This is a genomic window from Burkholderia sp. ABCPW 111 (assembly GCF_000773065.1).
GTDB lineage: Bacteria > Pseudomonadota > Gammaproteobacteria > Burkholderiales > Burkholderiaceae > Burkholderia > Burkholderia savannae.
This window is the reverse complement of sequence record NZ_JPWT01000001.1, coordinates 230,686-342,890: the sequence shown is the minus strand read 5'-3', so window position 1 is coordinate 342,890 and position 112,205 is coordinate 230,686. Positions and strand designations below refer to the sequence as shown.

The following is a 112,205-nucleotide window of genomic DNA, read 5'->3' as shown; positions in this document are numbered from 1 at the left end:
GTGCTGTCGCTCGTCGCGATGAAGGACGCGCTCGAAGATCCGGCGCGCTTGCTGCTCGACCTGTAAGCACGCTTTTCACACCGTATCGAACCGCTTCGGCGGGCCGCGCGGGCGCCCATTGCGAGGCGCCTGCTCGGCTTGCCGGAGCCAAACCAAAGGATTGTCATGTCGAAGGAATTTGACGTCGTCGTGATCGGCGCGGGCCCGGGCGGCTACATCGCCGCGATCCGCGCCGCGCAACTGGGCAAGACCGTTGCCTGTATCGAGAAATGGAAGAACCCGGCCGGCACGCTGAAGCTGGGCGGCACGTGCCTAAACGTCGGCTGCATCCCGTCGAAGGCGCTCCTCGCTTCGTCGGAGGAGTTCGAGAACGCGCAGCACCACCTCGCCGACCACGGCATCAGCGTCGACGGCGTGAAGATCGACGTCGCGAAGATGCTCGCGCGCAAGGACGCGATCGTCGAGAAGATGACGGGCGGGATCGAGTTCCTGTTCAAGAAGAACAAGATCACGTGGCTCAAGGGCCACGGCAAGTTCACCGGCAAGACCGATGCCGGCGTGCAGATCGAAGTGAGCGGCGAGGGCGAAACCGAAGTCGTCACCGCGAAGAACGTGATCATCGCGACGGGCTCGAAGGCGCGTCACCTGCCGAACGTGCCCGTCGACAACACGATCGTCGCGGACAACGAAGGCGCGCTGACGTTCGACACGGTGCCGAAGAAGCTCGCCGTGATCGGCGCGGGCGTGATCGGCCTCGAGCTCGGCTCGGTGTGGCGCCGCCTCGGCGCCGAAGTGACGGTGCTCGAGGCGCTGCCGGCGTTCCTCGGCGCGGCCGACGAAGCGCTCGCGAAGGAAGCGGCGAAGCTGTTCAAGAAGCAGGGCCTCGACATCAACCTCGGCGTGACGATCGGCGAAGTGAAGACGAGCGCGAACGGCGTGTCGATCGCGTACACGGACAAGGACGGCAACGCGCAGACGCTCGACGCCGACCGCCTGATCGTGTCGGTGGGCCGCGTGCCGAACACCGACGACCTCGGCCTCGAGTCGATCGGCCTGAAGGCGAACGAGCGCGGCTTCATCGACGTCGACGACCACTGCCGCACCGCGGTGCCGAACGTCTACGCGATCGGCGACGTCGTGCGCGGCCCGATGCTCGCGCACAAGGCGGAAGACGAAGGCGTGCTCGTCGCGGAAGTGATCGACGGCCAGAAGCCGCACATCGACTACAACTGCATTCCGTGGGTGATCTACACGCACCCGGAAATCGCGTGGGTCGGCAAGACGGAGCAGCAACTGAAGGCCGAAGGCCGCGAGATCAAGTCGGGCAAGTTCCCGTTCTCGATCAACGGCCGCGCGCTCGGCATGAACGCGCCGGACGGCTTCGTGAAGATGATCGCGGATGCGAAGACCGACGAGCTGCTCGGCGTGCACGTGATCGCCGCGAACGCGTCGGACCTGATCGCGGAAGCCGTGGTGGCGATGGAGTTCAAGGCGGCGTCGGAAGACATCGCCCGCATTTGCCACCCGCATCCGTCGATGTCCGAAGTGATGCGCGAAGCGGCGCTCGCCGTCGACAAGCGCTCGCTCAACAGCTAAGCGCGAAAACGCAGCACCGCGCGCCGGCCGTCGCGGCCGGCGTCGCTGTCTCTCGGCGAAGGCGGGCGGGATTTTCCGCTCGCCTTCGTTTTTGCCGGTTTGCATGATGAACGTCACCGAATACTACGAGCACGAGCTGAAGACGCGCGGCTATCAGTCCGATGCCGCGCAGCGCGCCGCGGTCGAACGCCTGCAGCGCTGCTACGCCGAATGGGTCGCCTACAAGGCGCGTCGCTCGAATGCGTTCAAGAAACTCGTCATACGCCCGGATTTGCCGCGCGGCGTCTACATGTGGGGCGGCGTCGGGCGCGGCAAGAGCTTCCTGATGGACAGCTTCTATGCGATCGTGCCGGTGCAGCGCAAGACGCGGCTGCATTTCCACGAGTTCATGCGCGAGGTGCATCGCGAGCTCGAAGAGCTGAAAGGGCAGGCCGATCCGCTCGACGAGCTCGCGCGCCGGATCGCGAAGCGCTACCGGCTCATCTGCTTCGACGAATTTCACGTGTCCGACATCGCCGACGCGATGATCCTGTACCGGCTGCTCGACCGGCTGTTTTCGAACGGCGTGCAGTTCGTGATGACGTCCAATTACGACCCGGACGATCTGTACCCCGACGGCCTGCATCGCGACCGGATGCTGCCCGCGATCGCGCTTCTGAAGGACAGGCTCGACGTGCTGAACGTCGACGGGGGCGTCGACTATCGGCAGCGCACGCTCACGCAGGTGCGGATGTATCACACGCCGCTCGGCGCGGACGCCGATCGCGCGCTGCGCCATGCGTTCGGCCAGCTCGCCGCGGTGCCGGACGAGAGCCCGATCCTGCACATCGAGAAGCGCGAGATCAAGGCGCTGCGCCGCGCGGACGGCGTCGTCTGGTTCGATTTCGCGACGCTCTGCGGCGGCCCGCGCTCGCAAAACGATTATCTTGAGCTCGCGAGCCGCTTTCACGCGATCGTGCTGTCGGAAGTGCCGCAGATGTCGCCGCGGATGGCGTCCGAAGCGCGCCGCTTCACGTGGCTCATCGACGTGCTGTACGACCACAAGGTGAAGCTGCTGATGTCGGCCGCGGTGGCCGCGGAAGATCTGTACATCGAAGGACCGATGGCGAACGAATTCAGCCGCACGGTCTCGCGGATCGTCGAGATGCAGTCGAAGGAGTATCTCGAGGCGCCGCGCCGCCTGATCGATACGTCGCTCACCTGATCCGAACCGCCGGGGCGGCGGGCGCGCATCGCGCCTCGCGCGCCCCGAATGACCCGACCCGAATTCGAAAAGCGCGTCAGACGGTTAACTTCGGTTAATTCGGTATTAACTATTCTTAAATCGGCGCGCGCCGTGTTTCCAACGCCGGCTCGTCTCGATATCGTTGCGCCATGTTCTTCATGAACGGAGAAACACATGACGCCGTATCGCGATATAACCGATGAGGAGTGGCAGCGCGTCGCTCCCTTGCTGCCCGAGCTGCGCCCGCGCAAGGAGATGCGCGGCAGACCGCTCGCGGATACGCGCGCGGTGCTCAACGGCGTGCTGTGGGTGATCTACAGCGGCGCGAACTGGTCGGCGATGCCGCGCCGTTTTCCCGCATATCAGACGTGTCATCGCCGCTTCAAGGCGTGGCACGAATCGGGTGCGTTGAAGCGCGTGCTCGTCGAATTGTTCGGCGCGGAGAGCGAGGATCTGTGCGAGCTGATGACGATGCGCATGCGCACGCATGCGCGCTCGAAAGCGGCTCACGCGCGCAGCGTCGCAGCGTCGACGACATCGACCGCGCCGCGTCTCGATTGCACGCTCGAGCACGTTGTCTGACGCGTCGCGGGCGGCATGCCGCCCGCATGAAAAAACCGGCCTGGCGCAAACGCACAGGCCGGTTTTGTTTTCGTCGCTCGGCGCTCGCTCGCGAGACCCGGCGCGCGAGCGGCAATGTCGGCGCGACGAGGCCGACGTGCGAGGCGCGTTACTGCGCGCGCATCCAGGTCTGCGAGCGGCCGAGCAGCGACACGCCGATGTAGCCGCGCACGACGAGCTTCTGGCCGCCTTCCTCGAGCGTCATCTTGCACTTGTAGACCTTGCCGTTTTCCGGGTCGAGGATGTTGCCGCCGTCCCAGCCTTCGCCTTCCTTCTTCATCGCCTTGATGATCGTCATGCCCTTGATCAGCTGATCCTTGCGCTCGTCGGAGCACGCGGTGCAGCGGCGATCCGGCGTGTCGTTCTCGCCGAGGCCCTTGACGACCTTGCCCGACAGCTCGCCGCTCGCGTCTTCGCTGATCTGCACGAGCGCCTTCGGCTTGCCCGTGTGGTCGTCGATCGTCTGCCACGTGCCGATGGGGCTGTTCGCTTGAGCGAATGCGCTCGCGGCGCATGCGAGCAGCGCGCCTGCCACGGTGAACGAGCGCAGTGAACGAGTCATTTGAAACATGTCTTCCTCCTTGGATCGCACGATGTCGTTTTCGTCGGCTCGCGGGCCGTTTGCGTCGAACGGCGTTGCATGCGAGCTGTGCGCAGAATACGTGAATCTGCGCATCGCGTTTGATACAAGTGCTTCTAATCGAAGCACCGATGCGAAATGAAAAACTGAAAACGCGCGCGGCCCGCCGGATCTCGACGGGCCGCGTGAGCGCAGCGGGAAGGGCGCGGGCGCGTCAGTAGAGCTGATACGAGAACGATGCGTTCACGCGCGGGCTGCGCGACGCGCTTTCGATCGGCGCATCGCCGACGGGTTTCGCGATCGACACGTCAAGATTGTAGAAGCGGCTGTCGGTCAATCGCACGCCGAGCGCGACCGACGACAGGCGGTGCGGCACCGGCGTGCCCGAATGCAGATACACGCGCGCCATGTCGTACGCGACGTATGGCGTGATGCTCTTCAGGTACGTGAAGCCCGGCGCGAATGCGCGATTGAGCTCGAGCGACGCGCCCCATCCCGAATCGCCCGACGTCTCGCCCGGTTGATAGCCAAGCGCGAAGCGCTGCGCGCCGAACGAGATCTGCTCGGTGGTCGGCAGCGAATCCGGGCTGTACTGGCCGGTGAGCTGCACGGTCGAGCCGATCTTGAACGGCCACTCGTTCGTCTGCACGAAGGTCGCGCCGGTGCGCACGAACGTCGTCGACGCGGGATTCGTCGCGACGACGCCCGGGATGTTCGTGATGCCCGATTTCGACGCGCCGAGAATGTCGAACGCCTTCGCGACATTGAAGCTCAGCTTCTGCACTTGTTTCGGCTGCACGCTCGTGTAGTCGAGCTGCATTTGCAGCACGCGCACCTGCGAGCGCGTGCCGATCATCGCGCCGGTGATCTGGTTCTGGTAGCGATCCTCGCTGTGCGACGCATAGCCCGACACCGTGCCGAGCAGACTGCGCTGATTGCTCAGCATCAGCGGATACGATGCGGACAGGCCGAGCTTGTCGTTGATCACGGTGCGCTGGACGTTCGGCAGCACGGTCTGGTCGACGGACGGATTGCCGCGGTAGTGGCTCGCGTCGAGGCGCGTGACGAGGCCGTTGCTGCCGATCGGCACGGCGCCGCTAAACGACACGTACGTCTGGTTGTTCGGCCCCTTCGGGAACAGCGCGGAGATGCTCATCTGCTCGCCGAGCGACGTGAGGCCGTTCTCGGTCATCGTGAAGAGCCCCTGCAGACCAGGGTTGTTCGTATTGAGCCCCGCGCTCACGTTGAACGGCTTGCGATCGACGTTCAGCTCGAGCGTCGTCGCGCCGTCGGTGTTCTGCGGCGGCGGCACGTTCGCCTTGACGGCCACGCCGGGCAGCAGGCCGAACGTGTTCACGTAGCGCTCGAACGTCGCGCGGCGCAGCGGCCGATCATCCATGATGTGCGCGGCGATCGCGCGCACCTTCGGTTCCATCGCGCCGGGCCGGCCGGTGATCTTCACGTTCGCGACGTAGCCTTCGACCACCGTCACGCGCACGGCGCCGCCTTCGAACGTCTGCGCGGGGATGAACGCGAACGAGAGGGCGTAGCCGCGCTCCTGATACAGCTTCGTCACGCCGTTCGCCGTCTCGATCAACTGGCCGATCGTGATGTCCTTGCCGACGAGCGGCGTGAAGCGCTGCGAGATCTCTTCGAACGGAATCGACTTGACGCCTTCGACCTGGAACGAGGTCGGCGTCAGATGCCGCGCGAGCAGCGCCTGCACCTGGACTTCCTGCGGCGCGACCTGCACGGTCACGCTCGGCCGCTGAGGAGTGTTGATCTGTGGCAGCGCTTCGAGCGGGTTGCCGCCCGAGCGGCTCTGCGCATGCGCGGCACCGGCGGCCGCGACGAGCGCGAGCAAGAGCATCCAAGATTCGTGTCTGGATTTCATTGTGATTCCTCGTGGGCCTCTTTGTGCTTGTGATCTTCTAATGTCGATGCGCGGCGTTTGGCGCGCCGCGCATCGTGGTCTTCCGTTGTTCTAATCCGACTGCCACCGCGCCGCGCACTCCTTGCCGGAAGGAGCGCGCGGTACTTCGCATCACTTACCAAAGCTGCCCAGCGTGCCGAGCGCGCCCGTCACGGGAGCGAGGAGCCCCGTCGTCGAGCCGCTCGCCGTCGACGACGACGTGGCGCCGGACAACGTGCCCGTGACAGTATTCAGCAAACTGGTAACGGGCGCGAGCGGGTTTGTACTAGCACCCGTGCCGCCGCTCGCGAGGCTCGTGATCGGCGCAAGCGGGTTGCTCGCGCCGCCCGACGTCGTGCCGCCGCCGAGCGCGCCGGTCGGCAGCGCGCCGCCGCCGAGGCTCGACAGCAGGCCGTTCAGCGGGCTGCCGAGCGTCGAGCCCGAGCTCGAACCCGAGCCGCTCGCGACCGTCGCCGTCGAGCCGCCGACGAGGCTCGTGATGAGACCGGGGATCGGCGCCGCGCCGTTCGGTGCGGCCGGATTGACGAGGCCGCCCGCGTTCGTCACGGTGTTGCCGAGCGTCGACACGAGCTGGCCGACGTCGCCGACCACCGGCTGCGACGACGTGCCCGCGATCTGAGTGCCGGCCGAGCTGATCGCGCCGCCGACCTGCTGCAGCAGGCCCGACACCGGCTGGCCGACGCCCGTCGTCGTGCCCACCGTCTGCGTGACCTGGCCCGCCGTGATGACGAGCGGCGTGACCGCCGAGCTGATCGGTTGCGTGATCTGCTGGACCGGGCCCGTCGACAGCGCGTTGCCGAGCATCGTGCCGGCCGCGTTCACGCCGTTCGCCGCCGTCGCGAGCGCACCCGCGACGGGCGTCGTGACGGGCGAGAGCGGCGCGAGCGGGCCGGTGCCGAGCGCCTGCACCGTCTGGCTTGCGCCTTGCACGGTATTGCTCGCGGCGCTCACGACGTTGCCGAGGCCCGCGACCGTCGTGCCGACCGGATTCTGCGTCGAGCCGATCTGGCCGAGGCCGTTGCTGATCGCGTCGGCGGCGGCGTTGACGATGCCGCCCGTGCTGCTCACCGTCGCGCCGACGCCTTGCGTGACGCCGCTGCCGAGGCCCGGCACGCTCGTCGAGCCGACCGTGTTGCCGATATCGGTCGCGGTCTTGCCGAGCGTGTTGACGACGCCGGACGTGCCGGTCGTGGTCGTCGTCGGGTTGTTCGGGTTGGTCGGCGTCGTGTTGTTGCCGCTGCCGCCGTTGTTCGCGGACGGCGGCGCGGTGACGTCGCTGCCGCCGCACGCGGCGAGCACGCACGCGGCCGCGAGCGCGGTGAGCGGAACGCGCCAGGCCGCGACCGCGAACGACGGGACGAAACGTTTCTGGTTCATGATGTTCTCCTCGCTGTCTCTTCTCTGATGCTGGACGGGCGCCCGCCCTGTTGGGCGGACGGGCGCCTGCCTGTTACTTCTTGATGCCGCCGAGCAGGCCGCCGACGAGCGACGTAACGGGCGACAGCAGGTTGGTCGTGCCGCTCGTGCCGGTGCTCGTGCCCGTCAGCGGCGCGGTGAGGCTCGCGACCGGATTCGTCGCGGTCGACGTCGAGCTCGTCGCCGGTGCCGCCGTTGCCGCGCCGCTCAGCGCGCCCGTCGCGGTCGACACGAGGTTCGTGATCGGGGCAAGCGGGCTCGTCGACGTCGTCGCGCCGCCCGTTGCGCTCGTGAGCGCGCCGGTGACGGTCGACACGAGGCCCGTGACGGGGGCGAGCGGGTTGCTCGAGCCCGTCGTGCCGCCGGTTGCGCCCGTGAGCGCGCCCGTGACGGTCGACACGACGTTCGTGAGCGGCGCGAGCGGGGTGCCCGAAGTTGCGCCGCTCACGCCGCTCAGCGTGCCCGTCAGGCCGCCGACCGCGGCCGTGATCGGCGCGAGCGGATTCGTCGAGCCGGTGCCGCCCGTCAGCAGGCCGCCGACCGACGTGATCGTGTTGCCGGTGGCCGACACGGTCTGGCCGAGGCCCGTCGTGACCGGGTTGTTGCCCGTCTTCGAGATCAGCGCGCCGGCCTGGTTCAGGCCGCCGCCGATCGTGCCGAGCAGCGTGTTGACGGGCGCGCCGAGGCCCGTCACGTTGCCGACCGTTTGCGTCGCGCCCGTGACCATCGACGTGATCGGCGTGATCGCGGAGCTGACCGTCTGCGTCAGTTGCTGGACGGGGCCTGTCGACAGCGCGGTGGTGAGCGTCGTGCCGCCCGCGGTGATCGCGTTGCCGAGCGTGCTGACGGCGCCGCCGAGCGGCGACGTGAGGGGCGACAGCGGCGCGAGCGGGCCCGTGCCGAGGCTCGTGACGAGATTGCCCGTCTGCGTGACGGCGCCGCCCAGCTGGCTGACCACGCCGCCCGTGCTCGCGACGGTCGTGCCGATCGGATTGGTCGACGAACCGAGCTGGCCGATGCCGCTCGTCACGCCCGAGCCGAGCGCGCCGACCGCGCCGCCGAGGCTCTGGACGACGCCGCCGAGCGCCTGCGTCGTCTGCGGGTTCACGCCGGGCAGCGCCTGGCTGCCGACGACGGTGCCGAGGCCCGACACGGTCGAGCCGGCGCCGCTGATGATGCCGCCCGCGTTGCCGGCGACCGTGCCGAGCGCGTTGACGCTCGACGAAGTCGACGTGCCGCCCGAGGTCGAACCGCTGCCCGACGTGGAGCCGCCGCCGGAGGTCGAGCCGCCGCCGCCCGACAGGCCGCCCGTCGAGCCGGCGCCGCCGCTGCCGCCGGAACCCGAGCCGCCCGAGCCGCTCGTGCCGCCCGAACCCGAACCCGAACCGTCGCCCGTCGTGGAAATCGCGTTGCCGCCGCCGGAGCCGGAGCCCGAGCCGTCGAGGCCCTTGCTGATCGTGCCGGAACCGCCGCAAGCGGAAAGGGAGAGCATGGCTGCCACGGTGGCCGCGATCAAAGTCGTCCGGAGCGTGCCATGAGAAATGGTCTGAATATTCATCATCGTCCTCGCATTGGTGTGTTGTCTGTTCATTGGTGTGCTGCCCCTGCGGACGACTTCTCTGCAACTGGCGTGCCATTTCGCTGGACGGTCTTTTCGGTGCGTGAGGAGATGGCCAGCAAACCCTTGTCGGTAAAGGATTTGAGGCGAACGGGAGGTTTCGGGTGATGAAGGGGAAGGCGCGTGCGGCGGGCGTGTTTTTATGTGTTCGTAACGTAACGCCGCGCGCTTTGCGTTACGCGTGCGGCGTAACGTGCGACAAATGCAGGGCACGATTCATCGATATTTGAATCGTCTGATTTACTAATGGATTAGATATGTAGATCTAACCTATCGTAAGTCCTTATGGGTAAGGGCTACCGATAGGCCGTAAAAATAAGCGTGCGCGCTGTCATAATGTCTGATCAAAATTGACAAAGATGTGGAACGAAAAAAAGTTCGGATATATGATGCGCCCGTGCGTAATTTGTACGACATAGTACATCAGGGAATACGAGGAGGGAGCCGCCGACATGAATGTTAACTTGTATCAAATTGTTAGAAACTCTTGAAAAAAGAGTTATAACCAAACCGCCCGAGCCGGCATTAAAGTCGGACTGGCGGGGCAAGGTCGGCCGATAGCGAAAAGCAAGGCCAGTGAAGACTCAAGGCACGAGGATCAACATGAAACAACTGATGAAGCGCTTCCTTAATGAGGACGCAGGGGTAACCGCGATCGAATACGGGTTGATCGCGGGTCTCATCGCGGTGGCCATCGCGACGACCGTCGGCACGCTCGGTACCGATCTGAGCGCGCTGTTCAGCACGATCGCCAGCAAATTGCCAGCGGCTTGACTTTCACATCCAATTGCGCGTTATCACGAATTGCGGATTGCTTCGGCAATCCGCAAACGTTGCTGGGCGGCCGGGGTTGAAATGATTCACCTCTTCAGTATTGGATTCTTTTTCGCCTGGACTGCGGCCGTTGCAATTTCCGATTGTCGCGATCGCCGTATTTCCAACGAATTGGTGCTTGTCGGTCTTGCCGCCGTTATCATTTTTACAGTCTGCCGACAAAACCCATTCAATACGACGTTGACAGGCGCATTGATCGGCGGGGTAGTCGGCCTGGTTTCGCTTTTTCCGTTTTTCGCGCTGCGCGTGATGGGTGCCGCGGACGTCAAGGTATTCGCGGTGCTCGGCGCGTGGTGCGGCCTGTCGGCGCTGCCGTGGCTGTGGATCGTCGCGAGCGTCGCGGCGGGCATTCACGCGCTCGGCCTCATGTTCCTGAGCCGCACGCCGTTCGGCTCGCTCGGCCGCAGCGGCGCGCCCGCGTTCGCGCTCGGCGCGCACCGCTCCGCGCCTTATGCGGCGTTTCTCGTCGCGCCCGCCGCCGCGTGGCTCGTCTACCTGATTCACACCGGAGGCACGCGATGAAGCGCGCGCTCGGGCGGTTCGCGTCGTTACGGCGCCAGCGCGGCGCGACCGCGGTCGAATTCGCGATCCTGTTTCCCGTCTTCTTCATGATCCTCTACGGAATCATCACGTACGGAATGATCTTCGCCGCGCAGCAGAGCCTGACGCTCGCCGCGACGGAGGGCGCGCGCGCGGCGCTCAACTACCAGGTCGCGCAAACGCCCGCGGCGGCGCTCGGCCTGCGCGCCGCGGCCGCGTGCACGGCCGCGAACAACCTGACGGGCTGGCTGTCGGGCGCGACGTGCTCGACCTCGCAGAATTTCACGTGCTCGTACGACTCGACGATGTACTGCATCCAGGTGACGGTCACGTATCCGTACGCGGCCAATCCGCTCGTGCCGACGGTCGCGCTCTTCAACGCGGTGCTGCCGACGGCGCTGACGAGCCAGGCGACGGTGCAGATCAACCCGACGAATATCATATGAACGCGATCGACTAGGCCGGGCCGCCGCGCCGCGCCGTGCGCCGGCGGCCTTCTCCAACGACTTCTCTTGCGCTGCACTGATAACAACCATGGCCAATCACTTGACCAAGATCGTCGCGGGGCTGCTGATCGGGATCGCGATCCTGCTCGGCATTTACGCGTGGCTGCTCGGGCGCAAGCCCGCGCCCGCCGCGCCGGTTGCCGCGCCCGCCGTCGCCACGGCGATGGTGCCCGTCGTCGTCGCGAAGCGCGCGCTGCCGGCCGGGCAGCCGATTCCCGCCGATGCGCTGAAGGTGCAGCAGACGCCGACGCCGATCGCGGGCGCATTCCCGAATCCGATGCTCGTCACGGGCCGCATCCCCGCGAGCGATATCGTCGCGCAGGCGCCCGTGCTCGAGAGCGAACTGATGTCGGGGCTCGCCGACCAGATCGCGCCGGGCGAGCGCGCGATCGCGATCAAGGTCGACGACACGAACGCGGTCGGCAATCGGCTGCGGCCCGGCAACTTCGTCGACGTGTTCGTGAATCTGAAGCGCGAAGCCGGCTTCGGCTCGAACGGCTCCGAGATCACGCGATCGCAGGCGCGGCTGCTGCTGTCGCGGGTGCGCGTGCTGTCGTTCGGCGATGCGACGGCCGATCGCGACGGCTCGCCGGGCCCGACGGGCGCGGGCGCGCGCACCGCGGTGCTCGCCGTGCCGACCGCGCAGGTCGACGCGCTCACGCTCGCCGAAGCGAGCGGCCGGCTCGTGCTCGCGCTGCGCAGCCCGCGCGACGAGGACGTCGCCGCGCAGACGGTCGCGATGCGCGCATCGAGCGCGGGTGGGCCTTCGAATCAGGCGGCGGGCGGGCTCGTGCTGGGCGAGCTGTCGGGCAGCGGCGGCGTGCCGGCGCAGACGCTGCGCGCGGCGCCCGCGCGGGTGGCCACGGCGGCGGCCGCGCCGCGCGCGGGCGGCAGCATCGAAGTGATTCGGGGTGGGCGGGCCGAGACGGTCGCCTATTGATCGACGAGTGGATTCGAACAGTGACGGCAGGGAGAGGGCCGGCTCGCGCCGGTCTCCGACACGATGAAAAATAAACTGATTGCATGGGCGATGGCGTTCGGCGTGTTGCTGTCGTTCGCCGCGCGGGCGGCGCAGATGGGGACGATCGAGCTCGCGACGGGCGCGCAGCGGCAGATTGCCGTCGGGCGCGGCGTGCAGCGGGTCGCGGTGGGCGATCCGAACGTCGCGGACGTGCTCGTCGTCAAGGGCGGGCGCGGCGGCGTGCTGCTCGTCGCGAAGGCGGCCGGCTCGACGAGCCTGATGGTGTGGGAGCGCGGCCGCGACGAGCCGGCAGTGTACACGGTCGACGTCGTGAGCGGCGCCGCGCGCGAGCTCCTCGATTCCGGCTCGCCGAGCGTGAAGGCGTACAACGGCACGGCGGTCGTGTCCGGCTCGGCCGCGACGCTCGACGCGCATGCGCGCGCGCTCGCGCTCGGCAAGGGGATGGCCGGCAAGGACGGCGGCGTCGTCGACGCGTCGACGGTCGGCGGCAAGAGCGTGGTGCAGGTCGACGTGCGCGTCGTCGAGTTCAGCCGCTCGGTGCTCAAGCAGGCGGGCCTGAACCTCTTCAAGCAGAACAACGGCTTCACGTTCGGCTCGTTCGCGCCGTCCGGCCTCGCGTCGGTGACGGGCGGCGGGACGTCGTCGATGTCGGTGTCGGCGAACATCCCGATCGCCTCCGCGTTCAATCTCATCGTCGGCTCGGCGACGCGCGGCCTCTTCGCCGACCTGTCGATCCTCGAGGCGAACAACCTCGCGCGCGTGCTCGCGCAGCCGACGCTCGTCGCGCTGTCCGGGCAGAGCGCGAGCTTTCTCGCGGGCGGCGAGATTCCGGTGCCGGTGCCGCAGGGGCTCGGCACGACGTCGATCGACTGGAAGCCTTACGGCGTCGGCCTCACGCTGACGCCGACCGTGCTGAGCCCGCGCCGGATCGCGCTCAAGGTCGCGCCGGAGTCGAGCCAGCTCGACTTCGTGCATTCGATCACGCTCAACGGAATCACGGTGCCCGCGCTCACGACGCGCCGCGCGGACACGACGGTCGAGCTCGGCGACGGCGAGAGCTTCGTGATCGGCGGGCTGATCGATCGCGAAACGACGTCGAATGTCAACAAGGTGCCGTTCCTCGGCGACCTGCCGATCATCGGCACGTTCTTCAAGAATTTGAGCTATCAGCAGAACGACAAGGAACTCGTGATCATCGTGACGCCGCATCTCGTCGCGCCGATCGCGAAGAACGCGTCGCTGCCCGCGACGCCCGGCGAGCTGTCCGAGCAGCGCGACGGTCCCGTGTGGCGGTCGTATCTCGGCGGCGTGCTGTCGCCGGACGCGGGGCCGGGATTCTCGAAATGAGTGCGCGACGTCACGACAGCGCGAGCGCCGCCACGCGGCGCGCAACCGGGATGCTTCATCATGAACGCGAGAACACTATCTTTGGCTGAGCCCGCCGTCACCGACTACTTCGTCTGTGCGTCGCTCGAGGGCGAGCATGTGCGCTGGCTCGCGCAGACGCTCGTTTCGGCGGGCGCGGTGGAGGCCGCGCCGCTCGAGCCGGCGGCGCTCGCTCAGCGGATCGCCGGGCTCAATCCGGTGCTCGTCTTCGTCGATTTCTCGGGCGGCCACGCGCAGGCGGCGAGCGCCGTGGCGGCGGCCGTGCGCCTGTCGCATCCGGGGCTGCCGATCGTCGCGCTCGGCTCGCTCGGCGAGCCGGAAAGCGCGCTCGCCGCGCTGCGCGCGGGCGTGCGCGACTTCATCGATTTTTCCGCGCCCGCCGAGGACGCGCTTCGGATCACGCGCGGGCTGCTCGACCACGTCGGCGACCAGCCGAGCCGCCACGGCCGGCTGATCGCGCTCCTCGGCGCGCGCGCCGGGATGGGCGCGAGCACGCTCGCCGCGAACCTGTCGGTGCTGTTGCAGCGGCGCTCGGCCGCGCAAGGGCGGCAGACGGCGCTCATCGATCTCGGGCTGCCGGCGGGCGACGGCGCGCTGTTCCTCAACACGCGCTGCGAATTCGATTTCGTCGAGGCGGTGCGCAACCTGCGCCGCTTCGACCGGACCTTCGTCAACACGGCGCTCGCGCGCCACGCGAGCGGCGTCGCGCTGACGTCGCTGCCGCCGAACCTCGCCGGGCTGCGCGACGTGTCGTACGCGTCGTGCGTCGGGCTCCTGAACCGCCTGCGCGCGTTCTTCGACTACCAGATCGTCGACTTGGGCGGCTTCTCGAACCGCGATTTCGTCGTGCAGACCGCGAACGCGGCCGACGAATCGTGGCTCGTGTGCGACCAGGGCGTCGCTTCCATCGTGTCGGCCGTCGAGCTGCTCGAGTCGCTGCGCGACGCGGGCGTCGATACCGACAGCGTGCGTCTCGTCGTCAACCAATACGATCCGGCGCTCGGCCTCGCGCCCGCGCAGATCGCCGAGCGCCTCGGCCTCGCGCTCGCCGCGACGTTGCCGTCGCGGCGCGTGCCGATCGGGCATGCGGCCAATCAGGGCAAGCTGATCGTCGACGTTGCCGAGCGCGATCCGTACGTGCGCGCGCTCGAGCCGCTCGTCGAGTGCGCGACGGGCGGCTCGGGGGCCGCCGCATCGCGTCCGGCGAGCGGTCTTTCCGCGCTCAGGCGCTTCATTCAACCCACCTCCAAGCGGTCGTAAGAGATGGCACACGACATTCAATTTGCCGACGGGGCGACGCCGTTCTCGCAAACGCAGCAGTTCCACGACATCAAGAACGCCGCGCACGAACATCTGCTGACGCGCATCGAGGAGCTGGGCGCGGAGTTCGGGCGCTGGTCGCGGCAGGCGATCAACCAGTTCGTCGATCTCGAGATCGACAGCTTCGTGAGGCTGCGCCGCATTCCGCTCAACGAAAACGAAGTGCGCGCGGTCGCGCAGGCGCTGACGAAGGAGCTCGCGGGCTTCGGCCCGATCGAGGACCTGCTCGCCGATCCGCACGTCGAGGACATCCTGATCAACGGCTACAGCGACGTGTACGTGTCGAAGCACGGGATACTGGCGAAGCTGCCTGTGCGCTTCACCGACAACGCGCACCTGCTGCGGATCGTGCGGCGCATCCTCGCGCCGATCGGCCGGCGGCTCGACGAGTCGAATCCGATGGTCGACGCGCGGCTGCCCGACGGCGGGCGCGTGAACGTCGTGATCGAGCCGCTGTCGATCGACGGCCCCGTCGTGTCGATCCGCAAGTTCCGCAAGGACCCGCTGAAGCCCGCCGATCTGCTCGCGAACGGCACGTTCAACGACGAGATCGGCACGCTGCTCGAGGCCGCGGTCGCGGCGCGCTGCAACATCCTCGTGTCGGGCGGCACGAGCTCGGGCAAGACCTCGCTCCTGAACGCGCTCGCGTTCCACATCCCCGAGGCCGAGCGCGTCGTGACGATCGAGGACACGGCCGAGCTGTCGCTCAACCACCCGCACGTCGTGCGGCTCGAGAGCCGGCCGGGCGGTTTCGACGGCACGGGCGTCGTGACGATCCGCGACCTGCTGCGCAACACGCTGCGGATGCGGCCCGACCGGATCATCGTCGGCGAAGTGCGCGGCGGCGAGGTGCTCGAGATGATGCAGGCGATGAACACGGGCCACGACGGCTCGATGGGCACGATCCACGCGAGCTCGCCGCGCGAATGCCTGTACCGCCTCGAGATGCTCGCCGGCTTCGCGGGCTTTCAGGGCACCGAATCGAGCCTGCGCCGGCAGATCGCGAACGCGGTCGACTTCATCGTGCAGATCGGGCGGCTGTCGAACGGGCGGCGGCGCATCCTGTCGGTGACCGAAGTGACGGGGCTGTCCGACAACATCATCGCGACGCAGGAGCTCTATCGCTACGAGCCGCGCGTGAACGCGGACGGCGACGAGACCGACGCGTGGGAGTCGCTCGGCATCCATCCGCATTCGCCCAAGCTCGCGCGCTTCAGGCAGGCGCTCGCGGGCGGCGGCTTCGGCGGCGAGCCGTTCGGCCGCGGCGGGGGCTTCAATGTCTAGCGCGGCGCTTTGGGCGCTCGCGCTCGCGCTGCTGTGCGCGGCCGGGGCGCTCGCGCTGTGGCGGCGCGGCGAGGCGACCAAGGAGCGCGCGCACGCGGCGCGCTACATCGACAGCCGGCTCGAGCCCGGCGCGCGCCCGGGCGCGCCGCCGAAGGCGCCGCTCGCGGGCGAGCCCAAGCGCGCGGCCGCGGCGGGCGACGCGCCGGGCGCGAAGCCCGCCGAGGGCCTCACGCGGTGGCGCGAGCGCGTGGCGCACGCATGGCTCAACGTGTCGAACCGCGCGGGCGTGCCCGAGATCCGCACGCCGCTCGTCGCACTCGTCGCGGCGACGGGCGTCGCGGCGCTGTGGATGGGCCTGCGCGCCGGCTGGCTCGCGGCCGTCGCGGTGCTCGTGGCCGGCGCGACGCTCGTGCTGTTCTGGCTTGTGTCGCGGATACAGAAGCGGCGCATGCAGATCGTCCGGCAACTGCCGTCGTTCCTCGACGGCATCGTGCGGCTCGTCACGCTCGGCAACAGCGTGCCCGCCGCGTTCCAGGCGACGCTGCAGACGACCGAGGCGCCGCTGCGCGGCTGCCTCGACCACGTGTCGCGGATGCTGCGCTCGGGCGTCGAGATCGATCGCGCGATGGTCCACATCGCGGCGCTCTACCGGATCAAGGAATTCGAGCTCGTCGGCTCGGTGCTGCGGCTGTCGGTCAAGTACGGCGGCCGCGCGGACGTGATGCTCGACCGGATGGCCGTTTTCATGCGCGACCTCGAGCAGGCGGAGCGGGAGCTGATCGCGATGTCGGCGGAGACGCGGCTGTCCGCGTGGGTGCTCGGCCTGCTGCCGATCGGCCTCGGCAGCTTCGTGATCGCGACCAACCCGAAATATTTCAGCACGATGTGGCTCGATCCGTCAGGCCGGCAGCTCGTGTATCTCGCGTTCATGTTGCAGATCGCCGGCGGCTACTGGCTGTACCGGCTGGCCCGATTGAGGTGACGACGATGGACCCCAGCCGTCTCGGCGCAATCGCGCTCGTTCTCGGCGCGCTCGGCGTGCTGCTGCTTGCCGTGCTCGCGATCATGCGGATCGTGCTCGCGCAGCGCTCCGATCGCGCGCTCGCCGACGCGCTCGGCCAGCGCGCGGCCGCGCTGGAGGCGGCCGTCGCGCGCACGACGGCGCGCGCCGCGCCAGCCGGCGGCGCGGCGCGCGCGAGCGCAGCGGAAGAGCCGGCGCCGGTCGCGCGCCGTGCGCGCTTCGCGACGCTGCTCGACCGCGCGGGCACGTTCGGCATGCGGATGCTCGACACGCGGCTCGGCAAGCAGATCGTCGCCGACGAGGACCGGATGCTGCTCGAGCAGTGCGGCTATGTCGACGCGCACACGCGCGGCATCTTCCTCAGCGCGCGGATCGCGTGCGCCATCGCGCTGCCGGCCGCCGCGGCGATCGTCGGCGGCGAGACGGTCCGCACGCATCTGAGCGCGTGGGTCGCGATGTCCGTCATCGCCGGCTTCATGCTGCCGAAGATCCATGTGCGCCGCCGTGCGGCGGCGCGCCGCCAGTCCGTCGTCGACGAGATGCCGCTCCTCGTCGACATGCTGCGGCTGCTGCAGGGCGTCGGGCTGTCGCTCGACCAGAGCATCCAGGTCGTCACGAACGATTTCAGGGGGATGCTGCCGGTGCTGTCGTCGGAGCTCGCGATCGCCCAGCGGCAGTTCGCCGCGGGCCGGGCGCGCGAGCAGTCGCTGCAGCGCCTCGCGACGAGCTTCGACAACGAGGACCTGCGCGCGATCGTGCGCCTGTTGATTCAGGTCGACAAGCACGGCGGCGCGGTGCAGGAACCGCTCAAGCAGTTCGGCGACCGGCTGCGCGAAGTGCGGCGCGCGATGCTGCGCGAGCGGATCGGCCGGCTCACCGTGAAGATGACGGGCGTGATGATTCTCACGCTGCTGCCCGCGCTCTTCATCGTGACGGCGGGGCCGGGGATGCTCGCCGTGACGCATGCGCTCACGGCCGCGCGCCGTTGACCACATCGGCCGGCGCGCAATGAAGGAAGGCACGACATGAGACGAAACAGCTTTTCAAAGATGATGACGACGGCGGCGCTTGCGACGCTCGCGCTGTCGCTCGCCGCGTGCGGGGTGTTCAAGGAGTCGGGCTACGGCATCGGCGCGCAGGCCGAGCGAGCGGCGCTGATGCAGGCCGCGGCCGACAAGAACGCGACGCCCGACACGCCCGGCATGTATCTCGGCCTCATCGGCCGGATGCAGTCGCAGGGGCTCTATTTCGCGTCGCTCGCGCACATCGATGCGTACGAGAAGCAGTACGGCGTGTCGCCGGACACGATCCTGCTGCGCGCCGATGCGCTGCGCGCGACCGACCAGCCGGCCGCGAGCGCGGTCGCGTACAAGCAGCTGCTCGGCACGCCGCTCGCCGCGCGCGGCTATCGCGGGCTCGGCCTGCTGGCCGGCGCGTCGGGCGACTTCGACGCCGCGTCGCAAGCGCTCGCGCAGGCGGCGGCGCTCGCGCCGACCGATTCGCCGACGCTGTCCGATCTCGCATACGCGCGGATGCGCGGCGGCGACGTCGCGCTCGCGCGCGTGCCGCTGATGAAGGCGGCGGAGCTCGACCAGAACAATCCGAAGATCCTGAGCAACCTCGCGCTCTTCCTGCTCGCGACCGGGCAGACGCGCGACGCGCTCGGCCTGATGAATCAGCTGAAGCTCGCGCCTGCGGTACGAACGGAAATCCGCAACGACGCGGCGAAGATCGCGGCTGCGTCGCGTGCGCGGCAACGCGCGCTCGCGCGCCCGGGCGCGCCGAATGCGGCGGGCCAGACAGGGGCGGCGGGGGCGGCGGGAGCCGCCGGTGCGGCGGGGACCGGTGCCGGCGCTGGCGCGATCGGCATCGTCGGCGCAACGGGTGCGATGGGTGCGGCAGGTGCGGCGGGCGGCAAGGGGGAGGCGACCGTCGCGGGAGCGCCCGCGCCCGTCGCGTCCGCTTCCGCGTCGGCCTTCGAGCCGACGGTGCCGCTCTTGCAGCGATTCTCGCAATGACAGACGTGACACGGAGCCGATATGACGACGCATGACCAAACCAAGACCGCGGCGGCCCGCTCCGGACGCGCCCGCGCGCTGCGCGCGGCGACGCTCGCGGCCGCGCTCGCGGCCGCGACGGGCGCGGCATGCGCGCAAGCGCCTCAATCGCCGCAAGCCGCGACGCCGCCCGCATCGGAGATTGGCCACGCGACGCAGACGTGGTTCGAATTGCAGGCGAGCAACCGCGACGCGGCGCCGTCGCAGCCGATGATCGGCGAGGCGGCGTCGCTTGCGTACGCACGCTATATCGAGTCGTTCAAGACGAAGATCCCGGCGTTCTACGGATCGGCGGCGGGCATGGGCGGCGGTGGCGGTGGCGGCGGGGCGGACTCCCTTCTCGCGCCGGCGTCGCATTCTCAGTGAGGGCCGCATGCCGTTAGCTCGCCGTTTCGCCGAACGCCGATCGTTCGCTCGCGGGCGTCGGTCGATCGCGCGCGAACGCGGCGCGTTCGCCGTCGTCGCGGCGGTCTGGATGCTCGTCGCGATCGCGGCGCTCGGTGCGATCGACATCGGCAACGCGTTCTTCGTGCGCCGCGACTTGCAGCGGGTCGCCGACATGGCCGCGCTCGCCGCCGCGCAGAAGATGGACAACCTGTGCGCGCGGCCGAACGCCGCCGCCGCGGCGAACGCGAGCTCGAACGGCTTCGATCCGGCGAAGAGCGGCAACACGCTCGCGGTCGCGTGCGGGCGCTGGGACACGCAGAGCAACGCGGGGCCGAGCTACTTCAATACGGCGTCGACGCCGCTGAACGCGGTGCAGGTGACGGCGACGCAGAGCGTGCCGTACTTCTTCCTCGGCCCGTCGCGCACGGTGAGCGCGATATCCACCGCGAAGGCGACCAACATCGACCAGTTCACCGTCGGCACGACGCTCGCGAGCCTGCAAGGCGGCCTCGTGAACAACGTGCTGAACGCGTTGCTCGGCGCGAATCTGGGCTTGAGCGTGCTGTCGTATCAGGCGCTCGCGTCGACGCAGATCAAGGTGGGCGACCTGATGGCGGCCGCGAACGTGCTGACCGTCAACGAGCTGCTGTCGACGCAGGTGACGGCGGGGCAGTTCGCGCAGCTGATGCTGACCGCGCTGTCGCGCACGCAGGTCGTGAACGCGAACCTGCAGGCGAGCGTCGCCGCGTTGCAGGCGATCGTCGCGGCGAATCTCGGCGGCGGGAAATTCAGCATCGGCAGCCAGTCTGGCGGGCCGGGCGTGTTCGCGCTCGGCCTGTCCGACACGCAGGCGGCGGCCGACGCGAAGATCAACGTGTTCGACGCGCTGATGGTTTCGGCGGAAATCGCGGCGGCGGGCCAGCCGGCGGTGAACGTCGCGACGGGGCTGCAGCTCGCGGGGCAGGGCGCGACGCTGATGTTGCAGGTCATCGAGCCGCCGACGATCGCGATCGGCGAGGCGGGAACGGACCCGAAGACGGGCGCGTGGCGCACGCAGGCGAACAATGCGCAGATTCGGCTGTATCTGAACGTGGGTCTAGGCACGGCGGGTTTGTTGCCGACCGGCGTGCTGTTTCCGGTTGCGGTGCTCGTGAGCCTCGTTGAAGGCCTCATTCAGGTCAATTTGAATCTGCCGCTCACGTTGCAGGTCGCGACGGGCTCGGCATGGCTGCAATCGACGAACTGCGCGGCGACTGCCGCGTCGAGCAGCGCGACGATCACCGTGCAGCCGGGCCTTGCGAACCTGTGCATCGGCGACGTGCCGACGAATCTTCCCGCGCAGCAGACGTTCGCCTGCAACGTGCCCGCGACGCTCGCGACGCTCGGCGTGCTGAACGCGCCGCTGCTGCAGATCAAATCGGCGCTCGCGTTGCCCGTGGTGGTGCCGCAGTCCAATGCGGCGACGCTCACGTTCAACGGCGTGACGGGCGACGCCGACGACTATCAGACGACGAATTCGAACGCGGTGGGCTCGGTGCTCTCGAACGCGCTGTCGGGCGCCGCGCAGTCGCTGACGGGGCCGAACGGCCTGACGCTCTACGTGTTCGGCCAACCGGTTGCGGTCGGCAGCATGCTCAATCCCGTGGTGTCGCTGCTGCTGAGCCAGCTCGGCCCCATGCTGAATTCGCTCGACCAAGTCGTCGTCCCGCTCCTGAACCTGCTGGGCGTGCAGGTCGGGGCGGCGACGGTCCACAACCTGGCGCTGACCTGCGGCACCGCGCAAACGGTTTATTGAAGAAGTCACGATAACGATGAGAAACACGAACGCAATCGAAGGACTCGACCTGTACGTCTGGGAGGGCAAGGCCGACATCGTCGACCGGGTCGCGCGCTGCATGTCGAGCTTCGAAGTCGAGGTGATCCGCGCCGACAACGAGGTCGTCTCGCCCGAGCGGACCGCGATGCGCCCGTCGCTCGCGATCATCAGCGTCACGATGATCGAGGCCGGAGCGGCGTTCCTGCGCAGCTGGCAGGCGGACATCGGCATGCCGGTCGTCTGGGTCGGCGCCGCGCGCGATCACGATACGTCGCTGTACCCGCCCGAGTATTCGCATATCCTGCCGCTCGATTTCACGTGCGCGGAGCTGCGCGGCATGATCTCGAAGCTCGCGGTGCAACTGCGCGCGCACGCGGCGAAGACGCTCGAGCCGAGTACGCTCGTCGCGCATTCGGAGTGCATGCAGGCACTGCTGCAGGAAGTCGACACGTTCGCCGATTGCGACACGAACGTGCTGCTGCACGGCGAGACGGGCGTCGGCAAGGAGCGGATCGCGCAGTTGCTGCACGAGAAGCACTCGCGCTACTGCATGGGCGAGTTCGTGCCCGTGAACTGCGGCGCGATTCCGGACGGCCTGTTCGAATCGCTGTTCTTCGGGCACGCCAAGGGCTCGTTTACGGGCGCGGTGGGCACGCACAAGGGCTACTTCGAGCAGGCGGCGGGCGGCACGCTCTTTCTCGACGAAGTCGGCGATCTGCCGCTCTACCAGCAGGTCAAGCTGCTGCGCGTGCTCGAGGACGGCGCGGTGCTGCGCATCGGCGCGACGGCGCCCGTCAAGGTGGATTTCCGGCTCGTCGCGGCGAGCAACAAGAAGCTGCCGCAGCTCGTCAAGGACGGCTTGTTCCGGGCGGACCTATACTACCGGCTCGCGGTGATCGAGCTCAGCATTCCGTCGCTCGAGGAGCGCGGCCCCGTCGACAAGATCGCGCTGTTCAAGTCGTTCGTCGCGTCGGTCGTCGGCGAGGAGCGCCTCGCCGCACTGCCGGAGCTGCCATATTGGCTCGCCGAAGCGGTCGCCGATTCGTATTTTCCGGGCAACGTGCGCGAGCTGCGCAACCTGGCCGAGCGCGTCGGCGTGACGGTGAGGCAGACGGGCGGCTGGGACACGGCGCGGCTGCAACGGCTCGTCGCGCAGGCGCGCAGCGCCGCGCAGCCGGTGCCGGCCGAGAGCGCGCCCGACGTGTTCGTCGATCGCAGCAAGTGGGACATGGCCGAGCGCAGCCGCGTGATCGCCGCGCTTGACGCGAATGGTTGGCGTCGGCAGGATACCGCGCAGCATCTCGGGATCAGCCGCAAGGTGCTGTGGGAAAAGATGCGCAAATATCAGATTTTCGACGAGGAGCCCGAAGCCAGGGAAAGCGAATGAAGCAGGGCTGCGACGCAGCCGACCAACATGCATTCGAATAACGACAACACATCGAAGCAGGAAAAACATAATGAGCCACATACGGGGAATGGGGCGCGTCTTCGTCGCGATCGCGGCGGCGGGCGGCCTCAGCGGCGCGCATGCGCAGGCATTGGGTAGCGCCGGCGGGGCGTTGCAGGCATCGCCGGCGTTGACCGCGTCCGCCGCGCCGGTGCCGGCGGCGGCCGTCTCGGCGAGCGCCGTCGTCAATCTGTCGGCGCCCGGCGCAACGGCGGCCGCGAGCGCCGACGCGAACGGGGCGAGCACGATCGACGAGCTGCAACGGCAAATCCAGGCGCGCGAACTGACCGAGATGCGCACGACGTACAACGGCAGCTACGGCGCGAGCCTGCTGCTCAACGTCGACGAAGGCACGTACTTCGTCGCGCTGTTTCAGCAAAAGGCGTTCTGGCGCGTGATCAAGACGGCGAGCGACGCGCGTGCGGAGGCGGTCTACCGCGATTTCGCGAAGCAGTCGGAGACTCTCGCGGTCAACGAGCTGCAGGCCGCGAAGCTCGAGTCGCAGAAGGCGCAGGCCGACCGGCAGATCGCCGCCGCGCAGGAGCGGGCGAACCGGTTGCAGGCCGATCTGAACATCGCGCGCGAGCAGCGGGCGGCCGTCGCGAGCCGGCAGAAGGACAAGCTTGACGAGACGGTTGCGCTGCGCGATCAGCGCAACGAGCGGCAAGATCAATTGCGCAAGCTGCAACAGCAAGTGCGCTCGCTGCAACGGCAGGCCGACGCTGGATTGCCGAAGGCGCGTTGATCGCAAATGGAGCGGGGCGGAGCCGGACGGCTTCGCTTCGCGCAAGCGCCGGCTTTCGCGGCGGCGCGAGCTCGCGACGCTCGATGTGAAGCGACGCTTGACGAAAAAAGGGCAAGCCGCGATGAACGGCTTGCCCTTTTTGTTTGGACGGAGTCGGCTTATTGACCGTCCGTCGGCCCGAGCGAGCGGCGGCGGCGCGTGACGATCACGGGGCCGTTGCCGTTGCGCTCCTGTGCGCCGGACGGCGTCGACACGCCATCTTGCGGCTCGCGCGGCGCGCCGTACGATTCGCGGGGTTCGCGCGGCTCGCGGGAGCCGTAGCCGTCGCGGGGTTCACGGGAGCCGTAGCCGCCGTCGCTGCGTTCGCGTGCGCCGTAGCCGCCGTCGCCGCGCTCACGCGCACCGTAACCGCCGTCGCCACGGGAATCGCGGGAGCCGTAGCCGCCGCCGTCGCCGCGGGATTCGCGTGCGCCGTAACCGCCGCCTTCGCCGCGCGGCTCGCGGGAGCCGCCGTGTGAGCCGTACGGACCGTGGCCGCCGCCTTCGCGCCCGCCGGGGCGACCGCCGCCATGGCCGCCGCCCGGACGCGGGCCGCGCGGGCCGCCCGGACGGGAGCCGCCCGTATCGAGCTGAATCGTCGAAATGGCGCGTTTATAGATGCCTTGCAGGCCGACGGGCGTGCGCAGCATCACCAGATACTGGTCGAACGACTCGATGCATCCCGTCAGGCGAATGCCGTTGACGAGATAAATTTCGACGCGCTTGCGTTCCTTGCGCGCGGCATTGATGAAGTCGTTTTGCGGATGGGATTCTGCAGGATTGGCCATTAAAAAGCGGCAGGTGCCGGCATCAATTAAGAGTTATGCGTTTCGCCGCATGCGAACTTACACAGCGTTTGGCGGGATTTTACCCTGTTCGAACCCGATGCGCGCGCGAGCGTTTGTGTCTAACCGTTACCCACTATAGACGGTCCGGGCGATTTGCGCGATCCGTCCGATCGGCCAGTGCGTGTTTGCGCGCACTTCCGTTACGTCGCGTTACAGCTCTCGCAAGGCCGTTTCACCTGGCGGCGGACGGGGCGGCTACAGTCCATGCATGAAGCCGGCAGAGCCGGCGAAACGAGGTGACGAACATGAAAAAGTTACTGACGAGCATGATGCTGGGCGTCGCGGCGCTCGCCGCATCGGGTGCCGCGACGGCGGGCGGCGTCGATCTGTCGATCGGAGTCGGCGTGCCGGTCGCGCCCGTGTACGTGGCGCCGCAGCCCGTCTACGTCGCGCCGCAGCCCGCCGTCGTCGGATATCCGGCGTACGGGTGGCGCGGCGACGATGACGAAGACTACTGGAAGCACGAGCGCAAGCACTGGCGCAAGTGGCACCGCCATCACGACGATGACGATTGACCCTGCGGGCGGCCCGGCCGGGCAGGCCGGTCGCCGTGCCGACGCAGCGAAGCGCCGCGCGGGCCGCCAAGGCCGCGCGGCGTTTTTCATGGGTGCCCGTCTTGGCGATTCGTGACGAAACGATGACGGCTCAGAACTTGTACTCGGGATTCTTCGGATCGAACGCCGTTTCGTCGAACGACTTCGGCGTGATCCTCTCGAACACGACCTTCTCGAACACGCGCCCGTCGTTGTCGTACGACTCGACGGTGCGGAAATACGGCTGCCGCAGATCGAGCCCGAGCGTTTCCTTCTTCGCGTAGAACTGCGGCCGGCCGCCGGGCGTCTCGTAGGTGAGCGCGACGACGCGCACGCCCTTGATCGTTTTCGCCTCGACGTGCGTCGGCTTCAGCACGCCCGCTTCGCGGTACTTCTTCGCCTCGCTCAAATACAGGTTCGCGACGAACTCGGTGCCGAGATCGCGCACCTGGTGGTTCGACTGCGCGCGCGAGAGGGCGCCGTCGAGCGCCGTCCACATCGGCACCTTGCCGAGCAGGCCGCCCAGGTGGCCGTACATCTCGTCGGCGCGCTTCGTCGAGTCGTAGATCACTTCCTGGCCCGAGTGCGCGCTGTCCGGCAGCCACTTCGCGTACACGCGCAGCGGCCCGCGCGTCACCTTGACGAGCATGTGATCGGGCGTATCGGACCATTTGCCGCTGAGGCGCTCCTGGCGCAGCATCGTGAATTCGTACGACGAGTAGCCGATCGGGCCCGCGGCGACGTACTCGGGCACCGTCTGCGGATCGAGCGACTTGAAGAGCGCGGTGAGCATTGCGTCGTCGAGCTTTTCGAGCGCGCCTTCGCGCGCGGCCGTGCGCAGCCAGCGCGCCTGCTGGTCGACGGGGAGCTTCGCGACCTTCGCGAGCTCGGGCGCAAGCGCGGCGTCGGGCGCGCCGGATTCGACGGCGGCGTGCGCGTCGGCGCCTGCGCTTGACTGCGCGTGCGCGGCGCCGCCGGCGAACCCGAGCGCGAGCGTAAGCGCGAGTGCGCTCGCGGCCGAAGCGGCGACGAGCCGGCGCCGCGCGAATCGCGTTCGCTGCGACGAAGATGGGTGTTGCGGTGACGCGTGTGACATGCATTCCTCCCAGAACGCGTTCGAAAATTCGTGTGGCCGTGCCTCGGTTGGCCGAATCAATGCTGCGCCGACGGATTCGCCGGCGCTTTCGCGAGCTTCGCGAGTTCCTCGTCGCGCAGCGCGCGGCGCAGGATCTTGCCGACATTGGTCTGCGGCAGCGCGTCGCGGAATTCGACCGCCTTCGGCATCTTGTAGCCCGTCAGGTTCTTGCGGCAGTGCGCGAGCACGTCCTCGACCGTCAGCGACGCGTCGCGCGGCACGACGAACACCTTGATGCGCTCGCCGTGCACGGGATCGGGAATGCCGATCGCCGCCGCCTCGCGGATGCCCGGATGCGACACGAGCACGTCCTCGATCTCGTTCGGATAGACGTTGAAGCCCGACACGAGAATCATGTCCTTCTTGCGATCGATGAGGCGGATGAAGCCGCGTTCGTCCATCACGCCGATGTCGCCCGTCGCGAGCCAGCCGTCGGCGTCGATCACCTTCGCGGTTTCGTCGGGGCGCTGCCAGTAGCCGCGCATCACCTGCGGGCCGTGCACGCATAGCTCGCCCGATTCGCCGACGTTCGCCCACGCGCCGTCCTCCTTGCGAAAGCGCACGATCGTCGACGGCGCGGGCAGCCCGATCGAGCCGCTGAACGCGCGCTTCTCGTTCACGTCGTACGGGTTCATCGTGACGATCGGCGAGCACTCGGTGAGCCCGTAGCCTTCGACGATCGGGCAGCCCGTCACCTGCTCGAAGCGCTCGGCGACCGCGCGCTGCATCGCCATTCCGCCCGCCATCGCGAGCTTGAGCTTCGAGAAGTCGCGCTTGCGGAATTCCTCGTTGTCGAGGAACGCGTTGTAGAGCGTGTTGATGCCGGTGATGCCCGTGAAGGTTTCGTGGCGCAGGATCTTCATCATCATCTTCGTGTCGCGCGGATTCGCGATCAGGATGTTGCGACCGCCGAGGCCGAGGAAGATGAACGCGTTCACCGTCAGCGAATAGATGTGATAGAGCGGCAGTGGCGTGAGCACCGTTTCGACGTCGCCCGTCAGTTGATCCTCGATCCACGCCTTCGCCTGCAGCAGGTTCGCGATCAGGTTGCCGTGCGTGAGCATCGCGCCTTTCGCCACGCCCGTGGTGCCGCCCGTGTACTGCAGGAACGCGAGGTCGTCGCGCTTGAGCGCGACGGGCGCCGGCGCCTTGCGCGCGCCGGCGGCGAGCGCCGCGCGCAGGCGCACGGCCTGCGGCAGCCGGTACGGCGGCACGAGCTTCTTCACGTGCTTGAGCACGAAGTTGATCAGCCGGCCTTTCGGATTGAGGCCGTCGGCGAGCAGATCGCCGAGCGCGGTCACGACGACGTGCTTGATCTGCGTTTCGGGCAGCGCGTCCTCGAGCGTCTTCGCGAAATTCTCGAACACGACGATCGTCTGCGCGCCGCAGTCCTTCAGCTGATGCGCGAGCTCGCGCACCGTGTAGAGCGGGTTGACGTTCACGACGATCGCGCCCGCCTTCAGCGCGCCGAACAGCGTGACCGGATACTGGAACGTGTTCGGCAGCATGATCGCGACGCGGTCGCCGGGCTTCACGCCGAGGCTCTGCAGGTACGACGCGAACGCGGCCGCCTTGTGCGCGAGCGCCGCGTAGGTGAGCCGCGCGCCCGCGCTGATGAACGCGACGCGCTCGGCGTAGCGCGTCGTGCATTCGTCGAAGTACTGGGCAAGCGATTCGTACTGCGTGACGTCGATGTCGTGCGGCACGCCTTTCGGGTACGACGCATGCCAGATGCCGTCGGTGTTCGGTGCTTGCGTGTGGGCGCGGGCGGGCGCAACGGGGGCGGTCATCGCTTGTCTCCTGAATCGCTGAATCGTTATGATGGGCCGACGCGCGGGCGTCGAAGGCGCGGTGCGCGGTGCGCCGCGCAGCCGGGGTGGGCGATCGGGCGGGGCGTCGGATCGCGACGCGCCCGGCGCCGCCGCGCTCGGCCGCGTGCCACGCGGCCGATGCTCGCAGCGTTGGACCTCGATCAGGTCGCGTGGGTTTCGTGCGCGGCCGCGACCATGGGCTCGGCCGCGATCGGTTCAATGCACGGTGCGGCGGCAGCCGCAGCGGCGGTCGGCATCGGCGCGGCGGGTGTCGCAGCGGCCGACGTCGGCGGCGCGGGGTTCGGCGCGGGCGCCGAAACGGCGGCCGGCGCGATCTCCGGTGCGGCGGCGGGCGCGGACGGCGCGATGGCGGCAACGGCGGCGGCTGCCGCGCCTGCCGCCGCCGCCGGCTCGGCCGGATGCGTCGCATCGGCCGACGCCGCAGCGCCGTCGAGCACCGACGCGAAGATCGTGAGCTGCGCCGTGTCGGGCATCGGCGCCTTCAGCGCGGCGACGATCAGCGACGACAGCCGCGCGATCATCTGCACGTCGTTCATCGAGCGGCCTTGCGTGAATTCGTCGATGAGGCTTTCGGTCTCCGCGCCCGCGAGCGCGCCGGACAGCGCGCCGATCGCGTAGTGCAGCCGCCAGCCGAGCTCCGCGCGCGGCAGGTTCGGCAGCGCGCGCTGGAACGCGTCGAAGAAGCGGCCAGCGACGCTCGCGTAGTGCGCGGTCAGGAAATTGCGCACGAACGCCGACGGATCGGTGTACGCGCGGCCGATGAGTCTGAGGAATGCGCGGCCGCCGCGTTGCGGATCGCGCGACGCCTGCAGCGCCGGAATGAACATCGCGCCCAGCACGTGCTCGCACGTGACGTGCGGGCCGAGTTGCGCGTCGAACCGATCGAGGATGCGCAGGCGCTCCTCGTTCAGCTGATCGAGGCGCCGCGACAACATCGCGTGGATGAGCGCTTCCTTGCTACCGAAGTGATAGTTGACCGCGGCAAGATTCACCGCTGCGCGCGATGTGATTTGCCGCATCGACATCGCTTCGAAGCCATGCTCGATGAAAAGATCTTCGGCCGCATCGAGGATGCGCGCCTTCGTCCCGCCGGATTGCCGGCTGGCCTGTCGAACTGCCATGTTCCGCCTCCCTTGCCGGTTTCCCGGTACGCGAACAAGCGATTCAAATCTGTAATTGAAACAGCTGTTTTCATTAAGATAAAAAGCGGTGCGGGGCGGCGGCAAGCGTTCTTTATGGACAAATTCCTCTAGAGCGTTCAGTGCAATGCAGCATGAATCACGCGCCGCGCGCAGTACGGCGCGCGCTTGCGCAATGGTGCGCCGCCGCGTGCGGGCGCTATCCCGTCGTCGGGCTCATCGCGGCCGCCTGCGTCATGTCGATCCCGCGTCGCTCGCGGCTGAACACAATTAAAACGCAGATGACGACGGCGACGATGCCCGCGACCGTCGCGAGCGCCATGCTGTAGTCGTTGCCGTGATTGACCGCGAGTTGCGCCTGCATCGTCGCGTTGCCCGACGCGAGCAGATTGCCGAGCTGATACACGAAGCCGGGGAAGGTCGCGCGAATCTCGTCGGGCGAAATCTCGTTCAGATGCACGGGGATCACGCCCCATGCGCCCTGCACCGAGATCTGCATCAGGAACGCACCGGCGGCGAGCGCGAGCACGCCGGTCGAGAACGCCCAAAGCGGCAGCACGGGCAGCGAGATCATCGTTGCGATGAAGATCGCGCGGCGGCGGCCGATGCGCTCCGACAGCCAGCCGAACGTGAGCCCGCCGACGATCGCGCCGATGTTCAGCACGATCGTGATCCCCGACACCGTGTGCGGATCGAAGTGATGCTGTTCGCGCAGGAATGTCGGATAGAGATCCTGCGTGCCGTGCGAGAAGAAGTTGAACGCGGTCATCAGCACGACTGCGTAAATCGACAGCTTCCAGTTCTGCTTGAGCGTCTCGACGAGGCTCGGGCGCGCGCGCTTTTCCATCTGCTTCCACGCGGGCGACTCGGGCACTTTCGCGCGCACGTACAGCACGAGCAGCGCGGGCAGCACGCCGATCATGAACATGCCGCGCCAGCCGATGTACTGGTAGAAGAGGCCGAAGACGATCGACGCGAGCAGATAGCCGCTCGGGTAGCCCGCCTGCAGCAGGCCCGACACGGCGCCGCGCGCGCGCGTCGGGATCGTTTCCATCGTCAGCGCGGAGCCGACGCCCCATTCGCCGCCCATGGCGACGCCGAACAGCGTGCGCAGCACGAGCAGCGCGGCCAGGCTCGGCGCGAAGCCGGACGCGAGCTCGAGCAGCGAATAGCATGCGATGTTGATCATCAGCGTCGGCCGGCGGCCGAAATGATCGGCGAGGCGGCCGAAGATCAGCGCGCCGATCGGGCGCGCGGCGAGCGTCAGCGTGATCGCGAACGCGACGGCGGGAATCTTCGTGTTGAATTCGGCGGCGATGTCCTTCAGCACGAAGACCATCAGGAAGAAATCGAATGCGTCGAGCGTCCAGCCGAGGTAGGCGGCGATCGTGACGTTGCGTTGTTCCCGGGTCCAGCTCATGGTCATGGCGGCGGTCTCCTCGAGGGAAAGCGCCGTCGTGGCCCGCACCGTCCGGCTGGCGCTGCGCGCAGGCGGTAATGCGAGTGTACGCCGCTCATCGCGCGCGTGAGGGCTCTGAACGATCCGATCCGGATTTATCCCTATGAAATACCTTGGTGCCCAGGACGTAACCGATGTGTGCGCCGCATTCGTCACGTCGAGCTCATCGCGTCGCGCCGCATCGCGTCGAGCGAACGGCGCGGGATCGCCCGGCTGCGCGTGCGAACCGGCGCGATTCGCCGCGGTTTTCGCGATGCGGCGGGCGATGCTAAGGTAGCGCCGTCCCCTTTCTTTCATGTGCTTACAGATGGATTCGGATTCGCAAGCTCTCCCGGCGCTGCCGGTTCTCGAAACCGATCGCTTGTGGCTGCGCCCGCGCATGCTCGCCGACCTCGACGCATGCATCGCGATGGATCGCGATCCGGACGTGACGCGCCACATCGCCGGTCCGTGGAGCGATCCGCTCGAGCATCGCCGTTTCGTCGAGCATCGGATCACGCGCGCGTATCCGCCCGGCCTCGGCTATTGGTCGATCTTCGAGAAGGCGCGGCCCGAGCGCTTCGTCGGCTGGACGCTGCTGATTCCCGATTTCGCCGAAGGCGGCCGCGACGTCGAGATCGGCTGGCGCCTCGTGCGCGAAGCATGGGGGCGCGGGATCGCGAGCGAAGCCGCGCGGCGCGTCGTGCGGCACGCGTTCGAGACGGTCAGGCTGCCGCGCATCGTCGCGGACATCGCCGCGCAGAACGACGCGTCGCTGCACGTCGCGCGCAAGCTCGGGATGCGGCGCGTCGGCATCGTGCAGGACGGCATCCCGTACGTCCGTCACCGGCTCGAGCGCGCGGACCTCGCGACTCTTTCGACTGTCGCGGCCCGCCGCTGACGCCCGGGTGCCGCCGCGCGCGCCGCGCTCCGTGCGGCAGTACGCATTGCGCAAGCCTCGGGGGCAATGCGGTATTAACGCGAGCGCCGATCCCATGTATCGTTGCCGACATCCTATTCGGGAGTCCCACCATGACGATCGGCCACGACGTGCATCTCATCCCCGTCAAGCTCGACGCGCTGCGCCCGACGCAGATCACGGTCGGGTATCGCGAAGTGAAGGCGAAGCGCAAGCACTGGAAATCGCTCGGCAAGAAGGCGCGCAAGGCCGCGATCGATTCGCACTGGTTTCCGGCCGTGCTGGGGCCGGGCGGCGAGTACTTCATCACCGATCATCATCATCTCGGGCTCGCGCTCATCGAAGAGGGCGTGACCGAGGTGAGGGCGATGCTGCTGAAGGATCTGTCATGGCTCGACGAAACGATCTTCTGGCGGATGATGGAGCACAACCAGTGGGTGCATCCGTTCGGCACGAACGGCGTGCGCCATGACTACGCCCGCTTGCCGAAGTCGCTCGTCGGCCTGAAGGACGATCCTTACCGCAGCCTGGCGGGCGAACTGCGCACGGCGGGCGGCTACGCGAAGGACGCGACGCCGTTCAGCGAATTCCTGTGGGCCGATTTCCTGCGCCCGAAAATCGCGCTGACGCAGATCCGCAAGGATTTCGCGACGGCGCTCGAAGCGGCGCTCGGCCACGCGCACACGCAGGAGGCGCGCTATCTGCCGGGATGGTCCGGCGTGATCGCGGCGCCGCGCTGAGCGCCGCGTCCTCATTCGATCGACGGACAACGAACACGGAGCGCGCATGGACTCTCGTACGAAGCGTATCGACGCGCCGCCTCAGCAGGCCGAGCATTTCGCCGCGCTCGACGCGCCGCCCGCGCCGCGCGGCCGCCGCACGGCGCTCGACGCACTCGCCGGGCTGTCGATCGCGGGCCTGCTGATTCCCGAGGCGGTCGCGTACGCGGGGCTCGCGAACCTGCCGCCGCAGGCGGGGCTCATCGCGCTGCTGGCCGGGCTCGTCGTCTATGCGATCGCGGGCAGCAGCCGTTTCGCGATCGTGTCGGCGACGTCGTCGTCGGCCGTCGTGCTCGCCGCGACCGTGATTTCCGAGGCCGGGCCGAACGTCGCCGCGCAACTTCTGTTAGCGGCCGCGCTCGTCGCGACGACGGGCATCCTGTTCATCCTCGCGGGCGCGGCGCGCCTCGGCGGCATGTCGGATTTCATCGCGCGCCCGGTGCTGCGCGGCTTCACGTTCGGTCTCGCGCTCACGATCGTAATCAAGCAGTTGCCGAAGATCCTCGACGTGCCGATCCACCACAGCGATACGCTGCGCTTCACGTTCGACCTGCTGCTCGGGATTCCGAACGGCAACGTGCACAGCGCGGCGCTCGGCGCGACGGCGCTCGCGATCCTGTTCGCGCTCGGGCGGCGCTCGCGCGTGCCGGCGACGCTCGTCGTCATCGTGCTCGGCATCGCGGCCGGCTATTGGATCGACTGGCATCGCTACGGGATCGCGGTCGTCGGCACGATCGACCTGCAGAATCTCGCGTTCGGGATGCCGGTGCTCGGCCGCTCCGCATGGATGCAGACGGCCGAGTTCGGCTTCGCGCTGATGCTGATCCTGTACGCGGAGTCGTACGGGTCGATTCGCAACTTCGCGCTCAAGCATGGCGACGCGATTTCGCCGAACCGCGATCTCGTCGCGCTCGGCTGCGCGAATCTCGTCTCCGGGCTGCTGCACGGAATGCCCGTGGGCGCCGGCTATTCGGCGACGTCGGCGAACGAGGCGGCGGGCGCGCAGACGCGCATGGCGGGCCTCTTCGCGGCGGCCGTGATCGCGCTGATCGTCTGGCTGCTGCTGCCGCAGCTCGCGCGCATCCCGGAGCCCGTGCTCGCCGCGATCGTGATCTTCGCGGTCAGCCATTCTCTGCATCCCGAAGTGTTCCGGCCGTACTGGGCATGGCGTCGCGACCGGATCGTCGTGATCGCCGCGCTGTCGGCCGTGATCGTGCTCGGCGTGCTGCACGGCCTGCTCGCCGCGATCGGCGTGAGCTTGCTGCTGACGCTGCGGCAACTGTCCGAGCCGAACGTGAGCGTGCTTGGACGGCTGCGGGAGAGCCACGATTTCGTCGACGTGTCGATGCACGAGGATGCGAAGCCGATCCCGGGCGTGGTGATCGTGCGGCCGGAGGCGCAGCTCTTCTTCGCGAACGCGGAGCGCGTGCTGAACATGGTGCGGCATCTCGCGCGCGATGCGCAGCCGCCCGTGCACACGGTGATGCTGAGCCTCGAGGAATCGCCAGACATCGACGGCACGACGATCGAAGCGCTGAAGACGTTCGCCGCCGAATGCGACGCGCGCGGCTGGCGCCTCGTGTTCGTGCGCCTGAAGCCGAACGTGCTGCGCGTGCTTCAGCGCGCGGCCGACGGAGCGCTGCGGGCGGGCGCGCTGTCCGAGCTGAGCGTCGACGAGAGCCTGCAACTGCTGGCGGCGGGCGAGCCGCAGCATGCGTGATGCGTCGGCGGCGTCCGCCGCCGCGCGTGCATGGCGCCGATGCGCGCGGCGCGATCGTCGCGCCGGCCGATCGTGTCGCTCCGTGCCGCTTCGTGTCGCCCCGCTTCGTTTGTGCATCGCGCCGGCGGCCGCTCGGTTCGTCCGTTCGCATGCCTCGCGCTTACGGCGCCCGTCGGCGCCCGTCGGCGCGCGAGCGCAAGCGTCACAGTGTGGCCGCGCGCATGCCCGGCCGCACCGCGCGCAATTCGGAGAACGGCACGCGTGACAGATCGAGCAGCGTTTGCGTCGTCGCCGCGATTTCGCGGCGCAGGCGCACATAGTCGATCTTCTCCGCGGTCGTCACGCCGTTTGTAGTTGAGGAGATACGTCGGGCCCGTGATGACGTTGATCGTCGGCACGCGCCCGCGGCCCCAGAAATACTGGCCCTCGCCGGGCCAGACGGCGTCGTCGGCGTTGCCGCCTCCGTTCGGATTGTGCGGCGGCATCGCGCGCGGGCGCGGCGTTCGCGCGGCGCACCAGCGCGTCGGCCGCGTCGACGAGCGCGGGCACGGGCGGCATGAAGAGCGCCGCCGGCTCCGCGCGGCCGGTCGGCGCGAGCGCGCCGCGCGCATTCGGCAGCCATTCCTGCGCGCCCAGATGCTCGATCGTGACGACGCACGCGATTCGCGCGACGAGCCCGTCGTGCGCGTGGCGAGCGAGGAAATCCTCGATGCCGAGCCCGCCCGCGAAGTGCCCGCTCGACAGCATGATCATGATCGTGCGCGGCAGCGCCGCGCGGGGCAGGCGGTACAGGTACTGCGCGATCGCGACGATCGCGTTCGGGCCGTTGTCCTCGATTCCGTTCGCGCCGTCGGTGTGGCTGTTGACGACGGTCAGCTCGTCAGTCGCGCCGGGGATGATGCCGATCAGGTTGCGCGTTTGCACGCGCTCGACGCGAGCGTCGAGCGGCAGCCTGAGCGTGGCGCCGCGCTTCGCGAGCGCGACGAGCTTCGCGCCCGTCGCGCGATCGACGAACAGGCCAGGCGCACGTCGCGGCCGGCCGTCGTACGGTGCATAGAGCCTGGTTGTCTCGGCGGCGGACGTGTCGGCGATCATCACGACGCCGGCCGCGCCCGCCGCCTGCAGCGCGTCGAGCATCGCGGTGAGTGCGCCGAGCATGAAGCTCGTGCGCACGTACGGCGCCGACGGCGGGAACGCGTTGTCCGGATCGAAGACGCGCAGCGCGCGCTCGCGGAAGAACGCGCCCGGCTTGCCGGCTCGCGCCGGGTCTCGGATTCGTGTGCTGAAAGTGCGTCGGGCGCGTGATCGTTATACGAATGGGGACGGCGAAGATCAAATGTGATGCACCGGTAAAGCGACATGGCGCGCGCTCCGCGGCGGGCGCAGGCGCGTTCGGACGCGGATCGGCGCACGCTTGCGAATTGCGCCGACCGTCGTGCGCGGCGCTCGGCAACGCGAGCATGCGTTCGTGCCATTGCGAGCGCCGCGCGCATCGGATGTGCCGTGTGGGCGACGTGAAAGCGTTTCGTTGGTTGTCCCGAGCGAGGTCGCGTGACGGGCCGGCTCGGCCGGGTTCAAAGCGGAGCGAAGAGCTGGACGAAGAGGGCGGAACGACGGAGCGACACGGACGCGCGGCGATGAAGCGGCGACGATCGCGATGGCGTCGCATGCGCGATGCATGCCGCCGACATCACACGAGACGCGATCGAACGGCGCGGCGTGTGCGAGAAACAAAAAACCCCGTACGCGATGCGTTACGGGGTTCGTTGTTTTGCTCGATAAGAGATGGTGCCCAGGAGAGGACTCGAACCTCCACGGTGTTGCCACCGCTAGGACCTGAACCTAGTGCGTCTACCAATTCCGCCACCTGGGCACTGCTGCATCGAGCAAGACCGCTATTTTAGACGTCTTATGAATTCTGTCAACAGAAATTTAGGGAGAGACCAAAAATTCATTGAAGACAGTTTTCACGAGACATGGGCAGCCTCACACAAAAAGAAAAAGCCAGCGCAAGCTGGCTTTTTCGAATCTGGTGCCCAAGAGAGGACTCGAACCTCCACGGAGTTACCCGCTAGTACCTGAAACTAGTGCGTCTACCAATTCCGCCACCTGGGCAGGTGCGTGTGCTGCAAAGACCGCAATTATAGACGGTCGAATGAGCCTGTCAACACTTTTTCATCGTGCGCGCAGGGCGCGGCGCATCCCGCGCAACACGCGGCGTGCGGTCCGTTCGGTGCGGCGGCGGGTGTTAGAATGGGGCGGCATGAGCGGCGCGCCCGTTCGGCTCCGCTTGCCGCGGTCGCGCAAGCCAAACGCAACGAGAAAAATCATCGACAAGCCCTTGAGCAAGTATCCGTATCCCATTCCGAGCCGCGAAGAGATTCTCGGCGTGCTGCGCACGAGCGACGCGCCGCTTGCGGCGAACGACATCGCTGAAGCGCTGTCGATCAAGCGTCAGGAGCGCGAAGGATTTTTCCGTCGCGTCGCCGCGATGGAGCGCGACGGTCAGATCCGTCTCGACAAGCGCGGACATTATCAGTTGACGCATCCGTCCAACTTCGTCGCGGGCCGCGTGCAGGGCCATCGCGACGGCTACGGCTTCGTGATCCGCGACGACGGCCAGGACGACCTGTTCCTGCCGAACGCCGAGATGCAGAAGGTCATGCACAACGACCGCGTGCTCGCGCGGATCGTCGGCTATGACCGGCGCGGGCGGCCGGAAGGGCATGTCGTCGAGGTGACAGAGCGTGCGAACAAGCGCGTGATCGGGCGTCTGCTGAACGAGAACGGCGCGCTCATCGTCGCGCCCGAGGACAAGCGGATCAGCCACGACATCCTCGTCACGCAGAACGTGAAGAAGGCGAAGGTCGGGCAGGTCGTCGTGGTCGAGCTCACCGATTTTCCGAGCCGCCATTCGCAGCCGCTCGGCCGCGTCGTCGAGGTGCTCGGCGACATCGACGATCCCGGCATGGAGATCGAGATCGCGGTGCGCAAGTACGGCGTGCCGCACGAATTCGGCGCGCACGCGCTCGGCGAAGCCGCGGCGCTGCCGGACAAGGTGCGGCCCGCGGATTTGCGCTATCGCGTCGATCTGCGCGACGTGCCGCTCGTCACGATCGACGGTGAGGACGCGCGCGACTTCGACGACGCCGTATACTGCGAGCCCGTCGCGGTCGGCCGTGGCGAAGGTTTCCGGCTCATCGTCGCGATCGCCGACGTGTCGTACTACGTGCAGCCGGGCAGCCCGCTCGACGGCGACGCGGTCGAGCGCAGCACGTCGGTCTACTTCCCGCGCCGCGTGATTCCGATGCTGCCGGAGAAGCTGTCGAACGGGCTGTGCTCGCTGAATCCGCAGGTCGACCGCTGCGTGCTCGCGTGCGACATGATCATCAACGCGCGCGGCGACATCAAGGCGTATCAGTTCTATCCGGCCGTGATCCACTCGGCCGCGCGTCTCACGTATACCGAAGTGGCCGCGGTGCTCGCGAACACGAAGGGGCCGGAGGCCGCGCGCCGCGCCGAGCTGATGCCGCACCTGCAGAACCTGTACGGCGTCTACAAGGCGCTCTTCGCCGCGCGGCAAAAGCGCGGCGCGATCGATTTCGACACGACCGAGACGTACATCGTCTGCAACGCGCAAGGCAAGATCGAGCAGATCCTGCCGCGCCAGCGCAACGACGCGCATCGCCTGATCGAGGAATGCATGCTTGCCGCGAACGTCTGCGCGGCCGATTTCCTCAAGCGCAACAAGCATCCGGGCCTCTACCGCGTGCATGCGGGCCCGACGCCCGAGAAGCTCGAGAACCTGCGCGCGTTCCTGCGCGACATGGGGCTCACGCTGGGCGGCGGCGACACGCCGCACGCGAGCGACTATGCGGCGCTGATGGCGCACATCCGCGATCGGCCCGATGCGCAGATGCTGCAGCCGATGCTGCTACGCTCGATGCAGCAGGCGGTCTACAGCCCCGACAACATCGGCCACTTCGGCCTCGCGTACGACGCGTACGCGCACTTCACGAGCCCGATCCGCCGCTATCCCGATCTGCTCACGCACCGCGCGATCTACGCGATCCTGTCCGGCAAGAAGTACACACCGAAGTCGCCCGAAGGCGTCGAGCTCAACACCGCGCTGTCGCCGCGGGCCCGCGCGATGCAGCGCGAGGACGACGAGGCGCGCGGCCGCGCGCGGTCGAACACGGCGATCTGGGAAGAGCTCGGGCTTCATTGCTCGTCGAACGAGCGGCGCGCGGACGAGGCGTCGCGCGACGTCGAAGCGTGGCTCAAGTGCTATTTCATGCGCGACAAGCTCGGCGAGGAGTACGGCGGGATGGTGAACGGCGTCACGTCGTTCGGCATCTTCGTGCAGCTCGACGCGCTCTTCATCGAAGGCCTCGTGCACGTGACCGAGCTCGGCGCCGACTACTTCCAGTACGACGAAGTGAAGAACGAGCTGCGCGGCGAGCGCACGGGCATCCGCTATCGGCTGTCCGATCGCGTGCGCGTGCAGGTGAGCCGCGTGGACCTCGACGCGCGCAAGATCGATTTCCGGCTCGTGCGCGAAACGCCCGTCAAGGCGCCGCGGCCGGCGGCTTCGGCGGCGGCTGCCGAAGCCGCCGGGCCGCGCGTGCGTTCGCTGCCGCCCGCGGAAGGGCCCGCGCGGCGCAAGAAGGCCGCGAGCGCGCCGAGCGCGGCGGCGAATGAGGCGCGGGCGGCGCGCAAGAAGGGCGCCGCGTCCAAGCCGGCCGCGAAGAAGGCGCGTTCGCGCAAGAAGTACTGATCGAGCGCGCCGCCCGCGAGAGGCGGCGCCGACTGATCGAGACGCCGCGCACCCGGAAGGGCGCGCGGCGCTTTCCATTTTCGATGCGGCCGTGCAATGCGCGGCCGCGCGTTTTGATCGAAGGTTGTTCCAGCCATGTCACGTCTGAAGGTTCTCTACGGTTTTCATGCGGTGACCGCACGCATGCGGCACGATGCGTCGACGGTCGCGGAGGTGTTCTACGATGCGACGCGCCGCGACCGCCGGATGCAGGACTTCCTGCAGACCGCGAAGGAAGCGGGCGTGCGTCTCATCGCCGCCGACGAGACGCGGCTCTGGGGGCTCGCGCACACCGAGCGCCACCAGGGGGTCGTCGCGCGCGTCGAGGATCTGCCGCTCGCGCAGAACCTCGCCGAGCTGCTCGACGGGATCGCGGGGCCGGCGCTTCTGCTCGTGCTCGACGGCGTGACCGATCCGCACAACCTGGGCGCATGCCTGCGCGTCGCCGACGCGGCAGGCGCGCACGCGATCATCGCGCCGCGCGACCGCGCGGCCGGACTCAACGCGACCGCCGCGAAGGTCGCGAGCGGCGCGGCCGATACGGTGCCGTACATCACGGTGACGAACCTCGCGCGGGCGCTGCGCGAGCTGAAGGACGCGGGGGTGTGGGTGATCGGCACGTCGGACGATGCGACGGCGAGCCTCTACGACACGAAGCTCGACGGCCCGGTGGCGCTCGTGGTGGGCGCGGAAGGCGAGGGGATGCGGCGCTTGACGCGCGACACGTGCGACGAAGTGATGTTCATTCCGATGGCGGGGAGCGTCGAGAGCCTGAACGTGTCGGTCGCGAGCGGCGTGTGCCTGTACGAAGCCGTGCGGCAGCGAGGCGCGAAGAAATAAGCTAAGCGCGCGGCGCGTGCGCGCGCCGCCGACTATGAGCGATGCGCGCCGCTTCGTGCGTGACGCGCGACGGCGAACGCCGGCGGCATGCGAGGCGGCGCGCTCGCGCGTATCGCCGCCGCAAGCGCGAGTCCGGTCGCGGAGCGCGAGCGTCGGGCCGGGTCGATCGCGACGCCCGCACGCTTCCGTTTTCGTCGTGACGCGCAGCCGTCATATCGCCGCACCGCGCGCAGTTCCCGTAAAACAGGCGCAAAACGCGCAAGAATACGATCGACGAAGCGTCTAGAATGGGGCGCTCGTGTCGGGGCGAATCGTCCCGACGACCGCAGATTCATCGAGCGCCGTCATCATGAAAATCCCTTTGCGCCATGCGCTTCTCGCGAGCCTCAGCCTGCTCGCCGCCTGTACGGCGCCCACGCTCGTCAATCACGGCGACTACTACGCCGACACGAGCCTGCCCGCGCGCAGCGTCGATTCGCGCATTCGCTTCCTCGTCATGCACTACACCGAGATCGGCGAAGCGCAGTCGCTGCGCGTGCTCACGCAGGAAAACGTGAGCTCGCATTACGTCGTGTCCGACGCGCCGCGCACCGAGCGCGGCTTGCCCGTCGTCTATCAGCTCGTGCCGGAAAGCGAGCGCGCGTGGCACGCGGGCGTGAGCTCGTGGCAGGGCGCGACCGAGCTGAACGGCGTGTCGATCGGCATCGAGAACGTCAATCGCGGCCCGATCGATACGCCGCACGGCCGCATGTGGGCGCCGTATCCGCCCGCGCAGGTCGACGCGATCGTTCGGCTTGCGAAGGATATCGTCACCCGTTACCAGATTCCGCCGACGCGCGTCGTCGGCCACAGCGACATCGCGCCGCAGCGCAAGATCGATCCCGGCCCGCTGTTCCCGTGGCGCGCGCTTGCGAAAGCGGGCGTCGGTGCGTGGCCCGACGACGCGACCGTCGCCGCGCGCCTCGCGGGCCGGCCGCCGAAGTCGCTCGTCGACGTGCGCGAACTGCAACTGAAGCTCGCGCGCTACGGCTATGACGTCGCGACGGACGGCGTGCTCGACGATCGCGCGCGGCGCGTGATCGCCGCGTTCCAGATGCATTTCCGGCCAACCGACTACGCGGGCAATCCCGATGCGGAAACCGACGCGATCGCGCAGGCGCTGCTCGACAAGTACATGTCGTCGCAGCCGGCGCCCGAGCGCGACGTGGCGACGGACGGCGCAAGCGCGGCGAGCGGGGTGGCGGCGCAGTGAACGCGTTCGACGGGCGGCCACGCGAGCGCGCCGCCCGATTCGACGCGGCCGCGTGGGCGAGCGTCAACGCGGCCGAGCGATTGTCAATCTGAGAAACGGCGGGCGTCGGCGCCGCGCGTGGCTTCGCCGTCGCGATCGCATCGAAAAAAGCCGTCGAGCGGAGCGTCTCCGGTAAACTTGCGTCTTTCGCACTTCGATTGCTCGACGCTTCTCATGACACAAGACGAACTCAAACGCCTCGTCGGCGAGGCCGCCGCCCAATACGTGACCGACAACGTGCCGCAAGGCGCGGTGATCGGCGTCGGCACGGGCTCGACCGCCAACTGCTTCATCGACGCGCTCGCGGCCGTCAAGGATCGCTATCGCGGCGCGGTGTCGAGCTCGGTCGCGACGACGGAGCGCCTGAAGTCGCATGGCATCAAGGTGTTCGATCTGAACGAGATCGAGTCGCTGCAGGTGTACGTCGACGGCGCGGACGAGATCGACGGGAGCGGCGCGATGATCAAGGGCGGCGGCGGCGCGCTCACGCGCGAGAAGATCGTTGCTTCGGTCGCCGAAACGTTCGTCTGCATCGCCGATGCGAGCAAGCGCGTCGCGATGCTCGGTCAGTTTCCGCTGCCCGTCGAGGTCGTGCCGATGGCGCGCACCGCGATCGGCCGCCGGCTCGCCGCGCTCGGCGGCGTGCCCGTGCTGCGCGTGAAGCAGGACGGCGCGCCGTACCTCACCGACAACGGCAACGAGATTCTCGACGTGAAGGGCCTGCGAATCGACGATCCGCGCGCGCTCGAAGCGACGATCAACGGCTGGCCCGGCGTCGTGACGGTCGGCCTGTTCGCCGAACGCGGCGCGGATCTGTGCCTGCTCGGCACCGCGCAAGGCGTCGAAACACTCCGCTACGTGCGGCGTTAATTCAATCATTTGAAAATGAATTTGCTGTGCGAAAGCAATAAAGTCGGTTAAATCCAATCTCAATAAATTCAGATTGCCGACGCTTTCGGCAGGCCTTCGATCCGAGGTCCAGCGAGCTTGCAACAAGCTTGCTGGACCTATTTTTTTAGGGCTGTTTTTTTTCTGGATATAGTAAGAGGGATTACCCTGTCAGGTGTTTACCAGATAGCGGAATTGCGACGAACTCAGCAACGTATCGTTCATAAGAACAAAGGCTGATAGTCATGTCATTTCGATACAGAGGGCCGGCGAGACTGCGAGGGCATTGTGCCAACACAGGTGATGTTCGGGGAGAGGTCTCATGGAGCAGGGAAAGGACCGGTCACTGGTCAGTAAAGTGATGGATGGGCTTGTCACGGGAATCGTCGAGGACAAGTATGGGGGCGTGTTGCCGCCGCAGGACGTGTTGTCGAAGGAGTTCGACGTCAGTCGCACCGTGATGCGCGAAGCGCTCTCGATGTTGCTGGCGCGCGACATGCTGGACGTGCGCCCGAAGGTCGGCACGCGCGTTCGGCCGATGAGCCATTGGAGGATGATCGACGAAGATGTCGTGAACTGGCGTTTCCGGGCGAAGCCCGATCGGCAGTTCCTGCGCGACGTGATCGAGTTCCGGACGCTGATCGAGCCGCGCGCGACCGCTCAGGCGGCAAGCCGCGCGACGGCGGCCGAAATCGCAGGCATTCGGGAGGCATTCGAGCTGTTCAAATTGGCCGAGCCGGGGACGCCGGCATACGACGAGGCGGATGAGCTGCTGCATACGCGCATCGTGCATGCGAGCGGCAATCAGTTCTTCCAACAAATGGCGGCGATCATTCGCGGCGCGCTGCGCGTCGTGAACCCGCGAATGAGCCAGCGCGACGATATTCGCGCGCTCGCGCTCAAGTCGCACGGGCGGGTCGTCGAGGCGATCGAGCGGCGCGATGCGCGCGAGGCGGAAGCGGCCGCGCTCGAGCTGATCGACTACACGGCGGAGGAGATGCGCGACTTCGCGGTCGAGATGCCCGAGCGCAACTGAGCGCCGCGCCGTGTCGCACGCCGGAGGCCGGCCGTTTATCATGACGGCCGGCCGGGCTGCGAGTCCGACGCCGGATATCCTCAGCGACACGGAATTGATTCGATGACCGATTACCAACCGACGCCGATTCGTTTCGGCATCGTCGGCGCGGGCAGCATCGCGCGCCGGTTCGCACAGAGCATCGCGCACGTGCGCGATGCCGTGCTCTCGCACGTGTGGGCGCGCCGCGCCGACGCGGCCGCCGCGTTCTGCGACGCGCACGGCGGCGCGCCGTGCGCGAGCGTCGACGCGCTCTTCGCATCCGAGATCGACGCCGTCTACATCGCGACGCTGAACGACAGCCACGCGCATTACGCGCGCGCGGCGCTCGCGGCCGGCAAGGCAGTGCTCTGCGAAAAGCCCGCGACCGTCAACGCGCGCGAGCTCGACGCGGTGCTCTGCGACGCGCGCGCCGCGAAGCGCCTGTTCATGGAGGCGATGAAGCCGCCGTTCTATCCGCTGTACCGAAAGCTGCGCGCGCATCTCGAGCGCGATCCGATCGGCGACGTCGCGCTCGTGCGTGCGGGCTGCGCGTCATCGACGGTGCCGGCCGATCATCCCGTCTACCGTTTCGAGCAGGCGGGCGGCGCGCTGCTCGACATCGGCGTCTACGAAATGTTTCTCGCTGTCGACTGGCTGGGCGCGCCGCTCGACGTGCAGGCATTCGGTCGCGTCGGCGCGACGGGCGTCGACGTGTTCGCGAGCGTCAACGCGCGGCACGAGCGTGGCGTGTCGCAGCTTTTCTGCGGGCTCGACGTGATGGGGCGCGGCGACGCGCTCCTCGCGGCCGCGGGCGGCTACGTGACGATTCACGAAAACTGGTGGAACCCCGCGCGGGCGACGATCCGCTATGCGGACGGCCGCGTCGTCGAGCTCGACGAGCCGTTCGACGGCGGCGGCCTCAATTACGAGATCGCGCACTTCTGCGAGCTGCTGCGCGCGGGGGAGCTCGAAAGCCCGGTGATGACGCACGATCATTCGCGGCGGATGATCGCGATGACGGATGCGGCGCGCGCGGCGCTCGGCGTGCGCTATCCGATGGATTGACGGGCGACGTGGGCGCTGGACCTGCGCGCCGCCGCGCTTGTGGCGCGCGGCGGCGTCGCACGCGCGATCAATGCCGGCTCGGCAAAGCGAGCCGGCGTTCGTACCAGCGCTGCACCCATTCGAGAATCTGGCACAGCACCCAGTAGACGCCGGCCGCCGCGAGATAGAGCGGCAGCGGCTGATAGGTCGACGCGATGATTTCCTGCGCGCTGCGCAGCAGCTCGGTGACGGTGATCACCGACACGAGCGACGTGTCCTTGATCAGGCTGATGAGGCTGTTCGACAGGCTCGGCACCGCGATGCGCAGCGCCTGCGGGCCGATCACGTAGCGCAGCGTCTGCCGCCACGACAGCCCGAGGCTGTAGGCGGCGAGCCATTGCCCCTTGTCGATCCCGTTGATCGCGCCGCGCATGCTTTCGGACATGTAAGCGGCGACGTTCGCGGACAGCGCGATTACGCCGGCGGGCGTCGGATCGAGCGAGATGCCGAGGCTCGGCAGTCCGTAGTAGACGACGAAGATCTGTACGAGGAGCGGCGTGCCGCGCATCACGCTCACGTACGCGCGCGCGACGCCGGCCAGCACCGCGCTGCGGCCGATGCCCATTAGCGCGAGCGCGACGGCGCCGACGAGGCCGAGCACCATCGACAGCACGGCGAACTTGACGGTCAAAAGCGCGCCCTGGAGGAGGACCGGGAGCGATTGGGCGAGGAGGGAAGTGATCGGCATGTGAAGCGGTGACGAGGCTTACGCGAAAGCGCAATCATAAACCGGACGCGCAATGCAAAGGGCGGCACCGTTGCGGATGCCGCCCTCGTTTGCCGCCGGACGCGGGCGGCGCGACGACGAGCTTACGCGCTCACTTGACGGGCTTCGTCACGTCGATGCCGAACCACTTGTCCGAGATCTTCGTGAACGTGCCGTCGGATTCGAGTTGCGCCATTGCGTCCGCAATCGCCTTCGCGAACTTCGGGTTGCCCTTCTTGTACGGGATGCCGGACGGATTCGCCGAGCCGACGTTCGCGCCCGGGCGCAGCGGCAGCTGCGAGTTCTTCGTCAGGTACGCGAGCATCAGGCGGTCGTTGAGCGCCGCGTCGAGGCGGCCGGCCGCGAGATCGCGCAGATACTCGGGCGCGCCCGGATACGTCTTCACGTCGATGCCCGGCACCGACTTCGCCATGTCCATGTAATTCGTGCCGAGCGCGACGCCGAGCTTCTTGCCCTTCAGCTCTTCGAGCGACTTGAACTGGCGCGCGTCGTCCTTGCGCTGGATCAGTTGCGCGGACGAGTAGGTGTACGCCGGCGAGAAGTCGAGCGTTTCGCGGCGCTTGTCGGTGATGCCGACCTGGTTGACGATCACGTCGAACTTGCCCGCCTGCAGGCCCGCGATGATGCCGCTCCATTCGGTCGTGACGAATTCGGGCTTCACGCCGAGTTTCGCGGCGATCGCCTTGGCGATGTCCACGTCGAAGCCGACGAGCTCGCCTTGCGGGTTCTTCGAGTTGAACGGCGGGAACGTGCCTTCGAGGCCGATCCGCAGCGTGCCGCGTTGCTTGACTTCGTCGAGCAGATCCGCCGCGTGCGCGGTGGCGGCGACGAACGACGCGCCGATCAGGCCGGCGACCAGAAGCTTCTTCAGCGACGCAATTTTCATTGTGTTGTTTCCTTGCCTGGGAGGGGGTCTTCGATGAGGCCCTGATATCGATCGCGCAATGGTAGCGAAATAACAATCGATATCTAAATATCGTTTGTTTATTTCTATATCACCGCGCTTGCTCGCGAGCGATCGCCTTCACGCATTCGGCGACGAGCGCCGGGCCGCGATAGATGAAGCCCGTGTACACCTGCACGAGCGACGCGCCCGCCGCGAGTTTCGCACGCGCGTCCTCGCCGGAGAAGATGCCGCCCACGCCGATGATGGGCACGGCGTCGCCGAGCTCCGCGCGCAGCTTGCGGATCACCGCGTTCGACGCGTCGAACACCGGCCGCCCGGACAGCCCGCCCGCTTCGTCGGCGTGCGGCAGGCCCTTCACGGCGTCGCGCGACAGCGTCGTGTTGGTCGCGATCACGCCTTCGATCTGGTGGCGCAAGAGCGTCGCGGCGATCTCCTTCACCTGCTCGTCGTCGAGGTCCGGCGCGATCTTCAGCGCGAGCGGCACGAGCTTGCCGTGCAGGTCGGCGAGACGCCGCTGCTTGTCCTTCAGCGCGGCGAGCAGCGCGTCGAGCTCGCCCGCGCCCTGCAACTGGCGCAGGTTCTTCGTATTCGGCGACGAGATGTTGATCGTCACGTAGCTCGCGAACGGATAGACGCGCTCGAGGCAGTACAGGTAATCGTCGGCCGCGCGCTCGATCGGCGTGTCGGCGTTCTTGCCGATGTTCAGCCCGAGCACGCCGCGATAGCGCGCCGCCTGCACGTTCTTCACGAACTGGTCGACGCCGCTGTTGTTGAAGCCCATCCGGTTGATGATCGCTTGCGCCTCGGGCAGCCGGAACATCCGCGGGCGCGGATTGCCGGGCTGCGCGCGCGGCGTGACCGTGCCGACCTCGATGAAGCCGAAGCCGAGCGCGGCGAAGCCGTCGATCGCCGCGCCGTCCTTGTCGAGGCCGGCCGCGAGTCCGACCGGATTGCGGAACTCGAGCCCCATCACGGTGCGCGGCGCGTCGGGCACGTGCGAGGAGAGCGCGCACGCGAGGCCGGTGCGGCCCGCGGCGCCGAGCATGCGCAGGGTCAGATGATGGGCGTCCTCGGCGTCCATCTTGAAGAGAGACGCGCGGGCAAGCGGATAGAGGGAGCTGAACACGGAAGAGGCGGCGGCAGCCGAAAAATTGACAACCCGGTATTTTAGCCGAGAAGCGCCGGCGCGCCTTCGCAGGGCGGGCGGCGGCGCACGTGCGCCACGCCGTCAGCGCGTGCCCGAATGGCCGCCCGGCAGCGGCGCGCGCGCGAACGCGGCATCGACGGGCGGCAGGTCGACGAGCGTCGGATCGAGCACTTTCCAGCGGCCGTCGACGAGCCCTTCGAGCGGATGGAAGTTCGCCTTGTACGCCATCTTCGGGCTCTCGCGAATCCAGTAGCCGAGATAGACGTACGGCAGGCGCAGGCTCTTCGCCTGCTCGATCTGCCAGAGGATGTTGTAGGTGCCGTAGCTCGCGTGCGGCTCGTCGGGATCGAAGAACGTGTAGACGGACGACAGGCCGTCGCCGAGGATGTCGATCATGCTGACCATGCGCAGCGCGCTCGCTCCGTCCTGCGCCGGATCGAGATCGCGGAACTCGACGAGCCGCGAGTTGATCCGGCTCTGCAGCAGAAATTGCTCGTATTGATCGCGGCTGTCGCGATCCATGCCGCCGCCCGCGTGGCGCGCCGACTGATAGCGCATGTAGAGCGCGTAATGCTCTTCGTCGTAATGGAGCGGCGACACCGTCGCGACGAGCGCGCGATGACGCTTCCATGCGCGCCGCTGCGTGCGGCTCGCCTTGAACGCGTCGACGGGCACGCGCACCGGCACGCACGCGCGGCAGCCGTCGCAGTAGGGGCGGTACGTGAACACGCCGGAGCGGCGAAAGCCTGCCTTGACGAGCTCGGTGTAGATGTCCGAATTGATCAGATGACTGGGCGTCGCGACTTGCGAGCGCGCGATGCGCCCGTCCAGATAACTGCACGGGTAGGGGGCCGTCGCATAGAATTGCAACGCCGAAAGCGGTGAAAGCGGCAGCTCAGTGGGATGAGTCATGGGCAGCTCTCGATGTATTGATGTTTTGCCGCGCTAACGATCGAACGCATCCGCTGCCGTCGCCGAAGCGGCATGGCCGAGCAGCCCGGCGACGACGGTCTTGTCGAACCGCCATGGTATCGGCGCTTCGCCGACGGCGCGGCGCACGTGGGCGACGAACGCCTTGCGCGCGATTTCCCGGCCGCCGAGCGACGCCAGATGCGACGTGTTCTGCTGGCAGTCTATCATTTCTACCCTGTGCTCGCGCAGGTGCGCGACGAGCGCCGCGAGCGCGATTTTCGACGCGTCACTCACGTCCGCGTACATCGATTCGCCGAAGAACATCCGGCCGAACGACACGCCGTAAAGGCCGCCCACGCGGCGGCCGTCGAGCCAGGTTTCGATGCTGTGCGCGTCGCCCGCGCGGTGCAGCGACGAATACGCGTCGACGATCTCCGCGGTGATCCACGTACCGCGCTGTCCGGGCCGAGGCGCCTGCGCGCACGCGCGCATCACGCCGGCGAAGTCGCTGTCGACGCGAATCTCCCAGCGCGGCTCGCGCAGCACGCGCTTGAGCGTCTTTCTGAACGTCGCGGAAATCTTGAATTCGGTGGGCGCGAGGATCATCCGCGGATCGGGGCTCCACCAGAGCACCGGCTGGCCGTCCGAATACCACGGGAAGATGCCGCGCCGGTACGCGTCGATGAGGCGCGACGGCAGCAGGTCGGCGCTCGCGGCGAGGAGGCCGGGCGCGCCGCTCGCCGCGCCGAGCGCGCGCTCGACGCTCGGAAACGGATCGTCGGGGCCGAGCCAGGGAACCATGCGCGCGCCTAGCCGTTGCGCAGCGAGCGGAAGATGTCGCCCGTGTGGACGCCGTAGTCGCCCGCCTCGCGGTCGGCGAAGAAGAACCGCAGCGTCTGGCTGACGGTCGGGAACGCGATGTCGTCCCACGGAATGTCCGCTTCGTCGAAGAGCCGCACTTCGAGGCTTTCCTCGCCCGCCTCGAAAGACGGATCGACGAGGCGCGCCAGATAGAAGAGATGCACCTGATGGACGTGCGGCACGTTCAGCAGCGTGAAGAGATTCTGCACCTCGACGCGCGCGCCCGCTTCCTCGAGCGTTTCGCGCGCCGCGGCCTCGGCCGTCGTCTCGCCCATCTCCATGAAGCCCGCGGGCAGCGTCCAGAAGCCGTAGCGCGGCTCGATCGCGCGCCGGCACAGCAGCACCTGCTCGCCCCACACGGGAATCGTGCCCACGACGTTGCGCGGGTTCTGATAGTGGATCGTGCCGCAATGGTCGCAGACAAAGCGCTCGCGATTGTCTCCCGGCGGGATGCGCGCAATGACTTCGTGACCGCAAACGGAACAGAATTTCATAGGAAGGGGATGGGAAATGGTGATGCGAGTGTATCACCGGGCGGGGGCATTCTCGAATGCTCGCCGTGGAGCGCCGTGCCGAACGGCGCGTGCGTGGCGGCGCGTTCGCGACAGGCTTTTCGCGCGATCGCGGTTGCCCGCGCTCGCGCGTTGCGCTTTCGTTCGGCGCGTGTCGCGCCGGCTGCGCGCGATGGCGTTCGGATGCAGATCGGCGACGCAATCGAGCAGGCGCCCGAAAAGCAAAAAGCCCACCGTTGAGGGCGGGCTTTCTGATCGGTTTCGACGTGGATTCGTCCGTTTTCGCATGACCGCGCGCTCGGCGCCGCTTGCGAAAAACCTGGCTTGGTTGCGGGGGTAGGATTTGAACCTACGACCTTCGGGTTATGAGCCCGACGAGCTGCCAGACTGCTCCACCCCGCGTCCGTCGAAAGATGAAATTATAAGGAGATACCCGGAGAAATGCAACACCTTCCTGACGATTTCCGTTCGCCGCCGCGCCCGAACGGCTCGGAAGCGGCGCTGCGCTAGAATCGGAGCGTTTCGCCGGACTGTTTCGCCGGCCGCACCGCACGGGCCGCGCAGCGCGCCGGCCGCCCGAGGCGGCGCGGCATTTCCTTCTCGCATTTTCGCTATCGTTCGCACACACGCGTCATGGACATCGCTCTCGATCTGCAGTCGATCGCCGTACAGGAAAAGACCCTCGTGTTCCCGCAGTTCGACGCCGCGCGCGCATGGGCGCTCGGCTCGCAGCTGCGCGAGCTCGCGCTCGCGCGCGGCCATGCCGTCGCGATCGACGTGCGCACGTTCGGGCAGCCGCTCTTCTTCGCGTTGCTCGACGGCGCGACGCCTGACAACGTCGATTGGGCGCGCCGCAAAGGCAATGTCGTCGCGCATTTCCGGCGCAGCTCGTATGCGGTCGGCCTGCGGATGCAGCAGGCCGGTGCGACGCTCGCCGACAAGCACGGGCTGTCCGCGTCCGAATACGCGTCGCACGGCGGCGCGTTTCCGCTCGCGGTGGCCGGGGCGGGCGTGATCGGCTCGGTGACGGTGTCGGGGCTGCCGCAGCGGGGCGATCACGAGCTCGTCGTCGAAGCGCTGTGCGCGCAGCTCGGCCACGCGTACGAAACGCTGGCGCTCGTGAGGAGCTGACGCGATGCAACTGCCCAGCTATGCATGGCTCGCGATCGCGATCGTCGCCGAGGTGATCGGCACGTCGGCGCTGCGCGCGGCCGAAGGTTTCACGCGGCTCTGGCCGACGCTCATCGTCGCCGCGGGTTACGGCACCGCGTTCTATTGCCTGTCGCTGACGCTCAAGAGCATGCCGGTGGGCGTCGTGTATGCGATCTGGTCGGGTGCGGGCATCGTGCTCATCACGCTCGTCGCCGTCGTGCTGTATCGGCAGGTGCCGGACTGGCCGGCGGTGGTCGGGCTCGCGCTCATCGTCTCGGGCGTGGTGGTGCTCAATCTCTTTTCGAAAATGCAGGCGCATTGACGGCCGCGCCCGCCCACTTCCCATCGTCATGAACGCTTCCCTTACCGATTCGCCCGAGGCTGACGTCCGCGCGCACGTCGCGAACCGCATCGGCTTTCTCGAACTGAACCGTCCGCAAGCGCTCAATGCGCTGTCGACCGGCATGATCCGCGCGCTGCACCGCGCGCTCGACGCGTGGCGCGACGATCCCGGCGTGCTCGCGGTCGTGATCCACAGCCCGCATCCGCGCGCGTTCTGCGCGGGCGGCGACGTGCGCTTCTTCCACGATGCGCACCGGCGCGGAGATCAGGCGTCGATCGACACGTTCTTCATCGAAGAGTATTCGCTGAACCACGCGATCTTCACCTATCCGAAGCCGTACATCGCGCTGATGCACGGCGTCGTGATGGGCGGCGGGATGGGCATCTCGCAGGCGGCGAAGCACACCGGCGGGCTGCGCGTCGTCACGGACTCGACGAAGATGGCGATGCCGGAGACGCGCATCGGGCTCTTTCCCGACGTCGGCATGAGCTGGTTTCTCGCGCGCACGCCGGGCGCGCTCGGCCGCTATCTCGCCGTCACGGGCGCGACGCTCGACGCGGCGAGCGCGCTGTATGCGCAGCTTGCCGACGCGTATCTGCCGGATGCGGCGCTGCCGGCGCTCATCGACGCGCTGCGCACCGAGCGCTTCGACGACGGCGCGGCGGTGACGGCGCGCGTCGCGGCCGAAGCGGCGCGGCACGCGCCGGCGCCCGCGCCCGACGCGTCGACGCTCGCGGCCGCGCGCGCGTCGATCGACAGGCATTTCGCGCGGGCCGACGTCGCCGCGATCGCCGCGTCCCTCGACGCCGAGCGCGACGCTTCGGTGCGCAGCGCGTGGCTCGACAAGGCGCGCGATGCGATGCGCGGCGGCGCGCTGTCGCCGTTGTCGATGGCGGTGTCGCTCGAAGTCGTCGAGCGCGCGCGCGGTGCGACGATGGCGGATTGCCTGCGGCGCGATCTCGACCTGACGCGTTCGACGTTCGCGCGCGGCGACGTGATCGAAGGCGTGCGCGCGGTGATCGTCGACAAGGATCACGCGCCGAAGTGGCGTTATCCGACGATCTCGGACGTGACGGCGGAGGTGGTCGCGAGGATGTTCGAGAGCCCGTGGCGCGCGGACGAGCATCCGCTCAGAGGTTTGCGCGACTGACGGCGGGGCGTTGCGCGGGTTGCGTGGTGCGCGGCGACGCATGCGAAGGCGAGGAAGCGAGGAGGCCGTCGGCCTCGACCGCCGACGAGCGCGCTCCGCGGTTTCCGCGCGCTTCCGGGCGCGCCATGCACGGGGCCGCGCGCGCATAGCGCGGCGCGCCCGATGCTGCACGACGCGGCGCGGGTCATTCGATCGGCGCTCGACGAGCGCGTCACGATCGATCCGAACGATCGCCTCGTAGAAGACAATTCAACCGATTCGCCGAAGGCTCCCCGGCCGACGCGCCGAGAATTTTTTCGACCGTCGCGACGCGGAAACGTCGATCCGTCGGCGACCGCGGCCATCCGCCATCCATTCAGGTATCGGCGCGATCGTCCGTCGAACGATGGACGATCTTCGCGTCGCGCGCGGTCAGCGCGGCGTGCGACGGCGGTGGTGAACGCCGCGCCCGATCGGCGGCGCTCACGCGTCGCCGCCGTTGTCCGACATGAACGCTCGCATGAACACGAGCGCGCCCCAGCCCCAGACGGCGTTCGCGACGAAGCCGACGACGAGGGGCGGCAGCATGTTGCCGGCCGGCCAGAAGCCGCGCAGCGGATCGATCGCGAACACGCGCGCGGCGGTGAGCACGATGCCGCCGAACATGAGCGACGGCACCCATGGCGCCGCGCGCTCGGGCGACACGCGCAGCAGCCACGCCATCAGGATCGCCCAGCACGCGCTCATGATCGCGTTCGCGACGAATTCAGGAATGCCGAGCGGGACGAACGGCACGGTCGAGAAGCCGGTCGCGTCGATGAGGCCGGCCGTATGCAATAGCGCGAGCGTCGCTTCACGGAAGAAGAGCGCGGCGAGAAAGCCGGACAGAAACGGCAGGATCACTTTCTGCATCGAGAGCGTCACGTAAAGGCGCGGCGCCGTGCGGCGCGCGCCGGGTTGTTAGGGACTTGGGCAACATTATAGGGGCCCGTGCGCCCATATTCGCTGCAGCAGCACGCTATGCACGAAAGCGGAAAACCTAAGCTCAAAAAAATCGTTCCTATACGAAACCGCGCTCCCTAGACTGGTTCCCCAGAGACGGCCGGGCCGCCCATCGCGCGAAAGCGCACGCAAGCCGAGCGGTTCGCCGCGGCATGCGTTCCCCAACTCATCCGCGAGTGCCGCGCCGCCGCCCACTTCTTCGCACGATCAGTCAGGCAGGAGCATCGCATGAATGTGTTTTGGTTCATCCCCACGCACGGCGACAGCCGCTATCTCGGCACGGCCGAGGGCGCACGCGCCGCGGATTACGATTACTTCCGGCAGGTCGCCGTCGCGGCCGACACGCTCGGCTATGACGGCGTGCTGCTGCCGACGGGCCGCTCGTGCGAGGATGCGTGGGTCGTCGCGTCGAGCCTCATTCCGGCGACGAAGCGCCTGAAATTCCTGGTCGCGATCCGGCCGGGGTTGTCGTCGCCCGGGCTGTCCGCGCGGATGGCGTCGACGTTCGACCGGCTCTCCGACGGGCGCCTGCTGATCAACGTCGTGACGGGCGGCGATTCGGCCGAGCTCGAAGGCGACGGCCTTTTCGCCGATCACGACACGCGCTACGCGATCACCGACGATTTCCTGCACATCTGGCGCAAGCTGCTCGCCGAATCGCACGAGAACGGCAGCGTCGATTTCGACGGCGAGCACCTGCAGGCGAAGGGCGGCAAGCTGCTGTATCCGCCCGTTCAGCATCCGCATCCGCCGCTGTGGTTCGGCGGCTCGTCGCCCGCTGCGCACGCGATCGCGGCCGACCACATCGATACCTATCTGACCTGGGGCGAGCCGCCCGCCGCGGTCGAGAAGAAGATCGCCGACATTCGCGCGCGCGCGGCCGAGCGCGGCCGCCAGATCAAGTTCGGAATCCGCCTGCACGTGATCGTGCGCGAGAGCGAAGAGGAAGCGTGGCGCGACGCCGATCGCCTCATCAGCCGGCTCGACGACGACACGATCGTGCGCGCGCAGCAGGCGTTCTCGAAGATGGATTCCGAAGGTCAGCGCCGGATGGCCGCGCTGCACGGCGGCAAACGCGGTTCGCGCCAGGAGCTCGAGGTCTATCCGAATCTGTGGGCGGGCGTCGGGCTCGTGCGCGGCGGCGCGGGGACGGCGCTCGTCGGGAATCCCGAGCAAGTCGCCGCGCGGATGCGCGAATACGCGGCGCTCGGCATCGAGACGTTCATCCTGTCCGGCTATCCGCATCTCGAGGAATCGTACCGCTTCGCCGAGCTCGTGTTCCCGCTTGTCAAGGGCGGCGGCGGCGCGCGTCGCACGGGGCCGCTGTCGGGGCCGTTCGGCGAAGTCGTCGGCAATCAGTATCTGCCGAAGGCGAGCCAGAGCTGAGCGGGGAGGGTATCGACATGGCAACGACGCATTCAAGCCCGAGCTTCGCCGTGCGCCGCGCCGGGCAAGCCGCGCGCGCGATCGCGCCGTGGCTCGTGCCGCTCGCGCTCGTGCTCGCGTGGGAATTCGCCGCGCGCTCGGGCGCGCTGTCGAGTCGCGTGCTGCCCGAGCCGTTCGCCGTCGTGCGCGCCGCGTGGGCGCTCGTCGAATCGGGCGACATGTGGGCGAACGTGAAAGTCAGCACGTGGCGCGCGCTCGTCGGCTTCGTGATCGGCGGCGGCGTCGGGCTCGCGCTCGGCCTCGCGACCGGGCTCTCGAAGGCGGCCGAAGTCGCGCTCGACTCGACGATCCAGATGATCCGCAACATCCCCGCGCTCGCGATGATTCCGCTCGTGATCCTGTGGTTCGGCATCGACGAGAAGGCGAAGCTCTTCCTCGTCGCGCTCGGCGTGTTCTTCCCGGTCTACATCAACACGTATCACGGAATCCGCTCGGTTGACGCGGGCCTCGTCGAGATGGCGAGGAGCTACGGCGTGAAGGGCTTCGCGCTCTATCGCGACGTGATCCTGCCGGGCGCGCTGCCGTCGATTCTCGTCGGCGTGCGATTCGCGCTCGGGCTGATGTGGGTGATGCTGATCGTCGCCGAGACGATCTCCGCGCAATCGGGCATCGGCTATATGACGATGAACGCGCGCGAATTCTTGCAAACCGACGTGGTGGTGGTCGGCATCCTGCTGTACGCGGTGCTCGGCAAGCTTGCCGACGTGCTCGCGAAATGGCTCGAGCGCGCGACGCTGCGCTGGCACCCCGCGTATCAACCGGGAGCCCAGGCATGAACGGAACCACGCTGGCCGCCACGTATGGCCCGATCGCGGGCGCGGATCTCGAGGCCGAGCTCGCGCAGCCGCGCACCACGGACGGCGACGCGCAGGACGCCGCGGTGCTGGAGCGCGACGGCGGCGCGCACGTGCTGCCGTTCGCGTCGGGCGGCGAATTTCGCCGTGCGCCGCGCGACGGCGCCGCGGACGCATCGGTGCGCCTGCAACGCGTGAGCAAGCGCTACGGCGAGCGGACCGTGCTCGCCGACGTCGACCTGTCGATCGAGCGCGGCAGCTTCGTCGCGATCGTCGGCCGCAGCGGCTGCGGGAAATCGACGCTGCTGCGGCTCGTCGCGGAGCTCGAGACGCCGAGCGCCGGCACGCTCGTCAAGCATGGCGAAGGCGGCGGCGCGCTCGATACGCGAATCATGTATCAGGATGCGCGCCTGCTGCCGTGGAAGACCGTGCTGCAGAACGTGATGCTCGGTCTCGGGCGGCGCGCGAGGGACGATGCGCGCGCCGTGCTCGACGAAGTCGGGCTGCTCGCGCGCGCGAACGACTGGCCCGCGCAACTGTCGGGCGGCCAGCGGCAGCGCGTCGCGCTCGCGCGGGCGCTCGTTCACCGTCCGCAACTGCTGCTGCTCGACGAGCCGCTCGGCGCGCTCGATGCGCTCACGCGCATCGAGATGCATGCGCTGATCGAGCGCCTCTGGCGCGAACATCGATTTACCGCGCTGCTCGTCACGCATGACGTTCAGGAGGCGGTTGCGCTCGGCGACCGGATTCTGCTCATCGAGGCGGGCAGGGTCGCGTTCGATCAGCCGGTGCCGCTCGAGCGGCCGCGCGCACGCGCGTCGGCGACGTTCGCCGCACTCGAGGAGCGCGTGCTGCAACGCGTGCTGACGGGCGCGGACGCGGCCAATACGGCGCCGGCCGCCGCGCTTGCGGACGGCGTGCGCGGCCGCGCGGCCGCCGCGGGCGGATTGCGCTGGGCGGTATGACGGGCGCGCGGCGCTCGCGCCGCCGCCTGCGCGATCGAACCGGTCGCATCGATCAATCAGACGAACCATTCGGAGCGAATACTCGATGAGCATCACGGCAATCAACGTACGAAATCAATTCCGAGGCAAGGTGAAGGAGATCATCCGCGGGCCCGTCGTGTCCGAAGTCGACGTCGACACGCCGTTCGGCATCGTCACGTCGGTCATCACGACGCGCTCGATCGACGAGCTGGAGCTGAAGGTGGGCACCGAGGTGGTGGCGCTCGTCAAGTCGACTGAAGTATCGATCGCCCGCCTCTGAGCGGGCGGCCGCCTCGGCTACGCCCGACCGGCGCGAGGCGGCTTCTCGCGCCGGCCCAGCGCCGCTTGCGTCGTTTTTCCCGGCATGTGCGAAAGTGCTAGGATGGAACGAAACCGACGGCGGAGGCGGGCCATGTTTCCTACCCTGAGTCCAGAAGCGATCGAAGCGCTGAAATGGATCGACCAGTTCGGCTCCGGCCGGCCGCTGCCGGCGGGTTTCCGGCTGGCGCTCGAAGAGCTTCTGAACGACGGCTTCGTCTATCAGAGCGGCCCGGACCGGGCCGACATCACCGACGACGGCAAGGCTTACCTGTCTGAAGCGTACGATTGACGGAGGCGGCGCGCGCCGCAGGGCTTGCCCGCGACGACGCAGGCGCACGAACCGTCCGGGTTCGGGAGGCGGCGAAATGGAACCGAAAGGCAATGACATCGGCGACTTCGGCGAGTCCTACAAGGGCTACGAGATCGAAGTGAAGACCGAGCAGGTGTGGGCGGGAGAGAAGGCGCATTACCGGGTGCTGCAGGGCGGCACGGTGATGATCGACTGGCGGCTCGTGCATATCGACGGGCTGCTGCTCAGCGAGCGCAGGGTGATCGAGCAGACGCTCGCCGTCGCGCGATCGGCGGTCGACCGGGAGTTGCTGGGCGCGGGCGTCGTCTGACGGGATTCGGCTTGGGTCTTGATGGTCGTGTGACGGCCGTGCGGCGGTCGTGCCGGCGCGATCGGTCCGCGGATCGTGCGCGGGCGCGAGCGTGAGCGCGTGGCGTGATCCGATTCGGGCGGAGCGTCGGGGGCGGGACGCGCGTCGTTCGCGCCGTGGTGGCGGGATGCGGCGCGCCGCAGGCGGGAATCGGATCGATCCGCGCGATCGAACCGGTTTTCACGAGAATGCTTAACTGGCGATACAAATATTCACAAAGAATCGCCATGCCGCCCGGCGCGCGTCGAATATACTGCAAGGGCATCTTCTCCTCGTGCCAAAGGATCTGATGCAAAAGAAGGCCCCGGCTGCGTAATGCGGTTGGGGCTTTCGCGTTTTGAGCGTCGGAGTTTTGCGCGTCGGATTTCCGGAGATTCGATCGATGAGAGGGCGGCGCGCGAATGATGCGCGACGAGTCGCCCGCGATGAAGGTGATTCGATGCTTCGCACGCGATGCGTGCATTGAGGCCGACGCGACATCCGGGCGACTTCGGAAGGTTCACGCCTTTGCGATCATGATCGAGGTTCGATTGCCGGCAAGCCGGCGACTATGGCGTCATGTTCTTGGCGAGGGCGGCAACGCACATTCGTCGGGATGCAGGCGAAAGAGGGAGTGCGCAAGGCGAAAGCGGCGAACACGGCTGCGTGAAGAAAGCGAATCCCCGGGAAAGCGAATCCGCGGCGTCGCTCCGACGTTATCTGGCCGCAGAAAGCAAAACAGGCGCCGAAGCGCCTGTTTTGCTTTGAAACTCTGGGGTGGCTGATGGGACTCGAACCCACGACGACAGGAATCACAATCCTCTCAAGACGGTATTTCCCGGCGTTGACTGAAAATTACGAAATCCGATGAAATCGTTGATGGGCGTGACTTTATGGGATTTATGGTTACAGAGTCCTGTTGACTTGCGTTGATTGGTCTGCCTAGAATAGGGTTACATGGCGGTTACATGGGATGCATGTAACCCGAAACCCGGATGGTGGCGACAGTGGCAAAGGTCAATTTCACAGCGGGGCGGGTCAACGGGCACAGCTGTCCGGCTGGGAAGCCTCAGGCGTTTCTCTGGGATAGCGGGGCATCTGGTCTGGGCCTGCGTGCCACGGCGGCGGGTGCGCTGTCCTATATCTACCAGGGCAAGCTGAACGGGGCGACGGTGCGCGTCACGATTGGCGCGCCGAAAGACTGGGACATCGACAAGGCACGCGATGAAGCACGCCGCCTGCAACGCCTGATTGACGCCGGCAAGGACCCGCGCGAGGAAGCAGCCGAACAGCGCGCCGCACGCGAAGCGCGGAAGGCTGAGGCTCGCCGCCAGGACGTGACGCTGGCGGACGCTTGGGCGGCGTACATCGAGGCTCGCCGCTCGAAGTGGAGCGACCTGCACTACCGCGACCATGTAACCCTCGCCAGTGCTGGCGGCCAGCCGAAGAAGCGCGGCAAGGGGCTGACGGAGCCCGGGCCGCTCGCCGCGTTGATGCCGCTGAAGCTGTCGAACCTGAACGCCGACCGGATGGGCGAATGGCTGGCGGATGAAGCCGCCCAGCGGCCGGCACGTGTCCGGCTGGCCTTCAATCTCCTGCGCATCTTCGCAACGTGGTGCGAATCGAGGTCCGAATATCAGGGGCTTATCGACCCACAGGCCGTCGCCACCCGTCTTTCGAAAGACGCCCTGCCGAAGCAGGCCGCCAAAACTGATTCCATTCAGCGCGAGCAACTGGCCGCGTGGTTCGGAGCCGTCCGCCAGCTCGGCAACCCGGTCATGGAGGCATATCTAATTGGCCTGCTGCTGACCGGCGCGCGCCGCGAGGAACTTGCCGAATTGCGCTGGGATGACGTGGACTTCCGGTGGCGGAGCCTGCACCTGAAAGACAAGGTGGAAATCGAAACCGGGCGGGTCATTCCCCTGACACCGTATTTCGCCAGCGTGCTGCTCGAGCTCAAGCGCATCAACGACACGCCGCCGAATGTGCGGCAGATGCGCAGCCTTCAGGCCAAGGGCGAAACATGGCAGCCGTCAGCGTGGGTATTCGCAAGCAAGACTTCCGGTGATGGCCGGCTGGCGGCGCCGAATAACGCCTTGCATCGCGTCTGTGGGATTGCCGGCATCGCTCCTGTGACGTTGCACGGCCTGCGGCGGTCATTCTCCAGCCTGGCCGAATGGACGGAAGTCCCGTCAGGCATCAAGGCGCAAATCATGGGCCACAAGCCTTCCGCCATCGCTGAGCGTCATTACAACGTGCGCCCGCTCGACCTGCTGCGCATGTGGCACGACAAGCTGGAGACGTGGATTCTCAAGGAGGCTCGCATCGACTTCAAGCCCGAGCAGAACCAACAGGGCTTGCAGGCGATGGGCGCTTGAATACCTGTAATCGTTCGACTACACTTTGACCATGTTCACGATTAAACCGCTTCCCCAGTTCACCGCGTGGCTGGATGACCTGGCTGACGCCTCGGTGCGCGGCGTAGTCGTGGCGAGAATCAAGCGTCTGGAGCGCGGATTGATGGGCGACGTCGAGCCGGTTGGCGATGGCGTCTCCGAATTGCGCATCCATGTCGGTGCGGGCTGGCGGGTGTACTTCACGCAGCGCGGTTCGCAACTGATTGTGCTGCTGGTCGGCGGCTCCAAGCGCACGCAGAAGAGTGACATCAAGCGCGCCAAGGCTCTGGCGGCGCTGCTGGACTGAACGGAGAACCCACATGAGCAAGCGCATCAAGGTAGACGAACTGCCCGTGTTCGACGCCGCGCCGTATCTCGACAATGAGGAAGCCATCGCGGCCTACCTGACCGATATTCTGGAAGCAAACGACGCTGGCCTGTTGGCGTCCGCGCTGGGCGACATTGCCCGCGCGCGCGGCATGACCGAGATTGCGAAGGCGGCGGGCATTACCCGCGAGGCTCTATACAAGGCATTGCGGCCTGGAAGCGAACCGCGCTTCGAGACGGTTAGCCGTGTCTGCACGGCGCTGGGCGTGCGGCTTGTCGCGCAACCGGTGCATCCCTGACCGAGCATGACCGCCGCCTGACGGTATCAGGCAGAAGCGGCGGGAACAGGTGCGCCAACACTTGTCCCGCCTGACCACAACACGGCCTTTACAGGAGGTTCGTATCATGGCTGACGCCAATTCTACCGGGTGCGCTCGCCCTTATCTCGAAATAATTTGTGCCGCTGCGACCGCTCCGACGGTCTATGACGCGCTTGACGTGGCCGGCGATGTGCTTCGCCGTCTGACCAAATTCGCCCGTGTGGAGATACGCCATGGATAGTCGCAATGCTCCGGCCGCGGTGGCCAAACGGGCAGCCTCTGAGCTGGCCAATGCGATGGTCGCACTCCAGCACGCGGGCGCGCTGTTCGCTGCCATAGAAAAGGCCGTCCTTGACGGAACGGACAAGGATGCGGCTCTTCTGCTCGCGCAAATTGGTATCGAGACCACTGGGCATCAGGTCGAGCGCGCTGAATCGGAAGCAGACTTCTTCTGGGAGGTGTGCCATGGCTGATTTGCGCGACCACGGAGCGGCTGCTTTCCCCGTTGACTCCTTTATCTCCGTTCAACCGGGCTTGAGCGTTCAGGAGGCTCTGGAAGCAATCTCCGCCTACCTGTGCCCAGTTCTGGCCGCGTTACAGGAGGGCATAGCCGGCGAAGCCGACCCGGACATGCTCTACGGAGCATTGACCATGGCTAAGATTGCCAAGGCTCTGACTGATGGTGCAACGAACGTCTCAATGATGGAGGCGCGCCGTGGCTAAGCTCTACTCTCCCATGGAAGTCACGGCCTTCGGCGTCAAGGTTAGCCGCGGCACTAAATCCGGCTCTCAAGTCGTTTCAATGCTTTCCGAGAGCGTATGTGATAACCCGGTCGGTTTATGCGCGACTCAGTCCGCGAAGCTCTACGCCCTGACCATGATGATTCACGCGAACGGCTTCGACGTATTCGACGAACTTCTTGACGACGACAAGCGGAGCCTCGTTTGGCTGATGAACGATTTGGCCGGTCAGGTGGCCGCGCTCGCCGAGCTGGCGCGGGACGTCGACGCCGGAGAATCGCAACGGGGGATACAGAATGGCTGAGCGGACCACTGAATACTGTATTGCTACGAATCGCGGTGGCGCTCGCGTGTTCCGCAACCTCATCGATGCACGCGAGTTCTCCGTGGCAACCGCAAGCGATTTGGCGGCACTGACCGCCGTTATCAGGGCGTCGACTGAAGATGATGGGCTCATCGACCAGGCATGGGCGCTGGTAAATGACTTGGCCTTTCAGCTCGAGCAATCGGTGGCGATAGTTTGCGAGGCTAATCCGGCATAATCGACGTGCCTCCGTCTAGGTCGACGGGCCGAACGCCGGACACCTTCACCGGCTCGGCGGGGGCTCTCCTCTGAAGGCTTGCGCGCGAAGGGCGCTGATGCACTCTGATTTTCCCGAAGGAGCGGACCGCCTCTCGGTCTGGAACCTGGCTTGCCGTCTGGCCGGCCAGAACCCCATCGACGCATTGCCGACTGCGAGCACGCTCGACAAGCTGCGCCAGATATGCGGCATCGCGCTGGGTGGCGGCGTGGAGTGGGCGTCAGTTTCGCCTGACCGACCGCCGATTTTCCGGTTGGACGGCGCCGACGCAATGGCGCTTATCGCGCAGATGGCATCTCGTCCGGACGCAGTGACTGATTGGCAAGAGGCGCGCCGCCAGCTGACTCTCATCGATGTGCGTCGCGACTACTGGGAGCGCCAAGAGCAAACGCTAGCGGGTTCCCGAGAGTCCTCGCGAGATGGCGACGCCGACGCGACCAGCTCTGTGCGCCAACCTGAGAATCCGCCTTCCCGCACGGTCGACTTCGTCTCTTTGGCCGAAGCCTTGAACTTCATCGCCGGGACTCTCGATGTTCCCGCAGGCCGTACCACGGCGGAGGACGAGCCGATGTGGCGCGCGTCGGAAGCGGCTGCCGTACTGCACGAACATCTCAACAATGCGCCTGATAGCCGTCCACGATGGTTTGAAGTGAACGAGACCACTGGCAAGCCGCTCGTCAAGGATGTCGTCGCCGAGGAAGGTATGAGCATCCTCGTGCACGCTGCTGGATGGTTTGAGCGCGAGACGAAGGCGCAGACCGACCACATTCTCTGGTGCGTGAAGGCTGGCATTGAGCCCACCAATGAGCCGCGGCTGAGGGCTCTCGATGAGGGACAGTGGGACTACACCAGATACTTTCTCCGTGAGTATCGGATTGGGTTCGCAAGAAACGAACTCGCCGACCTGCTCGGCATGACGTTTGGCGCGGTGACCGCCAACGACAAAGATGAAGCCCGAAAAGTGCTGGCCAAGATGTACGCGCGGCTCGACCACATCGCATGGGCGATGGTCATTCTCGCGCCGGACGCCCCGGCTCGCGGCGAGGCGCGCTTTCGTCAAATCCAGGGCGTGACGAACTGGCTTGTATCGGAGGGACTTCAATTTAGGACTAGCGGCGGCTTGCCCGCCAGCCAGCCGAGTGGCGTTTCTGTAGCCGGAATGGACGTACGCGAATACCAATACCTCGCTGTCGCGGATGTTAGGGCCGCTGCAATCGCCGCTCGATGCTGGCCGAGAGATGCCGACCGGCACCGGAACATCGAGGGCGCTTCGCCATGGGGCAATGCGGCGACCCAGTCCGTCGAACTACCAGCGGGAAGGATTCCAGCATCGGTATTGGCCTACAGGATTGCCATGGCCTTGGTCGACGTGCCTTACGGCATAAGCACTGAAGCTTTGGAAGCCCGCAACCGGTTTGAGGCCGTGGTCAGCAAGCACCTCGACCAGATGACGGATATGGGCCGCCAGCGCGCCCTGGTGCTGGTTACTGCGGAAGGCATTGAGACGAACGACATCAGCGTCGGCTGCCTCTCGCCCGGGGACGCAAAGGCGTATCTGGGGAGGTACTGCATCCGATGGAGCGATGCCGTGGCGCAGGGTGACGCCGCTCATCCGGAGGCCGCAGATAACAAGTCCGAGCCGACAACACGAACCGTCACGCTGAGGGGCGATAAGTGGACGGACACGGAACTCCGTTCGCTGCTCGACGAAAGCAGGATGCCGGGCGCCACGCATGAGAAGCTCGGGAAAAAGCACAACGTTTCGCGAGCCCGCATTGGCAAGCTGTTGCAGCAGGCCAGGGACAAGTTCGAGACGCCAGCAAAAGCATCGGTGTTTCCGTCCGCAGCCACTGGAAAACGCAAGGTGCGCGGCACGAGCTATTAATCGCTGTTGCGTCGCCCTGTTGCGTGTATCGGCCTGAAACCCTTGCCGGGTAAGGCCGCAACCGTTGCGCAACACTGACGCCGCTGTTGCGGTCCGCAGTCTGCCCTCCAAGCGATTCGCATTGAGTCGCGCAACCTTGGAGAGATTCACGTGACTGCGCAACCACTTACGTCCACTCAGGCGCGCCGCCCCATCACGACCGATGAGCTGGCCGCGCTCCTCTCGATTCGCCCGCAGTCCATCCGTAAACGCTACTGCCAGACCGGCGCGTACTTCTCGCTTCGTCCGGTCAAGCTGCCGAACGGTCGCCTGATGTGGCCGGCAGACGCCCTCGACAAGCTGGCGGAGGGTGCGTAAATGACGAAACCCGACCGCCGCCAAGCTAAATCGGGTTTCAAGGGTGTTGCCAAGGTCGAGCCCAATGATACCCCCGAACCCACGCAGTTTGAACTCATCCCGGCGCCCGCGTTTGCTCCGGCGTGGCCCGCCAGCGATACGCTGCCGGCTGAGACGCTGGCACGGCTGCTGACCGGTGAGCGCCTGACGCAGCCAGCGTTCGGTACGAGCCGCTGGCGTCTGGCCGCGTATGTGATGGAGCTGAAGTATCTCGGATGGCCCGTGAAGTCCGCGCCGGTTCACTATCCCGGCCGTGCTCGCCCCATCGCGCAATACTGGCTCGATAACAAGACCATCATGGCCGCGCGTGCCCTGCGGGGTGCTGCATGATGAACGGTTTCGACGCAGCTCGTGCGCGCGAAGCCCTGTTCTCGCTCAGTGCCGGCTGCTCTCGCGACGAGTGGGTGCGCGCCGGCATGGCAGCGAAAGCGGCCGGCCTGTCCGAGGATGACTTCCTTGAATGGTCTGCGACCGGCGACAACTATGGCGGCGTCCGCGAAGCCCGCTCCGTCTGGAAGAGCATCAAGGCAGACGGCGGAATCGGCGAGGGCACGCTGTTCAAGATGGCGAAGGACGCGGGCTGGCACGACGGACACCCGAACAACGGTACGCAGGCAGCGCGCGTGCCGGTCGCAAAGCCCACGAAGACTTATGCGCCCCGGATGCCGCGGACCGACCTCGCCGCGACGCTCGACGGCTATCCGCCAGCCAGTGCCGACCATCCGTACGTCGTGGCAAAGCGCGGAAACCCCGAAGGCCTTCGCGTGGTGCCGGCCAATGACCCTCTGACCATAGGCGGCCAGCGCGTCGCCGGCTGGCTGGCGGTCCCGGTGCGCTCGTTCGACGGCACGCTGTGCACGGTGCAGTTCATCCCGGCGCCGGGCGCAGGTAAGAAGCTCAACGCGCCGGGCGCTTCGTTCAACGACGGCCTGTTCGTGGTCGGCAACATCGCGGCTGACGGCACGCTATACGTCTGCGAGGGAATCGGGCAGGCGTGGGCGTGCGCCAAGGCCGACTATCACGCCGCCGCTGCGGTGACGTTCGGCGCTGGCCGCACTCGTCCCGTCGCCAAGCTGCTGCGCAAGCGGTTTCCAGCCGCCCGCATCGTCATCGTGCCCGACCGGGGCAAGGAGTCGGACGCCGAAGACGTCGCACGCGAAATTACCGGGGCGTGGGCCGAGATGCCCGTCGACAAGGCGGCGAACTACGACGCAAACGACTACGAGGCCGAGCACGGTTCCGACGCGCTGGCCGACCTGCTGCGCGCCGCCAAGACGCCGCCCATGCGGTATCGCCTGCAGTCGGCAGACGACCTGCTGAACGCGCCGTCGCTTCGCTGGATGGTTCAAGGCGTGTTGCCCGCTGCGGGTTTCGGCGCTGTGTATGGCCCGTCTGGCACGGGCAAATCGTTCCTCGTGCTCGACCTGTGCGCAGCAATCGCGGACGGTGCCCAGTGGTTCGGGCATCGCGTCCACGCCGCTCCTGTGACGTATGTGTGCCTCGAAGGCGAAGCGGGTCTGGGCAAGCGCGCCAAGGCGTGGAGCATCCGCCAGCGTCGCAATCTGCCAGACCGTTTGCGCTTCGTCACGCAGCCGCTTGACCTGCGCCAGCCGGAAGACGTTGCCGACCTGTGCGCGGCGGTGCTGGCTGCTGGCGGCCGCGACGGCCTGCTTGTCATCGACACGCTGAACCGCGCAGCGCCCGGCACCGACGAGAACTCCAGCGTCGACATGGGCCAACTCATCGAAGCGTGCAAGGAAGCGCAGCGCCGGCTGGGCGGCATGGTACTGCTCGTCCACCACACGGGCAAGGATGGAGCGAAGGGCCTGCGCGGCCACAGCAGCCTGTACGCCGCGCTCGACGCCGCCATTGAGGTCTCACGCAACGACGCTCGCCGGGAGTGGAGCGTCGCGAAGAGCAAGGACGACGCCGACGGCGGACGCCATGCTTTCGTGCTGCGCGTGGTGGAGCTCGACGACGACGAGCACGGCGAGCCGGTGACGTCGTGTGTCGTGGAAGCTGACGAAAGCACCGAGGAAGTGCGGCGCGTGAAGCTCCCGCAGGGCGGCAATCAGCGTATCGCGCTCGACGCTCTAGCCGAGCCGCTGCGCCAGTCCCGGGACTTCGGAAAAGGCGATGCGCCGCCGAACTATCCCTGCCTTGAAATCGAGGCCGCTGTACGGCTGGTTGCATCGAGCCTGACCTGCGAGCCGCGAAAGCGAAACGAGCGTGCCAGGGCGGCCGTGACCGGCCTTGTGGCCAACGGCGTCTACGGCTCCAAGGACGGCTGGCTATGGCGCAAGTAACCCACCTCCCACCCATCCCGGAGTCCGTCCCGTTCCCGCCCGTATCTATATATACGGAGCGGGAGAAAACGGGACCCAGAAACTCCCGAAACGGGACGAAACGGGAAAAACGGGATTCCGAACGAAGAGCATTGAGGGCCTGACATGGGACTGAAATCGAGAACGAAGGGAAAGGCGGGCGAGCGCGAGATTGCTGCTCTGGTGCGAGAGCTGACCGGCTGGGACGTAAAGCGCCGCGTCCGCCAGCACGATGGTGATTCTGACCTCGACGGCGTGCCGGGTTGGTGCGCTGAGGTGAAGCGGTACGCGACGGCGACGCGCGGCGACATCCGCGAGTGGTATGCGCAGGCGGCTCGTCAGGCGGCGGAGAGCAAGCTCCCCGTCCTGTTCTACCGCCGTGACCGCGACGAGTGGCGCGCCGTGTGGCCGGTGGCGGTCAGGCTGGCGGTGCAGCACGGTTGCATGTGGAGCGGGTATGAGTGGACCTGCGAGGGTTCGATTGAAGCCTGGGCGGCGGTCGCTGCCGATTGCGAGGTGAAACATGATTGACGGACTGGTGAGCGGCAAGCTGTACGGCACGGCGACGAGCAGGACCGCGACAAGCGGCAAGGCATTCGTGACCGCGAAGGTGCGCGCCGCGGCGGGCGACGGTGAATCTCTGTTCGTGAACGTGATTGCGTTCGATGACGAGGCGAAGTTGGCATTGCTGGCGCTCGGAGACGGGGACAGCGTGGCGCTGGCGGGCACGCTGACGCCGAAGGCGTGGGTGGACCGCGCGGGCGATGCGAAACCTGCTCTCGACCTGGTAGCGCACGCAGTGCTCTCTGCCTACGACGTGAAGCGGCGGCGCACGGCAGTGCAGGCAGGCCGCCAGCCAGCGAACGGGGCCGGGCACGCGCGTCGGACTCACGAGGCGGGTGCGTCATCGGATTTTGACGACGACCTGTGAGGCGATGAGATGACTGACGAGATTGAGTTTCAGCGCCTTGTGCCACTCGATACGTGGCTGCATGAAAACGCCCGGATGCGTTCCATCTGGCGCTTCGGCAGTCCGCGCCTGACGGGCCCCGCCGACATGGGCAAGTGGTTGCGGCGGCACGAGGCGAGGCTGACCGAGCGCGGCGCGGTGATGCGTCTGGGGACTGCGTGGCGGATTGTGGAGCCGACGTTCCGCCCGGTGCTGTTCGAGATACTCGGCGAGGAGCGTGCGCGGGCCGACCCCAAGGGCAGGAAGTGAGGAAGCCGAATTGCTTTTGCGAAATTAACCCCATGAATGAACGCCGTTGCGAAAACTCCCCCATGAATGACACCGCTATTTGCGGACACATGCGCTTTCACAAGGAATCGACACATGAAAATTCTTGACCGAATCAGCAACCTGACCAACCCCGTCCAGAAGACCGAGCACGCGCCGGTGATGAGGCTAGACGACATGGAGCGACGACTGGCCCAACTCCCCGATGAAATCGCCCAGGCGCAGGCCGACGTACAGGCTCTGGCCCTGCGCAAGCAGGCGACCGATGCCACGGTGGCGAAGCTCACCGAGCAGGCCAGCGCGGGCACGCTCGATGACCCGGCTAGGCTGGCGGCGTCGCTGCGTCAGCAGCGTGAACTGGCGGCGGACGAATCCGCATCGCTGCGTATCCGCACGCTACAGGCCGAGCACGCGAAGCTCGAGCAGGAAATCCACGAGCACCGCCGGGTCGCGGCGACGCAGGCCTACCACGATGCCGTGCAACGCTATGCGCAGGCCTGCGCACCACTGCCCGCGCTGGCGCTGGTGGTCAAGGACGCGGCTGTGGCGGCCGGCGTCATCCTGACCGCGCACAACTCCCCGCATCTGGTCGGTCGCGACATCCAGATTGGAGGCGCGGTGGTCGACATTCCCCACAAAGGCGAGTGACCATGGCTGCAAAGCGGAAGGTAACCGCAGCGCCCGCGAAAGCAAAGTCGATGACCGTTGAGGCGCGTCAGGGCGAGGCCAGAAAGCAAGCCCAGGCCCGCGTGGCAGTGAACCCGGTATTCAACGCGGCGATTGTCGGGCGCAGCATCGTTGGCGGCACGGTGAGCGGCGTCGAATTTTCCGTGACCGATATTCATTCGGCGCTGCTCGACAAGTTTCGCCCGGTGGTGGAGCAAAACGACCTGAGCAGCGTCGAGACCATGCTGTTGGTGCAGGCGAATACGTGCGACTTGTTGTTCAATGACATGGTGCTCAGGGCGCGAGCCGCCGACACGATGCCGAAGCTCGAAGCGTACATGCGAATGGCGCTAAAGGCGCAGCAGCAGTGCGCGTCGACCTTGCGGGTGCTCGGCGAGTTGAAGAACCCGAAGTCGGTAGCGTTCATCCGCCAGGCGAACGTCGCGCACGGGCCGCAGCAGGTCAATAACGGTATCCCGCCGACCGGCGCCGCACGCGCACACGAGGAAGACGGCGCCCCGCCGAACAAACTTTTGGAGCATGACGATGGCGAATGGCTGGAATCCGGAGCGGCGGGCGAAGCAGGCCGAGGCAATCAAGCGGTGGAAGCCGTGGGAACGGTCCACGGGCCCGAAGACTGACGAGGGAAAGGCCGTCGTGTCGCAGAACGCGACGAAGCACGGTCTGCGGTCGGCGGAGTGGCTAGAGGAGCAGAGGCGCATCAATGACCTGTTACGAGCCTGCCGGAAGCACATGAGCCGAGCCCGGTGAACAGTCGATACCACATACCGCCCTCGGGCGGTTTTCTTTTTCTGGTCGTGGCGCTATCGTTCGTGCTACCGAATCCACGTCAAGGATTGCCATGGCGGCGAAAATCGACTTGCTGAAACGCGTCGTGCCTCGCGGCTCACATCGCCGCTTCCTGCTATCCGCAGTAGTGGTTTCAGCCCTTGTGCTCTTCGGCTGCGATAAAGCATCGGAGCCGAATGCTGCCGTCGCCGCGAGCAGGCCCTCCGCGTCGAGTTCGTCGGCACCACGACCATACGGGGACCTCAACGTGAACGCTGCTCGTCTTGCGCACTGGGCCCTCTTGAACGACTTGCGCAATGCTGCGAACCCAAGTGTCCGGCCGAACCCTTATCGGAATGACGCGCTGGCCTTTTTGCATCTGGACGATTCAGTTACAGCATCGGAGTATGCGGCCGCGTACTCGGCGAATGAAATCGCCGCGGACAACCGCTTCAAGGGCAAGACGTTCGCACTGACCGGCGTTGTTACCGGCATTAATCGCGATGCGGCGGGAGTGCCTTATCTCGGCCTGCTCGCCTCGGATGGGCTTGTGAAGGCGCAGCTCCGTTCGGACCAAGTCCAGAAAGCAGCGATGCGGTCGAAAGGCGATGAGGCATTCTTGGTCTGTCGTGGAGCGGGAATGACTGTGCCAGTCGTCATAGCCGATGACTGCGTGTCCATCGGCGACTACCTGCTCAGCGACTCGGAGGCTCAGGCGAAGCATGTGAGTGCTTTCCTGCATGGCAAGGAAGCTTTCGCGAAACCATTTGCCGAGGACGTCGTGAGCTTCTATGCGGTTGGCATGGAGTTGCCGGCCGACTCGCCGTGCTTCAAGGAGCCAGGCGGGAGCGCGTGCGCCGCTGTCTTGAAGCCATTCGCGACTGACCCGAAGTTGCTTGCGAGATTGGACGTGCGAGCAAAAGAGCTTCGAGGGCTGAATCTGCAGGAATACATCCGCAATTGACGCTCCGCAACTCCGGGCGAATGAAGCGACCTGGCCCGGAAATGCTCAGGTGCTTCGGCGTGCGGATGCATCGCCACATCTGCATAGCCTACTTGACCTCTCCGACGTTAGAGAAGAGTCATGCAGATGCCGTGACCTCGCCGACCTCTCCGGAGCCCCGTCGCGGTGTCGCGGCGAGCTGCGATTGACGAAATCCGGTTACACAGTGGTTACACGGACTCCAGAAAGCAAAAAGCCCAGTTCGATGAACCGGGCTAAGCGCTTGATTTTACTGGGGTGGCTGATGGGACTCGAACCCACGACGACAGGAATCACAATCCTGGACTCTACCAACTGAGCTACAGCCACCACTATTTTTCTCCGCTAATTCGCCGCAGCGGCGGCATCAACGAAGAAGCGAGATTATACAAACGCTGTTTAACTTTGCAAAGCCCTTTTTTCAAAAAATTCTTCCGGGCTTGCAAGGTGCGCGCGCGCTTCGTCGAAGATCGACAGATCGCCGCGTGCGAGGCGCTTGTTGTCCGACAGCACGCGGCGCCAGCCGCGCGCGCCCGCGACGCCGCGATACAGGCCGAGCGCATGCCGGACGATCGCGCCGAGATACGTGCCGCGCGCGAGCTCGGCCGCGCAGTATTCGACGAGCTTCGCCTCGATTGCTTCGCGCGTCGGCGCCGGCGCTGTCGCGCCATAGAAGCGTGCGTCGACATCGGCGAGCACGTACGGATTGTGATAAGCCTCGCGGCCGAGCATCACGCCGTCGACGTGCTGCAGATGCCGCTCGACTTCGTCGAGCGTCGTGATGCCGCCGTTGATGACGATCTCGAGCTGAGGAAAGTCGCGCTTCAGTCGATACGCATAGTCGTACTTGAGCGGCGGAATCTCGCGGTTTTCCTTCGGCGACAAGCCCTTCAGGATCGCGTTGCGCGCGTGCACGACGAATACGCCGCAGCCGGCCGCGGCAACCGTGCCGACGAAGTCGCGCACGAACGCATAGTCGTCGATTGCGTCGACGCCGATCCGGTGCTTGACCGTCACGGGGATCGACACTGCATCGCGCATCGCCTTCACGCAATCCGCGACGAGTTGCGGCTCGTTCATCAGGCACGCGCCGAATGCGCCGCGCTGCACGCGCTCGGACGGGCAGCCGCAATTCAGGTTGATTTCGTCGTAGCCCCAGCGTTCGCCGAGCTTCGCGGAATGCGCGAGGTCGGCGGGCTCGCTGCCGCCCAGTTGCAGCGCGACGGGCGCTTCGTCGGGCGTGAATGCGAGATGGCGCGCGACGTCGCCGTGGATCAGCGCGCCCGTCGTCACCATTTCCGTGTAGAGCCACGTGTGGCGCGAGATCGTTCGGTGAAACGAACGGCAATGGCGATCGGTCCAGTCCATCATCGGGGCGACGGACACCCGGCGTGGGCTGAGGGCAGGCGAGGCGGACATAGGCGGGACGGAAATGGCGCGGCGGCGCGTGAACAACCCGGTATTTTACTTCAATGCGGCCGACGAGCTGGCGTGCCGTGTGGCGCGTCCTCCATCCGCGGCTAATGTGCCGGCGGAGCGCGCATGTGGGTGCGCATATGAACGCCGCTTGCGGCGAGACGAGTCTTCACTCGTTCCTCGCGCACGTCTGGCTTTTCGTTTCCGGAGCAATTCGCAAGACGCTGCGATGCGTGGCTCGGCGGACGCGCTGCTCGCCCGCGATGCCGCGGCAAGCCGGCGCGCTGCGACCAAGGGCGGCTGTCCGCATTGGACGTCGGCGCGACGAGACGGCAAAGGGCCGCTATGCGTCGTCGCCGAATGAGATGCGGAAGTGTGCCGATGCTGCGTTTGCCGCATTCGGCTACGTGGGCGGGGGCAACGGTTCCTGCGCCTGCGCCGATCGCGATCCCGTGGATCTGAAGCCGTGACGCGCGTTTTCAGGGCGGCCAACGGTGATCGGCGCGAACCTGGCGAGCTTGCGGCGGTGCCGCCGCATTGGCTCGCCGGGCCGCCGCCCGGGAGCGTCGCATTGCACGGACGGCCGGCCTGGCGACGCCGGGCCGGCCCGCGCAAGCGGCCACCGCTATACGCGCTCCGTGATTCGCGGCGGCTCGCTCGACGCCATGCCGCCATCCGAGCCGGAGTCGGCGTCGTCGCGCGGGTCGCCGAGCTGGCCTTCCCACTTCGCGACCACGGCGGCCGCGATCGAATTGCCGACCGCGTTGGTCGCGGAGCGGCCCATGTCGAGGAACATGTCGACGCCCATGATCAGCAGCAGCCCCGCTTCGGGCAGGTGGAACTGGTTGAGCGTCGCCGCGATCACGACGAGCGACGCGCGCGGCACGCCCGCCATGCCCTTCGACGTCAGCATCAGCAGAAGCAGCATCGTGATCTGCGTGCCGAGCGGCAAATGGACGCCGTACACCTGCGCGATGAACAGCACCGCGAACGTGCAGTACATCATCGAGCCGTCGAGGTTGAACGAATAGCCGATCGGCAGCACGAAGCTCGAGATCTTGCGGTTCACGCCGAAGCGGTCGAGCGCGTCGAGCAGTTTCGGATACGCGGCTTCCGAGCTCGCGGTCGCGAACGACAGCAGGAACGGCTCGCGGATCAGGCGGATCAGCGTGAACGTGCGCTTGCCGAGGAACACGATGCCCGCGAGCGTGAGCACGCCCCACAACAGCGCGAGCGCGATGTAGAAGCTGCCCATGAACTTCGCGAACGTGAGCAGGATGCCGAGTCCTTCCGTCGTGATCGTCGACGCGAGCGCTGCGAACACCGCGACGGGCGCAAACCACATCACCGCGCCCGTGACCTTCAGCATGACCTGCGCGAGATCCTCGATCACGCCGGTCAGGCGCTTGCCGGTGTCGCCGAGCGCGGACAGCGCGGTGCCGAAGAAGATCGAGAACACGACGATCTGCAGGATCTCGTTGTTCGCCATCGCCTCGGCGATCGATTTCGGCACCAGGTGGATCACGAAATCCTTCAGCGTGAACGAGTTCGTTTTCAGGTTGACGGCGGCATCGGTGGCGGGCAGCGGCAGGCTCAGATGGCTGCCGGGCTGCAGGATCGTCGCGGCCATGAGGCCGAGCAGCAGCGACGTGAACGACGCGATGACGAACCAGCCCAGCGCCTTCACGCCGACCCGGCCGACCGCTCCCGTGTCGCCCATGTGCGCGATGCCGACCGTCAGCGTCGCGAACACGAGCGGTGCGATGATCATCTTGATGAGACGCAGGAACACGTCGGACAGCAGCGAGACGTAACCGGCGATTTCCTTCGCGATCAGCGGGTCCGGAAACGCGCTATGGCAGCCATAGCCGACGGCGATGCCGAGGATCATCGCAATCACGATGTACGAGGTGATGTTGCGTCTATTCTTCATGAGGAATCCAAATTGCACGGCGGATGTTGCAAATGACGGCGCCGCCGCCGGCGTGCAATCAGTGGACTTGGAATCTGAGCTGTTCGCGCGCCTTCCGGTACGGCACGCACCAGGCAATTCTTGCGGGACGCGCTCGGCAGGAAGCGGTCGCTGGGCGCAAGAGGCGATATGTTACCTCAATCGCCCGGATTGCTTTCAAAAGCGAAAGAGTTTGCTCGGGGTTTCGCTTGTCGCGCGGGCGGCGCGGCTGCTTCGACGGGCGCGCGGTGCGGCGCGGCGGCGGCGATGCAGCGGGCTTGTTTGGGCGGTTGGCGGTCGCGGTTGGGCCGAAACGCGGCTTGGACGAAGCGGCATCGGTGGCAAATGCTCGTTCGCGTGTGCGCGACGACGTTTCTATGCGTGTCGCGTCCCGTCGTTTCGGTGCGCAGGGCGTGCCTGAAATCGTGGCCGGCGTGTGCGTGCGCGCTCCGTGACGAACCGGTTCGCTCGGCGGGCTGTGGTGCGGCTACTGGATACGGCAGGAAGGCCTGCAATTGACGCACATCGCGCGCGTCGTCTGGTCGATCGCCGCCTATCTGCTGTTCCAGTTTGCGCGGTCCCGGGCAGGCGCGCTTCGCGCACGTTCCGCGTCGCGAAGCGTGCGCATGCGTGTCGAGCGCATCGCACGCGCTCGCTTTCGCTCACGCAAGCGGCAAGCGACAGGCGACATCATCGTCGACGCAGCGGCGTCCGTCCGCCGCCCGCCGTCACTCGACTTCGTCCGTTTGCCGCGCGATCCAGCCCGGCCCCGGCAGCGGCTCGACTTCCCGCGGATCGATCGGCTCGCCGCATTCGGAGCACACCATCACCGGCTGCATCACGTGCCCGCATTTGCGGTGCCGCAGCACGACGGGGGGGCCGTTGCCGTCGTCCTTCCAGCGGTCTCCCCACGCGGTGAGCGCGAGCAGCACCGGATAGAGATCGAGGCCTTTCTGCGACAGCCGATATTCGAAGCGCGGCGGCCTGTCCTGATATGCGCACTTCGCGAAGATGCCTTCGTCGACGAGCCGTGCGAGCCGCTCGGCGAGCACGTGGCGCGTGAGTCCCAGCTGCGTCTGGAACGCCTCGAAGCGGCGATGGCCGAGAAACGCGTTGCGCAGGATCAGCATCGTCCAGCGGTCGCCGAGCACGGCAAGCGTGCGCGCGACCGAACACGGCATCGAGCCGACGTCGTCCCATTTCATGATCCGATTCCGTATAGGCAGGGAAAGTGCGTTCGATTATAGAACGCACGCTCGAACCGGCGGCGCCTTCGTGTGTTGACAGCGGTTGAGCGTCTGCGAATAATGGGCGCCATCATAAGTTCTTTTTCGGAACTTTATGGTGCGCGATACGCGCGCCGCGTTCCGCATCCCAGCGAGGAGTGTGTCGATGAATCCGCTTTCCATGTCCGGTCTCGAACTGTTGCGCGCCGCAGCGGCGGGCGATTTGCCCGCCGCGTCGATCGCCGAGACGATCCCGATGCGGCCCGAGAGCATCGAGCTCGGCTACGTGAAAATGACCGCGCGCGCCGACGGCCGACATCTGAACCCGCTCGGCGGCGTGCACGGCGGCTTCGCCGCGACGGTGCTCGATTCGGTCACGGGGTGCGCGGTGCATACGATGCTCGATCCGGGCGTCGGTTACGGCACCGTCGATCTGCACGTGAAAATGCTGCGCCCGGTGCCGCGCGACGTCGATCTCATCGCCGAAGGGCGCGTGATCCATCTGTCCAAGAGTCTCGGCGTCGCCGAAGGGACGCTGAAGACGCCGGACGACAAGGTGGTCGCGCATGCGTCGGCGACGTGCTTCATTCAGCGGCCGGCGTGAGCGGTGCGCCGGCGCGCGGCTCGCGGCGCGCGATGCGTTGCGTGAGGTGCCGGCGCTAGTGCCGGTGTTGTGCCGGTGTCGGTGTCGGTGTCGGCCGAGCGTCGGTTGCCGGGCGGCCGCGCGGGAGGGCCGAGCGCATGCGCGTCGCCGACGCGTCGACGCCGTAAGCGCAGCCTCGGCGTCGCTTCGCCGCGCGCGTCCTGAAGCAATCGCGCCGATGTGTTAGCTTCGAATTTTTGCACGCGAAGCGACAGGAACCTCAGCATGGAATACCGCACACTCGGCAATTCGGACGTCAAAGTCAGCTTGATCGGTCTCGGCACGATGACCTGGGGCGAGCAGAACACCGAAAGCGACGCGCACGCGCAGCTCGACTATGCGATCGACCAGGGCGTCACGCTGATCGACACCGCCGAGATGTATCCGGTGCCGCCGATGGCGCAGACGCAGGGGCGCACCGAGGCGCATCTCGGCACGTGGCTCGCGAAGCGGCCGACGCTGCGCGACAAGCTGACGATCGCGACGAAGATCGCCGGCCCCGCGCGCCAGCCGCACAACCCGACGCACATTCGCGGCGCGGGCAACCAGTTCGACCGCAAGAACCTGACCGAGGCGCTCGACGGCAGCCTCAAGCGCCTGCGCACCGACTATGTCGACCTGTACCAGCTGCACTGGCCGGACCGCAGCACGACGACGTTCGGCCGCCCCGCGTATCCGTGGATCGACGATTCGTACACGGTGCCGATCGAGGAGACGCTGGCCGTCCTCGGCGACTTCGTGAAGGCGGGGAAGGTGCGCCATGTCGGCGTGTCGAACGAAACGCCGTGGGGCGTCGCGCGGTTCCTGCGCGCGGCCGAGAAGCTCGGCCTGCCGCGCATCGTCAGCATCCAGAATCCGTACAGCCTGCTGAACCGCACGTTCGAGAACGGCTTGTCGGAATTCAGCCATCGCGAGCGCATCGGGCTGCTCGCGTATTCGCCGCTCGCGTTCGGCTGGCTGTCGGGCAAATATGAAGAGGGCGCGCGTCCCGCCGGCGCGCGCATCACGCTGTTCGAGCGCTTTCAGCGCTACAGCAAGCCGCACGCGGTGCAGGCGACGTCGCGTTACGTCGCGCTCGCCAAGCGGCACGGGCTGTCGCCCGCGCAGTTCGCGCTCGCGTTCGTCAACAGCCGGCCGTTCGTGACGAGCAATCTGATCGGCGCGACATCGCTCGAGCAATTGCGCGAAAACATCGCGAGCGCAGACGTGAAGCTCTCGCCCGACATCCTCGCCGAAATCGACGCGCTCCACGAGCAGCAGCCGAACCCCGCGCCGTGACGGCCTTCGGGCGGCGGCCCGCAGGCGCGCGTCGCGTGCCGCCGCCCGGCCTCGTGCTGCCGGGCGACGCACGCCGCAGCAGCGAATGCCCCAATCGGAGAATCGCGCGGCACGTGCGATAATCGCCGCTTTCCGTCGGCTGTCCGGCTCGCCCGACCCGGACATGAAATTCCGCATTCGAAATCGAGGCGCCGATGAGCCGCCGTCCGCCGCGCCGTGGCGCGATGCGGCGTTCGTCCGTTTCCGGCATTTCGCAACGATGCGCAACGACGCACAACCACACGCATTCACGGCGACCAGCATGAACAGTTCCCGTTACACCCCGCACCCGGCGCTCGGCCTCGCGACGTTCGTCGTGCTGGCGGTCGCGGGCCTCTTTTACGTCAAGTGGTTTCCTTACTATCACAAGGCGTTCGTCGCGGCCGAGCATCATTCGATCGGCCAGTCGATCCTGATGGGAACCGCGGCGCACGCGCCCGAGCCGTCGCTGCAGGCGGCGCTCGACTACGCGTGGGCGTACGGCAAGGCGATCTGGCAGGCGATGGTGCTCGGCCTGCTGCTCGGCTCGGCGGTGCAGGCGCTGCTGCCCGCGCACTGGGTCGCGCGCGCGCTCGGCGGGACGGGCTTCGGCAGCGTCGCGGCGGGCGGCCTGCTCGCGCTGCCGGGCATGATGTGCACGTGCTGTGCGGCGCCCGTCGTCGCGGGCCTGCGCGAGCGCGACGCGTCGCCGGGCGGCGCGGTCGCGTTCTGGCTCGGCAACACGGTGCTCAATCCGGCCGCGCTCGTGTTCATGGGTTTCGTGCTCGGCTGGCACTGGAGCGCGCTGCGGCTCGTGCTCGGCGTCGCGATGGTGTTCGGCGTCGGCTATCTGATCAACCGTCTCGCGGGCGCGAAGACGCAGGATATCGACGATACGCTGCGCGCGAAGCTCGTCGCGGAGCAGGCAGCGGCCGGCAACGCGTTCGTGCGCTGGATGAAGATCTTCGCGCGGATGACCGTGCGCCTCGTTCCCGAATATCTGCTGCTCGTCCTGCTGCTCGGCGCGGCGCGCGCATGGTTGTTCCCGCACATCGGGCCGGACATCGGCAACGGGATCGGCTGGATCGTCGCGTTCGCGGTGGCGGGCATGCTGTTCGTGATTCCGACCGCGGGCGAGGTGCCGATCATTCAGGCGATGTTGTCGCTCGGCATGGGCGTCGGTCCGGCGGGGGCGCTGCTGATGACGCTGCCGCCCGTCAGCGTGCCGTCGCTCGCGATGCTCGCGCGCTCGTTCAAGCCGACGACGCTCACGCTCGTGGCGGCGCTCGTCGTTGCGTTCGGGGTGGTCGGCGGGCTGGCGGCGGTCGCGCTCGGATTCTGAGCGCGACGCGGACGGCGACTGTCGCGGCGGCGGTCGGGCTGTTCGCTCGGCGGGCGCTCAGGCTCGGCGGGCGCTCAGGCGGCGCGTCCTCCGTCGCGGGCGCGTCTGCGGGTAAGCCGGGCGAAATGCTGGATCGGCTTCGGGAGGCGGGCCGCGGGCGATCGCCGATCACGCGCCGGCGAGCCGCAGTCGACATGTGCCGCGCGGCGCACGCCGTTGCGGATGCGGCGGGCAGGGCACCGCACGCGCGCCGATCGCCCTCGTGTCGCGCACATAAGCAATCGGGCCGGTCTCGGAATCGAGGCCGGCCGTCATTTTCAGAAGCAGAAGCAATCAGGAAAACGCATGACGAAACACAAGGTACATCCCCGCCTCGAACAGGCGCTCACGCGCGGCGATCTCGCGATTCGCCAGGCCAACTCCGCGCGCGCGACCGCCGTGCTGAACGCGCTGGGCAAGATGATCGTCGAGGCGTCGGCGACGATCGGCGTCGAGGCGAGCATCGACATTCCGCAGGGCGAGCGCGTCTACGATCCGCTCAACGGCGTGTGGCCGCAAAAGATGCTCGTTTCGTTCGACGGCCCGGTCGAGGACGCCGATCCGGAAGAACTGCGCACCGTGTATCTGCTCGCCGACGACCCGACCACCATGTTTCGCGTCGAATGGCACCGCGCGGACGGCAAGCTCGGCCGCCAGGAAGGCGGGCCGCTCGCGACCGTCGCGTTCCTGACCGATGTCGAGATGCCCTGGGGCGACGACGAAGAGTGAGCGTTGCGCTCGAGCCCGCGCGGCCGGCAACCGGGCGATGCGGCGCGTGAGCGCCGCGCGCTCCGAAAGGCCGCATGCCCGGCGCTCGGTCGGGCATGCGCGCCGCCGCTGCGAGCCGGCCGGGCGGCCCGGCCCCGTCAGCGCATCATTCGCCGCCTGAACAGGCGCGCGCAGACGAAGAATCCGCCCACCGCGTACGCGACGAGTATCGCGACATGGAGCGCGATGTCGGTCGCCGGGCGGCCGAGCATCGCCGGACGGATCAGGTCGACCGCGTTCGCGAGCGGCAGCGCATGCGCGACGTGCCGCGCGAATTCGGGCAACTGCGCGAGCGGGAAGAACACGCCGGACAACAGCAGCATCGGCGTCAGCACGAGCGTCTGGTAGAACATGAAGAAGTCGTACGACGGCGCGAGCGCGGTGACGATCATCGCGAGGCTCGCGAACGCGAGGCCGGCGAGCGCGATCACCGGTAGCGCGGCCAGCATCGACGGAAACTTCGCATAGCCGAGAATGCCCGCGACGAGCATGATCGCCGCGCCCGACAGCATCGCCTTGCTCGCCGCCCAAACGATCTCGCCGAGCACGATGTCGCCGAGCGACAGCGGCGTGTGCATGATCGCCTCCCAGGTGCGCTGCACGTGCATCCGCGAAAAGCCCGAGTACATCGACTCGAAGCTCGCCGAAATCATCACGCTCGAGCCGACCGTTCCGGCCGCGAGAAACGCGATGTACGACACGCCCTCGACGTGCCCGACCATCAGCCCGAGCCCGAAGCCGAGACCGAACAGATAGATCATCGGATCGGCGAGGTTGCCGAACATCGACGCGATCGCGAGCTTCTGCCAGACGAGATAGTTGCGCCGCCAGACGGCGATCCAGTTGGTGGCGTTCGCGGGCAGCGCGAGCGCGAATGCGGATGCGCGCTCGCGGGGGGCGACGGCCGGCGACGGCGAGTAGTGGCGAGTGTCCATTTGTCTCAATCCTGCATCTCGCGGCCGGTCAGCCGCAGGAATACGTCTTCGAGATTCGCGGGGCGGTGCAGATAGCGCAGGCCCGTGCGGCCCTTCAGGCGCGCGTGGATCGGCTCCGGATCGTTGACGTAGCAAAAGAGCGTTTCTCCGCTGATCTCGGCGCGCTCGGCGAACGGCGCGAGCTCGTCGCGAAGCCGTGCGGGATCGGCGCCGTAGATCTCGATCACGTCGCAGCCGATTTCCGTTTCGATCAGCGTGCGCGGCGCGCCTTCCGCGATCTTGCGGCCTTCCTCGATCACGCACAGGCGGTGGCACAGACGCTCGGCCTCTTCCATGAAGTGCGTGGTGAGCAGAATCGTCTTGCCGCGCGCGAGGAGCGAGCGCAGCCGCTCCCACATCAGATGTCGGGCTTGCGGATCGAGGCCCGTCGTCGGCTCGTCGAGCACGAGCACGTCCGGGTTGTTGACGAGCGCGCGCGCGAGCGTGAGCCGGCGCTTCATTCCGCCCGACAGCTCGCCCACCTTCGCGTTCGCCTTGTTTTCGAGCTTCGCGAATTCGAGCAGCGACGGCACGAGCGCGCGGGACTCGTGCGCGGTGAGACCGAAATAGCGGGCGAATACGAGCAGATTCTCGCGAACGGTGAAATCGGGATCGAGGTTGTCGAATTGCGGCACCACGCCGACGCGACGCCGTGCATGCCGCGCGCGGGACGGCACGGGCTCGCCGCACAGGCGGATCGAGCCTGCGTCCGGATGCGTGATGCCGAGCAGCATCTTGAGCGTGGTGGTCTTGCCGGCCCCGTTCGGGCCGAGCAGGCCGAAGCATTCGCCGGGCTGCACATGAAACGACAAGCCGTTGACGACGAGCTTGTCGTCGTAGCGTTTCTCGACTTCCTGAAAATCGATTGGTGCGACGGACATGGGCAAGTGAATATCTATTTTGGAGTCGTGCGACACGAACGGGCCATTCTAGTGCATCGATCGCATTGCTTCAGCGCGCTTGCCTCATCCCGGCGCACGCGGCGCTGGCTCCTGCATTGCATCATCGCGCGTTCGCGGTGCAACGCGAATCAGCGTTTTCCAGCGCTTGCATCTGGAATTGCGGTGCAGCATGATGAATTCACGCGCTGGTCGCGCACTAGGGAGACCAAAATGGCTAGTTATAAAAAAATATTGTTGTGCTACGACGGTACGCTCGAGGGCCGCAAGGCCCTGCGATGCGGTGCCGATCTGGCGCTCGAGCTGAAGGCCGAGACGCACTTGCTGTCGGTCGTCGACATGCGTTCGAGCATTGCGCAAAGCGCCGGCCTGCTGACCGACGTCGCGTGCAGCCGCTTCGAAGAAACCGCACGGGAGATCCTGCAAGAAGGCGTCGACTGGCTGACCGAGCGCGGCGTGCAGGCACAGGGGCATTTCGCATTCGGCTACCCGATCGACGAAATCGCGAATCTCGCGACGAAGCTGAACGTCGATCTCGTCGTGGTCGGCCATCGCTGCCGCAGCGGCTTGTCGCGGTGGTGGATGGGCTCCGGCAGCACGCAACTGCTCGATCGCGTGTCGTGCAGCATTTTGGTCGCGTGTTCGTCGCCCGCCGAGCAGAAGGCGGAAAGCGCGAGGGAAGCGGCCGCGGCGACGACCGGGCACTGACGCATTCCGGCGTCGGGGCGGTGACATGCCAATCGGCCGCGCGCGGCCGAGGCTGGTGTTCGCTGCTTCGGCCGTTGCCGGTGTCCGGCATCGGTTGAGCGTGTAGAAGGACAGAACCGGTTCCAGTGCGTCTGGGAGCGCACGCGGCATTCAGGTGAGCGGACTTCCGGCTCCCCGCTGCAAGGCGCTCCCACCGGATGGTCGGCGAACTGTACATGGTTTACGCGTATACGCGATGTACGCGGCATGTGTCTTGGCCTACTTGCTTGGTGAAGCGGGCGGTCGACGCGCGGATTCATATTCAATCGTCGTGCAAATCGAGCGCTGACAATTTCCACCCGAAGACCCCGCTGCGGCGAAATATCGCCGCATAGCGCGTGCTACCGTCGTCGCGACGATACGTGACGACGAATTCGTCGAAGCTCCGGTAGTGCGCGCTCGTCTGCGGCGATGCGTCAGGATGCGCACCTGCGGCGGCGGGCACGCTTGCCGCAGACGACGGCCCAGCTTGCGCTGCGGCGCTGCTTGCCGCGGGCGTCGGGCCGCTCGAAGCGATGGCGGAGTTGCCGGCGCTGCTTGCCGGGGCAACCGCGCCGGGTGCCGACGACGCGGGCAGGCTTGCCGTTCGATCACCCGGTTGATTCAATTCGGGCGGCCGCTGTCCCGGCTGCGCGCGCGGTGGCAAGCCGCTCAACAGCGCGGCGACGCCGTCGGGCGTTGCATAGGCGTCGACGAGCGGGCCGACGAGCGCCGAGCCGATCAACGCGCCAATGATCGCGAGCGGATTGTCGCGCTTTTGCGCGTCGATGCGCCGCATCAATTCGTCGGTGAGCTGCTGCTTCAGGCTGATCCGCAGCGCGGGGAAATCGACGTGCGCGCTGATCGCCTGTGCGTTGCGCGAGTCGATCGCCTGCTTGATTTGCCTGAGCGCGAGATACGGCGACGCATACGCATACACGACCACGGCGGCAGCGACGACGACCGCGATGACGATCGACACCGGCTTCAGAAAACGCTTTTGCGGGCGCACGGCAGGATTCAAGCGGCCTCCACGGCGAAACGGACGGACCCGGAAGATCAGAGACCTTGCTGAGTCAACGAACGTTCCTCGGCAATGCACCGGTCGATCATTCGGCAGATCGCGTCGACCGTCCCCACCATGATGAATCGCGACGGCCCGTGATAGACGCGCACCGGCGCGCGTCGCGCGGGCTCCGCGTGATGGAGCGAACCGTTCAGCGACACGCGCGCGAATGCCGGCAAAGCGGACAACGGCAGCTGCGTGTCGGCATCGCCGGGCGGCTGCGCGGCGGCGGCGAGCGGCGCACATGTCGTGCGTCCGCGCAGATGGCGCAGGCGGCCGAATTGGCGGAAGGGCAGCAGGCGGGCGAGGCGTTCCATAGGGTTCTCCTGATCCAGTCGAATGGCGGATAGACGGGCGGGGCCGCGGCTGGCCGAAAGGCGCTTAGAACTCACCCGGGCGGATCAGCCCGACGGCGACGCCTTCCAGCGCGAATTCCGCGCTGCCGGCCTTCACGAAGATGTTCTCGTAATCGGGATTCTCGGCGATCAGCTCGACGCCGCCCGGCCGGCGCTTCAGGCGCTTGACCGTGACGTCGTCGCCGAGTCGCGCGACGATGATCTGCCCGTCCTTCGCCTCGGTTCGCTTCTGCACGGCGAGCAGATCGCCGTCGAGGATGCCGGCGTCGCGCATCGACAGGCCGCGCACCTTCAGCAGGTAGTCCGGCTTGCTCGAGAAGAGCGCGGGATCGCACGCGTAGCGTTGCGAAATGTGCTCCTGCGCGAGGATCGGGCTACCCGCCGCGACGCGGCCCACGAGCGGAAGCGACAGTTGCATCAGCGCCGCGTGCGGCAGCGTCAGCTGGTGCGGCGCGTCTTCGAGGCCGAGCAGGCGGATGCCGCGCGACGCGCCCGCCGCCAGTTCGATCACGCCCTTGCGCGCGAGCGCCCGCAAGTGCTCCTCGGCCGCGTTCGGCGAGCTGAAGCCCAGCTCGGCGGCGATTTCCGCGCGCGTGGGCGGAAACCCCGAGCGCTCGATCGCGCGACGGATCAAGTCGAACACTTGCTGCTGACGGGCGGTGAGTTTGATCATGGCATGACTGTATGGATAGACAGTGAGCTGTATTTTTATACAGTGTCCGAGGAAATTCAAGCGTTACTTGAAGTTCGGCGCTATCGCGGCGGTTCCGCCGCGATCCGGCTGCGTCGCAGCGGCGCTTCGGTCGCGATAGCCGTCGATCGGGCGGTCGTTACCACTTTTGAGTATTAAAAAATGAGGAACGATTATTTTTAATGATGAAACCTGTTCGTTAGACTGGCCCGACATCGCAATCCATGACCCACACATTTGGAGAACAACGGATGGTCAAGCGCAATACGGGGCTGGCGGGCGGCGCGCGCCGTCTCATCGCATCACTCGCGCTCGGCGCGGCGGCGGCGCTTGGCGTGCTCACGCCGGCGCTCGCGGACACGACGTTCCTGAACGTCTCCTACGATCCGACGCGCGAGCTCTACCAGGACGTCAATCAGGCGTTCGGCAAGGCGTGGAAGGCGAAGACGGGCGAGACAGTGAACTTCAAGCAGTCGCACGGCGGCTCGGGCGCGCAGGCGCGCTCGGTGCTCGACGGGCTGCAGGCGGACGTCGTGACGCTCGCGCTTGCGTACGACATCGACGCGCTCGCGAACAAGGGCATCGTCGACAGGGACTGGCAGAAGCGCCTGCCGGACAACGCGTCGCCGTACACGTCGACGATCGTGTTCCTCGTGAGGAAGGGCAATCCGAAGGGCATCAAGGACTGGGACGATCTCGTGAAGCCGGGCGTGTCGATCGTCACGCCGAACCCGAAGACGTCGGGCGGCGCGCGCTGGAACTATCTCGCCGCGTGGGCGTACGCGCAGCACAAGCCGGGCGGCAACGCGCAGACGGCGAAGGACTTCATCACGAAGCTCTACAAGAACGCGGGCGTACTCGATTCGGGCGCGCGCGGCGCGACGACGAGCTTCGTGCAGCGCGGCATCGGCGACGTGCTGATCGCATGGGAGAACGAGGCGTTCCTGTCGATCAAGGAGTTCGGCGCCGACAAGTTCGAGATCGTCGTGCCGTCGGCGAGCATTCTGGCGGAGCCGCCCGTCGCGGTGGTCGACAAGGTCGTCGACAAGAAGGGCACGCGCAAGCTCGCCGAGGCTTACCTGAACTTCCTGTACAGCAAGGAAGGGCAGGAGATCGCCGCGCGCAATTACTACCGGCCGCGCTCGAAGGATGTGCCGGCGGCGCTCACGAAGCAGTTCCCCAAGCTGAAGCTGTACACGGTCGACGATACGTTCGGCGGCTGGACCAATGCGCAAAAGACGCATTTCGCCGACGGCGGCGTGTTCGATTCGATCTACAAGCCGCAATGAGCGAAGGCGGGCGCGCGCCGTGACGAGCGCGCGCCCGCCGCAACACAACGATACCGGGCCGACGGACGCGCGTGCAACGCGCGTCCGTCGAGCCGTTGAACCCATGTGCATCACCCTGGAAGAGCATTCCGCATGACGACGTTCACCTTCCGCAAGCCGAGCGCGCTGCCCGGATTCGGCGTGACGCTCGGCATCACGCTGGCCTACCTGAGCCTCGTGGTGCTGATCCCGCTCGCCGCCACCTTTCTGAAGACGGCCACGCTCACGTGGGATCAGTTCGTCGCCGCGACGACGTCGCCGCGCGTCGTCGCGTCCTATCGGCTCACGTTCTCGGCCGCGCTCGGCGGCGCGCTCGTCAACGCGGTGTTCGGCTTTCTCGTCGCGTGGGTGCTCGTGCGCTACTCGTTCCCGTTCAAGCGGCTCGTCGACGCGATCGTCGACCTGCCGTTCGCGCTGCCGACGTCGGTCGCGGGCATCTCGCTCGCGGCCGTCTACGCGCAGAACGGCTGGATCGGCAGCTATCTCGCGCCGCTCGGCATCAAGATCGCGTTCACGCCGTTCGGCGTGCTCGTCGCGCTGACGTTCATCGGCCTGCCGTTCGTCGTGCGCACCGTGCAGCCGGTGCTCGAGGATTTCGAGCGCGAGCAGGAAGAGGCGGCCGCGTGCCTCGGCGCGTCGCGCTGGCTCACGTTCCGCCGCGTCGTGCTGCCCGCCGTCACGCCCGCGCTGCTGACGGGCTTCGCGCTCGCGTTCGCGCGCGCGCTCGGCGAATACGGCTCGGTGATCTTCATCGCCGGCAACGTGCCGATGAAGTCGGAAATCACGTCGCTGCTGATCATCACGAAGCTCGAGCAGTACGACTACGCGGGCGCGACGGCGCTCGCGGTCGTGATGCTCGTCGTGTCGTTCGTGATGCTGCTTTTCATCAACACGCTGCAGTGGTACTTGCAGCGCCGCACGAGCCGCGGCGCAAGCGGCCCGGCGCCCGCCGCGCAGGCGGTGACGGCACTCGGAGGCGCGCAATGAGCCAAGACGCCGCTCAGTCCCGCGCAGTCGCGGCGCCCGCCGATGCGAGCCGCGGGCCGCGCCGCGCCGCCGACGCGGGCGTGCGCGCACGCCGCCTCGATCCCGTCAGCGAGCCGCGCGCGGTGCGCTGGCTGCTCACGGGCGCGGCGCTCGCGTTCCTCGCGCTCTTTCTCGTCGTGCCGCTCGCGGCGGTGTTCGTCGAGGCGCTGCGCAAGGGCTTCGATTTCTACGTCGAATCGCTCGCCGACCCGGATGCGTGGTCGGCGATCAAGCTCACGCTGACCGTGGCCGCGATCGCGGTGCCGCTCAATCTCGTGTTCGGCGTGTGTGCGTCGTGGGCGATCGCGAAGTTCGAGTTCAAGGGCCGCGCGCTCCTCACGACGCTCATCGACCTGCCGTTCTCGGTGTCGCCCGTGATCTCGGGCCTCGTCTACGTGCTGCTGTTCGGCGCGCAGGGCTGGCTCGGGCCGTGGCTGCAGGCGCACGATGTGCAGATCATCTTTGCCGTGCCGGGCATCGTGCTCGCGACGATCTTCGTCACGTTCCCGTTCGTCGCGCGCGAGCTGATTCCGCTCATGCAGGCGCAAGGCAGCGACGAGGAGGAAGCGGCGCGCGTGCTCGGCGCATCCGGCTGGCAGATCTTCCGGCGCGTGACGCTGCCGAACGTGAAGTGGGGCCTGCTGTACGGCGTGATCCTCTGCAACGCGCGCGCGATGGGCGAGTTCGGCGCGGTGTCGGTCGTCTCCGGCCACATCCGCGGCCAGACCGACACGATGCCGCTGCACGTCGAGATTCTCTACAACGAGTACAACTTCGCAGCCGCGTTCGCGGTGGCGTCGGTGCTCGCGCTGCTCGCGCTCGTCACGCTCGCGCTCAAGCTGTTCGCCGAGCGGCGGCTGTCCGCCGACCTCGCGCAGGGGCGCGACGGCGCGCCCGCCGCGCACCCGAGCGCCGCCGTCACTTCGTCGATTTCGTAAAGAGGCAAACCAGATGGGCATCACCGTTCGTAATCTGCACAAGCGCTTCGGCGATTTCACCGCGCTCGACGACGTCACGCTCGATTTTCCGGCGGGCGAGCTTGTCGCGCTCCTCGGGCCGTCCGGCTGCGGCAAGACGACGCTGTTGCGCGTGATCGCGGGCCTCGAGCACGCGGATGCGGGGCAGGTCGTGCTGCAGGGGCTCGACGTCGCGTCGGTCGGCGCGCGCGAGCGGCAGGTCGGCTTCGTGTTCCAGCATTACGCGCTCTTCAGGCACATGACGGTGTTCGAGAACGTCGCGTTCGGGCTGCGCGTGAAGCCGCGGCGCGAGCGGCCGGGCGAAGCCGCGATCCGCGCCAAGGTGCATGAATTGTTGTCGCTCGTGCAGCTCGACTGGCTCGCGCAGCGCTATCCGTCCGAGCTCTCGGGCGGCCAGCGGCAGCGGATCGCGCTCGCGCGCGCGCTCGCCGTCGAGCCGAAGGTGCTGCTGCTCGACGAGCCGTTCGGCGCGCTCGACGCGAAGGTGCGCAAGGAGCTGCGCGGCTGGCTGCGCCGGCTGCACGACGATTTGCACATCTCGACGATCTTCGTCACGCATGATCAGGAAGAGGCGCTCGAAGTGGCCGACCGGATCGTCGTGCTCGATCACGGCCGCGTCGAGCAGGTCGGCAGCCCGCAGGACGTCTACGATCATCCGCAAAGCGCGTTCGTCTACGAGTTCCTCGGCGCGGCGAACCGGCTCGACGGCACCGTGAGCGGCAAGGGCTTCGTCGCGCACGGCGCGGCGGATGCGATCGCCGTCGACGCCGATTTCGCGGGCCCCGCGCGCGCGTACGTGCGGCCGCACGACCTCGAGCTCGTCGCGCCCGATGCGCGCGCGAACGGCATCGCGGCCGACGTGCGGCGCGTCGTGCCGCTCGGCGGCTCGGTGCGCATCGAGCTCGCCGCGCGCGCGGGCGGCGTGCTCGAGGCCGAGCTCGATCGCAACGCGTGGCGCGCGCTGTCGCTCGACGTCGGCGACGCGCTTACCGCCGTGCCGCGCGCGGTGCGCGTGTTCCCGGCGCGCTGACGGCGCGCGGCGGGCGACTCGCGCATGTGGATTTCACAGACCAACAAAGACAACGCCTGAGAGGCTACCCATGAACTTTCAACAATTGCGCTTCGTGCGCGAAGCGGTGCGTCAGAACATGAACCTGACGGAAGTCGCGAATGTGCTCTACACGTCGCAGTCGGGCGTGTCGAAACAGATCAAGGATCTGGAGGACGAGCTCGGCGTCGACATCTTCATTCGTCGCGGCAAGCGCCTGACGGGCCTCACGGAGCCCGGCAAGGCCGTTCATCAACTGATCGAGCGGATGCTGCTCGACGCGGAGAACCTGCGCCGAGTCGCGCGCCAGTTCGCGGACCAGGACAGCGGCCACCTCGTCGTCGCGACGACGCACACGCAGGCGCGCTACGCGCTGCCGAAGGTGATCCGCCAGTTCACCGAGGTCTATCCGAAGGTGCATCTCGCGCTGCGCCAGGGCAGCCCGCAGCAGATCGCGCAGATGATCCTGAACGGCGAGGCGGATCTCGGCATCTCGACCGAGGCGCTCGACCGCTATCCGGACATCGTCACGTTCCCGTGCTATTCGTGGCATCACGTCGTCGTCGTGCCGAAGGGGCATCCGCTCGTCGGCCGCGAGAACGTGACGCTCGACGACATCGCCGAATACCCGATCATCACGTACGACCAGGACTTCACCGGCCGCTCGCATATCGACCAGGCGTTCGCGAACGCGGGCGCGGTGCCGGACGTCGTGCTCACGGCCATCGACGCCGACGTGATCAAGACCTACGTCGAGCTCGGGATGGGGATCGGCGTCGTCGCCGCGATGGCGTACGACGCGCAGCGCGACACCGGGCTCGTCGCGCTCGACACGCAGCACTTGTTCGAGGCGAGCACGACGCGCGTCGGCCTGCGCCGCGGCGCGTTCCTGCGCGCCTATGCGTACCGGCTGATCGAGATGTTCGCGCCGCATCTGTCCGAAGGCGAGATCGCCGGGCAATTGCGCGAAGCGGCCTGAGCGTGCGTCGGGTGCGCGCGACGGCTCGCGCGCGGCTGCGGTGACGGAGCGGCGCGGCGCGGTTCCGCACGACCCGGCCCGGCCGTCGTGCGAAGCCGCCGCGCGCCGGCGCGCGGTCGCCAGGCCGACTCCAGCTCGCCGCCCGATCGCCGCGTAACGGTTGGGTTGCGTGCGTTCGCTACGGCGCGTTCGGCGCGCGTCGTTCCTTCGTCGTGCGCCGACAGCACACGCGGCCTGCGCGCGAAATGCGCAGAACGCATCGCCGCGGCCGGCTGGCCGGCCTTCGACCATTCGACCATTCGGCCGCACGCGAGACGGCGGCGCGCTCGCCGCCCCGCGCACGCGGCACGTTTCGATTGCGCCGATCCGGCGTCGCGCTTTCGTTCTGCGCCGGGCCCGCATTCTCGCTGGCCTCTCGCGCACCGCGCCGCGCCGTATCGCGCCGTCGGTCGTTTTTCCGGCCGTTTTCTCCGAACAAACCCTTAATTGCCCGAATCGGCGTTGCGTAACGCGCAGAAAAAGCTGACGATAGGCGCTCCCGATATCAAGAAAAAGGACCGGGATGCGCAGTTTGCGCGGCCGACCATACGCAGGCAGTCACTTCCGTCGTATCCCCTTCGTGGCGCAGATCGTTGAAACGTCGTGTCGGGCCGGTTCGCGCAAACGTTTGCTCGTCGTCAAAACGACACTCGGTCCGCCCGGGACAACAACCACTGCCAGGAGAGTCGCATGGATGTCAGCCTCCGCCGCCGCGTGCTAGCCGCCGCGGCCGTTTGCGTCGCCGTCGCCGCCGCCGGACCGTTCTCGGCCGCCCGGGCGCAGACCGCGCACAAGCCGAAGGTCGCCCTCGTGATGAAGTCGCTCGCCAACGAGTTCTTTCTCACGATGGAGAACGGCGCGAAGGAATACCAGAAACACAACGCGAGCCAGTTCGATCTCGTCACGAACGGCATCAAGGACGAAACCGACACCGCGAGCCAGATCCGCATCGTCGAGCAGATGATCGTGTCGAAGGTCGACGCGATCGTGCTCGCGCCCGCCGATTCGAAGGCGCTCGTGCCCGTCGTCAAGAAGGCCGTCGACGCGGGCATCATCGTCGTCAACATCGACAACCGGCTCGATCCGGACGTGCTCAAGTCGAAGAGCCTGAACGTGCCGTTCGTCGGCCCGGACAACCGCAAGGGCGCGCGGATGGTCGGCGACTACCTCGCGAAGCGGCTGAAGGCGGGCGACCAGGTCGGCATCGTCGAGGGCGTGCCGACGACGACCAACGCGCAGCAGCGCACCGCTGGCTTCCAGGACGCGATGAAGGCGGCGGGCGCGAAGGTCGTGTCGGTCCAGTCGGGCGAATGGGAGATCGACAAGGGCAATGCGGTCGCCTCCGCGATGCTCAACGAATACCCGAACCTGAAGGCGCTCCTCTGCGGCAACGACAACATGGCGATCGGCGCCGTGTCCGCGGTGCGCGCGGCGGGTCGCCAGGGCAAGGTGTACGTGGTCGGCTACGACAACATCAACGCGATCAAGCCGATGCTCCGGGGCGGCCGCGTGCTCGCGACCGCCGACCAGTACGCGGCGAAGCAGGCCGTGTTCGGCATCGATACTGCGTTGAAGGCGCTCGCCGAGCACCGCAAGCAGGCCGACATGACGGGCATCGTCGCGACCCCGGTCGATCTCGTGACGAAGCCTTGACCCGGCGCGGCGGCTTCGGCTCGCCGCTCAAGATCGCCGCGGCGCGGCCGTTATCCGGTCAGAGCGTGACCCCGGCCGCCTCGCGTCCCCGTCCGCGCGGCTGCGCGGATCGCGACAACCGTATTTCATCAGGATCGCGATGGATTCGACCGACCCAGATTCGATGCCCGACGCGCCGACGCTCGTCGTGACGGGCATCGGCAAGACCTATGCCGAGCCCGTGCTCGCCGACGTGTCGCTCGCGCTGCACGCGGGCGAGGCGCTCGCGCTGACGGGCGAGAACGGCGCGGGCAAGAGCACGCTGTCGAAGATCGTGGCCGGGCTCGTCGCGCCGACGGCGGGCGCGATGCGGCTCGCGGGCGCGGCGTACGCGCCGCTGAGCCGCGCGCACGCGGAGGCGCTCGGCGTACGGATGGTGATGCAGGAGCTCAATCTCGTTCCGACGCTCACCGTCGCCGAAAACCTGTTTCTCGATCGCCTGCCGCACCGGTTCGGCGTGATCGACCGCCGGCGGCTCGCCGACGACGCGCGCGCGGCGATGGCGCGCGTCGGGCTCGACGCGCTCGACCCTAACACGCCCGTCGGCGCGCTCGGCATCGGCCATCAGCAACTGGTCGAGATCGCGCGAAGCCTCGCGGGCGAGTGCCGCGTGCTGATCCTCGACGAGCCGACCGCGATGCTGACCGCGCGCGAAGTCGAGCTGCTGTTCGACCAGATCGCGCGGCTGAAGGCGGACGGCGTCGCGCTCGTCTACATCTCGCACCGGCTCGAGGAGCTCGCGCGGGTCGCGGAGCGGGTCGCCGTGCTGCGCGACGGCCGGCTCGTGCACGTCGATCGGATCGACGCGCAGCCGACCGAGCGGCTCGTCGCGCTGATGGCCGGGCGCGAGATCGCCGAGCAGGCGGTGCATGGCGCGCGCACGCCGGGCGCGCCTTGCTTGAAGGTCGAGCGCCTGTCGCGCGGCGACGCGGTGCGCGAGGTGTCGTTCGACGTGCGCGCGGGCGAGATCTTCGGCATTTCCGGGCTGATCGGCGCCGGGCGCACCGAGCTGCTGCGGCTCATCTACGGCGCGGACGAGGCGGACGGCGGCACCGTGTCGGTAGGCGATCCGCCGCGGCCTGCCGCGATCGGCTCGCCCGCGGACGCGGTCCGGCACGGCATCGCGCTCGTCAGCGAGGACCGCAAGGGCGAGGGGCTGCTGCTGCCGCAGTCGATCGCGGCGAATCTGTCGCTCGGGCAGCTCGCGCGCGTCGCGCGCGGCGGCATCGTCGACGGCGCGCGCGAGACGGCGCTCGCCGCGCGGCAAATCGACGCACTGCGGATTCGCGCGCGCGGCCCCGCGCAACCGGTGTCGGAGCTGTCGGGCGGCAATCAGCAGAAAGTCGCGATCGGCCGCTGGCTCGGCCGCGACATGAGCGTGCTGCTGTTCGACGAACCGACCCGCGGGATCGACGTCGGCGCGAAGTTCGACATCTACGCGCTGCTCGACGCGCTCGCGCGCGAAGGCCGCGCGATCGTCGTCGTGTCGAGCGACCTGCGCGAGCTGATGCTGATCTGCGACCGGATCGGCGTGATGTCGGCGGGGCGGATGGACGCCGTGTTCGAGCGCGGCGCGTGGACGCAGGACGCGCTCCTCGCCGCCGCGTTCGCCGGCTACGCGCGCCGCGACGCGGCGCTGCACGCGCCCGGCGACGCGCGAACCGCCACGTAGCGCGCTTGGCGCGACCGATCCGGCCCGCGGCCGACACCGCACGCCTCAATTCATCGAAGCAGCAACACACAGGACATTCACGATGAACGACCGATCCATCGACCGAAACGCCGGCGCCCGGCCCGGGCAGGCGGGCGGCGTCGCGGCGAAGCCGGCCGGCGTGCGGCTCGGCCTGTCGAACTACATCGGGCTCGCGCTCGCGCTTCTCGCGCTGATCGCGCTCTTCTCGATGCTGAGCTCGCACTTCCTCACGTACGACACCTTCAGCACGATCGCAAATCAGATTCCCGACCTCGTCGTGCTGTCGGTCGGCATGACCTTCGTGCTCGTCATCGCGGGCATCGATCTGTCGGTCGGCTCCGTGCTCGCGCTCGCGGCGTCGGTCGTGAGCGTGGCCGCGCTGCGCTGGCAGTGGCCGCCGCTCTTCGCCGCGCTCGCCGGCGTCGCGGCGGCGGCCGCGACGGGCACGCTGACGGGCGCCGTCACGGTCGGCTGGCGGATTCCGTCGTTCATCGTGTCGCTCGGCGTGCTCGAGGCGGCGCGCGGCGTCGCATACCAGTTGACCAACTCGCGCACCGCCTACATCGGCGACGCGTTCGACTTCCTGTCGAACCCGATCGCGCTCGGCATCTCGCCCGCGTTCCTGATCGCGGTCGCGGTGATGGCCGTCGCGCAATTCGTGCTCGCGCGCACTGTGTTCGGCCGCTACCTCGTCGGCATCGGCACGAACGAGGAAGCAGTGCGACTGGCCGGGGTTAACCCGCGCCCGTATAAAATCATCGTTTTCGCGCTGATGGGCGCGCTCGCCGGGCTCGCCGCGCTGTTTCAGATCTCCCGGCTCGAAGCCGCCGATCCGAACGCGGGCGCGGGCCTCGAGCTGCAGGTGATCGCGGCCGTCGTGATCGGCGGCACGAGCCTCATGGGCGGTCGCGGCTCGGTCGTCAGCACGTTCTTCGGCGTGTTGATCATCTCCGTGCTCGCGGCCGGTCTCGCGCAGATCGGCGCGAACGAGCCCACCAAACGCATCATCACGGGCGCCGTGATCGTCGTGGCCGTCGTGCTCGACACGTATCGCAGCCGGCGCGCGCGGGGATAGCAAGAACAACGAACCAGAGAGAAAGGGAATGGCGACGATCAAGGATGTGGCGGCCATCGCCGGCGTGTCGTTCACGACGGTATCGCACGTGGTCAACAATTCGCGGCCCGTGTCGGCCGACGTGCGGGCCAAGGTCGAGCGGGCGATCCGCGAGCTGAACTACGTGCCGTCGGCCGTGGCGCGCTCGCTGAAGGCGCGCTCGACGGCCACCATCGGCCTCGTGGTGCCGAACAGCACGAACCCGTACTTCGCCGAGCTCGCGCGCGGCATCGAGGACCAGTGCGCGCTGTCCGGCTACTGCGTGTTCCTGTGCAACTCGGACGACGATCCCGAGAAGCAGCGCAACTACCTGCGCGTGCTGCAGGAAAAGCGCATCGATGGGCTCATCATCGCGTCGGCGGGCGACGACGCGGTGCTCGCGCACACGCTCGCCGACACGCGCGAGCCGCTCGTCGTGGTCGATCGGAACATCGAGGGGCTCGCGGCCGATCTCGTGCAGATCGACCACGAGCGCGGCGCGTATCTCGCGACGCGGCATCTGCTCGAGCTCGGCCACGCGAAGATCGGCTGCATCACGGGCGCCGTGTCGACTGCGGTGAGCGCGATGCGCGTGCACGGCTTCATTCGCGCGATGGCCGAGCGCGGCATCGACATCGTGCCGGGCGCGATCGCCGAGAGCGACTTTTCCTGCATCGGCGGCTATCACGCGGCCGTGCGCCTCTTCGACACCGTGCGCCCGAGCGCGATCTTCGCGGGCAACGACCTGATGGGGCTCGGCGCGCTGCGCGCGGCGGCCGAGCGCGGCATTCGCGTGCCGGCCGATTGCTCGATCATCGGCTTCGACGACATCGAGCTGTCGCGCTATACGTATCCGGCGCTGTCGACGGTCGGCCAGTCGGTGCGCGCGCTGGGCGAAATGGCCGCGCAGACGCTGATCGAGCGGATCAGCGGCGGCGCGTCGGGCGCGCCGAAGCGCCGGCGCGTCGTGTCGCCGCGCCTCGTGCTGCGCGAATCGACGACCGTCTACGTGGAGCCGGCCGACGCCGGGTATCGCGGATGACGACCGAAATCGAACGGACCGCGCCCGCGAGCGGCGGCAAGGTGATGGTCGTCGGCAGCCTCAACATGGATCTCGTCGTGCGCTCGCCGCGGCTGCCGCAGCCGGGCGAGACGCTCGCCGGCCGCTCGTTCGCGCAGGCGGCGGGCGGCAAGGGCGGCAACCAGGCGGTCGCGGCCGCGCGGCTCGGCGCGCGGGTCGCGATGCTCGGCCGCGTCGGCGCGGACGAGCACGGCGCCGCGTTGCGCGCGGGGCTCGTCGCCGAAGGCATCGATTGCGGCGCGCTGTCGGCCAGCGAGACGGCGACGACGGGCGTTGCGCTCATCGTCGTCGACGACGCGAGCCAGAACGCGATCGTGATCGTCGCGGGCAGCAACGGCGAGGTGACGCCCGAGTCGATCGCCGGGCACGAAGCCGCGCTCGCCGCGGCCGATGTGCTGATCTGCCAGCTCGAGACGCCCGCGGATGCGGTCCGCGCGGCGCTTGCCGCGGGCCGCCGGCTCGGCAAGACGGTCGTGCTGAATCCGGCGCCCGCCGTCGGGCCGCTGCCCGCGGACTGGCTGCCGCTCGTCGATTATCTGATTCCGAACGAAGTCGAGGCCGCCGCGCTGACCGGGCTGCCGGTGCGCGATCCGGCGGGCGCCGAGGCGGCGGCGCGCGCGCTCGCGGCGGCGGGCGCGCGCAACGTGATCGTCACGCTCGGCGCACAGGGCGCGCTCGCGCTGACGGCGGACGGCGCGGCGCGCCACTATCCGGCGCCGCGCGTGGCGCCCGTCGACACGACGGCGGCGGGCGACACGTTCATCGGCGGCTTCGCCGCCCGGCTCGCCGCGGGCGACGCGCCGCACGACGCGATCCGCTTCGCGCAGCGCGCGGCGGCGCTGTCGGTCACGCGCGCTGGCGCGCAGCCGTCGATTCCGACGCTCGCCGAGCTCGACGCATTCGCGCCGGACTCGGCGTGACACGCGCCGCGCGACACCGGTCTTCGTCAGCAAAAAGAAAGAAAATATAGGGCCGATGCACGTGGAGAACAGGATTTTCCTCGGATCAATCGTCACACGGATCAAGTCTTCCTGTCGAAAGCCGTAAACAGGCGAGACGAAGCAAACGTTTCGTCGTCGCGGGCCGCAGAGCGGGCGGCTTGCGTCGTCTTCACGATGCGTCACAGGAAGAACCATGCTGCTGAAGAACATCACGATCAGGTCGCGCCTCGCCGTCACGATGACGCTCCTTTCCCTCCTGCTGTGCGTCGTCGGCGCGCTCGGCCTGTTCGGGATGAGCCGGGCCAACGACGCGAACGAGCAAACCTCGTCGAACCAGTTGCCGAGCGCGATCGACGTCGCGAGCGCCGAGCTGTTCGCCGCCCGCGAGCGCCTCGTGCTCGACCGCGCGGCGCTTCTCGCCGGCACGCCGGACGCCGCGCAGGCGATCGAGCGCGCGCGCGGCATGCGCGGGATCTCCGATTCGTGGTGGAAGAAGTACCTCGACCTGCCGCGCGACGCGCAAGAGGCGCGCCTCGCGCAGGACGTCGCGTCCAAGCGGCAGATCCTGCAGCGCGAGCTCGACGGGTTCGCCGGGGTCATCAACGCGAACGATCGCGACAAGATTCTCGAGTCCGCAAAGCGGATGCAGGTGGTGTTCAACGACTTCGCGCTCGCGAGCGAGGCGTTGCGCGCATTCCAGATCAAGCGGGCGAGCATCAATTTCAACGACGCGCAAAGCGTATATTCGACGAGCCGAATCGCGAGCATCGCCGCGCTCGCGCTCGGCCTTGCAATCTCGGTCTATTGCTTCCTGAGCCTGCGCGCGGCGATCGCGCGGCCGCTCGCCGACGCGCTCGGCCATTTCGACGCGATCGCGGCGGGCGAGCTGCGCCGCCCGATCGTCGCCGCGCGGCGCGACGAGATGGGGCTGCTGCTCGAAGGGCTCGCGAAGATGCAGGCGAGCGTCGCGGACACCGTGCGCTCGGTGCGCGGCGGCAGCGAATCGATCGCGACGGCGGCGCGGCAGATCGCGGCGGGCAACATCGACCTGTCTTCGCGCACCGAGCAGCAGGCGGCGGCGCTCGAGGAGACGGCGTCGAGCATGGAGGAGCTCACGGGCACGGTGCGGCGCAACGCGGACAACGCGCGGCAGGCGAGCACGCTCGCCGCGAGCGCGTCGGAGATCGCGAACAAGGGCAATGCCGTCGTGGGCCAGGTGGTCGGCACGATGGGCGACATCAACCAGAGTTCCGCGAAGATCGCCGACATCATCACGATCATCGAGGGCATCGCGTTCCAGACCAACATCCTTGCGCTGAACGCGGCCGTCGAGGCGGCGCGCGCGGGCGAGGAAGGGCGCGGCTTCGCGGTCGTCGCGGGCGAGGTGCGCAGCCTCGCGCAGCGCTCGTCGGCGGCCGCCAAGGAGATCAAGGAGCTGATCGACACGTCGGTCGAGCGCGTGCGCACGGGCTCGACGCTCGTCGACGAGGCGGGGCGCACGATGAGCGAGGTGATCGGCGCGGTGCGGCGCGTGACCGACATCATGGGCGAGATCGCGGCGGCGTCGGAGGAGCAGAGCACCGGGATCGATCAGGTGTCGCGCGCGGTGTCACAGATGGACGAGGTCACGCAGCAGAACGCGGCGCTCGTCGAGGAGGCCGCGGCCGCCGCGCAATCGCTCGACGAGCAGGCGGCGCGGCTGCGCGCGACCGTTTCGGTGTTTCGCGTCGACGACGGCGATGCGCGCGACGCCGCCTCGCAGGCGCGGCCCGCGGCCGGCGCGGCACGCCGGGCGGCGGCGGGCGCGGTTGCGCCGGCGCAGGGCGGCGCGCATTCGGGCGCGACTGCCGGCGCGCCGTCTGTCGCGCCGCCCGTTGTGTTGCCGGTCGCGCCGAGTCAGGCGGCGCCCAAGCCCGCGCCGCCCGCGAAGCCCGCGCATGCGGCCGCGGCCGCGGCCGCCAAGCCGAAGCCGGTGCCCGTGCCGCGCGCGGCGCCGGCCGCCGCGGCGGCCGTGGCGAGCGGCGACGATTGGGAGACGTTCTGACATCGGATGGCGATCGTATCGGACAACGATCTATCCCCAATTAGACTGAACGACAGCGCTTGCCGCCAGCGGGCGTTTTTGCATCGCAAACAGCCGCTCACACGTTCGTCGCGCGGTGGCCGGCGCGCGCTTTCCGATGCGTGGGCGCTCGGCGCGCGACGAGCGCGGCATCGCCATCTCGAAAATCGCCGCGAGCGCGCGTCGCGCGTACGGGCGCGCCCTGGGCGGGCACGTCATGGAACAGGCGCGTGCTGGGCACGCACGTCTTGGACAGACGGGCATGTCCTAGACAGGCACGTCCTGAATATGGACAGATCCCGAACGGAAACATCCCCTGCGGCCGCATTGCCGTTGCCTCCGCCGCGAACGTGCCCGCTCGGGCGACGTACATGTAACCGACACGCACTCGTCGCGCGCGCTCGGCAGCCGTCTCAGCCGGCGCGCCGCGCGTTTCCGCCGCGCGTGCGCCGCAAGCAATCGCCCTCATCGCCGTCAGGGGCATCGCGCCGTTGCGCGCAACGCAAAAAAATTGTAACGGCGCGTTTGCGATGTCGTCGCAGACGACGCGTCGCGCGTATAGGGAAAGAAGCGGGAAGGTGGTTCGGCGAGTGCGGGAACGTCAACGGAGGAGACGATCCGCTGCCTGAATGGAGAGCGCCGATGCAGCGTTGGCGCGAAGCGGGAGAACCATTCTAGAGCAGCAGAAAGTGCTTTCCAAGCAGCGTTTTCCGCAATGCAGAGAACTGCAACGGGGCCGTTGAAGTAGTTCGTGAAAAAAAAAGTAAATGGGTTTAGGATGAAATCGAACGGTCCTGCTTCGACACGATCTATACGAAGGCAAGATCGTCTTCAGACTCAGGCGAGGAGGTAGCATGGATATTTATAGCAGCTTCGCGAACCGCTTCGAAAAAACGCGAGAAGAAGAGTTCTCGCTAGAGGAGTATCTCGCGCTCTGCAAGAACGATCCATCGGCGTACGCCACGGCCGGCGAACGCATGCTGGCGGCCATCGGGGAGCCGGAACAGATCGACACTCGCAACGATCCGCGCCTGTCGCGGATTTTCGCGAACAAGGTCATCAAGGTGTACCCTGCGTTCCGCGAGTTTTACGGGATGGAAGAGGTGATCGAGCAGGTGGTCGCCTATTTCCGCCACGCGGCGCAGGGGCTCGAGGAGAAGAAGCAGATCCTCTACCTGCTCGGACCGGTGGGCGGCGGCAAGTCGTCGATCGCCGAGCGCCTGAAGCAACTGATGGAGCGCGTGCCGTTCTACGCGCTCAAGGGCTCGCCCGTCAACGAATCGCCGCTCGGCCTGTTCGACTACGACGAAGACGGTCCGATCCTCGAAGAGCAATACGGCATACCGCGCCGCTATCTGAAGAGCATCCTGAGTCCGTGGGCGGTCAAGCGCCTGCACGAGTACAACGGCGACATCCGGCGCTTCCGCGTCGTGCGCCGCTATCCTTCGATCCTGCGGCAGATCGGCATCGCGAAGACCGAGCCCGGCGACGAGAACAATCAGGACATCTCGTCGCTCGTCGGCAAGGTCGACATCCGCAAGCTCGAGCAATACGCGCAGGACGATGCCGACGCGTACAGCTATTCGGGCGGCCTGTGCCTCGCGAACCAGGGCCTTCTCGAGTTCGTCGAAATGTTCAAGGCGCCGATCAAGGTGCTGCATCCGCTCCTGACCGCCACGCAGGAAGGCAACTTCAAGGGCACCGAAGGATTCGGCGCGATCCCGTTCGACGGCATCATCCTCGCGCATTCGAACGAATCCGAATGGAAGGCGTTCCGCAACAACCGCAACAACGAGGCGTTGCTCGACCGGATCTTCGTCGTCAAGGTGCCGTACTGCCTGCGCGTGTCCGAGGAAATCAAGATCTACGAGAAGCTGATCCGCAACTCGTCGCTCGCCGAGGCCGTGTGTGCGCCCGGCACGCTGAAGATGATGGCGCAGCTCTCGGTGCTCACGCGTTTGCACGAGCCGGAGAATTCGAGTCTCTTTTCGAAGATGCAGGTGTACGACGGCGAGAATCTGAAGGACACCGATCCGAAGGCGAAGTCGTATCAGGAGTATCGCGACTACGCGGGCGTCGACGAAGGGATGACGGGCGTGTCCACGCGCTTCGCGTTCAAGATCCTGTCGCGCGTGTTCAACTTCGATTCGACCGAAGTCGCGGCGAACCCGGTGCACCTGATGTACGTGCTCGAACAGCAGATCGAGCGCGAGCAGTTCCCGCCTGAAACCGAGCAGAAGTATCTGTCGTTCGTGAAGGATCTGCTCGCGTCGCGCTACGCGGAGTTCATCGGCAAGGAGATCCAGACCGCGTATCTCGAGTCGTATTCGGAATACGGCCAGAACATCTTCGACCGCTACGTCACGTACGCGGATTTCTGGATACAGGATCAGGAGTTCCGCGATCACGACACGGGCGAGAGCTTCGACCGCGCGGCGCTCAACGCCGAGCTCGAGAAGATCGAGAAGCCGGCGGGCATCAGCAATCCGAAGGATTTCCGCAACGAGATCGTGAACTTCGTGTTGCGCGCGCGCGCCGCGAACGGGGGCAAGAACCCGGCGTGGGTCAGCTACGAGAAGCTGCGCGTCGTGATCGAAAAGAAGATGTTCTCGAACACGGAGGAATTGTTGCCGGTCATTTCGTTCAACGCGAAGGGCTCGGCGGAGGAGCAGCGCAAGCACGAAGACTTTGTGAACCGGATGGTCGCGAAGGGCTATACGCCGAAGCAGGTTCGGCTCCTGTGCGACTGGTATCTGCGCGTGCGCAAGTCGTCATGACGCGCGCAACGCGACGCCCGCGCGGCCGCGCACGGGCACCTTGAGAGACGTCGCCCGCATTGCGGCAAGCCCGCGTGCGCGGCGTGCGTCCCGGCGTATCGACATTCGAGCGGGAGACTGGGTGTGCTTCATCAAATCATCGACCGCAGGCTGGCCGGCAAGAACAAGAGCATTGCCAATCGCGAGCGCTTCCTGCGCCGTGTCAAGAACTACATTCGTCGTGCAGTGTCCGACGCGGTGCGCGATCGCAGCATCAAGGACATCCAGAGCACGCAGAGCATCACGATTCCCCGCAAGGACATCGCGGAGCCGACGTTCCGGCACGGGCCGGGCGGCCGGCGCGAGCTCGTGCACCCGGGCAACGCCGATTACGTGCGCGGCGACAAGATCCCGCGTCCGCCGGGCGGCGCCGGAGGCGGCGGCAGCCAGGCGAGCAACGAGGGCGAAGGTCAGGACGACTTCGTGTTCGAGCTGTCCCGCGAGGAATTCATGCAGTACTTCTTCGACGATCTCGAACTGCCGCGCCTCGTCAAGACCCACCTGCTGACCGTACCGAGCTGGAAGAACGTCCGCGCGGGCTGGGCGGCGGAGGGCACGCCGAACAACATCGACGTCGTGCGCTCGCTGCGAAGCGCGCTCGGCCGGCGCATCGCGCTCGGCTCGCCGCTCGTCAACGAACTGCGCGAGCTCGAGGAAAAGCTCGCCGCGCTGAAGGAAGAATCGGGCGACCATCGCGTCGAGATCGCGCAGCTCGAGGAGGAGATCCATCACCTGAAGGGCCGCATCTGGCGCATTCCGTTCATCGATCCGTTCGATCTGCGCTACGTGAACCGCGTGAAGATGCCGCAGCCGTCGAGCCAGGCGGTGATGTTTTGCCTGATGGACGTGTCGGGCTCGATGGACGAGCAGCGCAAGGATCTCGCGAAGCGCTTCTTCATCCTGCTGTACCTGTTCCTCAAGCGCAACTACGAGCGCATCGAAGTGGTGTTCATCCGCCATCACACGCGCGCGGAGGAAGTCGACGAGGACACGTTCTTCCATTCGACCGAAAGCGGCGGCACGGTCGTGTCGAGCGCGCTCGAGCTGATGCGCAAGGTGATGGACGAGCGCTATTCGCCGACCGAGTGGAACATCTACGGCGCGCAGGCGTCGGACGGCGACAACTGGACCGACGATTCGCCGAAGTGCCGCAAGATCCTCGACGAGGACATCCTGTCGAAGGTGCGTTATTTCGCGTACATCCAGGTGACGCCCGAAGAGCAGAACCTCTGGCTCGAATACGCGCAACTGGCGCTGTCGCAACCGCATCTCGCGATGAAGAAAGTGGAATCGGCTGCCGACATTTATCCGGTGTTCCGTGAACTCTTTGAAAAGCACGTGGAATCCTGATGACGACTCGCCACCTGCATAACGAAGCGCGCGGCTACGAGCCGCGCCGCAAGAGCGACGAAGCGTCGGAACCCGCCGCGAACGAGCGCGGCGCATCGCCCGACGCGGCGGCGCAGCACCCAGAAGCGCCCGCAAGCGGGCTCAAGGAAGCGCGTATGAACGTTGCCGACCGCAAACCGCTGCCGTGTCCGTCCGACTGGACCTTCGAGCTGATCGAGGAGTACGACACCCACATCTCGCAGGTCGCGGAGCAGTACGAGCTCGACATCTACCCGATCCAGCTCGAGCTGATCAGCGCCGAGCAGATGATGGACGCGTACGCGTCGGTCGGCATGCCCGTCAACTACCGTCACTGGTCGTTCGGCAAGCACTTCCTGTCGACCGAGAAGAGCTACCGGCGAGGGCAGATGGGGCTCGCGTACGAGATCGTCATCAATTCGAACCCGTGCATCGCGTATCTGATGGAAGAGAACACGATGACGATGCAGGCGCTCGTCATCGCGCACGCGGCGTACGGGCACAACTCGTTCTTCAAGGGCAACTACCTGTTCCGCTTGTGGACCGACGCGCACGCGATCATCGATTACCTCGTCTACGCGAAGAACTACGTCGCCGAATGCGAGGAGCGCTACGGGCTCGATCGCGTCGAGGAACTGCTCGACTCGTGCCACGCGCTGATGAACTACGGCGTCGACCGCTACAAGCGTCCGCAGAAGCCGTCGCTCGCGAAGGAATCCGAACTGCGGCGCGAGCGCGAGGCGTACCTGCAGTCGCAGGTCAACGAGCTGTGGCGCACGCTGCCCTCGAGAAAGCTCGAGCTCGCCGAGGAGCAGGAGGAACGCTATCCGCCCGAGCCGCAGGAAAACCTGCTGTACTTCGCGGAGAAGAACGCGCCGTTCCTCGAGCCGTGGGAGCGCGAGGTGATCCGGATCGTGCGCAAGATCGGCCAGTACTTCTATCCGCAGCGGCAGACGCAGGTGATGAACGAAGGCTGGGCGACGTTCTGGCATTACACGCTGCTCAACACGATGTACAACCAGGGCAAGCTCGCGGACGGCTTCATGATGGAGTTCCTCCATTCGCACAGCAACGTGATCTACCAGCCGCCCGTGATGAAGCCGTACTACAGCGGGATCAATCCGTACGCGCTCGGCTTCTCGATGATGAGCGACATCCGCCGGATCTGCGAGGCGCCGACCGAGGAGGACTACAAGTGGTTTCCCGAGCTCGCGGGCAGCCCGTGGCTGCCCGCGCTTCACTATGCGATGCGCAACTTCAAGGACGAGAGCTTCATCGCGCAATATCTGTCGCCGCATCTGATTCGCGAGATGCGTCTGTTCTCGGTGCTCGACGACGACATGCGCGATGCGCTCGAAGTGTCGGCGATCCATGACGACTCCGGTTATCAGTACGTGCGGCAGGCGCTGTCGCGGCAGTACGACATCCATCATCGGGAGCCGAACATCCAGGTGTGGTCGGTCAATACGCGCGGCGACCGCAGCCTCACGCTGCGCCATTTCATGACCGACAACCGTCACCTGTCCAACGACAGCGAGGAGGTGCTCAAGCACATGGCGCGGCTCTGGCAGTTCGACGTGTTCCTCGAGAGCGTCGACGAGACGGGGACGGTACGCAAGCGCTACGAGTGCCCCTACACGGCGCCGGAAATCCGGATCTGACGGCGCGGCGCGCCCGTCGCGCGCCGCGCGGCGATATCGGTGGATATCGGCGATATCGTCGGCGTGGCCCTCGCTCCGGCCGCCGCTTGCGCGGCGCCACCTTGCACGAAACGCGAGCCGCCCGGCTCGCGTTTTCGTTGAATGGCCGGCCGAGCGGAAATTATTTTTTGACATCGGGGCGATCCCGGGCAGCCAGATAGATTACATTTCGCTAAAATCGCCGCCACGCCGAGGTGGAACCGGTATCACCGCGTGCGTCGAACAAGAAGGCGGCAGATCGTCACCGCCAGGCCATCCAGAGAACTTCAAGGAAAAGACCCATCCATGAATGACCAGACCGCCGTCGCCGCCGTCACGCGGCAAGACGTCCGGCGTCGCGTGCTCGCGATCGTCGGCGCATCGTCGGGCAACCTCGTCGAGTGGTTCGACTTCTACATCTACTCGTTCTGCGCGCTGTATTTCGCGCCGGCGTTCTTTCCGAACGGCAACACGACGACGCAGCTGCTCAACACGGCGGGCGTGTTCGCAGCGGGCTTCCTGATGCGTCCGATCGGCGGCTGGCTGTTCGGCCGGATCGCGGACAAGCACGGCCGCCGCGCAGCGATGATGATCTCGGTGCTGATGATGTGCGGCGGCTCGCTCGTGATCGCGGTGCTGCCGACGTATGCGCAGATCGGCGCGCTCGCGCCGTTCCTGCTGCTCGTCGCGCGGCTGTTCCAGGGCCTGTCGGTCGGCGGCGAATACGGCACGAGCGCGACCTACATGAGCGAGGTGGCGCTCAAGGGCCGCCGCGGCTTCTTCGCGTCGTTCCAGTACGTGACGCTGATCGGCGGCCAGCTCTGCGCGCTCCTCGTGCTCGTGATCCTGCAGCAGACGCTCTCGGCCGCCGAACTGAAGGCGTGGGGCTGGCGCATTCCGTTCGTCGTCGGCGCGGCGGCCGCGCTGATCTCGCTGTACCTGCGCAAGTCGCTCGACGAGACGTCGACGAGCGAGTCGCGCAAGGCGAAGGACGCCGGCACGATTCGCGGCGTGTGGCAGCACAAGGGCGCGTTCCTGACGGTGGTCGGCTTCACGGCCGGCGGCTCGCTGATCTTCTACACGTTCACGACGTACATGCAGAAGTACCTCGTCAACACTGCAGGCATGCATGCGAAGACCGCGAGCAACGTGATGACGGCCGCGCTCTTCGTCTACATGCTGATGCAGCCGGTGTTCGGCGCGCTGTCGGACAAGATCGGCCGCCGGAAGTCGATGATCCTGTTCGGCACGGGCGCCGTGATCGGCACCGTGCCGCTGATGCATGCGTTGGGCGGCGTGACGAGCCCGTTCGCGGCGTTCGGCCTCATCGTCGTCGCGCTCGCGATCGTCAGCTTCTACACGTCGATCAGCGGCCTCATCAAGGCCGAGATGTTCCCGCCCGAAGTGCGCGCGATGGGCGTCGGGCTGTCGTACGCGGTCGCCAACGCGATCTTCGGCGGCTCGGCCGAGTATGTCGCGCTGTGGTTCAAGTCGGTCGGCAGCGAATCGAGCTTCTACTGGTACGTGACCGTGCTCTGCGCGATCTCGCTCTTCGTGTCGTGGCGCATGCGCGATCCGAGCAGGGAAGGGTATCTGCGCAACGAGCCCTGATCGCGGGCCGCCGCGCGGCGGGCGAAGGCCGGTTCGGCGCTCGCCGCGCGAAGCGATGTCGAATGCGCGCGACGCCTGCGGGCAGCCTGCGTCGCGCGCGGGAAAGACGGCGTTTCGCGTCATCGCGAAGCGCCGTTTTTTTTTGCGCGTGTCGTGCCGTTCGCGCGCGCGCCGTTATCGTCGCAGCCGATAAGCGTAGCGGATTTGCTTCGTTGACCCGGGCGCACAGGCGCCCCTAGATTCGCTGTCTCGACGGAATTCATGGAGTCGTCATGACACGCGCATCGTTCTTCGGGCGGCGCCCGCTCGCGGCCGTGCTGGCCGCCGCGCTCGCCGCCGCATCGTTTCTCGCCGCGCCCGCGGCCCGCGCCGAGGGGCGCATCCGAATCGCCGAGCAGTTCGGCATCGTCTATCTGCTGCTGAACGTCGCGCGCGACCAGCATCTGATCGAGCAGGCGGGGCGCGCCGAAGGCGTCGCGATCGACGTCGACTGGGTGAAGCTCTCGGGCGGAGCGGCGATCAACGATGCGCTGTTGTCCGGCTCGATCGACATCGCGGGCGCGGGCGTCGGGCCGCTACTGACGATCTGGGACCGCACGCGCGGCCGGCAGAACGTGAAGGGCGTCGCGTCGCTCGGCAACCTGCCGTACTACCTCGTCAGCAACAATCCGCGCGTGAAGACGATCGCCGATTTCACCGAGCGCGACCGCATTGCGGTGCCCGCGGTGACGGTGTCGGTGCAGTCGCGCGTGCTGCAGTTCGCGGCCGCGCAGCGCTGGGGCGATCGCGCGTACGATCGGCTCGACCGGCTGACGCAGGCGGTCCCGCATCCGGATGCGGCGGCCGCGATCATCGCGGGCGGCACCGAGATCACCGCGCATTTCGGCAATTCGCCGTTCCAGGAGCTGGAGCTCGCGGGCAATCCGAACGCGCACGTCGTGCTGAGCTCGTATGACGTGCTCGGCGGCCCGAGTTCGTCGACGGTGCTGTACGCGACCGAGAAATTCCGCCGCGACAATCCGAAGACCTACCGCGCGTTCGTCGCGGCGCTCTCGCAGGCGGCGCGCTACGTGCAGGCGCATCCGGACGGCGCGGTCGACGCGTATCTGCGCGTGAACGGCTCGAAGGCGGACCGTGCGCTGCTGCTGAAGATCGTCAACGATCCGCAGGTGCAGTTCAGGATCGCCCCGCAAAATACGCTCGCGCTCGCGCGGTTCATGCATCGCGTCGGTGCGATCCGCAACGAGCCGAAGACCTGGCGCGATTATTTCTTCGACGATCCCGCGACCGCGCAGGGCAGTTGACGCGCGAGCCGTTCGCGCCGGGCCGGGCGGCTCGCAGGTCCTGCGCGAGACGGCGGGGATGCGAGACGGTGAGATGGCGAGGCCGGGCGGCAAGACGACGGGCGGCCCGCCCGGCCCGCGCGCGGCGTCGCGCCAACGTCAATGCGGCGCGCGCGATATCGATATCGAAAATGCTTCGTTGTGGAGAGCGCCCACGGGCCTTAATCTGAACTCGTAGTTCGTGTGACACCTCCTTGACTGGGATTCTCGCCCGCTTTCACAGCGGGCATTTTTTTGCATCGTCCCGGCGGGAACTCGATGGAGTGCGACGCGTGGCGGCAGAACCGTCAACCCTGTTTTCGAATCCGGCCGACGCGGCGCGCGGGCAGGCGACGAGCGGCAAGCTGCTCGCCGTCGATCGCGTGACGCTCGAATATCGCAGCCGCGAGCGCGCCGTGCGCGCGACGCAGCAGGTCAGCTTCGATGTCTACGGCGCGGATCGCTTCGTGCTGCTGGGGCCGTCCGGATGCGGCAAGTCGACGTTGCTGAAGGCGATCGCGGGCTTCGTCGCCCCCGCCGAAGGCACGATCACGCTCGCCGGCGAACCGGTGCGCGGGCCGGGCGCCGATCGGATCGTCGTGTTCCAGGAATTCGATCAACTGCCGCCGTGGAAGACGGTGCTCGAGAACGTGGCGTTTGCGCTGCGCGCCGCGAAGAAGCTGCCGCGCGGCGAGGCCGCCGAGCGCGCGCGTGCGGCGCTCGACAAGGTGGGCCTCGCCGCGTTCGCCGACGCCTATCCGCACACGCTGTCGGGCGGGATGAAGCAGCGTGTCGCAATCGCGCGCGCGCTCGCGATGCAGCCGCGCGTGCTGTTGATGGACGAGCCGTTCGCCGCGCTGGACGCGCTCACGCGCCGGCGCATGCAGCACGAACTGCTGCGGCTGTGGGACGACGCGCGCTTCACGCTGCTGTTCGTCACGCATTCGATCGAGGAGGCGCTCGTGATCGGCAATCGTATCCTGTTGCTGTCGCCGCATCCGGGGCGCGTGCGCGCGGAGCTCAACAGCCATCGTTTCGACGAGCGCAGCGTCGCATGTGCGGACTTTCAGCAAATGGCCGGCCGGATTCATCGGCTATTGTTCGACGAGCAGGGCGCGCCGGCATGAGCGCGAGTACGAATGCGCGAATCGAGCCGCCCGTGCGCGACGAGTACGAGGTCGCGCTCGCGCCGGTTGCCTGCGCGGCGGGCGCTCGAGCCGGCGATGTGTCAGCCGCGGGCGAAAACGGTGGAGTCGCCGCGCCGCTCGTGCGGCGTTCGACGATTGCGCGTCTGCGTGAGTCCGGATGGCTGCGCAAGGCGCTGATCGCGCTCGTGCTGATCGCCGGATGGGAAATCGCCGCGCGCGCGATCGACAACGATCTGCTGCTGCCGACCTTCACCGCGACCGCGCTCGCCTTTGCTCAGGGCATCGCGAACGGCGAGTTGCCGGCGAAGATCGCGGCGTCGCTGTCGGTGCTGTTGCGCGGCTACGCGCTCGGCGTCGCGAGCGCGTTCTTGCTGAGCGCGCTCGCGGCGACGACGCGCGTCGGCCGTGATCTTCTGACGATGCTGACCGCGATGTTCAATCCGCTGCCGTCGATCGCGTTGCTGCCGCTCGCATTGCTGTGGTTCGGCCTCGGCACGGGCAGCCTGCTGTTCGTGCTCGTGCATGCGGTGCTTTGGCCGCTCGCGCTGAACACGTTCGCGGGATTTCAGGCGGTGCCCGCGACGCTCAGGATGGTCGGCCGCAACTACGGGCTGACGGGCGTGCGCCACGTGGTCGCGATCCTGATTCCGGCCGCGCTGCCGTCGATTCTCGCGGGGCTGCGGGTCGGCTGGGCGTTCGCGTGGCGCACGCTGATCGCGGCCGAGCTCGTGTTCGGCGCGAGCGCGGGCGGCGGCGGGCTCGGCTGGTACATCTTCCAGAACCGCAACGAGCTCTATACCGATCGCGTGTTCGCCGGGCTCGCCGCGGTGATCGTGATCGGGCTCGTCGTCGAGCATGGCGTGTTCGATGCACTCGAGCGCGCGACCGTCAGGCGCTGGGGCGTTCACGCGCAGTAGCGCGTCATCGCGAAAGCGGCGCAAGCGGCGGACGTGACCGGGGCGGACGAAAGACTGCGCGTTTGTCCGCGCTGCGCGTGCGTGCGCAGCTCATCGCGCTATCTTGCCACCGCGCCACCGCGCCACCGCGCCACCGCGCCACCGCGCTATCGCGCTATCGGCCAAGTCCCGTCGTTCATTCCGGATCGATGCCGCCGCCATGCGGCCGGCCTCGTCCCGTCGTTCGTTTCGTATGCCGAATCGTCCGCAGCCCTTCATTCGCGGCTCGCTCCGCATTTCTTCATTCGATTGAGCAGCGTCGGAAGCTGACGTTTGCATTTCGCATTGCCTTCGAAGCTTGCATCGGATTCCAAAGTAAATTGTGCGAATGAGGGTTTGCCCCACTGCGGAACGTTTGCGTTGTGCCCGTTATGCAACGTGGAAAGTGTCTCTTTCCGGCGCCGTACCCACGGCGCACAGATCCCACCGCCGTTCTTTCAGGAGACTCTCATGCTGCGTTTCATCCAATCGCTCTTGCGCGACGAGCGCGGGGTCAGCGCACTCGAATATTCGGTGCTGGCCGGCATCGTGGTTGTGGCAGTCGCTGCGGCAGGCGCCATTTTCGGCGGCGGTTCCGGTCTGCCGGAACTGTTTCAGAACATGATCACCAAGGTGACGAGCGTACAGACCAACGGCCATTGAGACGAACGGCCGGCGCCGCCGCTGCGGCGCAGCCGGCCGACTTTCCCCGATTACACGAACGCCGATGATTCTCCCGCTCAAGCTCGTCGCCAGTTGGACGCTCGCGTCGCTCGCGCTCGCCGATCTGCGCACGCGGCGGCTCGCCACGTGCGCGGTCGCGCTCGTCGGCGCGCTGTATTGCGCGCAAGCGCTCGCGGGCGTGCCGGGCGACGGCGGCTTCGCCGCGCATGCGGCGCTCGGCGCGCTCGCTTTCGTGCTGGGCGCATCGATGTTCCGCCTCGGCTGGATCGCCGGAGGCGACGTCAAGCTGGCGGCCGCGGTGTTTCTTTGGGCGGGCCCCGCTTACGCATGGCCGGTCGCGTTCGCGATCGGCACGGGCGGTCTCGCCGTCGGCGCGGTGTGCGTCGCGGCTGCGCGCGCGCCGCATCGGCTCGCGTGGTTCGCGCCGGCGCGCGGCGTTCCGTACGGCGTCGCGCTCGCGGCGGGCGGTCTTGTCGCCGTGTGGGCGCCCGCCGCATGCCGGCTGCCCGCATGCGCCGGATGACAGGTGGCCGACATGTCCCATTTCCTCAAGCTCGCCGGCCTGCTTCTCGTCGCCGTGGTCGGCGCGTTCCTGTTTCGCGCGTTGTATGTCGCGGCGTCCCGGCCGCGCGCGGCCGCGCCGCCGCAACAGGTGCGCGTGCGCGTTGCGGCCGCCGATCTCCCGGCCGGCCTGCTGCTGCGCGACGCCGATCTCGGCTGGAAGACGATGGCCCGCGGCGAGGCGCCCGCCGGCGCGCTGATCGACGGCGATGCGCGCGGCAACGGCGCGAGCGCGGCCGCCGGTGCGAGCGCGGCGGCCACGGGCGATCTGAAGGGCGATCTGCTGCGCCATCCGGCGCGCGCGGGTGCGCCACTCGGCCCCGCCGACGTGATTTCGCCGAGCGCGCCCGGGTTTCTCGCGGCCGCGCTCAAGCCCGGCATGCGTGCGATCTCGGTCGCGATCGACGACGTGTCGGGCAATGCGGGCCTCATTCAACCGGGCGACTACGTCGACGTGCTGCTCACGCAGCAGCTCGCCGCGCCGGGCGGCGCGAGCGTCGCCCCGGAGCGCGCGGTCGAGTCGGAGACGATCGTCGCGCGCGTGCGCGTGCTCGCGGTGGGCTCCGCGTTCCAGCGTCCGAAGGACGACGCCGCGCAGCCGAACACGCGTGCGCGCACGGTGACGTTCGAGGTGAGCTCGCACGATGCGCAGGTGGTCGCGGTCGGCGCGCATCTGGGGGCGCTGTCGCTCGCGTTGCGCAGCTTCGCGACGGCCGATCGCGGCGCGGGCGCCGCGCCGTCGCCCGAGCCGCCCGCGCCGCCCGTGTGGGCGGGCGACGTGTCGCGCGCGCTGCGCGCCGAGCCGCCCACCGCGACGCCCGCGCTGCCGCGCCGCATCGGCGCCGCGCATGCGGGGGGCGAGCGGCAGGTGCTCGTCTATCGCGGCTCGAAGCAGGGCGACGCGGCGGGCGCCGGCGCGGGCGCGCCGCTGCCGAGCGGCACACCGCCGATCCCGACGCTGCCGCCGCTGCCGGGCGCGGCGAGCCCGTCGGGCGGCGCGCGTCCGGCGGCATGAAAGTGTCGATCGATCAGGAGGGCGAATCGAAATGATGAGTGTGATCGACGCGATCGGCGTGCGGCAAACGGCTTCGGCGGCGCCGCACGCGCTGCGTGCGCGAACGCGCACGCACGCGCGACGACGCAATGCGGCCGCCGCGCTGTTATGGCTCGCCGCGGCGCTCTGCACGAGCGCCGCGCTTCGGCCCGCGCGCGCGGCCGAGCCCGCGCGCGTGCTCGCCGTGCCCGCGGGCGGCGGCGAGATGGTGAAGCTGCCGGAGCCCGCGGTTGCGGTGTTCGTCGCGGACCCGGACGTCGCCGACGTGCACGTGCCGACGTCGCAGGCCGTGTTCGTGCTCGGCAAGAAGGCCGGCACGACGACGCTCTTCGCGCTCGGCGCGAACAACCGGACGATCCTGCGCGAGACCGTCGTCGTCGACGTCGACACGCCGTCGCTGCAGCGCATCCTCGACGCGCGCTTCCCGCAACTGCATCTGACGCTCGCGGGCGCGCCGGGCTCGCTGATGGTGAGCGGCCGCGTGCCGAGCGCATCCGACGCGGACGCCGTGGTGGAGACGCTCAAGCCTTATCTGCGCCAGCAGGAATCGCTCGTGAACCGGCTGGCGCTCGAGAGGCCGATTCAGGTGCATCTGCGCGTGCGGATCACCGAGGTCGACCGCAACGTCACGCAGCAGCTCGGCATCAACTGGAGCGCGCTCGGCTCGAGCGGCAATTTCGTCGGCGGGCTGTTCAACGGCCGCACGCTGTTCGACACGACGTCGAAGGCGTTCGATCTGTCGCCGTCGGGCGCGTTCTCGGTGCTGGGCGGCTTTCACACGTCGCGCTACTCGATCGACGGCGTGCTCGACGCGCTCGACCAGGAGGGCCTCATCACGATGCTCGCCGAGCCGAACCTGACCGCGATCTCCGGCCAGACCGCGAGCTTTCTCGCGGGCGGCGAGTTCCCGGTTCCGGTCGCGCAGGACACGACGGGCGCGATCACGATCCAGTTCAAGCCCTACGGCGTGTCGCTCGACTTCACGCCGACCGTGCTCGCCGACAACCGGATCAGCCTCAAGGTGCGCCCGGAAGTGAGCGAAATCGATCCGACCAACAGCGTGACGACGGGCAGCGTCAAGGTGCCGGCGCTCACGGTGCGGCGCGTCGACACGACGGTCGAGCTGTCGAGCGGGCAGAGCTTCGCGATCGGCGGGCTGCTGCAGAGCAAGAGCAGCGACGTGCTCGCCGAGCTGCCGGGGCTCTCGCGGCTGCCGGTGCTCGGCAAGCTGTTCTCGTCGCGCAATTATCTGAACGACAAGACGGAAGTGGTCGTGATCGTTACGCCGTACATCGTGCAGCCCGCGAATCCGGGCGAGCTGCGCGACGCGCTCGACGACGTCACGCGGCCGAGCAGCGATATCGAGTTCGTGCTGCAACGCTCGCTCGGCATCGATCCGCTCGGCGGCGACGCGCCGCGGCTCGCGGGACCGGCGGGATTCGTCTACTGACGCCGCAAGACAGCGTTTCACGGAGGCATTCGATGGCGATTCGATCGGAACCCAAGCCGCGCCGCCGCGCGCACGGCGCACACGGCGCGCACCGCGCTCGCCGAGCGGCGGCGGCGTGCGCGGCGGCGGCGCTCGCGGCGCTCGCCGGCTGCATGTCCGGCCATCCGCCGTACGGGATGCCGGACGCGTCGGCGATCGGCTACGACGCGCGCACCGGGCTCGCGCGCGCGCCCGACTGCGCGGCGCTCGAGCAGCGCTCGCAGATGATCGACGCGGGCCGCGCGCGGCCCGGCGTGAGCTTCGGCTGCGCGACCTACGGCAACCTCGCGGCGATGCTCGCGCGCCCCGCCGATCTCGTCGCGCCGCTGCCTTACGCGGGCGCGGACGCGGCGCTCGGCGCGAGCGCGGTGCGCCGCTACGACGAAGGCCGGACGACGCCGCTCAACGCGACGTCGACGACCACCGCCGTCACGCATTGACGGAGGCGAGATGGGCGCATTCGACCTGATGAGCGGCGCGTCGCGCGCGAAAGACCTGCGCGCGGCGGCGAGCGGCGCGCGCCTGATCGCGATCGTCGCCGACCCGGCAAGCGACGAAGTGATCCGCAATCTGATCGTTGATCAGGCGATGGCGGGCGCGCACGTCGCGCGCGGTTCGATCGACGACGCGATCGCGCTGATGCGCGATCTCGCGCACGGGCCGCAGCACCTGATCGTCGACGTGTCGGGCGCGGCGATGCCGCTGTCCGATCTCGCGCGGCTCGCCGACGTCTGCGATCCGTCGGTGAACGTGATCGTGGTCGGCGAGCACAACGACGTCGGCCTGTTCCGCAACATGCTGCGCGTCGGCGTGCGCGACTATCTCGTCAAGCCGCTGACCGTCGAGCTCGTGCATCGCGCGCTGAGCGCGGCCGATCCGGGCGCGGCCGCGCGCACGGGCAAGGCGATCGGCTTCGTCGGCGCGCGCGGCGGCGTCGGCGTGACGAGCATCGCGGTCTCGCTCGCGCGCCATC

The 112,205-nt window shown here is 67.5% G+C and carries 110 protein-coding genes, 4 tRNA genes and 1 pseudogene (2 of these 115 only partly in view); 86 read left to right on the top strand and 29 right to left on the bottom strand.

From position 1 onward, the window contains the following. The 4 genes from odhB to X946_RS01410 all read left to right on the top strand — a co-directional run. A protein-coding gene (gene odhB, locus X946_RS01425; RefSeq protein WP_038743248.1) for a 2-oxoglutarate dehydrogenase complex dihydrolipoyllysine-residue succinyltransferase crosses the window boundary here: on the top strand, positions 1-66 show its final stretch. The gene continues 1,215 nt to the left of window position 1, outside the view; 66 of the gene's 1,281 nt are visible here — the last part of the coding sequence; its start codon lies beyond the left edge, outside the window; its stop codon occupies positions 64-66. Positions 67-165: 99 nt separating this feature from the next. Next, positions 166-1,596 carry a dihydrolipoyl dehydrogenase gene (gene lpdA / locus X946_RS01420; RefSeq protein ID WP_038743246.1) on the top strand — a complete coding sequence of 477 codons (1,431 nt, stop codon included), beginning with the start codon at positions 166-168 and terminating at the stop codon, positions 1,594-1,596. 106 nt (positions 1,597-1,702) lie between these two features. Beyond that, positions 1,703-2,800 (top strand): cell division protein ZapE, encoded by a 1,098-nt coding sequence (gene zapE / locus X946_RS01415; protein WP_038743349.1) that lies wholly within the window; start codon positions 1,703-1,705, stop codon positions 2,798-2,800. 195 nt (positions 2,801-2,995) lie between these two features. Next, positions 2,996-3,403 (top strand): transposase, encoded by a 408-nt coding sequence (locus X946_RS01410; RefSeq protein WP_038743244.1) that lies wholly within the window; start codon positions 2,996-2,998, stop codon positions 3,401-3,403. A gap of 148 nt (positions 3,404-3,551) precedes the next feature. On the opposite strand, the gene X946_RS01405 is transcribed toward X946_RS01410, so the two are convergent. The 4 genes from X946_RS01405 to X946_RS01390 all read right to left on the bottom strand — a co-directional run bounded on the left by X946_RS01405 (position 3,552) and on the right by X946_RS01390 (position 8,929). Then, the gene (locus X946_RS01405) at positions 3,552-4,013 is read right to left on the bottom strand and encodes a DUF2147 domain-containing protein (RefSeq protein WP_038743347.1); all 462 of its coding nucleotides are present in this window, start codon (positions 4,011-4,013) and stop codon (positions 3,552-3,554) included. A gap of 223 nt (positions 4,014-4,236) precedes the next feature. Beyond that, positions 4,237-5,892 carry a ShlB/FhaC/HecB family hemolysin secretion/activation protein gene (locus X946_RS01400; protein ID WP_186448587.1) on the bottom strand — a complete coding sequence of 552 codons (1,656 nt, stop codon included), beginning with the start codon at positions 5,890-5,892 and terminating at the stop codon, positions 4,237-4,239. 174 nt (positions 5,893-6,066) lie between these two features. Continuing rightward, entirely contained in the window at positions 6,067-7,332 is a 1,266-nt protein-coding gene (locus X946_RS01395) for a collagen-like triple helix repeat-containing protein (RefSeq protein WP_038743240.1), read from the bottom strand. 73 nt (positions 7,333-7,405) lie between these two features. Beyond that, positions 7,406-8,929: a collagen-like triple helix repeat-containing protein gene (locus tag X946_RS01390; RefSeq protein ID WP_038743345.1), complete on the bottom strand. Its 1,524-nt coding sequence runs from the start codon at positions 8,927-8,929 to the stop codon at positions 7,406-7,408. On the opposite strand from X946_RS01390, the gene X946_RS34870 reads away from it, so the two are divergent. From X946_RS34870 to X946_RS01315, 15 genes are all read left to right on the top strand, one after another. Continuing rightward, positions 8,906-9,097: a hypothetical protein gene (locus X946_RS34870; RefSeq protein WP_161788621.1), complete on the top strand. Its 192-nt coding sequence runs from the start codon at positions 8,906-8,908 to the stop codon at positions 9,095-9,097. The two genes, X946_RS01390 and X946_RS34870, sit on opposite strands and share 24 nt — an antisense overlap. 468 nt (positions 9,098-9,565) lie before the next feature. After that, on the top strand, positions 9,566-9,763 hold the full coding sequence (locus X946_RS01380; RefSeq protein ID WP_161788620.1) for a Flp family type IVb pilin: 198 nt from the start codon (positions 9,566-9,568) through the stop codon (positions 9,761-9,763). 81 nt (positions 9,764-9,844) lie between these two features. After that, positions 9,845-10,345, top strand: coding sequence for an A24 family peptidase (locus X946_RS01375; RefSeq protein WP_038743237.1), 501 nt, complete (start codon positions 9,845-9,847; stop codon positions 10,343-10,345). Next, positions 10,342-10,809: a TadE/TadG family type IV pilus assembly protein gene (locus X946_RS01370; protein ID WP_038743235.1), complete on the top strand. Its 468-nt coding sequence runs from the start codon at positions 10,342-10,344 to the stop codon at positions 10,807-10,809. The genes X946_RS01375 and X946_RS01370 overlap by 4 nt, the downstream gene beginning before the upstream one ends. A gap of 88 nt (positions 10,810-10,897) precedes the next feature. After that, entirely contained in the window at positions 10,898-11,809 is a 912-nt protein-coding gene (gene cpaB, locus X946_RS01365; protein WP_038743233.1) for a Flp pilus assembly protein CpaB, read from the top strand. Positions 11,810-11,872: 63 nt separating this feature from the next. After that, positions 11,873-13,198 carry a type II and III secretion system protein family protein gene (locus tag X946_RS01360; protein ID WP_038743231.1) on the top strand — a complete coding sequence of 442 codons (1,326 nt, stop codon included), beginning with the start codon at positions 11,873-11,875 and terminating at the stop codon, positions 13,196-13,198. A gap of 60 nt (positions 13,199-13,258) precedes the next feature. Continuing rightward, the gene (locus X946_RS01355) at positions 13,259-14,497 is read left to right on the top strand and encodes a fimbrial protein (RefSeq protein ID WP_038743229.1); all 1,239 of its coding nucleotides are present in this window, start codon (positions 13,259-13,261) and stop codon (positions 14,495-14,497) included. Between the two features lie 3 nt (positions 14,498-14,500). Next, positions 14,501-15,841, top strand: a complete 1,341-nt coding sequence (locus X946_RS01350; RefSeq protein ID WP_038743227.1) for a CpaF family protein — start codon at positions 14,501-14,503, stop codon at positions 15,839-15,841. Further along, positions 15,834-16,823: a type II secretion system F family protein gene (locus X946_RS01345; RefSeq protein WP_038743225.1), complete on the top strand. Its 990-nt coding sequence runs from the start codon at positions 15,834-15,836 to the stop codon at positions 16,821-16,823. Before X946_RS01350 ends, X946_RS01345 begins: the two co-directional genes overlap by 8 nt. 5 nt (positions 16,824-16,828) lie before the next feature. After that, positions 16,829-17,851, top strand: a complete 1,023-nt coding sequence (locus tag X946_RS01340; RefSeq protein ID WP_038743223.1) for a type II secretion system F family protein — start codon at positions 16,829-16,831, stop codon at positions 17,849-17,851. A gap of 36 nt (positions 17,852-17,887) precedes the next feature. Next, positions 17,888-18,880 carry a tetratricopeptide repeat protein gene (locus X946_RS01335; RefSeq protein ID WP_038743221.1) on the top strand — a complete coding sequence of 331 codons (993 nt, stop codon included), beginning with the start codon at positions 17,888-17,890 and terminating at the stop codon, positions 18,878-18,880. 21 nt (positions 18,881-18,901) lie between these two features. Next, positions 18,902-19,285 (top strand): DUF3613 domain-containing protein, encoded by a 384-nt coding sequence (locus X946_RS01330; RefSeq protein WP_038743219.1) that lies wholly within the window; start codon positions 18,902-18,904, stop codon positions 19,283-19,285. 7 nt (positions 19,286-19,292) lie between these two features. After that, complete coding sequence (locus X946_RS01325) at positions 19,293-21,101, top strand: TadG family pilus assembly protein (protein WP_038743217.1); 1,809 nt, start codon at positions 19,293-19,295, stop codon at positions 21,099-21,101. A gap of 16 nt (positions 21,102-21,117) precedes the next feature. Further along, positions 21,118-22,509, top strand: a complete 1,392-nt coding sequence (locus X946_RS01320) for a sigma 54-interacting transcriptional regulator (protein ID WP_038743216.1) — start codon at positions 21,118-21,120, stop codon at positions 22,507-22,509. 88 nt (positions 22,510-22,597) lie between these two features. Beyond that, positions 22,598-23,314: a DUF2968 domain-containing protein gene (locus tag X946_RS01315; RefSeq protein WP_038743214.1), complete on the top strand. Its 717-nt coding sequence runs from the start codon at positions 22,598-22,600 to the stop codon at positions 23,312-23,314. Positions 23,315-23,472: 158 nt separating this feature from the next. Here the strand turns inward: X946_RS01315 and hfq are convergent, their stop codons facing one another. Beyond that, entirely contained in the window at positions 23,473-24,141 is a 669-nt protein-coding gene (gene hfq / locus X946_RS01310; protein ID WP_038743212.1) for an RNA chaperone Hfq, read from the bottom strand. Positions 24,142-24,446: 305 nt separating this feature from the next. Between hfq and X946_RS01305 the strand changes: the two genes are divergently transcribed. Then, on the top strand, positions 24,447-24,716 hold the full coding sequence (locus X946_RS01305) for a PXPV repeat protein (RefSeq protein ID WP_038743343.1): 270 nt from the start codon (positions 24,447-24,449) through the stop codon (positions 24,714-24,716). Between the two features lie 130 nt (positions 24,717-24,846). On the opposite strand, the gene X946_RS01300 is transcribed toward X946_RS01305, so the two are convergent. The 4 genes from X946_RS01300 to X946_RS01285 all read right to left on the bottom strand — a co-directional run bounded on the left by X946_RS01300 (position 24,847) and on the right by X946_RS01285 (position 30,266). Beyond that, positions 24,847-25,830, bottom strand: coding sequence for a DUF1571 domain-containing protein (locus X946_RS01300; protein ID WP_038743210.1), 984 nt, complete (start codon positions 25,828-25,830; stop codon positions 24,847-24,849). Between the two features lie 56 nt (positions 25,831-25,886). Then, positions 25,887-27,659, bottom strand: a complete 1,773-nt coding sequence (locus X946_RS01295) for an AMP-binding protein (RefSeq protein WP_038743208.1) — start codon at positions 27,657-27,659, stop codon at positions 25,887-25,889. Positions 27,660-27,841: 182 nt separating this feature from the next. Then, entirely contained in the window at positions 27,842-28,822 is a 981-nt protein-coding gene (locus X946_RS01290; RefSeq protein WP_038743207.1) for a TetR/AcrR family transcriptional regulator, read from the bottom strand. A 217-nt stretch (positions 28,823-29,039) separates the two neighbouring features. Continuing rightward, the gene (locus tag X946_RS01285) at positions 29,040-30,266 is read right to left on the bottom strand and encodes an MFS transporter (RefSeq protein WP_038743205.1); all 1,227 of its coding nucleotides are present in this window, start codon (positions 30,264-30,266) and stop codon (positions 29,040-29,042) included. 340 nt (positions 30,267-30,606) lie between these two features. Between X946_RS01285 and X946_RS01280 the strand changes: the two genes are divergently transcribed. From X946_RS01280 to X946_RS01270, 3 genes are all read left to right on the top strand, one after another. Next, positions 30,607-31,179 (top strand): GNAT family N-acetyltransferase, encoded by a 573-nt coding sequence (locus tag X946_RS01280; RefSeq protein ID WP_038743203.1) that lies wholly within the window; start codon positions 30,607-30,609, stop codon positions 31,177-31,179. 131 nt (positions 31,180-31,310) lie between these two features. Then, positions 31,311-31,937, top strand: a complete 627-nt coding sequence (locus X946_RS01275; RefSeq protein WP_038743201.1) for a ParB-like protein — start codon at positions 31,311-31,313, stop codon at positions 31,935-31,937. 46 nt (positions 31,938-31,983) lie between these two features. After that, complete coding sequence (locus X946_RS01270; RefSeq protein WP_038743199.1) at positions 31,984-33,696, top strand: SulP family inorganic anion transporter; 1,713 nt, start codon at positions 31,984-31,986, stop codon at positions 33,694-33,696. A gap of 202 nt (positions 33,697-33,898) precedes the next feature. Here X946_RS01270 and X946_RS01265 read toward each other — a convergent pair. The 3 genes and pseudogenes from X946_RS01265 to X946_RS01255 form a co-directional block, all read right to left on the bottom strand. Further along, positions 33,899-34,941, bottom strand: a pseudogene (locus X946_RS01265) (PA domain protein); the annotation flags it as partial. A gap of 541 nt (positions 34,942-35,482) precedes the next feature. Then, positions 35,483-35,569: transfer RNA gene (locus X946_RS01260), tRNA-Leu, on the bottom strand. Positions 35,570-35,726: 157 nt separating this feature from the next. Next, a tRNA-Leu gene (locus X946_RS01255) sits at positions 35,727-35,811 on the bottom strand. A 226-nt stretch (positions 35,812-36,037) separates the two neighbouring features. Between X946_RS01255 and rnr the strand changes: the two genes are divergently transcribed. From rnr to X946_RS01225, 6 genes are all read left to right on the top strand, one after another. Then, complete coding sequence (gene rnr / locus X946_RS01250) at positions 36,038-38,473, top strand: ribonuclease R (protein WP_038743341.1); 2,436 nt, start codon at positions 36,038-36,040, stop codon at positions 38,471-38,473. Positions 38,474-38,608: 135 nt separating this feature from the next. Continuing rightward, positions 38,609-39,352 (top strand): 23S rRNA (guanosine(2251)-2'-O)-methyltransferase RlmB, encoded by a 744-nt coding sequence (gene rlmB / locus X946_RS01245; protein ID WP_038743197.1) that lies wholly within the window; start codon positions 38,609-38,611, stop codon positions 39,350-39,352. A gap of 349 nt (positions 39,353-39,701) precedes the next feature. Then, positions 39,702-40,604 (top strand): N-acetylmuramoyl-L-alanine amidase, encoded by a 903-nt coding sequence (locus tag X946_RS01240; protein WP_038743195.1) that lies wholly within the window; start codon positions 39,702-39,704, stop codon positions 40,602-40,604. A 213-nt stretch (positions 40,605-40,817) separates the two neighbouring features. After that, complete coding sequence (rpiA, locus tag X946_RS01235) at positions 40,818-41,513, top strand: ribose-5-phosphate isomerase RpiA (protein ID WP_038743339.1); 696 nt, start codon at positions 40,818-40,820, stop codon at positions 41,511-41,513. Positions 41,514-41,853: 340 nt separating this feature from the next. Next, positions 41,854-42,567: a FadR/GntR family transcriptional regulator gene (locus tag X946_RS01230; protein WP_038743194.1), complete on the top strand. Its 714-nt coding sequence runs from the start codon at positions 41,854-41,856 to the stop codon at positions 42,565-42,567. 102 nt (positions 42,568-42,669) lie between these two features. Beyond that, positions 42,670-43,653 (top strand): Gfo/Idh/MocA family protein, encoded by a 984-nt coding sequence (locus X946_RS01225; RefSeq protein WP_038743192.1) that lies wholly within the window; start codon positions 42,670-42,672, stop codon positions 43,651-43,653. A 67-nt stretch (positions 43,654-43,720) separates the two neighbouring features. Here the strand turns inward: X946_RS01225 and X946_RS01220 are convergent, their stop codons facing one another. The 6 genes from X946_RS01220 to X946_RS01195 form a co-directional block, all read right to left on the bottom strand. Then, positions 43,721-44,380 (bottom strand): amino acid ABC transporter permease, encoded by a 660-nt coding sequence (locus X946_RS01220; RefSeq protein ID WP_038743190.1) that lies wholly within the window; start codon positions 44,378-44,380, stop codon positions 43,721-43,723. 130 nt (positions 44,381-44,510) lie between these two features. After that, positions 44,511-45,305, bottom strand: coding sequence for a cystine ABC transporter substrate-binding protein (locus X946_RS01215; protein ID WP_038743188.1), 795 nt, complete (start codon positions 45,303-45,305; stop codon positions 44,511-44,513). Positions 45,306-45,414: 109 nt separating this feature from the next. Then, entirely contained in the window at positions 45,415-46,452 is a 1,038-nt protein-coding gene (locus X946_RS01210; RefSeq protein WP_038743186.1) for a quinone-dependent dihydroorotate dehydrogenase, read from the bottom strand. 102 nt (positions 46,453-46,554) lie between these two features. Continuing rightward, positions 46,555-47,385, bottom strand: a complete 831-nt coding sequence (locus X946_RS01205; RefSeq protein WP_038743184.1) for an arginyltransferase — start codon at positions 47,383-47,385, stop codon at positions 46,555-46,557. A 33-nt stretch (positions 47,386-47,418) separates the two neighbouring features. Continuing rightward, positions 47,419-48,186 (bottom strand): leucyl/phenylalanyl-tRNA--protein transferase, encoded by a 768-nt coding sequence (gene aat, locus X946_RS01200; protein ID WP_038743182.1) that lies wholly within the window; start codon positions 48,184-48,186, stop codon positions 47,419-47,421. An 8-nt stretch (positions 48,187-48,194) separates the two neighbouring features. Continuing rightward, positions 48,195-48,740 carry an NUDIX hydrolase gene (locus tag X946_RS01195; RefSeq protein WP_038743180.1) on the bottom strand — a complete coding sequence of 182 codons (546 nt, stop codon included), beginning with the start codon at positions 48,738-48,740 and terminating at the stop codon, positions 48,195-48,197. Here X946_RS01195 and X946_RS35395 point away from each other — a divergent pair. After that, positions 48,657-48,998 carry a hypothetical protein gene (locus tag X946_RS35395; protein ID WP_162483258.1) on the top strand — a complete coding sequence of 114 codons (342 nt, stop codon included), beginning with the start codon at positions 48,657-48,659 and terminating at the stop codon, positions 48,996-48,998. The two genes, X946_RS01195 and X946_RS35395, sit on opposite strands and share 84 nt — an antisense overlap. An 85-nt stretch (positions 48,999-49,083) precedes the next feature. Here X946_RS35395 and X946_RS01185 read toward each other — a convergent pair. Beyond that, positions 49,084-49,160: transfer RNA gene (locus X946_RS01185), tRNA-Met, on the bottom strand. Between the two features lie 231 nt (positions 49,161-49,391). Here X946_RS01185 and X946_RS01180 point away from each other — a divergent pair. From X946_RS01180 to X946_RS01170, 3 genes are read left to right on the top strand one after another with little or no spacing between them, the layout of a single operon-like run. Next, positions 49,392-49,889, top strand: a complete 498-nt coding sequence (locus X946_RS01180; protein ID WP_038743176.1) for a heme-degrading domain-containing protein — start codon at positions 49,392-49,394, stop codon at positions 49,887-49,889. 10 nt (positions 49,890-49,899) lie between these two features. Further along, positions 49,900-50,232, top strand: a complete 333-nt coding sequence (locus tag X946_RS01175; RefSeq protein WP_063889416.1) for a DMT family transporter — start codon at positions 49,900-49,902, stop codon at positions 50,230-50,232. 28 nt (positions 50,233-50,260) lie between these two features. Next, complete coding sequence (locus X946_RS01170; RefSeq protein WP_038743172.1) at positions 50,261-51,403, top strand: enoyl-CoA hydratase/isomerase family protein; 1,143 nt, start codon at positions 50,261-50,263, stop codon at positions 51,401-51,403. Positions 51,404-51,865: 462 nt separating this feature from the next. Here X946_RS01170 and X946_RS01165 read toward each other — a convergent pair whose 3' ends face one another. Beyond that, a complete protein-coding gene (locus tag X946_RS01165) occupies positions 51,866-52,294 on the bottom strand; it encodes a hypothetical protein (protein WP_038743337.1) in 429 nt (142 codons plus the stop codon). Positions 52,295-52,612: 318 nt separating this feature from the next. Here X946_RS01165 and ssuD point away from each other — a divergent pair, with 318 nt between their 5' ends. The 23 genes from ssuD to X946_RS01050 all read left to right on the top strand — a co-directional run bounded on the left by ssuD (position 52,613) and on the right by X946_RS01050 (position 69,195). Next, on the top strand, positions 52,613-53,770 hold the full coding sequence (gene ssuD / locus X946_RS01160; RefSeq protein WP_038743170.1) for an FMNH2-dependent alkanesulfonate monooxygenase: 1,158 nt from the start codon (positions 52,613-52,615) through the stop codon (positions 53,768-53,770). A gap of 17 nt (positions 53,771-53,787) precedes the next feature. After that, on the top strand, positions 53,788-54,606 hold the full coding sequence (gene ssuC, locus X946_RS01155; protein WP_038743168.1) for an aliphatic sulfonate ABC transporter permease SsuC: 819 nt from the start codon (positions 53,788-53,790) through the stop codon (positions 54,604-54,606). Beyond that, positions 54,603-55,589: an ATP-binding cassette domain-containing protein gene (locus X946_RS01150; protein WP_038743167.1), complete on the top strand. Its 987-nt coding sequence runs from the start codon at positions 54,603-54,605 to the stop codon at positions 55,587-55,589. The genes ssuC and X946_RS01150 overlap by 4 nt, the downstream gene beginning before the upstream one ends. Before the next feature lie 85 nt (positions 55,590-55,674). Then, positions 55,675-55,890, top strand: a complete 216-nt coding sequence (locus X946_RS01145) for a TOBE domain-containing protein (protein WP_006026606.1) — start codon at positions 55,675-55,677, stop codon at positions 55,888-55,890. A 132-nt stretch (positions 55,891-56,022) separates the two neighbouring features. Then, positions 56,023-56,220: a hypothetical protein gene (locus X946_RS01140; protein WP_038743165.1), complete on the top strand. Its 198-nt coding sequence runs from the start codon at positions 56,023-56,025 to the stop codon at positions 56,218-56,220. A 76-nt stretch (positions 56,221-56,296) separates the two neighbouring features. After that, positions 56,297-56,551 (top strand): hypothetical protein, encoded by a 255-nt coding sequence (locus X946_RS01135; RefSeq protein WP_038743163.1) that lies wholly within the window; start codon positions 56,297-56,299, stop codon positions 56,549-56,551. A gap of 1,013 nt (positions 56,552-57,564) precedes the next feature. Next, entirely contained in the window at positions 57,565-58,947 is a 1,383-nt protein-coding gene (locus X946_RS01130) for a tyrosine-type recombinase/integrase (RefSeq protein ID WP_442854581.1), read from the top strand. A gap of 31 nt (positions 58,948-58,978) precedes the next feature. Then, positions 58,979-59,272 (top strand): type II toxin-antitoxin system RelE/ParE family toxin, encoded by a 294-nt coding sequence (locus X946_RS01125; protein ID WP_038743161.1) that lies wholly within the window; start codon positions 58,979-58,981, stop codon positions 59,270-59,272. Between the two features lie 13 nt (positions 59,273-59,285). Further along, positions 59,286-59,591, top strand: coding sequence for an addiction module antidote protein (locus X946_RS01120; RefSeq protein WP_038743159.1), 306 nt, complete (start codon positions 59,286-59,288; stop codon positions 59,589-59,591). Positions 59,592-59,845: 254 nt separating this feature from the next. Further along, positions 59,846-60,085: a hypothetical protein gene (locus X946_RS01115; RefSeq protein WP_038743158.1), complete on the top strand. Its 240-nt coding sequence runs from the start codon at positions 59,846-59,848 to the stop codon at positions 60,083-60,085. Then, entirely contained in the window at positions 60,078-60,335 is a 258-nt protein-coding gene (locus X946_RS01110) for a hypothetical protein (protein WP_038743156.1), read from the top strand. The genes X946_RS01115 and X946_RS01110 overlap by 8 nt, the downstream gene beginning before the upstream one ends. Beyond that, positions 60,328-60,657, top strand: a complete 330-nt coding sequence (locus tag X946_RS01105) for a hypothetical protein (protein ID WP_152611596.1) — start codon at positions 60,328-60,330, stop codon at positions 60,655-60,657. The genes X946_RS01110 and X946_RS01105 overlap by 8 nt, the downstream gene beginning before the upstream one ends. Beyond that, the gene (locus tag X946_RS01100) at positions 60,650-60,895 is read left to right on the top strand and encodes a hypothetical protein (RefSeq protein WP_152611595.1); all 246 of its coding nucleotides are present in this window, start codon (positions 60,650-60,652) and stop codon (positions 60,893-60,895) included. Before X946_RS01105 ends, X946_RS01100 begins: the two co-directional genes overlap by 8 nt. A 97-nt stretch (positions 60,896-60,992) precedes the next feature. After that, positions 60,993-62,819 (top strand): hypothetical protein, encoded by a 1,827-nt coding sequence (locus X946_RS01095; protein WP_152611594.1) that lies wholly within the window; start codon positions 60,993-60,995, stop codon positions 62,817-62,819. A gap of 150 nt (positions 62,820-62,969) precedes the next feature. Continuing rightward, entirely contained in the window at positions 62,970-63,176 is a 207-nt protein-coding gene (locus X946_RS01090; RefSeq protein ID WP_038743150.1) for a DNA-binding protein, read from the top strand. Further along, a complete protein-coding gene (locus tag X946_RS01085) occupies positions 63,177-63,545 on the top strand; it encodes a hypothetical protein (RefSeq protein WP_038743148.1) in 369 nt (122 codons plus the stop codon). It begins immediately after the preceding gene. Further along, a complete protein-coding gene (locus X946_RS01080) occupies positions 63,542-65,521 on the top strand; it encodes an AAA family ATPase (protein WP_038743146.1) in 1,980 nt (659 codons plus the stop codon). Before X946_RS01085 ends, X946_RS01080 begins: the two co-directional genes overlap by 4 nt. Before the next feature lie 144 nt (positions 65,522-65,665). Then, complete coding sequence (locus tag X946_RS01075; protein WP_038743144.1) at positions 65,666-66,070, top strand: putative PDDEXK endonuclease; 405 nt, start codon at positions 65,666-65,668, stop codon at positions 66,068-66,070. Beyond that, complete coding sequence (locus tag X946_RS01070) at positions 66,063-66,470, top strand: single-stranded DNA-binding protein (RefSeq protein WP_038743143.1); 408 nt, start codon at positions 66,063-66,065, stop codon at positions 66,468-66,470. The genes X946_RS01075 and X946_RS01070 overlap by 8 nt, the downstream gene beginning before the upstream one ends. A 9-nt stretch (positions 66,471-66,479) precedes the next feature. Further along, entirely contained in the window at positions 66,480-66,758 is a 279-nt protein-coding gene (locus tag X946_RS01065; protein ID WP_038743141.1) for a hypothetical protein, read from the top strand. A 114-nt stretch (positions 66,759-66,872) separates the two neighbouring features. Beyond that, entirely contained in the window at positions 66,873-67,424 is a 552-nt protein-coding gene (locus X946_RS01060) for a hypothetical protein (protein WP_038743139.1), read from the top strand. Between the two features lie 2 nt (positions 67,425-67,426). Continuing rightward, on the top strand, positions 67,427-68,083 hold the full coding sequence (locus X946_RS32945) for a hypothetical protein (protein WP_038743137.1): 657 nt from the start codon (positions 67,427-67,429) through the stop codon (positions 68,081-68,083). Between the two features lie 221 nt (positions 68,084-68,304). Next, complete coding sequence (locus X946_RS01050) at positions 68,305-69,195, top strand: OB-fold protein (RefSeq protein ID WP_081989254.1); 891 nt, start codon at positions 68,305-68,307, stop codon at positions 69,193-69,195. A 272-nt stretch (positions 69,196-69,467) separates the two neighbouring features. Here X946_RS01050 and X946_RS01045 read toward each other — a convergent pair. The 4 genes from X946_RS01045 to X946_RS01030 all read right to left on the bottom strand — a co-directional run bounded on the left by X946_RS01045 (position 69,468) and on the right by X946_RS01030 (position 73,785). Further along, positions 69,468-69,543: transfer RNA gene (locus X946_RS01045), tRNA-His, on the bottom strand. Between the two features lie 69 nt (positions 69,544-69,612). Beyond that, positions 69,613-70,632, bottom strand: coding sequence for a tRNA dihydrouridine(20/20a) synthase DusA (dusA, locus tag X946_RS01040; protein ID WP_038743133.1), 1,020 nt, complete (start codon positions 70,630-70,632; stop codon positions 69,613-69,615). A gap of 622 nt (positions 70,633-71,254) precedes the next feature. Beyond that, positions 71,255-72,562 (bottom strand): dicarboxylate/amino acid:cation symporter, encoded by a 1,308-nt coding sequence (locus X946_RS01035; protein ID WP_038743131.1) that lies wholly within the window; start codon positions 72,560-72,562, stop codon positions 71,255-71,257. A gap of 746 nt (positions 72,563-73,308) precedes the next feature. Then, positions 73,309-73,785, bottom strand: coding sequence for a winged helix-turn-helix transcriptional regulator (locus X946_RS01030; RefSeq protein WP_038743129.1), 477 nt, complete (start codon positions 73,783-73,785; stop codon positions 73,309-73,311). A 187-nt stretch (positions 73,786-73,972) separates the two neighbouring features. On the opposite strand from X946_RS01030, the gene X946_RS01025 reads away from it, so the two are divergent. The 4 genes from X946_RS01025 (at position 73,973) to X946_RS01010 (ending at position 77,855) form a co-directional block, all read left to right on the top strand. Beyond that, a complete protein-coding gene (locus tag X946_RS01025; protein ID WP_038743331.1) occupies positions 73,973-74,410 on the top strand; it encodes a PaaI family thioesterase in 438 nt (145 codons plus the stop codon). A gap of 264 nt (positions 74,411-74,674) precedes the next feature. After that, on the top strand, positions 74,675-75,727 hold the full coding sequence (locus X946_RS01020; RefSeq protein ID WP_038743128.1) for an NADP(H)-dependent aldo-keto reductase: 1,053 nt from the start codon (positions 74,675-74,677) through the stop codon (positions 75,725-75,727). 301 nt (positions 75,728-76,028) lie between these two features. Further along, a complete protein-coding gene (locus tag X946_RS01015; RefSeq protein WP_038743329.1) occupies positions 76,029-77,087 on the top strand; it encodes a permease in 1,059 nt (352 codons plus the stop codon). 345 nt (positions 77,088-77,432) lie between these two features. Next, positions 77,433-77,855: a hypothetical protein gene (locus X946_RS01010; protein WP_038743126.1), complete on the top strand. Its 423-nt coding sequence runs from the start codon at positions 77,433-77,435 to the stop codon at positions 77,853-77,855. A gap of 137 nt (positions 77,856-77,992) precedes the next feature. Here X946_RS01010 and X946_RS01005 read toward each other — a convergent pair whose 3' ends face one another. Then, entirely contained in the window at positions 77,993-78,829 is an 837-nt protein-coding gene (locus X946_RS01005) for an ABC transporter permease (protein WP_038743124.1), read from the bottom strand. Between the two features lie 5 nt (positions 78,830-78,834). Next, positions 78,835-79,749 (bottom strand): nodulation factor ABC transporter ATP-binding protein NodI, encoded by a 915-nt coding sequence (gene nodI, locus X946_RS01000; RefSeq protein ID WP_038743123.1) that lies wholly within the window; start codon positions 79,747-79,749, stop codon positions 78,835-78,837. A gap of 231 nt (positions 79,750-79,980) precedes the next feature. Here nodI and X946_RS00995 point away from each other — a divergent pair, with 231 nt between their 5' ends. Continuing rightward, a complete protein-coding gene (locus tag X946_RS00995) occupies positions 79,981-80,475 on the top strand; it encodes a universal stress protein (protein ID WP_038743122.1) in 495 nt (164 codons plus the stop codon). A gap of 301 nt (positions 80,476-80,776) precedes the next feature. Here X946_RS00995 and X946_RS00990 read toward each other — a convergent pair whose 3' ends face one another. From X946_RS00990 to lexA, 3 genes are all read right to left on the bottom strand, one after another. Next, positions 80,777-81,517, bottom strand: a complete 741-nt coding sequence (locus X946_RS00990; protein WP_038743121.1) for a DUF2939 domain-containing protein — start codon at positions 81,515-81,517, stop codon at positions 80,777-80,779. 35 nt (positions 81,518-81,552) lie between these two features. Further along, on the bottom strand, positions 81,553-81,876 hold the full coding sequence (locus tag X946_RS00985; RefSeq protein WP_038743120.1) for a hypothetical protein: 324 nt from the start codon (positions 81,874-81,876) through the stop codon (positions 81,553-81,555). Between the two features lie 64 nt (positions 81,877-81,940). Next, positions 81,941-82,588 (bottom strand): transcriptional repressor LexA, encoded by a 648-nt coding sequence (gene lexA, locus X946_RS00980; protein WP_038743119.1) that lies wholly within the window; start codon positions 82,586-82,588, stop codon positions 81,941-81,943. Between the two features lie 3 nt (positions 82,589-82,591). On the opposite strand from lexA, the gene X946_RS29735 reads away from it, so the two are divergent. From X946_RS29735 to X946_RS00860, 25 genes are all read left to right on the top strand, one after another. Continuing rightward, entirely contained in the window at positions 82,592-82,765 is a 174-nt protein-coding gene (locus tag X946_RS29735) for a sodium:proton symporter (RefSeq protein ID WP_081989251.1), read from the top strand. A gap of 92 nt (positions 82,766-82,857) precedes the next feature. Next, positions 82,858-83,895 carry a sulfate ABC transporter substrate-binding protein gene (locus X946_RS00975; RefSeq protein WP_038743118.1) on the top strand — a complete coding sequence of 346 codons (1,038 nt, stop codon included), beginning with the start codon at positions 82,858-82,860 and terminating at the stop codon, positions 83,893-83,895. Positions 83,896-84,027: 132 nt separating this feature from the next. Further along, positions 84,028-84,921, top strand: a complete 894-nt coding sequence (gene cysT / locus X946_RS00970) for a sulfate ABC transporter permease subunit CysT (RefSeq protein ID WP_038743117.1) — start codon at positions 84,028-84,030, stop codon at positions 84,919-84,921. Then, complete coding sequence (gene cysW, locus X946_RS00965) at positions 84,918-85,898, top strand: sulfate ABC transporter permease subunit CysW (protein WP_038743116.1); 981 nt, start codon at positions 84,918-84,920, stop codon at positions 85,896-85,898. Before cysT ends, cysW begins: the two co-directional genes overlap by 4 nt. 13 nt (positions 85,899-85,911) lie before the next feature. Next, positions 85,912-86,967, top strand: a complete 1,056-nt coding sequence (locus X946_RS00960) for a sulfate/molybdate ABC transporter ATP-binding protein (RefSeq protein ID WP_038743115.1) — start codon at positions 85,912-85,914, stop codon at positions 86,965-86,967. A 70-nt stretch (positions 86,968-87,037) separates the two neighbouring features. Further along, positions 87,038-87,964: a CysB family HTH-type transcriptional regulator gene (locus X946_RS00955; protein ID WP_038743114.1), complete on the top strand. Its 927-nt coding sequence runs from the start codon at positions 87,038-87,040 to the stop codon at positions 87,962-87,964. 729 nt (positions 87,965-88,693) lie between these two features. Then, the gene (locus tag X946_RS00950; protein WP_038743113.1) at positions 88,694-89,656 is read left to right on the top strand and encodes a sugar ABC transporter substrate-binding protein; all 963 of its coding nucleotides are present in this window, start codon (positions 88,694-88,696) and stop codon (positions 89,654-89,656) included. 139 nt (positions 89,657-89,795) lie between these two features. Continuing rightward, positions 89,796-91,367, top strand: coding sequence for a sugar ABC transporter ATP-binding protein (locus tag X946_RS00945; RefSeq protein WP_038743112.1), 1,572 nt, complete (start codon positions 89,796-89,798; stop codon positions 91,365-91,367). An 82-nt stretch (positions 91,368-91,449) separates the two neighbouring features. Further along, on the top strand, positions 91,450-92,463 hold the full coding sequence (locus X946_RS00940; RefSeq protein ID WP_038743111.1) for an ABC transporter permease: 1,014 nt from the start codon (positions 91,450-91,452) through the stop codon (positions 92,461-92,463). 28 nt (positions 92,464-92,491) lie between these two features. Continuing rightward, positions 92,492-93,523, top strand: coding sequence for a LacI family DNA-binding transcriptional regulator (locus X946_RS00935; protein ID WP_038743110.1), 1,032 nt, complete (start codon positions 92,492-92,494; stop codon positions 93,521-93,523). Beyond that, a complete protein-coding gene (gene rbsK, locus X946_RS00930) occupies positions 93,520-94,482 on the top strand; it encodes a ribokinase (RefSeq protein ID WP_038743109.1) in 963 nt (320 codons plus the stop codon). The genes X946_RS00935 and rbsK overlap by 4 nt, the downstream gene beginning before the upstream one ends. 214 nt (positions 94,483-94,696) lie before the next feature. Then, positions 94,697-96,547 carry a methyl-accepting chemotaxis protein gene (locus X946_RS00925; RefSeq protein WP_038743108.1) on the top strand — a complete coding sequence of 617 codons (1,851 nt, stop codon included), beginning with the start codon at positions 94,697-94,699 and terminating at the stop codon, positions 96,545-96,547. 872 nt (positions 96,548-97,419) lie between these two features. After that, entirely contained in the window at positions 97,420-99,342 is a 1,923-nt protein-coding gene (locus X946_RS00920) for a PrkA family serine protein kinase (protein ID WP_038743107.1), read from the top strand. A 123-nt stretch (positions 99,343-99,465) separates the two neighbouring features. Next, positions 99,466-100,731 carry a YeaH/YhbH family protein gene (locus X946_RS00915; protein WP_038743106.1) on the top strand — a complete coding sequence of 422 codons (1,266 nt, stop codon included), beginning with the start codon at positions 99,466-99,468 and terminating at the stop codon, positions 100,729-100,731. After that, complete coding sequence (locus X946_RS00910; protein ID WP_038743105.1) at positions 100,731-102,410, top strand: SpoVR family protein; 1,680 nt, start codon at positions 100,731-100,733, stop codon at positions 102,408-102,410. The genes X946_RS00915 and X946_RS00910 overlap by 1 nt, the downstream gene beginning before the upstream one ends. Positions 102,411-102,734: 324 nt before the next feature. Then, positions 102,735-104,039, top strand: a complete 1,305-nt coding sequence (locus tag X946_RS00905; RefSeq protein WP_038743104.1) for an MFS family transporter — start codon at positions 102,735-102,737, stop codon at positions 104,037-104,039. Between the two features lie 272 nt (positions 104,040-104,311). Further along, a complete protein-coding gene (locus tag X946_RS00900; protein ID WP_038743103.1) occupies positions 104,312-105,343 on the top strand; it encodes an ABC transporter substrate-binding protein in 1,032 nt (343 codons plus the stop codon). A 311-nt stretch (positions 105,344-105,654) separates the two neighbouring features. Continuing rightward, entirely contained in the window at positions 105,655-106,488 is an 834-nt protein-coding gene (locus tag X946_RS00895; protein ID WP_038743102.1) for an ABC transporter ATP-binding protein, read from the top strand. Continuing rightward, positions 106,485-107,426 (top strand): ABC transporter permease, encoded by a 942-nt coding sequence (locus X946_RS00890; protein ID WP_038743101.1) that lies wholly within the window; start codon positions 106,485-106,487, stop codon positions 107,424-107,426. Before X946_RS00895 ends, X946_RS00890 begins: the two co-directional genes overlap by 4 nt. A gap of 489 nt (positions 107,427-107,915) precedes the next feature. After that, positions 107,916-108,107: a Flp family type IVb pilin gene (locus X946_RS00885; protein ID WP_038743100.1), complete on the top strand. Its 192-nt coding sequence runs from the start codon at positions 107,916-107,918 to the stop codon at positions 108,105-108,107. Positions 108,108-108,171: 64 nt separating this feature from the next. Then, positions 108,172-108,651, top strand: a complete 480-nt coding sequence (locus X946_RS00880; protein ID WP_038743099.1) for a prepilin peptidase — start codon at positions 108,172-108,174, stop codon at positions 108,649-108,651. A 12-nt stretch (positions 108,652-108,663) separates the two neighbouring features. Beyond that, positions 108,664-109,704 carry a Flp pilus assembly protein CpaB gene (gene cpaB, locus X946_RS00875; RefSeq protein ID WP_038743098.1) on the top strand — a complete coding sequence of 347 codons (1,041 nt, stop codon included), beginning with the start codon at positions 108,664-108,666 and terminating at the stop codon, positions 109,702-109,704. A 31-nt stretch (positions 109,705-109,735) separates the two neighbouring features. Further along, on the top strand, positions 109,736-111,193 hold the full coding sequence (locus X946_RS00870; RefSeq protein ID WP_038743097.1) for a type II and III secretion system protein family protein: 1,458 nt from the start codon (positions 109,736-109,738) through the stop codon (positions 111,191-111,193). Positions 111,194-111,225: 32 nt separating this feature from the next. Next, positions 111,226-111,672, top strand: coding sequence for a CpaD family pilus assembly lipoprotein (locus X946_RS00865; protein WP_038743096.1), 447 nt, complete (start codon positions 111,226-111,228; stop codon positions 111,670-111,672). 10 nt (positions 111,673-111,682) lie between these two features. Beyond that, positions 111,683-112,205: the 5' portion of an AAA family ATPase gene (locus X946_RS00860; RefSeq protein WP_038743095.1), read on the top strand. 713 nt of this gene lie beyond the right edge of the window; 523 of the gene's 1,236 nt are visible here — the first part of the coding sequence; it begins with the start codon at positions 111,683-111,685; its stop codon lies beyond the right edge, outside the window.

What these genes read in the sequence shown, in the direction of transcription:
- lpdA (WP_038743246.1), top strand. Translation starts at nt 166, where the DNA reads ATGTCGAAGGAATTTGACGTCGTCGTGATCGGCGCGGGCCCGGGCGGC.
- zapE (WP_038743349.1), top strand. Translation starts at nt 1,703, where the DNA reads ATGAACGTCACCGAATACTACGAGCACGAGCTGAAGACGCGCGGCTAT.
- X946_RS01410 (WP_038743244.1), top strand. Translation starts at nt 2,996, where the DNA reads ATGACGCCGTATCGCGATATAACCGATGAGGAGTGGCAGCGCGTCGCT.
- X946_RS01405 (WP_038743347.1), bottom strand. Translation starts at nt 4,013, where the DNA reads ATGTTTCAAATGACTCGTTCACTGCGCTCGTTCACCGTGGCAGGCGCG.
- X946_RS01400 (WP_186448587.1), bottom strand. Translation starts at nt 5,892, where the DNA reads ATGCTCTTGCTCGCGCTCGTCGCGGCCGCCGGTGCCGCGCATGCGCAG.
- X946_RS01395 (WP_038743240.1), bottom strand. Translation starts at nt 7,332, where the DNA reads ATGAACCAGAAACGTTTCGTCCCGTCGTTCGCGGTCGCGGCCTGGCGC.
- X946_RS34870 (WP_161788621.1), top strand. Translation starts at nt 8,906, where the DNA reads ATGAGAAATGGTCTGAATATTCATCATCGTCCTCGCATTGGTGTGTTG.
- X946_RS01390 (WP_038743345.1), bottom strand. Translation starts at nt 8,929, where the DNA reads ATGAATATTCAGACCATTTCTCATGGCACGCTCCGGACGACTTTGATC.
- X946_RS01375 (WP_038743237.1), top strand. Translation starts at nt 9,845, where the DNA reads ATGATTCACCTCTTCAGTATTGGATTCTTTTTCGCCTGGACTGCGGCC.
- X946_RS01370 (WP_038743235.1), top strand. Translation starts at nt 10,342, where the DNA reads ATGAAGCGCGCGCTCGGGCGGTTCGCGTCGTTACGGCGCCAGCGCGGC.
- cpaB (WP_038743233.1), top strand. Translation starts at nt 10,898, where the DNA reads ATGGCCAATCACTTGACCAAGATCGTCGCGGGGCTGCTGATCGGGATC.
- X946_RS01360 (WP_038743231.1), top strand. Translation starts at nt 11,873, where the DNA reads ATGAAAAATAAACTGATTGCATGGGCGATGGCGTTCGGCGTGTTGCTG.
- X946_RS01355 (WP_038743229.1), top strand. Translation starts at nt 13,259, where the DNA reads ATGAACGCGAGAACACTATCTTTGGCTGAGCCCGCCGTCACCGACTAC.
- X946_RS01350 (WP_038743227.1), top strand. Translation starts at nt 14,501, where the DNA reads ATGGCACACGACATTCAATTTGCCGACGGGGCGACGCCGTTCTCGCAA.
- X946_RS01345 (WP_038743225.1), top strand. Translation starts at nt 15,834, where the DNA reads ATGTCTAGCGCGGCGCTTTGGGCGCTCGCGCTCGCGCTGCTGTGCGCG.
- X946_RS01340 (WP_038743223.1), top strand. Translation starts at nt 16,829, where the DNA reads ATGGACCCCAGCCGTCTCGGCGCAATCGCGCTCGTTCTCGGCGCGCTC.
- X946_RS01335 (WP_038743221.1), top strand. Translation starts at nt 17,888, where the DNA reads ATGAGACGAAACAGCTTTTCAAAGATGATGACGACGGCGGCGCTTGCG.
- X946_RS01330 (WP_038743219.1), top strand. Translation starts at nt 18,902, where the DNA reads ATGACGACGCATGACCAAACCAAGACCGCGGCGGCCCGCTCCGGACGC.
- X946_RS01325 (WP_038743217.1), top strand. Translation starts at nt 19,293, where the DNA reads ATGCCGTTAGCTCGCCGTTTCGCCGAACGCCGATCGTTCGCTCGCGGG.
- X946_RS01320 (WP_038743216.1), top strand. Translation starts at nt 21,118, where the DNA reads ATGAGAAACACGAACGCAATCGAAGGACTCGACCTGTACGTCTGGGAG.
- X946_RS01315 (WP_038743214.1), top strand. Translation starts at nt 22,598, where the DNA reads ATGGGGCGCGTCTTCGTCGCGATCGCGGCGGCGGGCGGCCTCAGCGGC.
- hfq (WP_038743212.1), bottom strand. Translation starts at nt 24,141, where the DNA reads ATGGCCAATCCTGCAGAATCCCATCCGCAAAACGACTTCATCAATGCC.
- X946_RS01305 (WP_038743343.1), top strand. Translation starts at nt 24,447, where the DNA reads ATGAAAAAGTTACTGACGAGCATGATGCTGGGCGTCGCGGCGCTCGCC.
- X946_RS01300 (WP_038743210.1), bottom strand. Translation starts at nt 25,830, where the DNA reads ATGTCACACGCGTCACCGCAACACCCATCTTCGTCGCAGCGAACGCGA.
- X946_RS01295 (WP_038743208.1), bottom strand. Translation starts at nt 27,659, where the DNA reads ATGACCGCCCCCGTTGCGCCCGCCCGCGCCCACACGCAAGCACCGAAC.
- X946_RS01290 (WP_038743207.1), bottom strand. Translation starts at nt 28,822, where the DNA reads ATGGCAGTTCGACAGGCCAGCCGGCAATCCGGCGGGACGAAGGCGCGC.
- X946_RS01285 (WP_038743205.1), bottom strand. Translation starts at nt 30,266, where the DNA reads ATGACCATGAGCTGGACCCGGGAACAACGCAACGTCACGATCGCCGCC.
- X946_RS01280 (WP_038743203.1), top strand. Translation starts at nt 30,607, where the DNA reads ATGGATTCGGATTCGCAAGCTCTCCCGGCGCTGCCGGTTCTCGAAACC.
- X946_RS01275 (WP_038743201.1), top strand. Translation starts at nt 31,311, where the DNA reads ATGACGATCGGCCACGACGTGCATCTCATCCCCGTCAAGCTCGACGCG.
- X946_RS01270 (WP_038743199.1), top strand. Translation starts at nt 31,984, where the DNA reads ATGGACTCTCGTACGAAGCGTATCGACGCGCCGCCTCAGCAGGCCGAG.
- rlmB (WP_038743197.1), top strand. Translation starts at nt 38,609, where the DNA reads ATGTCACGTCTGAAGGTTCTCTACGGTTTTCATGCGGTGACCGCACGC.
- X946_RS01240 (WP_038743195.1), top strand. Translation starts at nt 39,702, where the DNA reads ATGAAAATCCCTTTGCGCCATGCGCTTCTCGCGAGCCTCAGCCTGCTC.
- rpiA (WP_038743339.1), top strand. Translation starts at nt 40,818, where the DNA reads ATGACACAAGACGAACTCAAACGCCTCGTCGGCGAGGCCGCCGCCCAA.
- X946_RS01230 (WP_038743194.1), top strand. Translation starts at nt 41,854, where the DNA reads ATGGAGCAGGGAAAGGACCGGTCACTGGTCAGTAAAGTGATGGATGGG.
- X946_RS01225 (WP_038743192.1), top strand. Translation starts at nt 42,670, where the DNA reads ATGACCGATTACCAACCGACGCCGATTCGTTTCGGCATCGTCGGCGCG.
- X946_RS01220 (WP_038743190.1), bottom strand. Translation starts at nt 44,380, where the DNA reads ATGCCGATCACTTCCCTCCTCGCCCAATCGCTCCCGGTCCTCCTCCAG.
- X946_RS01215 (WP_038743188.1), bottom strand. Translation starts at nt 45,305, where the DNA reads ATGAAAATTGCGTCGCTGAAGAAGCTTCTGGTCGCCGGCCTGATCGGC.
- X946_RS01205 (WP_038743184.1), bottom strand. Translation starts at nt 47,385, where the DNA reads ATGACTCATCCCACTGAGCTGCCGCTTTCACCGCTTTCGGCGTTGCAA.
- aat (WP_038743182.1), bottom strand. Translation starts at nt 48,186, where the DNA reads ATGGTTCCCTGGCTCGGCCCCGACGATCCGTTTCCGAGCGTCGAGCGC.
- X946_RS35395 (WP_162483258.1), top strand. Translation starts at nt 48,657, where the DNA reads ATGGTCGCAGACAAAGCGCTCGCGATTGTCTCCCGGCGGGATGCGCGC.
- X946_RS01195 (WP_038743180.1), bottom strand. Translation starts at nt 48,740, where the DNA reads ATGAAATTCTGTTCCGTTTGCGGTCACGAAGTCATTGCGCGCATCCCG.
- X946_RS01180 (WP_038743176.1), top strand. Translation starts at nt 49,392, where the DNA reads ATGGACATCGCTCTCGATCTGCAGTCGATCGCCGTACAGGAAAAGACC.
- X946_RS01170 (WP_038743172.1), top strand. Translation starts at nt 50,261, where the DNA reads ATGAACGCTTCCCTTACCGATTCGCCCGAGGCTGACGTCCGCGCGCAC.
- X946_RS01165 (WP_038743337.1), bottom strand. Translation starts at nt 52,294, where the DNA reads ATGCAGAAAGTGATCCTGCCGTTTCTGTCCGGCTTTCTCGCCGCGCTC.
- ssuD (WP_038743170.1), top strand. Translation starts at nt 52,613, where the DNA reads ATGAATGTGTTTTGGTTCATCCCCACGCACGGCGACAGCCGCTATCTC.
- ssuC (WP_038743168.1), top strand. Translation starts at nt 53,788, where the DNA reads ATGGCAACGACGCATTCAAGCCCGAGCTTCGCCGTGCGCCGCGCCGGG.
- X946_RS01150 (WP_038743167.1), top strand. Translation starts at nt 54,603, where the DNA reads ATGAACGGAACCACGCTGGCCGCCACGTATGGCCCGATCGCGGGCGCG.
- X946_RS01145 (WP_006026606.1), top strand. Translation starts at nt 55,675, where the DNA reads ATGAGCATCACGGCAATCAACGTACGAAATCAATTCCGAGGCAAGGTG.
- X946_RS01140 (WP_038743165.1), top strand. Translation starts at nt 56,023, where the DNA reads ATGTTTCCTACCCTGAGTCCAGAAGCGATCGAAGCGCTGAAATGGATC.
- X946_RS01135 (WP_038743163.1), top strand. Translation starts at nt 56,297, where the DNA reads ATGGAACCGAAAGGCAATGACATCGGCGACTTCGGCGAGTCCTACAAG.
- X946_RS01130 (WP_442854581.1), top strand. Translation starts at nt 57,565, where the DNA reads ATGGTGGCGACAGTGGCAAAGGTCAATTTCACAGCGGGGCGGGTCAAC.
- X946_RS01125 (WP_038743161.1), top strand. Translation starts at nt 58,979, where the DNA reads ATGTTCACGATTAAACCGCTTCCCCAGTTCACCGCGTGGCTGGATGAC.
- X946_RS01120 (WP_038743159.1), top strand. Translation starts at nt 59,286, where the DNA reads ATGAGCAAGCGCATCAAGGTAGACGAACTGCCCGTGTTCGACGCCGCG.
- X946_RS01115 (WP_038743158.1), top strand. Translation starts at nt 59,846, where the DNA reads ATGGATAGTCGCAATGCTCCGGCCGCGGTGGCCAAACGGGCAGCCTCT.
- X946_RS01110 (WP_038743156.1), top strand. Translation starts at nt 60,078, where the DNA reads ATGGCTGATTTGCGCGACCACGGAGCGGCTGCTTTCCCCGTTGACTCC.
- X946_RS01100 (WP_152611595.1), top strand. Translation starts at nt 60,650, where the DNA reads ATGGCTGAGCGGACCACTGAATACTGTATTGCTACGAATCGCGGTGGC.
- X946_RS01095 (WP_152611594.1), top strand. Translation starts at nt 60,993, where the DNA reads ATGCACTCTGATTTTCCCGAAGGAGCGGACCGCCTCTCGGTCTGGAAC.
- X946_RS01085 (WP_038743148.1), top strand. Translation starts at nt 63,177, where the DNA reads ATGACGAAACCCGACCGCCGCCAAGCTAAATCGGGTTTCAAGGGTGTT.
- X946_RS01080 (WP_038743146.1), top strand. Translation starts at nt 63,542, where the DNA reads ATGATGAACGGTTTCGACGCAGCTCGTGCGCGCGAAGCCCTGTTCTCG.
- X946_RS01075 (WP_038743144.1), top strand. Translation starts at nt 65,666, where the DNA reads ATGGGACTGAAATCGAGAACGAAGGGAAAGGCGGGCGAGCGCGAGATT.
- X946_RS01070 (WP_038743143.1), top strand. Translation starts at nt 66,063, where the DNA reads ATGATTGACGGACTGGTGAGCGGCAAGCTGTACGGCACGGCGACGAGC.
- X946_RS01065 (WP_038743141.1), top strand. Translation starts at nt 66,480, where the DNA reads ATGACTGACGAGATTGAGTTTCAGCGCCTTGTGCCACTCGATACGTGG.
- X946_RS01060 (WP_038743139.1), top strand. Translation starts at nt 66,873, where the DNA reads ATGAAAATTCTTGACCGAATCAGCAACCTGACCAACCCCGTCCAGAAG.
- X946_RS32945 (WP_038743137.1), top strand. Translation starts at nt 67,427, where the DNA reads ATGGCTGCAAAGCGGAAGGTAACCGCAGCGCCCGCGAAAGCAAAGTCG.
- X946_RS01050 (WP_081989254.1), top strand. Translation starts at nt 68,305, where the DNA reads ATGGCGGCGAAAATCGACTTGCTGAAACGCGTCGTGCCTCGCGGCTCA.
- dusA (WP_038743133.1), bottom strand. Translation starts at nt 70,632, where the DNA reads ATGTCCGCCTCGCCTGCCCTCAGCCCACGCCGGGTGTCCGTCGCCCCG.
- X946_RS01035 (WP_038743131.1), bottom strand. Translation starts at nt 72,562, where the DNA reads ATGAAGAATAGACGCAACATCACCTCGTACATCGTGATTGCGATGATC.
- X946_RS01030 (WP_038743129.1), bottom strand. Translation starts at nt 73,785, where the DNA reads ATGAAATGGGACGACGTCGGCTCGATGCCGTGTTCGGTCGCGCGCACG.
- X946_RS01025 (WP_038743331.1), top strand. Translation starts at nt 73,973, where the DNA reads ATGAATCCGCTTTCCATGTCCGGTCTCGAACTGTTGCGCGCCGCAGCG.
- X946_RS01020 (WP_038743128.1), top strand. Translation starts at nt 74,675, where the DNA reads ATGGAATACCGCACACTCGGCAATTCGGACGTCAAAGTCAGCTTGATC.
- X946_RS01015 (WP_038743329.1), top strand. Translation starts at nt 76,029, where the DNA reads ATGAACAGTTCCCGTTACACCCCGCACCCGGCGCTCGGCCTCGCGACG.
- X946_RS01010 (WP_038743126.1), top strand. Translation starts at nt 77,433, where the DNA reads ATGACGAAACACAAGGTACATCCCCGCCTCGAACAGGCGCTCACGCGC.
- X946_RS01005 (WP_038743124.1), bottom strand. Translation starts at nt 78,829, where the DNA reads ATGGACACTCGCCACTACTCGCCGTCGCCGGCCGTCGCCCCCCGCGAG.
- nodI (WP_038743123.1), bottom strand. Translation starts at nt 79,749, where the DNA reads ATGTCCGTCGCACCAATCGATTTTCAGGAAGTCGAGAAACGCTACGAC.
- X946_RS00995 (WP_038743122.1), top strand. Translation starts at nt 79,981, where the DNA reads ATGGCTAGTTATAAAAAAATATTGTTGTGCTACGACGGTACGCTCGAG.
- X946_RS00985 (WP_038743120.1), bottom strand. Translation starts at nt 81,876, where the DNA reads ATGGAACGCCTCGCCCGCCTGCTGCCCTTCCGCCAATTCGGCCGCCTG.
- lexA (WP_038743119.1), bottom strand. Translation starts at nt 82,588, where the DNA reads ATGATCAAACTCACCGCCCGTCAGCAGCAAGTGTTCGACTTGATCCGT.
- X946_RS29735 (WP_081989251.1), top strand. Translation starts at nt 82,592, where the DNA reads ATGACTGTATGGATAGACAGTGAGCTGTATTTTTATACAGTGTCCGAG.
- X946_RS00975 (WP_038743118.1), top strand. Translation starts at nt 82,858, where the DNA reads ATGGTCAAGCGCAATACGGGGCTGGCGGGCGGCGCGCGCCGTCTCATC.
- cysT (WP_038743117.1), top strand. Translation starts at nt 84,028, where the DNA reads ATGACGACGTTCACCTTCCGCAAGCCGAGCGCGCTGCCCGGATTCGGC.
- cysW (WP_038743116.1), top strand. Translation starts at nt 84,918, where the DNA reads ATGAGCCAAGACGCCGCTCAGTCCCGCGCAGTCGCGGCGCCCGCCGAT.
- X946_RS00960 (WP_038743115.1), top strand. Translation starts at nt 85,912, where the DNA reads ATGGGCATCACCGTTCGTAATCTGCACAAGCGCTTCGGCGATTTCACC.
- X946_RS00955 (WP_038743114.1), top strand. Translation starts at nt 87,038, where the DNA reads ATGAACTTTCAACAATTGCGCTTCGTGCGCGAAGCGGTGCGTCAGAAC.
- X946_RS00950 (WP_038743113.1), top strand. Translation starts at nt 88,694, where the DNA reads ATGGATGTCAGCCTCCGCCGCCGCGTGCTAGCCGCCGCGGCCGTTTGC.
- X946_RS00945 (WP_038743112.1), top strand. Translation starts at nt 89,796, where the DNA reads ATGGATTCGACCGACCCAGATTCGATGCCCGACGCGCCGACGCTCGTC.
- X946_RS00940 (WP_038743111.1), top strand. Translation starts at nt 91,450, where the DNA reads ATGAACGACCGATCCATCGACCGAAACGCCGGCGCCCGGCCCGGGCAG.
- X946_RS00935 (WP_038743110.1), top strand. Translation starts at nt 92,492, where the DNA reads ATGGCGACGATCAAGGATGTGGCGGCCATCGCCGGCGTGTCGTTCACG.
- rbsK (WP_038743109.1), top strand. Translation starts at nt 93,520, where the DNA reads ATGACGACCGAAATCGAACGGACCGCGCCCGCGAGCGGCGGCAAGGTG.
- X946_RS00925 (WP_038743108.1), top strand. Translation starts at nt 94,697, where the DNA reads ATGCTGCTGAAGAACATCACGATCAGGTCGCGCCTCGCCGTCACGATG.
- X946_RS00920 (WP_038743107.1), top strand. Translation starts at nt 97,420, where the DNA reads ATGGATATTTATAGCAGCTTCGCGAACCGCTTCGAAAAAACGCGAGAA.
- X946_RS00910 (WP_038743105.1), top strand. Translation starts at nt 100,731, where the DNA reads ATGACGACTCGCCACCTGCATAACGAAGCGCGCGGCTACGAGCCGCGC.
- X946_RS00905 (WP_038743104.1), top strand. Translation starts at nt 102,735, where the DNA reads ATGAATGACCAGACCGCCGTCGCCGCCGTCACGCGGCAAGACGTCCGG.
- X946_RS00900 (WP_038743103.1), top strand. Translation starts at nt 104,312, where the DNA reads ATGACACGCGCATCGTTCTTCGGGCGGCGCCCGCTCGCGGCCGTGCTG.
- X946_RS00890 (WP_038743101.1), top strand. Translation starts at nt 106,485, where the DNA reads ATGAGCGCGAGTACGAATGCGCGAATCGAGCCGCCCGTGCGCGACGAG.
- X946_RS00885 (WP_038743100.1), top strand. Translation starts at nt 107,916, where the DNA reads ATGCTGCGTTTCATCCAATCGCTCTTGCGCGACGAGCGCGGGGTCAGC.
- X946_RS00880 (WP_038743099.1), top strand. Translation starts at nt 108,172, where the DNA reads ATGATTCTCCCGCTCAAGCTCGTCGCCAGTTGGACGCTCGCGTCGCTC.
- cpaB (WP_038743098.1), top strand. Translation starts at nt 108,664, where the DNA reads ATGTCCCATTTCCTCAAGCTCGCCGGCCTGCTTCTCGTCGCCGTGGTC.
- X946_RS00870 (WP_038743097.1), top strand. Translation starts at nt 109,736, where the DNA reads ATGATGAGTGTGATCGACGCGATCGGCGTGCGGCAAACGGCTTCGGCG.
- X946_RS00865 (WP_038743096.1), top strand. Translation starts at nt 111,226, where the DNA reads ATGGCGATTCGATCGGAACCCAAGCCGCGCCGCCGCGCGCACGGCGCA.